Origin of the sequence: Sphingomonas sp. CFBP 13733 (genome assembly GCF_014841795.1) — a bacterium.
In the GTDB taxonomy this organism is placed as follows: Bacteria; Pseudomonadota; Alphaproteobacteria; order Sphingomonadales; family Sphingomonadaceae; genus Sphingomonas; species Sphingomonas aerolata.
The window spans coordinates 115343-209208 of the sequence record NZ_JACYUP010000005.1 but is presented as its reverse complement, the minus strand read 5'-3'; the positions used below and the strand labels follow the sequence as shown (position 1 = coordinate 209208).

Sequence of the window (93866 nt, the reverse complement as noted above, 5' to 3'; positions counted from 1 at the left end):
TTGTTTGCGACCTCAGCAACCAGACCGTGTGGCCGTTCGCTGCGGTGACACCCCTCTAGGGCCCATCCCCGCACCCGTCAAATGCAAATTTCACTTTTGTGGCAATTTTTGCAGGCTTGCGCGTTCTGGGCCCCCGTGACGCTTATACGGGGCTACCGAGCGGTGGCAGACAACACCGGAGTTCGGACGCCAGCTCGATCCTTCCCTTACCTTGTAACGTAAATGATTTGCCCGACGCCCCGCTGCAGCGATAGCAGGGTGGCAATGCCCGGGGGCGTCGGCATCAGTCGAAGCGCTTCGAACCGGGATCAGGGAGATAAGGATGTCGACGGGTTTCTCATCGGTGACGATCGCACTGCTGCTACAGACCGCGGCCGCGCCGATCGCGTCGCGACCGCCGGCCTCGCCGCCCCCTGCCCCTGCCCCGACATCTGCTCCAATATCTGCCGTGCCAGCCGCAAGCCCGGCGTCCACACCGCTTTCGGCGGTCGCGAATCCAGATCTCTGGCCGACCGCCAAGGCCATGCCTTTGCGCGATGCGAAGATCGAGGCGCGGCTCGACGCGATCGTTGCGCGCATGTCGATCGAGGACAAGGTCGGCCAGTTGATCCAGGTCGACATCGCCAGCATCACCCCCGCCGACCTGCGCACCTACAAGCTCGGCTCGATCCTCAACGGGGGCAATTCGGGGCCGAACGGCGACGATCTTGCGCCGCCGATCGAGTGGCTGAAGCTCGCGGATGCCTTTTACGATGCGTCGATGGCGCGCAGCGACGGTCGGCCCGCCATTCCGGTGATCTGGGGCACCGACGCGGTGCACGGCAACAACAACATCCCCGGTGCGACGCTCTTCCCGCATAATATCGGCCTCGGTGCGACGCGCGACCGTGACCTGATGCGCGAGATCGGCCATGTGACCGCGATCGAGACCGCCGCCGCCGGGATCGACTGGACCTTCGCGCCGACGCTCGCGGTGGTTCGCGACGATCGCTGGGGCCGCACCTATGAAAGCTATTCGGAAGAACCCGCGGTCCAGGCCGATTTTGCCGGCGCGGTGATCGAGGGCGTGCAGGGCAAGGTCGGGACCAGGGATTTCCTTGCCCCCGACCGGGTGATCGCGACGACCAAGCATTTCCTCGGCGACGGCGGCACCGGCGGGCGCGACCAGGGCGATGCGCTGATCCCAGAAACGGCGCTGCGCGACATTCATCTCGGTGGCTACCCCGCCGCGATCGAGGCAGGCACGCAATCGGTGATGGCGAGCTTCTCGAGCTGGAACGGCGCCAAGATGCACGGCAATAAGAGCCTGCTGACCGGCGTGCTCAAGGACCGGCTCCATTTCGACGGCTTCGTCGTCGGCGACTGGAACGGCCACGGCCAAGTCGAGGGCTGTTCGAACGAGAGCTGCGCCGCCGCGATCAATGCCGGGCTCGACATGTTCATGTATTCGGGCAGCGGGTGGAAGACGCTTTACGCCAACACGCTGAAGCAGGCGCAGTCGGGCGAGATCCCCGCCGCTCGGCTCGACGATGCGGTTCGCCGCATCCTCCGCGTCAAGCTGCGCGCCGGCACATTTGATCGCGGTCGCCCTTCGTCACGCGCGCTCGCGGGCAGGATGGAGCGGATCGGCGCGGCCGACCACCGTGCCATCGCACGGCGGGCAGTGCGCGAATCGCTGGTACTGCTCAAGAACCAAGGCGGGCTGCTGCCGCTCAAACCCTCAGCCAACATCCTGGTCGCGGGTGGCGGCGCCGACGATATCGCGCAACAGGCGGGCGGCTGGTCGCTGACCTGGCAGGGTAGCGGCCTCACCAATGCGAACTTCCCCAATGCCCAGTCGATCTGGTCGGGCATCGACGCGGCGGTCAAGGCGGCGGGCGGCACCGCGACGCTGTCGGCGAACGGCGGCTTCGCGAAGAAACCCGATGCGGCGATCGTCGTGTTCGGCGAACAGCCCTATGCCGAATTCAAGGGCGACCGCCCGACGCTCGACTATAGCCCCGACGACAAGGCCGATCTCGCGCTGCTCCGCAAGCTCAAAGCGGCGGGCGTGCCGGTGGTGGCGGTATTCCTCTCCGGCCGGCCGCTCTGGGTGAACGCCGAGCTCAATGCCGCCGACGCGTTCGTCGCGGCGTTCCTGCCGGGCAGCGAGGGCGGCGGCGTCGCCGACGTGCTGTTCCGCACCAAAGACGGGCGCATCGCCAACGACTTCCGCGGCAAGCTCAGCTTCTCCTGGCCCAAACGCCCCGATCAATATGTGCTCAACCGCGCAGACCCCGGCTATGACCCGCTGTTCGCCTATGGCTATGGGTTGAGCTACGCGAAGCCGGGCACCGTCGCGAAGCTCGACGAGACGCGCCCCGCCGGACTCGCCGTGGCATCGAGCGGCATCGTGTTCGGCAAGGGTCGCGTGCCCGAAGGCTGGTCGCTCGTCCTCGCCGAACAGGGGCAGTCGAAAGTCCGCCTCCTCGGCGTCAATGCGACGACGACGAACCGGCGGCTCACCGCCTCGGCGGTCGACCGCCGCCGCCAGGAGGATGCACGCAGCCTCGTCTGGTCGGGCGGTGCGGCCGAGGCACGCATCGAGGCGGATCGTCCGCTCGATCTCACGCGGGAGAGCAATGGCGAATTGAGCCTCGTCGTCGACCTGCGCGTCGATCGCGCCGCCAGCGCACCCGTCACGCTCGGCATGGTCAGCCATGACGGCGCTGCGGTGACCGTCCCGATCACCAGGACGCTCGCGACCGGTACGCCGGGCGAATGGCGCCAGGTCGTGGTGCCGCTGCAATGCTTTGCCAAGCGCGGCGTCGACATGGCGGATGTCACCGCGCCCTTCGTGCTGGCGACCGACGGCGCGCTTGGGGTGTCGGTATCCGACGTGAGGATCGATTCGGCGCCGGTGCCAATGACGCAGTGCGGCGACTGAGGTCGATCGGCGTCGCGGCCGCCTAGACCGCGTTCGCGTCCAGCGGCGTCGTCCGCGGTTGGAGGCGGAACGGATCGAACCCCTGCGGCAGCCCGACGCTGACGGGATTCGGCAGGATCCGCCCTACCCGCGTCGCCGCGGCGACGACGTCGGGCGCGGTCCGGACCGCGTCCTCGACCGGGTCCGTCAACCGGTCGAGCGGCGTCGTCGTCGCTGAGCCGGTCGGCTGGACATAGCGCAGCGCCCAGTCGCGGGTCGTCTCGTCGGCAAGCCGGCGGATGACGAGCGCGCGCGCCGCGGCCTGGTCGCCCCGACAGACATGCATCTGCATCGCGGCGCCCGGCACCAGTGCTTCGTCCAACAGCACCTCTGCGGTGACGGGTTCGGCGGCAGCGCTCTGGCTGGTGCGGGCGAGCGCACAGGCCTGCCAGGCTTTGACGAGCAGGACGGACGCGCGGTTGACGTTGCTCCCGTATCGTTTCGCCCGATCGAGAAAGACGTCGGCGCGCGTGAGGACCTGCGGCCAGTCGGTTTCCATCGCCGCCAGTTGCAGATAGGCGCCGTCGAGATTGAGGCCATTGCCCTGGTCGTCGGCCGGCACGGTCGTCGCGACCCTGGCGAGCAATGCCCGAGCCTCGTCATAGCGCCCTTGATGCGCCAGCGCCCTGGCGACGATCGGGGCGAGGAACACGCCCTCGCCCCGCGGCGCGCCTGCGGCCCGCGCCTCCACGGGCACCGCCGCCCCGGCCTCGATCCCGTCGAACATCGGCAGGAACAGGCTGACCACCGCGGGATACGCCTCGAGGCGGGAGAGGCGACGCGCATAGGGTGTCGCGGTGTCGAAATCGGCAGCCGCCGCCCAGTCGCCGCGCAGCTCGTCGAGGTAGCGCCGCGACTGGGCGGCGAGATCGGCACCGGCCCATTCCGCGATCCGCGGCCAGAGCGGCGTATAGCGTCGGTCGATATAGAGTGTGAGCAGATCGTCCGGATCGCCGATCGTCGTGACGAGGTTTGCCGCCTCGTCAGTCGATGCGCCTGTCGACATCCGCATCGCCTCGCGCGTGCGGGACAAGGCTGCGGTCGAGCGTTCGGGCGCGAGCCCCGAACTGAAGCCGATCTCGCCAAGCCGGGCGTTGAGCCGGTCTGCCCTGCTCCGGTCGCCGATCTCGGTCAAACGCCCCGTCAACGCCATGACGACGTAGCGGTCGAAATGCCGCGTCATCTCAGGCGCAAGCCGGCTGGCCTGGAGGAGGAGATCCGCGGCGCGCTGTGGCGAACCGGAAAACGTATAGATGCCCGTCGCGACAAGTTTCGGCCGCGGATCATCCGGCAGAAGCCGCAGCGCCTCCTCGATCGCCGCGACCGCGGGGCCGGTCGCCTGCGCGCTTGCGAGAACACCGGCCCGCACCGTCTGCACCATGCCGCGCAGCGGCGTCGGCCGCGGGAGTTTGGCAAGGACCGCATCGAGCCGGGCGATGTCGGGCGAACGTCCGGCAATCGCCGACGCTGCCTCCGCCATCACCGCGCGATCTGCGGGATCGGTCGTCATCGCTAGGGGATCTGCGACCTGGGCGCGGGCCACCCCTGGGGTCATGCCATAAGCCATCGTCGCGGCGACCGCGGTTAGCGCCATTCCAGATCTGAAAACCGGTCTCATGCTGTTCCCCTCTGCACAGATCCGAGCACAGGGCGCGCAGACTGTCCATCGCTCCATCTCCGACTTTCTTTGGCGTCGAGTCGCGGCACCAATGAAAGCGCAAGGGTGCGGACTGTGCGCGCGCTGCGGCAACCGGCAGCGCGTACACTCAGGACAAGCAACGCTGGTCATGGATCGCCGCCGTTATCGGCTGTCTTAACCGGCATCGGCCGCGCGCGAGCGGATCAAACGCCGAGATGGATCCTGCCCGGACGGTCCAGCTGATGATCCTCAAGAACGGGACCTTTCCCCGGCGCCACGACTGACGTGGTTTCGACTCGCCGAGCGCCAGACCCTCAGGCGGGGTCCGCGCTGCCCTGTTCGGTGATCGGATGGAGCGCAGCGCGCACGTTGACCGACGTCAGCTCCTGTTCGATCCAGTCGACACAATCGCTGATCTTCGCGCCGACCAGCGCATTGCCGCCTTCGTCCGCGATGCGCAGCGCCTCCTCGAGGAGGAAAGCCATCGACCTCAGTCGAGCAACCGTCTGCGCGTAACTCTGCATCGCTCAATCCCTTGATCGTGATCATGACGATATCAGAATTGCGTGCGATTTGAAGGGTCAATGACGGTGTCGGATTGGGACTTTTGGCTTAGGCCGTCGATTATTCCGGTCCCGCCCTATGGCGCGGCAGCCGCCTGATACCTATTTTTTCCGAGTTAGGGCGGATTCCGGCGTGGCGACGCAACCGGTTCCGTGGCGATCCGTTCGTTAGCGGATCAGGGAGCTTTAGATCTTTATGAACAGCAATGACGGATTTCCCGTATCGCGCCGCGGCGTGATCGCGGGTGGCGTAGCGACCGCGACCCTGACCGGGACCCCGGTGGGTGCGCAGGTGGCGGCACCGCAACAGACCCCGCCGACGACGATGCCGGTGACGCTCAAGGTCAATGGCCGCAATACCCTGATCGAGGTCGATACGCGGACGACCCTGCTCGACGCGCTGCGCGAGACGATGAAGCTGACGGGCACGAAGAAGGGCTGTGATCACGGCCAGTGCGGCGCCTGCACGGTCATCGTCGAGGGCCGGCGGATCAACAGCTGTCTGACGCTCGCAGTGATGCACGAGGGCGACTCGATCACCACGATCGAGGGTCTCGGCACGCCGGAGAAGCTGCACGCGATGCAGGCCGCCTTCGTCAAGCATGACGGCTATCAGTGCGGCTATTGCACGCCGGGCCAGATCTGCTCCGCGGTGGCAACGCTCAACGAGATCAAGGAAGGCATCCCCAGCCATGCCACCGGCGACATCGCCGCCAAGCCGAAGGTGACGACCGCCGAACTTCAGGAGCGGATGAGCGGCAATATCTGTCGCTGTGGCGCCTATTCGAACATCATCGACGCGATCCACGACGTCGCCGGCACGGAGCGCATGGCATGAAGGCCTTTACCTTCGAACGCGCCAAGACCGCGAGTGCCGCCGCGGCAGCTGCCGTCCGCACTCCTGGCGCCAAGTTCATCGCGGGCGGGACCAACCTGCTCGACCTGATGAAGCTGCAGATCGAGACGCCGCAGCATCTGATCGACGTCAACGGCCTCGATCTCGACACGATCGCACCGACCAGCGACGGCGGCCTGCGGATCGGTGCGCTGGTTCGCAACACGGACCTCGCCGCCGACGCCCGCGTTCGCAAGGATTATGGCGTGCTCAGCCGGGCACTGGTGTCGGGCGCGTCCGGCCAGTTGCGCAACAAGGCGACCACCGCGGGCAACCTGCTCCAGCGGACCCGCTGCCCCTATTTCTATGACACGACCAAGCCCTGCAACAAGCGTCAGCCGGGCAGCGGCTGCGCGGCAATCGGCGGCTTCAACCGCAATCTCGCGGTCATGGGCACGAGCGATGCGTGCATCGCGACTCATCCGAGCGACATGGCGGTCGCGATGCGGGTGCTCGATGCGACCGTCGAGACGGTCAATTCGGCCGGCCAGACGCGCGCCATCCCGATAGCCGACTTCCACCGGCTGCCGGGCACCACGCCGCATATCGAGACCGCGCTCGCCCCGGGTGAGCTGATCACCGCGGTCACGTTGCCAAAGCCGATTGGCGGCACGCACATCTATCAGAAGGTGCGTGACCGTGCCTCCTACGCGTTCGCTTTGGTGTCGGTCGCGGCGGTCGTCCAGCCCGATGGCCGCGGGCGCCTTGCCTTTGGCGGCCTGGCGCACAAGCCGTGGCGGGTCGAAGCTGCCGAGGCGCAACTCCCTAAGGGCGCCAAGGCCACGGCCGCAGCCGTCTTGGCCGGCGCCCGCACGACGTCGCAAAATGCATTCAAGCTGCCGCTGATCGAACGCACGATCCACGCAGTGCTCGAAGAAGCGAAGGCCTGATCGCCATGAAGTTCGACACCCCCGCAACGACCAACCTGATCGACCGCATGAAGGTCGTCGGTCAACCGGTCGACCGCATCGACGGCAAGCGCAAGACAACCGGAACGGCGCGCTATGCCTATGAACGCAACGACGCCGCCCCCAGCGCGGTCTATGGCCATATCGTCGGCGCGGCGATCGCCAAGGGCCGGATCGAGCGGATCGATTTCGCCGAAGCCAAGGCTGCACCGGGCGTGCTCGCCGTCGTCACGCATGAAAATGCCGGTACGGTGGCCAAGGCGCAGGCGCATACCGCCCGCATGCTCGCGGGCCCCGACGTCCAGCATTTCGACCAGGCGGTCGCTATCGTGGTCGCATCGACGTTCGAACAGGCGCGCGCCGCCGCCAAGCTGGTCCGCGTCACCTATGCCCGCAGCGCCGGGAAGTTCGATCTTGCCGCGGAGAAGTCCGCCGCGGTGAAGCCGAAGGACGGCAAGCCCGATACCGCGATCGGCGACTTCGCCGGCGCCTTTGCAAAGGCCCCGGTCACGCTCGACCAGACCTATACCACGCCCGATCAGAGCCACGCGATGATGGAACCGCATGCGACGACCGCTGCGTGGACGGGGTCGAAGCTGACGCTGTGGACATCGAACCAGATGCTCAACTGGGCGGTGCGCGACATGAGCGAGACGCTCGGCATCCCCAAGGAGGACATCCACGTCCTGTCGCCCTTCGTCGGCGGCGGCTTCGGGTCGAAGCTCTGGATCCGCAGCGATGCGGTGATGGCCGCGCTCGCCTCGCGGGCGATCGGTGGCAAGCCGGTCAAGGTCGCGCTGACCCGTCCGCAGATCATGAACAACACCACGCACCGGCCGGCGACGATCCAACGGCTCCGGATCGGCGCACGCAAGGACGGCACGATTACCGCGATCGCGCATGAAAGCTGGTCGGGCGATCTCCCTGGTGGCGGACCCGAGACCGCGCCGAACGTCACCCGGCTGCTCTATGCGGGTGCGAACCGGATGACCGCGACGCGGCTCGCGACGCTCGACCTTCCCGAGGGCAACGCGATGCGCGCGCCCGGCGAGGCGGTCGGGCTGCTCGCGCTCGAGGCGGCGATGGACGAGCTCGCCGAGACGCTGAAGATGGATCCGGTCCAGCTGCGCATCGTCAACGATACGCAAGTCGATCCCGAATCGCCCAAGCGTGCCTTCTCGCACCGCGATCTCGTCGGCTGTCTCAGGACGGGCGCGGAGCGGTTCGGCTGGAACAAGCGCAATCCCGTACCGGGCCAGGTCCGCGAAGGCCGCTGGCTCATCGGCATGGGCATGGCATCCGCCTTCCGCGACAATGTCACGATGAAGTCGGGCGCGCGCGTCGGGATCGACAAGAAGGGCGTCGTCACCGTCGCCACCGACATGACCGACATCGGCACCGGCAGCTACACGATCATCGCGCAGACCGCGGCCGAGATGATGGGCGTGCCGCTCGACAAGGTGATCGTCCTGCTCGGTGACAGCAGCTTCCCCGTCTCGTCCGGCTCGGGCGGCCAATGGGGCGGCAACAGCTCGACCGCGGGCGTCTATGCCGCCTGTTCGGCGCTGCGCGACACCGTCGCACGCAAGCTCGGCTTCAACCCGACCGACATCGTCTTCGAGGACGGCAAGGTGAAGTCGGGCAACCGCAGCGTCTCGCTCGCCGAGGCGGCGGGCGATGCGGGCCTGTCGGCTGAGGACTCGATCGAGTTCGGCGATCTGACCAAGACCTATGCGCAGTCGACCTTCGGCGCGCATTTCGTCGAGGTCGCGGTCGACTCGGCGACCGGCGAGGTTCGGGTACGCCGGATGAGCGGCGCGTTTGCCGCCGGGCGGATCCTCAACCCCAAATCGGCGCGCAGCCAGGTCATCGGCGCGATGACCATGGGCGTCGGTGCGGCGCTGATGGAAGACGCGGTCGTCGACAAAAGGTTCGGCTATTTCGTCAATCACGACATGGCCGAATATCATGTCCCGGTTCATGCCGACGTGCCGTATCAGGACGTGTTCTTCATGGACGAGACCGACGCCAAGTCGTCGCCGATGAAGGCCAAGGGCGTTGGCGAGCTCGGCATCTGCGGCGTCGGCGCCGCGGTCGCGAATGCGGTCTACAATGCCTGCGGCGTCCGGATCCGCGAATATCCGCTGACGCTCGACAAGGTGATCAAGGGCATGCCGCCCGTCGCCTGACGGCCTGTCCTGCCGCCCTTGCAGAGGATCCCGCCGTATCGCAGACATCGAACCGATGATCTGCGGTGCGGCGGTGTCGTTTCAGGCACCGCCGCGGACCGCGGGATCGACGGAGAGACCTTGCGATGCCGCTTTATGCCCTGGGCGACAAACGCCCCACCTGCCACCCGACCGCCTGGGTCGCGCCGAGCGCCGACCTGATCGCCGACGTCCAGCTGGGCGAGGCAGCAAGCGTCTGGTTTGGCGCGGTCGTCCGCGCGGACAACACACCGATCGTCATCGGCGCGCGGAGCAACATCCAGGAGGGCGCTATGCTCCATTCGGATCCCGGCGCGCCGCTTCGGATCGGAGCGGACTGCACGATCGGCCATCACGCCATCCTCCACGGCTGCACGGTCGGCGACCGGTCGCTGATCGGCATGGGGGCAATCCTGCTCAATCATGCGGTGATTCCGGAGGACTGCATCGTCGGCGCCGGCGCGCTCGTTACCGAGGGCAAGACCTTCCCCGCGGGCAGCCTGATCATCGGCAGCCCGGCGCGTGCGGTCCGGCAGCTCGATGCGCAGGCGATCGCGGCGCTCCGCGTCTCCGCCCGGCATTATGTCGAGAAGGCCCGCGCCTGCGCGACCGGACTGACGCGCATCGACTAGGGGTGAGCACCGGATCCCGGGACATCGCCCGGGGTCCGGTGCCGCTGTGTCAGCGTGCGACCCACTTGGTGACGGCGGGACGCAGCTGGTCGGCGGCGGCCTTGCGGACCGCGATCGTCGACAGCGACCGCGTCACGCCGCCCCGCGACGAGGCGGGCAGATACTTGTCCGCAAAGGCGCTGATCTTGCCCGGCATCGCCGGATCGTTCGAGCCCGCGCCGAGCCCGACGATATAGCCCGATCGCGTGCTCGCCTCGAGGAAGCTCTCGACCAGCTCACGGTTTGCGACTGCCCAGTCGAACGCCAGGTCGGGGTGCGCCCCCGCGACGGCGCGGAGCAGCCCGGCCTTTTGCGGCGCGGAGATCGTGTCGGTCTTGAGCAGCGCGAGCGCCCGCCCCGCAGTTGCGGGATCGCGCGCGGCCCCGAGCAGCGTCACGAACCGGTTCTTGGCGACCGGGCTCTTCTCCGCCTTGGCGAGCGCGAGCAGCGCGTCCCATTCCGCCGGGGTCGAATTGACCGCATAGGTCGACAGGATCGGCTGGCGGATCGCCGGCGGGATCGCGGTCGGATCGGTCGCCAGCGCTGCGACATAGCGCCGCGCGCGGTCCGCGACGCCCGTGTCGCCATTGGTGCCGAGCCGCCCGACCAGCGTCTCGCGCAAATTGCTCGTCAGTGGCGATTCGCCCGGTTTAGCCTCGAAGCCGATCCGCGCGAGCACGGGGCCGAGGATCGCGACCGACCGCGCGCGCAGCGGCGCCTCGAGCGGGGTGTCGTCGTACAGCCCGGTGATCCGGCCGAGCGCACCTGCGACCGACGACCATTCGAGCGGATCCGCGTCCGGCCCGACCTTGTCCATCACCGCGAAGTAGCGCGACAGGTCCTGATAGCCGCCCGCCGCGAGTGCGAAATCATCGCCCAGCGTGCCCAGCCGGTCGGCGAGGTCTAGTCTGGCATAGTCGCGGACGATCGCGGCATGCCCCGCATCGTCGTACATCACGCGGGTATAGCTGCCCTTGCCGCGGTTGAGGACGACCGTACCGCATCCCCGGATCGTGACTCGCGACGGCGCTGCGCCGGTGACGATCGTCGCGGTCTGCGCACCGCCGAGATTGCCCACGACCAGCGGCACGTGCCAGGTCTGCGGCGTCTTCGATGCCGCATCCAGCCCGAAACGCCCCTGCGTCAGCGTCGCGGTGGTGACGCCGCCGTTGCAGGTCGCGCCCGTCATCGTCACCAGCGGCACGCCGCCCTGCAGGGTGAAGTCGTGCGCGATCTCGGCGACCGGCTTGCCCGCGGCTGCGGACAATTCGGCCCAGAGCTGTTCGGTGACCGTGTTGCCGTATTTATATTTGGCCATGTAGCTGCGGATGCCCTTGCGGAACACGTCGGGGCCGAGCGTCGATTCGAGCATGCCGATCACGGCCTGCCCCTTCGAATAGGTGATGCCGTCGAACGCTTCGCCAATCTGGTCGACGGTCTCGACCTTGCGGATGATCGGGTGCGTCGCGGACGTTGCGTCGATCCCCATCGCTCCCTCGCGCTCGCCAGCGACCGCGGCCGCCTCGGACTTCCACGCGGGCACGAGCACGCCGCTCGACTTGCCCTCCATCCACGAGGCGAACCCCTCGTTCAGCCACAGATCGTCCCACCAGGCCATGGTGACGAGATCGCCGAACCACTGGTGCGCCATCTCGTGCGCGACGACGGTATAGATGCGCTGCTTCGCGCTTTCGGTGGCGCGCTTGGGATCGAACAGCAGCTCGTTCTCGAAATAGAAGATCGCGCCCCAATTCTCCATCGCGCCGAAAAACTGGCTCGATCCCGGCCCCGCGATCATGTCCATCTTGGGCAGCGGATAGGGCTGGCCGAAATAATCGTTGTAATAGGCGAGCAGGTCCTTCGCGGCGGCGAGCGCATAATCGCCCTGATCGACGACTCCCTTGCGGCTGATGATGCCGATCTCGGTCTTGCCCGCCATCACCGTCTTGCGCTCCATGTCCCCCATGCCGAGGAACAGCAGATAGCTCGACATCAGCGGCGTCTCGCCGAACTTGTAGAGCTGCGTGCCGTCCGCCTGCTTCGTGATCGCCGTCGCAGGCATGTTCGAGAAGGCCAGCTGCGCGCCCGGCGCGACCGCAGACAGGCGGAACTTCGCCTTGAACGCGGGCTCGTCCCACATCGGTGCGAACCGGCGCGCGTCGGGGGCCTCGAACTGCGTCGCGAGCATCCGCGATGACGACCCGTCGGCATTGGCATAGTCGATCGCGAACAGCCCGGACGCCGACTGGTTGATCTTGCCCGTCCAGGCAAAGGCCAGGCTGTGCCGCCCGACGCTCGCCGCCGCTGGCAGCGTCACCGTGAGCAGCTGCGCGGCAGCGTCCGCCTTCATGGTGGCGGGGCGGCCGTCGAACGTCGCCGACGTGATGTTCAAATCCGCCGCGTTCAACTGGATCGTCCGGGTCGCCTGCTTGACGTCGATGGTCACCGTCTCGGTCCCGCTGAACGTCATCGCCTTCGCCTCCGGGCGCACCTGGATATCGTACAGGATCGGCACGACGCTGCGCGGCAACTGACCTGCGGCAAGCGCGGGCGCAGACACGGACAGCGCCAGCAAGGCGGCAACGGCAAACTTCATGGCGGCACATCTCCGGAACATTCTATGCCGACCGCTCTAAGCATTTGCGGTCACATGGCAATCACACGTGACTGCCGCTCTAACCAGAGTGCTGGCGCAGCCGTTTCGGCTGCGCTATGAAACGCGCCATGACCGTACCCGCTATTCTAAAGAGCCTGCGCCTGCCCGTGATCGGGTCGCCGCTGTTCATCATTTCCGGACCCGACCTGGTGATCGCCCAGTGCAAGGCGGGGATCGTCGGATCCTTCCCCGCGCTCAATGCGCGACCGCAGGCAATGCTCGACGAATGGCTCCACCGGATCACCGAGGAGCTGAGTGCGCACAACCGCGCCAATCCCGATCGCCCCGCCGCGCCGTTCGCGGTCAATCAGATCGTCCACAAGTCGAACGACCGGCTCGAACGCGATCTCGAAACCTGTGCCAAATGGCAGGTGCCGATCGTGATCACCTCGCTCGGCGCGCGTGAGGATCTGAACACCGCGGTGCATGGCTGGGGCGGGATCACGCTGCACGACGTCATCGATGACCGGTTCGCGCGCAAAGCGATCGAAAAGGGTGCCGACGGCCTGATCGCGGTCGCTGCGGGCGCCGGCGGCCATGCCGGACGACTATCGCCCTTCGCGATCATCCAGGAGATTCGCCAGTGGTTCGACGGTCCGCTCGCGCTGTCGGGCGCGATCGCGACCGGCGACGCGGTACTTGCCGCGCAGGCGATGGGCGCCGATTTCGGCTATATCGGCTCGCCCTTCATCGCGACCGTCGAGGCGAATGCCGACCAGGCCTATAAGGACGGCATCGTCGCGGGGCGCGCGGCGGACATCGTCTATTCGAACCTGTTCACCGGCGTGCACGGCAATTACCTGCGCGCGTCAATCGTCGCGGCGGGGATGGATCCCGATGCGCTGCCCGAGGGTGATCTGAAGACGATGAACTTCGGGGCCGGCGCCAATGCCGAGGGTGGATCGAAGCCCAAGGCGTGGAAGGATATCTGGGGATCGGGCCAGGGGATCGGCGCGGTCACCGCAGTCGAGAGCGTCGCCGACCGCGTCGACCGGCTCGAGCGCGAATATCGCGCGGCACGCACCCGGCTTGGCCTCGCCTAGGCCAGGCTCGTCTGGCGGTACGCCCCGCCAGCGGCATTAGAGGACGCGGGCGAGGCGATCCTGCATCGACAAGGCGGGGCTGGCGGCGGGCCGTGGCGCATCGAGCGCGGCGTCAAGCAGCGCGACGCGCCGGTGAAGCTGCATGCTCGCGGTGATCAACGCCCTCGCGCTGGGCGGAAACGCCGCCAGCATCGCGTCATCGGTCACCGGCGCCTCGCCGAGCCGCCGCGCCGGATCCAGCGCCTCGCCCCGCGTGAGTTCACCCGCCTGGACCGCGCGCTGCGTCAGCAACCACGCGAGGACATGGAGCAACCGGGTCGTGACCTTGAGCGATTCACAGCTCAGGCTGACGCGGACGAGCGGTTCGAGCCCGTCCCGGTCGGTCCGTCCCGTATCGTCGAAATAGGCCCGGGCCTCTTCGGCCAGCCGCATCGCCTCACGGTACAGCGCACCGATCATGCGGTCTTGCAGGGGCAGTTCGGGCGGTCGACCAATCATTCTGCCCGACTGCCATAGCCGCATCGCCGCGCCCATCGGGAAAACGCATCGATGCGCCAGGATGTGTCCCGAAACGCGCCGCTTCGATCGACCGCTCGATCTATATTATGACGCAATTTGAAGGCGCTGGCCGAAATCACGCCCCGCATCCGCGCGTGCTCGGACGGATCAGGCGATGATGTCGGGGATCAACTGGTCCTCGAACGCGGCAATTTCGTCGCGCAGCCGCAGCTTGCGCTTCTTGAGCCGGGCGATCTGCAGCTGGTCGGGAACGGTGAGCGACCAGAGCGCGGCGATCGCCGAATCGAGGTCGCGATGCTCGGTCCGGATTTCGTCCAGCCGGACCCTGATCTGTGCCTCGTCCACCATCATGTCCTTCGCCCACCCCTGCTACGCGGTCCTTAGCAAATGCATGGCATTGCGCGAGCACCAAAAACTACCCGGCGCGCGCCGTCGGGGGCCACAGGACTCGGCCCGTCGCACGCGACGGCTCGCCCGGTCGATTCACCAATCTTCGTTAAAGACTTTTTGCTGGGGCGATGGTTTACTCGGGACCCCAACACGAATGCAGAAGGAGTTTTTCCACCATGCAAACGACGCACCAGGCTGCGCTGGAAACCAAGCATCAAATGCTCGACCGCCGGATTTCCGAAGAGGTACACCGGCCCATGCCCGACGCGCTGGCGCTCGCAGGACTGAAGAAGCAGAAGCTTCGCCTGAAGGAAGAACTCGCCAACCTCTAAACCCCACGCCGTTCGTGGCGGCGGGCGATCGGCCTGTCGTCACGCGGTTCCGGCTTTTCCGATTCCTTCCCCCTCGGGAAAGCCGGACTGGCGGGGTGCCGGATACGCCCTGCCCCCCCGGCCGTCCATTCGGACGTGCTTGGCGAGATGCCGCTGCCCCGATCTACTGAAACGACGTTACCGCGACCGCGGCTCCCGGAACACGATCGGCTTGGCAAAGGTCGGCGTCGTCTGCCCCTGCCCGACTGATTTGCGCGCCTTCATCGGGTCGATCGTCTCGTCGAGCGCGATTCCCAGACGACCCTGCGTGCACCACGCCACGCGTCCGGTAACCTCACCAATCCCGCGCAGGTCGATCGTGACCGGCGTATCGACGGCGAGCGGCCGATCGAACTCGATCATCAGCCCGCCTTCGGACAGGTTGCGGACCCGCACCTCGTACACACCCGCACCGTCGGCATAGCTGAACCGCGCGATCATCAGCAGGCTGTCACGGACCGGCCGGTTCTGGCCCGGGTCTGCGCTATCCTCGACGGACTCCCCGGCGCCGGCCCCTGCCGCACCCTCGGCGCCCAACGACCCTTGGTTTCTCATGTCCATCCGTGTTCCTGTGTCCCGACGTCGAGATATGCGTCGCATATATCAGAAGGCGGACCACGTGCCTATGCGCTGTTCGCCAACCCGATATCAGTCCTCGCGGGAGATTTTTTCGTTGCGTTCGTGGCGTTCCTGCGCCTCCACGGTCATCGTCGCGATCGGCCGCGCCTCGAGGCGTGCCAGGCTGATCGGTTCGCCCGTGACTTCGCAATAACCATATTCGCCATCGTCGATGCGGCGGATTGCCGCCTCGATCTTCGAGACGAGCTTGCGCTGGCGATCCCGGGTCCGCAGTTCGATCGACCAGTCGGTTTCGCTCGACGCACGATCGGTCAGATCCGCCTCGCGCAGCGAATCGACCTGCAATTGAGACAGGGTTTCCTGCGATTCCCGCAGGATAGCGTCCTTCCATTGCTGCAGCTTTTGCCGGAAATAGGCCTGCTGACGCAGGCTCATGAACGGCTCGTCCGCCGTCGGTCGATAGCCATCGGCATCATTGGCTGCTGCAAGATTGGTACCGTGCTCGTCTACGCGATTCATTACCGTTGCCATACCACTCTCCCTCTGGCCGGTCGGCGCGAAAAGCCGCGTCTCGAAGCCACCCCCAAATGGTGAAAGGGCCTATAGTCTTACGTGTTCCGGACGACAAGCGAGTAGACTTGCGCTTGGATCGATAATGAAGACACATTCTTGCGTACCGATGCATCCGGGTTACACCGCCTGCCGACGGCCTCAGCGAGTCTCGCAAACGGGCCCGTCGCCATGATCCTGGATGCGACAACTGTCCCGCCACGGCACGGTCTGCGTATTGAGCGCCCCGCCCGTCGCGATATTGTAAGAATGACCACCAGATCACGTCATGGGCGCTTGCGCTTAACGCTTTGTTTTGCGCTTTGTGCGATGACGGCGTCCGAGTGCCGTGAACGTGATCCGACGTCGTCTGCGCGTCGGCAACGAGAGAGACTTTGAGTATGTCGGTGCGGATGGCCTTGGCCAAATTATGCGCGTGTGCCTGCGGAGGCGCGATCATCGGCGGCGGCGCCGTCCATGTCGCCGAGCGTCCGAAGCGCGCGATCCAGACCAAGACGATGACCAAGCGCGTTGTCCCCCGCCAGATTGGCGCCGTCGCCCGTCCGCGCATCCGTCGCGTCGTCACCACACGGACGACCGCCTGCGCGCCGGCCATGGTGACGGTCGCCAATGCGCCCCCGGTCCCCGTGGGGTTCGCCGACCCGTTCGTGGGCGGCGCCGGCAGCCCGACCGCCGTGCCGGTAAACAGCGGCGGCGGCTTTTTCGGCGGCGGCGGCCCGGGTGGCGGCTTTGGCGGCGGCGGCTTTGGCGGCGGTTTCTTCGGCGGCGGCGGCTCGGGTGGCAGCATCGTCATCTCGTCGACCTCGAGCGGAGGCTCGTCGAGCACGAGCGGCGGTTCATCAAGCACGAGCGGCGGCTCGACCTCGAGCGGTGGCGTCAGCAGCACCTCGTCGACCGGCGGGTCATCCACGGGCGGGTCATCCACGGGCGGATCATCGACGGGCGGATCATCGACGGGCGGATCATCGACGGGCGGATCGTCGACGGGCGGATCATCGACGGGCGGATCGTCGTCCAGCACCGGCGGGGGTTCGGTGTCGAGCACCTCGTCGTCCGCCAGCGGCGGGAGCAGCGGTAACGTATCCTCCTCGTCGAGCGGTAACGTATCGTCGTCGTCCAGCGGTAACGTGTCCTCCTCGTCCAGTGGCAATGTCTCGTCGTCGTCGAGCGGGAACGTTTCCTCCTCGTCAAGCGGCAACGTTTCGTCGTCGACCAGCAGCAGCTCGGGCGGCAACGTGTCGTCGACCAGCAGCGGATCGAGCTCGACCTCGTCGTCGAGCTATGGATCGAGCAGCGCAGGCTGGAGCAGCAATGGCGGCTGGAGCTCGAACGGCGGCTGGCATGGCTCGAACGGCGGCGGCAATGGCAGCACCGGCTCGAGCGGCGGGCCACCCGCCCCCGTTCCGGCACCCCCGATGGTGCTGCTGTTCGGCGCCGCGGCCGCAGCCCTCGTCGCGCGTCGGCGGTTCACGAAGCGCGCCGCCGACTGATCGCGCATAAATCTCGGACATGAAAAAAGGCCCGCAACAACGTGTTGCGGGCCTTTTCATCTATTGGATGGCAACGGTCAGGCGTTCTTGAGCGCCGTCTCGATGTCGGCAATCGGATGCCCGGTGAGATCCTTCGCGAGCTCGCCCGCCAGCCTGCTGCTGACCGCCTTGTGATAATGTTTGCGCATCTCGCCCAGCGTCTTGGGCGGCGCGACGATGACGAGCGAATCGAAGTCGTTCTTCAACGCGCGCGTCTTGAGCAGCTCGGCCGCGTCGGCGGCGAACCGGTCTTCCTCAATCTGATGGAAATCGGTGGGTTCGACCGAGCTCTGCGCGGCACCCTGCGGGGACGAGGCGCGGCCGGCCGAGTCGGTCGCCTGGTCACGCGTCGCGGGGTTCTCCTGCTCGACCGCCTCTTCGACGACCAGGTTAGGAAAGGCGGCATCGCCCTCGTTGCGCAGGAACAACATCTTGCGGCCATCGGCGACCATGACGACGGACTTGTGCGGAAGATCCACGGGCTTTCTCCTCTTTGATCTGTGCCTCTGCCCTCCCCAACGTCCCGCGGGCGCACCGGGTTGCGCGCGCTTGCCGGCCTCGGCATAGCCTAGCGCCATGCATGATATCCGTCTGATCCGTGAAAACCCCGCCGCGTTCGACGCAGCTCTCGCCCGCCGCGGCGCTGCCCCCGCCAGCGATCGGCTCGTCGCCCTCGACGAGCGCCGCCGTACGACGATCGCCGAAGCGCAGGCCGCGCAGACCCGCCGCAACGAGCTGTCCAAGGCGATCGGCCAGGCCAAGGCGCAGAAGGACGAACCGCGCGCGCAGGCGTTGATGGCGGAAGTTGCCGCGCTGAAGGCCGCGCTGCCGACGCTCGAGGCCGACGAGGCGGCGCTGACCGCCGAGCTCGATGCGGCGCTCGCGGCGATCCCCAATCTGCCCGCATCGGACGTCCCTGCGGGGGTCGACGAGAGCGGGAATGTGCTCGTCCATGCACGCGGGACGAAGCCCGACTTCGCCTTCGCCCCGCGCGAGCATGACGTCGTCGGCCCGGCGATCGGGCTCGATTTCGAGACCGGCGTTGCGATGTCCGGTGCCCGTTTCACGCTGGTACGCGGCCCCGCCGCACGGCTGCAGCGCGCCCTCGGCCAGTTCATGCTCGACCGGCTGACGCGCGATCACGGCTTCGAGGAAGTCGCGCCGCCGCTGCTGGTGCGGGACGAGGCGGTGTTCGGCACGGGCCAGCTGCCCAAGTTTGCCGAGGACCTGTTCCGCACCACCGACGGCCGCTGGCTGATCCCGACCGCAGAGGTCAGCCTGACCAACATCGTGCGCGAACGGATCCTGACCGACGGCGAACTGCCGCTGCGCTTCGCCGCGCTGACGCCGTGTTTCCGCTCGGAGGCCGGCTCGGCCGGTCGCGACACCCGCGGCTATATTCGCCAGCATCAGTTCGACAAGGTCGAGATGGTCGCGATCGTCACCCCGGACCAGTCCGAGGCCGAGCACGAGCGGATGACGCAGTGCGCCGAGGGCGTTCTCGACGCGTTGCAGCTTCCGTTCAGGCGGATGCTCCTATGCGGTGGCGATATGGGCTTCACCGCGGCGCGCACCTATGATCTGGAAGTCTGGCTCCCCGGCCAGGCGCAGTATCGCGAGATCTCCAGCATCTCGACCTGTACCGATTTCCAGGCGCGTCGCATGAACGCGCGCTATCGCCCCGAGGGCGAGAAGGCGACGCGGTTCGTCCACACGCTCAACGGCTCCAGCCTCGCGGTCGGCCGCACGCTCGTCGCGGTGATCGAGAATTATCAGCAGGCGGATGGCGCGGTCGCGGTGCCGACCGCGCTCCAGCCCTATCTCGGTGGCCTCACCCTGCTCGAGCCCGCTGCCTGATGCGGATCCTGCTGACCAATGACGACGGTTATCACGCGCGCGGGCTGAAGGTGCTCGAGGCGATCGCCGCGACGCTGTCCGACGATGTCTGGGTGGTGGCGCCGGCGGAGGAACAGTCGGGCGCGGGCCATTCGCTGACGCTGTCGCGACCGCTGCGCGTGCGCAAGTTCGCCGAGAAGCGCTATGCCGTCGCCGGCACGCCGACCGATGCGGTGATGATGGCGCTGGCCCGGATCATGAAAGACAGCCCCCCCGACCTGATCCTGTCGGGGGTCAATCGCGGCGCCAACCTCGCCGAGGACGTCACCTATTCGGGCACCGTCTCCGCCGCGATGGAGGGGGCGCTGGCCGGGGTCCGGTCGATCGCGCTGAGCCAGGTCTATAGCCGCGAAGGGATGGGCGATTCGGTCCCGTTCGAGGTCGCCGCCGCCTGGGGCGAACGCGTCCTGCGCCCGCTGCTCGATGCGCCGCTTGCCCCCCGCACCCTCGTCAACGTCAACTTCCCCGTCGGTGCGGCCGATGCGGTGCGCGGCATTCGCGTCGTCGGCCAGGGCCTGCGCGACTATGGTCGGTTGCAGATCGTCACCAACACCGACCCGCGCGGCTATGAGTATCACTGGTTCGCGCTGAGCGGCGCGGTCGAGACGCCGCTTCACTCGACCGATCTGGAGGCGATTGCGGACGGCTATATTTCGGTCACACCGCTGCATCTCGATCTGACGCATGCCGAGTCGCTGGACATGCTGGGACGCGCCTACGCGTGACGCGCGCCGCCGCGATCCTGGGCGCGGCGCTGGCTCTCGCCGGGTGCATCCCGAGCGTCGACACGCCGGTCCGGTCCGACCGCGGGCCGCCGCCGCAGTCGCTCGAACGGATCCAGCGCCTCCCACCCGCCGACCCGCAGGACCGCTCCGCGAACGACGCGCGCGACCGCAGCGACGCCGCCCGATCCGACCCCTATGACGCTCCGCCGCGTCGGCGCACCTATCCGCGCCGCGTGGAGCGGCAGGACGCCAGCCCTGCCCCCTCACCCGTCCGGCGCGCCGATCGCATCCCCGTGCCCGTCTCGACGCTGCCGGCGCCGCGCCCCGCCTGGGAGGAGCGCCCGGTCGCGGCGGATGCGCAACGCGTCGAGCAATCACTCTATACGGTCCGCCCGGGCGATACGCTGCTCGCCATCGCCGAACGCTCTGGGGCGAGCAGCGAGGCGATCGCGCGCGCCAACGCGATCGAACCGCCCTTCACGATCCAGACGGGACAGCGGCTGACCATCCCGGCAGGGCGCTATCACCTCGTCCGGCGCGGCGAGACCGGGATCGCAATCGCCCGCGCCTATGGGGTCGCCTGGTCGCGCATCGTTGCCGTCAACGCGTTGCTCGAACCCTATGTGCTGCGTGCGGGCCAGCGCATTGTCATCCCCGATACCGAAGGCGGCACAAGCCTCGCCGATCGGGCGGCGGCGTTCACGCTCGACGTCGACGACATCCTGACCGGCGGCGAGCCTGCGCTTGCGAGCAACCAGGCGCCGGTCCGCCCGACCCCGACCCCGCGGCGCATCCTGCCGCCGAGCGCGGTCGTCACGGCGCCGGTACGGCTCGCGGGCGGCGGCTTCCTCTGGCCGGTCGACGGCCGCGTCGTGAAGCGGTTCGGCCACGGCGCCAGCGGGGAACGCAACGACGGCATCAAGATCGCCATTCCCGTCTCGACCCCGATCCGCGCCACCGCCGACGGCGTCGTCGCCTATGTCGGCGACGGCATTGCCGCGCTCGGCGGGCTGGTGATCGTCAAGCATGGCGGCGGCTGGACCAGCGTCTATGGCCATGCCTCGAAACTGCTGGTCCAGCGTGGCCAGAGCGTGAAGCGCGGCCAGACGATCGCGCTGTCGGGCGACACCGGATTCGCCGATCGCCCCGAACTCCATTTCGAACTCCGCAAGGGCCGCACCCCGGTCGACCCGTCGTCGCAACTGCCGCGGATGTAACCGGCGCGTACGGTGCCGCGGACTTACCGTCCCAAAATCCGTCATCCTGACGAAAGTCAGGATCCAGAGCCATGAGCGCCAGGGCCTGTAACCCTGGATCCTGACTTTCGTCAGGATGACGGTTGAGAATGCGATGACGGCGGGACGGGACGATGACCACGCGGCTGGGATGACGGACCGCACAACCGCTGCTAGTGGCTCCTCCATGACCTACCAGTCCGACCTGCTCACCACGCTGACCGCGCGCGGTTATGTCCACCAGATGACCGACGCCGCCGCGCTCGATGCGCTCGCGGGCAAGCAGGTCGTGCCCGGCTATATCGGCTTCGACCCGACCGCGCCGTCGCTCCACGTCGGCAGCCTCGTCCAGATCATGCTACTCCGTCGGCTCCAACAGACCGGCCACAAGCCGATCGTCCTGATGGGCGGCGGCACCGGCAAGATCGGCGATCCGAGCTTCAAGGACGAGGCGCGCAAGCTGCTCGGCGAGGACGGCATCAAGGCGAACGTCGCCTCGATCCGCCGCATCTTCGAACGCTTCCTGACGTTCGGCGACGGCCCGACCGATGCGGTCATGCTCGACAACGCCGAGTGGCTCGACGCGCTCGAATATATCCCGTTCCTGCGCGACGTCGGCCAGCATTTCTCGGTCAACCGGATGCTCGCCTTCGATTCGGTCAAGCTCCGCCTCGACCGCGAACAGTCGCTGAGCTTCCTCGAATTCAACTACATGATCCTCCAGGCCTACGACTTTCTCGAACTGTCGCGCCGCGCCGGATGCCGGCTGCAGATGGGCGGATCGGACCAATGGGGCAACATCGTCAACGGCGTTGAGCTGTCGCGCCGGATGGACGGCACCGAGGTGTACGGCGTCACCACCCCGCTGATCACGACCGCGGATGGCGGCAAGATGGGCAAGACGATGTCGGGCGCGGTCTGGCTGCACGAGGATCAGCTGCCGCATTTCGATTACTGGCAGTTCTGGCGCAACACCGACGACCGCGACGTCGGCCGGTTCCTGCGGCTGTTCACCGACCTGCCGCTCGACGAGATCGCGCGGTTGGAGGCGCTCGAAGGCGCTGAGATCAACGCCGCCAAGGTCGTCCTCGCGAACGAGGCGACCGCGATGTGCCGCGGCCGCGACGCCGCCGAGCAGGCCGCCGAGACCGCGCGCAAGACCTTCGAGGAAGGCGCGTCGGGCGACGCCCTGCCGAGCCTGACCTGCACCGGGACCGGCATCGGCGTCGTCGAGGCGCTGGTCGGGCTAGGCTTCGTCGCATCGAACGGCGAGGCGCGACGCAAGATCGGCGAAGGCGCAGTCCGTGTCGACGGCGAACCCCTGCGCGACCCCGCAGCGACGATCCCCGTCGCCGCGCCGGTCCGCCTCAGCCTCGGCAAGAAGCGTCACGGAATGCTGCTGCCCGGCTGACCCGCCGGACCGGCACGGTCATGAACACTGCGTTAGGGATGGTTGGTGGCACGGGCTTCATGATGTCGGCCTAGCCCTCGACCGGGGCACAGCGGGGACTGACCAATGCCGAACCAAGCGACGTCTAGGCACGAGACGCGGTCTGAGCCGCGCGACGAAGTGATGCACCGCACGCGTGCGGCGGACAGCGCAGGCACCGAATTGAGGCTTACGTTGGTCAACGTCTCGCCAAGCGGCCTCATGGCGCGCTGCGACGGCGATCTGGACGCCGGCGAGCGGCTCCACGTCCGCATGCCGATCGTCGGCGACATCCTCGCCCACGTCCGCTGGTCGCTCGGCGGACGGATCGGCTGCGCCTTCGACCGGACGATCCCGCCCAAGGCCTATTACGGCATGCTCGCGGCGATGCTCCGCACCAGCTGACCGGGCCGCCCGTCAGCCCGATCGCAGCAACGCCACCCCGGCATCGCGGTCGAACAGGTACAGCGCGGTGCGCGCCGCCTGCCCACGCGGTCCCTCCAGCCCGCCGTCGCGATCGATCAGCAACCGCGCATCGTCATGTGCACATTGCAGCAGGTCGGCCATCATGTCGGGCGTCGCGAGCCGGAACGCCATCTCGCCCGACTGCTTCGTACCCAGCAATTCGCCCGCGCCGCGCAACCGCAGATCCTCCTCGGCGATCCGGAACCCGTCATTGGTCTCGCGCATCAGCGCCAGCCGCGCGCGCGACGTCTCGCTGAGCGACGAACCCCGCATCAGCAGGCAGATCGACCGCCCGCTTCCCCGCCCGACCCGACCGCGCAGCTGGTGAAGCTGCGCTAGGCCGAAGCGGTCGGCATGCTCGATCACGATCAGCGTCGCGTTGGGCACGTCGACGCCGACCTCGATCACCGTCGTCGCGACCAGAACGGCGGTGCGCGCGGCGGAGAACTCGGCCATCACCGCGTCCTTCTCGGCGGGCTTCATCCGGCCATGGACGAGCGCCACCTTGTCGCCGAACCGCGCACGCAGCGTCTCCGCACGCATCTCGGCCGCAGCGAGATCGCTCTTCTCGCTCTCCTCGACCAGCGGGCACACCCAATAGGCCTGCCCCCCGTCCGCCAGATGCCGACCGAGCGCGTTGACCACGTCGTCGAGCCGATCCTCCGAAATCACCCGCGTCTCGATCGGCTGGCGGCCCGGCGGCATCTCGTCGAGTCGGCTGACGTCCATCTCGCCGTACTGCGCGAGCGTCAGCGTGCGCGGGATCGGCGTCGCGGTCATCGCCAGCAGATGCGGCGGCGCGATCCCCTTGGCCTGCAGCGTCATCCGCTGCGCGACGCCGAACCGGTGCTGCTCGTCGACCACCACCAGCGCGAGGTCCTTGTAGGCGACCGCATCCTGGAAGATCGCGTGCGTGCCGACGAGGATATCGATCTCGCCGCTCGCCAGCGCCATCAGCGTCGCCTCGCGGACGCGGCCCTTGTCGCGCCCGGTCAGTACGCCGACCTCGATCGGCAGCCCGGCGAGCGTCTTTCGCAGTGTCTCGTAATGCTGGCGCGCGAGGATCTCGGTCGGTGCGAGCATCGCCGCCTGCGCACCCGCCTCGACCGCGATCAGCATCGCCATCGCCGCGACCAGCGTCTTGCCGGAGCCGACATCGCCCTGCAGCAGCCGCAGCATCGGCGCGGTCTGCGCGAGATCGCCCTCGATCTCCCCCACCGTCCGCGATTGCGCGCCGGTCAGCGTATAGGGCAGCTTGAGCATACCCCGCAGCCGCCCGTCGCCATGCAGCGCACGCCCCCGCCGCTTGCGGGTATCAGCTCGGACGAGCGTCATCGCGAGCTGGTTGGCGAACACCTCGTCATAGGCCAGCCGCTCGCGCGCCTTGGCATCCGACGGGTCGGCGTGGATCCGCGCCAGCGATTCGTGCCAGCCCGGCCATTCGCGCTTCGCCTTCAGCCCGGGCTCGATCCACTCGGCCAGATCGGGCGCCCGCGCGACCGCCTGCGTCGTCAGCGCCGCCAGCCGCCGCGATGTCAGCCCCTCCGACAGCGGATAGATCGGCTCGCGCTCGCGCAACTCCTCGTCCTGCTCGACGATGTCCGGATGGACGATCTGCAGTTCCTGGCCATATTCGTCGAGCCGCCCCGACACGCGCCTGGCCTCGCCGATCGGCAGCAGCTTCTTCGCCCAGCCCGAACTGCCGCCGAAGAAGACGAGGCTGACATAATTGCCATGCTCGTCGGTCGCCTGCACCCGCGTCGGGCCACGCCCCGCGCTGACGCGATACTCGCGCGCGGTCAGCGTGATGACGATGATCCGCCCGGCATCGCTCGACATCAGCTCGGTGCGGGGCAGCCGGTCGACATAGCCGGTCGGCAGATGGAAGGCGACGTCGACGACGCGCGCGAGCCCGAGCCGGTCGAGCGGCTTGGCGAGCGCAGGCCCCACCCCTTTCAGGACGAGGGTTTCGGCGAACAGCGGATTGAGGATTTCGGGTCGCATGACTATCTGCCCCCTATAGCCCAGCCGACGCCCGCCGCCAGCGGGTCGCCGGTCAATCGGCGTTGGAGATATGATGGACCACGAAACCCGCCTCAAGCGCCTCGGCTTCCGCAGCTCGCACCGCGGCACGCGCGAAGCCGACATGATGATCGGCGGCTTCTTCGAAACCTATGGCCGCAGCTGGACGCCCGAGCAGCTCGACTGGTTCGAGGCGCTGCTCGAACAGCAGGACGTCGACATCATGGGCTGGGCGATCGGCTCGATTCCCTGCCCGCCCGAATGGGACGGCCCGATGATGCAGGCGATGCGCGACATCAATTACGTCACGGTCGTAAAGTAACGCCGAGACACTGTTCCCCGGCGAAGGCCGGGGCCCAGTTGGGGGACGTCGATGATTGACGTCGAAACCTGATTTACGATTGCCTTCCCAACTGGGCCCCGGCCTTCGCCGGGGAACGAGAAGCGAATATGCCAGATCTGAACACGATCCTCTCCGCGACGACCCCGCTGACGCTGTCGGGCGTGCCATCGGGGTTCCAGCCGTCGCTGCTTGCCGACCTCGCCCGCGCCGCGAAGACGCGCGCGGTGTTCATCGCCCCCGATGATGCGGCGATGCGCGCGATCGCCTCGACCGCGGCCTATTTCGCGCCCGATCTCGAGGTGTTGAGCTTCCCCGCCTGGGATTGCCTTCCCTATGACCGCGCCTCGCCGACCCTGCGGATCATGGCCGAGCGCGTCGCCGCGCTGCACCGCCTGCAGGCCAAGCCCAAGGGCCCGCAGCTCCTGCTCACCACGGTCAACGCGGCGACCCAGCGCGTCCTGACCCCGTTTCGCGTCCGCCAGCTCGTCGCCCGCCTCGCGCCCGGCGAACGGATCGGCCGCGACACGCTCGCCACGTTGCTCCAGGCGAACGGCTATGTCCGCACCGACACCGTTCACGACCAGGGCGAATATGCGGTGCGTGGCGGGATCGTCGATCTCTATCCCTCGGGCGAGGACCATGCGCTGCGTCTCGACTTCTTCGGCGACGAGATCGAGAGCGTCCGCACCTTCGACGCCGCCGACCAGCGCACCACCGGCCGGATCGACGGGTTCGTCCTGCTCCCCGCCTCCGAAGCCCTGCTTGACGAGGAGTCGATCAAGCGCTTCCGCACCCGCTACCGCGACGCGTTCGGCGCGACCGCGACGGGCGACCCGATGTATCAGGCGATCTCGGACGGCCGCCGCATCGCCGGGATGGAGCATTGGCTGCCGCTGTTCGAGGACAAGATGGCGACGCTGTTCGACCATCTCGGCGGTGACGACGTCGTCGTCCGCGACAGCGGGGTCGGCGCCGCGGCGGAGAGCCGGTTCGAATCGATCACCGATTATTACGCGAACCGCCGACGCGCCGAAGCCGCGCAGCCGGGCAGCTATCGCCCGCTGGGTGCGACCGCGCTCTATCTCGACGCGCCACACTGGTCCGTCGCGCTCGACGCCGCCACCGCGCATGTCGTCACGCCCTTCCACGAACCGACCAGCGCCACCGTGCTCGACTTCGACGTCGACGGCCCGCGCGATTTCGGCCCCGAGCGCGCCGCGCAGGCAAACATCTACGAAGCCGTCGCCGATCATGTCGAGAAACTGCGCAAACAGGGTCGCAAGCCGATCCTCGCCAGCTATTCGATCGGCGCGCGCGAACGTCTGGGGAGCCTGCTCGCCGATCACGGGATGAAGGGCGGCAAGCACGCTGAAACCTGGCAGGAGGCGCTCGGCGTCTCGGATACCGCGAAAAGCTTCGGCGTCGCACTGGTAGTCCTGCCGCTCGACCATGGCTTCACCGCGCCCGGCGTCGCCGTCCTCACCGAGCAGGACATGCTCGGCGACCGCCTCGTCCACCGCAAGAAGCGCAAGAAATCCGCCGACGCGTTCCTCGCCGAACTGGCGACGCTGACGCCCGGCGATCTGGTCGTCCACACCGAGCACGGCATCGGCCGCTACGAAGGCCTGACCTCGATCCCGGTCGGCCAGAGCCCGCACGACTGCGTCGCGCTGAGCTATGCCGGCGGCGACAAGCTCTACGTGCCGGTCGAGAATATCGACGTGCTGTCACGTTACGGATCGTCGGAGGAAGGCGCATCACTCGACAAGCTCGGCGGCGAAGGCTGGCAGCGTCGCAAGTCGAAGATGAAGGAGCGGATCCGCGAGATCGCGGGCGAGCTCATCGCGACCGCCGCCGAGCGCGCGCTGCATCCCGGCGACGTGCTCGAACCCGACGCCAGTGGTTACCCCAGCTTCGTCGATCGCTTCCCCTATGAGGAAACCGAGGATCAGGACCGCGCGATCGAGGAGGTTCTCGCCGATCTGTCTGCGGGCAAGCCGATGGACCGGCTCGTGGTCGGCGATGTCGGCTTTGGCAAGACCGAGGTCGCGCTGCGCGCCGCATTCGTCGCGGCGATGGGCGGCAAGCAGGTCGCGATCGTCTGCCCGACGACGCTGCTCGCGCGCCAGCACTACAACAACTTCGTCAGCCGGTTCGAAGGCTTCCCGATGAACATGGGCCGCCTCTCGCGGCTCGTCACCGCGAGCGAGGCGAAGGCGACCAAGGAGGGGCTGGCGAACGGCACGATCGACGTCGTCATCGGCACGCACGCGCTGCTGGCCAAGAACATCGACTTCAAGCGGCTGGGCCTTGTCGTGGTCGACGAAGAGCAGCGGTTCGGCGTCACGCACAAGGAGCGGCTGAAGGCGCTCCGGGCCGACGTCCACATGCTGACGCTGACCGCGACGCCGATCCCGCGCACGTTGCAGATGGCGATGTCGGGCATCCGCGAGCTGTCGGTCATCCAGACCCCGCCTGTCGATCGCCTCGCGGTGCGGACCTACATCATGCCCTTCGACCCCGTCGTCCTGCGCGAGGCGCTGCTCCGCGAGCATTATCGCGGCGGGCAGAGCTTCGTCGTCACCCCGCGCGTCGCCGACCTGCCCGAGATCGAGGAGTTCCTGCGCGAACAGGTGCCCGAGATCCGTTTCGTCGTCGCGCACGGCCAGATGTCGCCGACCGAGGTCGAGGAGCGCATGTCCGCCTTCTACGACAAGAAGTTCGAGGTGCTCGTCTCGACCACGATCATCGAGAGCGGGATCGACATTGCGTCCGCCAACACGATGATCGTCCACCGCGCCGACCGCTTCGGCCTCGCCCAGCTCTATCAGTTGCGTGGCCGCGTCGGCCGCTCGAAGACGCGCGCCTATGCCTATCTGGTCACCCCGCCCGAGCGGCAGATGACGGTGACCGCCGAGAAGCGGCTGAAAGTGCTGTCCGATCTGGATTCGCTCGGGGCCGGGTTCCAGCTGGCGAGCCACGATCTCGATATCCGCGGGGCCGGCAACATGCTCGGCGACGAGCAGACCGGGCATATCAAGGAGGTCGGCTTCGAACTCTACCAGGCGATGCTCGAGGAGGCGATCATGGACGCCAAGTCGGGCGGTCTCGCCTCTGCGCGCCCGAAGGACTTCTCGCCGCAGATCACGGTCGACGCGCCGATCCTCATCCCCGAGGAGTATGTCCCTGATCTCGACCTCCGGATGGGGCTGTATCGCCGCCTGAACGAGCTCGAGGAAGGTCAGGAGATCGAGGCGTTCGCCGCCGAGATGATCGACCGCTTCGGCCCGCTGCCCGACGCGACCGAGAATCTGATCAGGGTCATCGAGATCAAGCTGAACGCGAAGCGCGCCTGCGTGTCGAAGATCGACGTCGGTCCGCGCGGCGTGCTCGTGTCGTTCCACAACGACACGCCGCCCAATATCGACAAGCTGCTAGCCTATGTCGAACGGCTCAACGGCGTCGCGCGGCTGCGGCCCGACAGCAAGCTGGTGCTCCAGCGCGCCTGGGGCGATCCCAAGGCACGGCTGCACGGTGCGCTGCAATTGTCGAAGGGGCTGGCAAAGGCGGCGGGCTGAGCGCCGCCGCGCTCAGCTGCTGTGGTCGGCGACGATCTTCCACGCATCACCGCGCCGCTCGAACAGCAAGGTCGTCATCCCCGTCTCGGTCGAGGTCGCGCCGGTCAGTGTCCACCGCGCGACCAGCAAGGCATGCGTCGGATCGATCCCGCGCAGCTCGGCCGGAACGAAACTCAGCCGCCCCCGGGTATTGCCAGCGTCCGTGAAGCTCGGCGCATATCTTGCTGTTATTGCGGCTTTTCCGCGCACCAGACCCTTGGGCGTCACGAACACCGCATCCTCGGCATAGACCGCGACGAACCGGGCGAGATCGCCCGCATTCCACCCCGCCGCGCTCGCCGCCATCGCCTCCCGGATCGCCACCGATGCGGGCGCCCGGTCGGGGGCGGCCAGCACGGGCGTGACGGCCGTCGCTGCGGCAACCACGATGATCATCGCCGATCTTGCCCGGCTCACGCCCGGGTCACCAGTTCGAGCAAGGCCGCGTCGCCGACCGGTTCGGACAGCAGGAAGCCCTGATACAGGCTGGCCCCGCACGCCGCGAGCAGCTCCAGCTGCTCGCAAGTCTCGACCCCCTCGGCGATCACCGACAGGCCGAGCGACCGCGCCATCGTGATCGCGCCGGCGACGACGACCCGGTCGCGCGGGCTGCCGCCGATGTCGTGGACCAGCGCCTTGTCGATCTTCACATAGTCGAGCGGCAGGTCCTTGAGATAGGCGAGGCTCGAATAGCCCGTGCCGAAATCGTCGATCGCGACGCGGCACCCCGCCCCGCGCAATTCGGTGAGCAGCGTCGACGCGCTGGCCAGATCCGCGATCAGCCCGGTCTCGGTGATCTCCACGGTCAGGCGACCGCGCGGAAAGCCGCTATCGTCGACCCGCGCGAGGAACAGCGTGGCGAAGCCGGGCCGCGCGATATCCGCCGCGGTGAGGTTGAGCGACACGCGCAGCGTCGCCAGCGCCTCGGGCCATGCCAGCGCGCGTGCCAGGACCAGCCGCTGGATATGGTCGGACAGCGCAATCCCCAGATCGGCGCGGTCCGCGGCCGCGAACAGCGCATCCGCCCCCAGCGGGCCGAGCTTGCGGTGATCCCAGCGCGCGAGCGCCTCGACGCCCGTGATCCGCCCGCTCGCAATCTCGACCTGCGGCTGGAAGCGGATGTCGATCTCGTCGAGCTCGATCGCGTGATGCAGGTCGATCGCCAGCGCATCGAGCGACATGTCGTGCGCCGCCGATGCGATCTGCAGCATCGCGCCGTCGCTGGTCTTGGCCTTGGCGAGCGCACCGAACGCGCGCCGCATCAGCGTCGCGGCACCGTCCGCCGGATCGCTCGGATCCCCCGGCTGGTGGCTCGCGACGCCGAACCGGCAGCCGAGTACCGCCAGCGCATTGGCGACCGCGAACGGCCGCGCCAGCGCCTCGTCGAGCGCCGCGATCAGCGCGGCGATGTCCGCGGCCCCGGCCCCGACCACGAGCGCGAGATCCGCGCCGCCGAGACGCGCGACGCGCGCCGCGCCTGCCATCGCCTCGGCCGCGACCGCCTCCGCCCGCTCGACCGCGACCTCGATCAGCGAATCGACCGCGGGCCGACCATGCGCGGCGTTGACGATGTCGAGCCGCGACAGCGAGACGAGCACGACGGAGACCGGCTGTGCGTCGCCGATCCGCGCCGCGATCCACTGCTGCGCGAGGTTCGGATCGCGGCCGAAGCGTGCGCCGGCCATCGCGTCGCGGCGGTCGACGATGCCCGGCCGGCCCGGCGCGCGCGTCACATGGCGCGCCGCGAAGCGCAGCGACTGGATCAGTTCGCCGTCGCTCGCCGGGTCGATCAGGAAATGCGTCGCCCCCAGCTCGAACACGCGGTCGAGCGCCGTACAGTCGCGGCGCGACAGGACGAACAGCAGCGCCCCGCCATCCTCGGCCACCCGGGGGGCGATCGTCTGCGCCGCCGCCAGCCCCTGCGCGATCGCCCCGCGCGCATCGATCAGCACGACCGGCGCGCCGCTTTCGACATAGGCCGGGTCGATACCGCTGGCGGTCGCAGTGACCACCGCATCCCAACCGCAAGCCACCGCAATATCAGCGATCTCCGCGAAGTGACGGAACGAGCATGCGAACAGCATCGTTCTGTTCAGCATGTCCTTTGTATCCAGTGTGGCCGGTGTCATCGCCGACAACCTAGCCACCCCATCGCCCGTCGCCAATCCTGGAACGCACTTGCCGCTCGACACTGCACCACCTAGCTCTGTTGCTATGGCGTCTCACTCCCCTTCGAGCCACTCCGCGACCGTCGATCGTCCGCTGGTCGATCGGCATCAGCGAACGATCAAATATCTGCGGATCTCGGTCACCGACCGCTGCGATCTGCGGTGCCGCTACTGCATGTCCGAGGCGATGACCTTCCTGCCGCGCGCAAAGCTGCTGAGCCTCGACGAGATCGCGATCATCGCCGACCGGTTCATCGCGCGCGGCGTGACCAAGATCCGCCTGTCGGGCGGCGAGCCGCTCGTCCGCCGCGACGTCGGCGATCTCGTCAAGCGACTGGGTGGCAATCTCGGCCGCGGGCTCGAGGAGCTGACGATGACCACCAATGGCACGCGGCTGGCGGAGCATGCGCCGGCGATGGTCGATGCGGGCATCCGCCGCGTCAATGTCAGCATGGACAGCCGCGATCCCGAACGGTTCCGCTACATCACCCGGCACGGCGACGTCGCGCAGGTGATCGGCGGCATCATGGCGGCGCGCGATGCGGGGCTCGCGATCAAGATCAACATGGTCGCGCTCAAGGGCTTCAACGAGGACGAGATCGCACCGATGCTCGCCTGGTGCCGTGACGAGGGGTTCGACCTGTCCTTGATCGAGACGATGCCGCTCGGTGCGATCGACGAGGATCGCACCGACCGCTTCCTCCCGCTCACCGGCGTGTTCCGCGATCTCGAGACCCGGTTCCGGCTCGAGCGCGATTCGTACAAGACCGGCGGACCGGCGCGCTACTGGAATGTCGACGGCACCGGTACGCGGCTCGGGCTCATCTCGCCACTGACCGCCAATTTCTGCGAAGGCTGCAACCGCGTGCGCCTCACCACCGAGGGCAAACTGTACCTGTGCCTCGGGCATGATGATCAGGTCGACCTCAAGGGTGCGCTGCGCGACGGCGGCATCGCCGGGCTCGACGAGGCGATCGATGCTGGCCTCTACGCCAAGCCCAAGCGGCACGACTTCCGCATCGGCGAGGGCGAAGGTCCCGCGGTCGCGCGTCACATGAGCGTCACCGGCGGGTGACCGACTATGTCCGCCGGGCGCTGGTAGCCTCCGCCACCCCGCCGGCACAGGCCGCCGCCGCCCAGCTCGCCGATCTGGGCGACTGGGTGGAGCCCGAGGAGGCGGATGTCGTCATCGCGCTCGGCGGTGACGGGTTCATGCTGCAGACGCTCCATGCGATGCTGGAACGGCGCAAGCCCGCGGTCCCGGTCTTCGGAATGAATCTGGGTACCGTCGGCTTCCTGATGAACGAGTGGCGGCATCACGGCCTCGAAGACCGGCTTTTGCGCGCCAAGCCGTTCAAGGTCACGCCGCTCAGCATGACCGCGACCGGAATCGACGGACGCACCCTCACCCTCCCCGCGATCAACGAGGTCTCGCTGCTGCGCGAGACGCGCCAGACCGCCAAGCTCGAGGTGACGGTCAACGACCGCGTCGTGCTCGCCGAACTGGCCTGTGACGGCATCCTGGTCGCGACGCCCGCGGGCTCGACCGCCTACAACCTCTCCGCGCAGGGCCCGATCCTGCCGCTCGGTTCGGGCATGGTCGCGCTGACGCCGATCAGCCCGTTCCGCCCGCGGCGCTGGCGCGGTGCGATCCTGCCCGACAAGGCGCGGATCGGCATCCGCGTCCTCGACCCCGGCAAACGCCCCGTCTCCGCGGTCGCCGACCAGCGCGAGATCCGCGACGTGGCACAGGTCGACATCTGCATGGACCGTGCGCGTGAACTCACCCTGCTCTTCGATCCCGAGCATGCGCTCGACGACCGCATCACGATGGAACAGTTCGCAGCATAGCCCCGGCCCCGGCGCAATTTGTTGCAGAAATCGACAAAAACCGGGTTGCATCGTCCAACTGGCCGTTTATAGAGCCGCCTCCGGCAACGTTCCCTGATAGCTCAGCGGTAGAGCTCTCGACTGTTAATCGAGTGGCCGTAGGTTCGAATCCTACTCAGGGAGCCATTTCCTCGTTCGCGGGGGTGCCGAGACGGCCGCGGAGGCTTGCACGCCCGCGGAAATCCATACATCTGAAGTTCGCGGCGGTTCGAAGCCGACCGGGGGCATCCGGCCCCAAGCGGGGGCACTTTGGGGACACCAATTTTCCGGGCTAGGGGCATCGCGTGCTGACCGACACCAAGTGTCGAAATGCGCGGAAGGCCGAGAAGCCGCAGAAGCTTTCCGACGCGCACGGTCTGTACCTCTATGTCACACCGACCGGGTTCAAATCCTGGCGGATGAAATATCGATTCGGCAACAAGGAAAAGCGGCTGACGTTCGGCGGGTATCCGGAGGTCTCGCTGCAGGATGCCCGAGAATTGCGGAATGCCGCGCGGCTGCTGCTTCGGGCCGGGATCGACCCGGCGATCGAGCGGAAGCAACGCGAGGCCACGATCGCATCCGAATCGCTTCGCCTGTTCGAGCCGATCGCCAGAGCTTGGCACGATTCGCAGAAACCCACTTGGTCGCCGCGATATGCCGCGAAGGCGCTGGCGAGCATGGAGAAGGACGTCTTCCCATCCTTGGGCAACGTACCGATCGGCTCGATCACGGTACCGATGGTCTTGAAGGCGCTCAGAGCGGTCGAGGAACGTGCGGCGATCGAGACGGCGCATCGTTTGCGGCAACATATGTCAGAGATCTTCCTGTACGCGATCGGGGCCGGTCTGACCGACACGGATCCCGCCCACGTAGTGAAGCCAGCCTTGCTGCCCATGACGAAAGGACGGCGGCCAGCCGTGCGGCTCGTGAGCGAAGCGACTGCGGTACTGGCACGGGTCGAGGCGATGGACGCATTCCCAGCGACCAAGCTCGCATCGCGCCTGTTGGCGCTGACCGCAGCGCGTCCCGGCGTCGTCCGAATGGCAGCGCCGCAGGAATTCGAGGGGCTCGATTCGACAACGCCGCTGTGGCGAGTGCCGGCGGAAAAGATGAAGCTGACGGTCGAGCGCAAGAACGACGCGGACTTCGAGTTCGTCATTCCGTTATCGACGCAGGCGGTGGAGATCGTGCGCTCTGCGTTGTTACGATTCGGGGGCGGGCCCCTGCTCTTCCCCAGCGTCCGAAGTCCGAAGAACCCGCTAAGCGACAATACGCTGTCCAAGTTATATCGGGACGCCGGGCAGCGCGGCCGGCACGTCCCTCATGGTTGGCGAGCAACGTTCTCGACGGTGATGAACGAACTCGCGGCCGTAGACGATCGCACCGGCGATCGGGGCGTAATCGATCTGATGCTGGCTCACGTTCCGGCCGGAATGTCGGCGTCGGAAGCTGCGTACAATCGAGCAATGTATATGCCGCGACGACGCGCGATTGCGCAGGCGTGGGCGGACCTCCTGATCGTCGATCTTCAGTCAGCCCAACAACTGGCAGAGCGCACCGCGCAGTAGCAGGTGCAGCGTGATGCGCCGTTCAGACGGCGCGCCGTCCGCCACGGCTGTTCGCAACCTGATCCGTGGCGCCGGCGCGCGATTCGCGGAGAAGGTTCGCGGGCCGGATCATGGTGAGGGGCGCAAGGTCCCGCGGCGAAACAGCTACGACGTCGACGACAAGCGGGCACAGCCGTGGAAGAAGGTCGGCGATGGATCACATGCGCAAGGCGTGATCCACCGTGAGGCGCTGATCAAAACCGCTAAGGAGCAGCGCCGGACAGACTGGGAGCGCCTGCCGAACCGTCGCCTCCGCGAGATTCGCGAACAACGTACCGCGCTCGCGGCCGAACTGGCGGCGCTCGTCGCGCAGGGGCAGCCCCCGATCGGTCGACCAGCGACGATCCGGCACGAGATCGACCGGCTCGACGCGACGATCGCGCGCGCCGACGTTAGGCTCACCCGCGTCGACATCACCGTCCTCGAGGTGCTGCTCGAGCGGATCGATCACGCCACCGGAGCGCTGTTCCCGTCCTACCAGACGATCGCGGAATGGGCGGTCTGCAGCCGAAATGCGGCGGTTGCGGCGATCGCGCGCCTGAAGGCGCGCGGCTTCATTGACTGGGTTCGCCGGAGCATCCGGACAAACAATGAAGGCGAATTCGCCCCCCAGCGCGAGCAGACGTCTAACGCCTATTATTTCGACCACCGGCGCAGCATGGAGCCCCATACCTGGCAGCGGTACATGCAGATCTTGGTCGCGAAGCTTCGTCGCCTGGGGGCCGTCCCTGCCGCCTTGGTGCCCGATGCGCCGCGGGAAGTTCAATACGCGCCGCTGCGTGAAGCCCTCGCGAGCGCAGCTTCTTCGTTCGACAACGCGAGTACATGAAATGTGCTCTATCCTGCATTCAGACATGATGAATAAGGAACGTCTCCGCTGAACGCGGACCCGGCGTTAATTTGATATTCCCCCAGAGCCGAAACGGCATGCCTCAAGGACCCGACCGCCAAGACCCGGCTGTCGGAACGAGGCGGCTTGCGCCGCCCCGGGCTGTCGGTGGGGGAGTGAAACGAAAATCCGTGGCTTAATCCGGCGTCGCGCATGCGGCACCCTTCAGATCCCGACCAACAGATCCGCCCACTCTTGGAACAGCGCGCGCCGTCGCTGAAGCTGCTCGCTGCGATTGTACGCAGCCTCGACCTTGTCCTTTGGCGAATGAGCGAGCGCGCGATCGATCACGTCGCGGTCTGCCCCCTGCCCTCTCTCATTCATCACGGTCGAAAACGTCGCGCGCCAGCCGTGCGGAACATGGCGGCCCGCGAAACCGGCACGCTCATAGAGCGCGCCGATCGCCTTCTCCCCGATCGGGGCGCCGTGCGCCCGCTCGAAGATCAGACCATGCGTATTTGCATCGTCACGATGCATAATCTCGCGGACCTGATGCATAAGCGCGACCGCCTGGCGCGACAGCGGCACCAGGTGATCGTTCTTGGCATCGAGCTTCTTCGCCGCGGCAAGTTTCATGCGCGCGGCCGGCACGCGCCACACCGGCGCCGGCCCATCGAGGTCCTCGAGCTCTTCCCAGCGCGCGCCGCGCGCCGCGGCATATCGGACCGCGGTCAGCGCTAGGAACCGCGACGCAAATTTCACGACCGCCGCGACGTCGACCAGCTCGGCCGCGGCGAGTAGCGCGCGAGCATCCTCGATCTCGAGGAGCGCTGGATGATGCTGCGCCGGCGCCGGCGGGGTCAGCGCCCGGCTGACGATCGCGGCCGGATCCTGGTCGACCAGGTCCTCGGCCATTGCATAGGCAAATACCGCCGAGATCCGCTGGCGCACGCGTCGCGCCGTCTCGAGACTGCCGCGCTCCTCGATGCCGCGCAGCGCGTTGAGAATGACCGGAACGGTTACCGCGCCGATCGGCATCGCGCCGATCGCCGGGAATACGTCGCGCTCGAGGCTGGCAAGGACGTCGGCCGCGTGAACGTCCGTCCAGCGCCGGCGCTTGTGCGCATGCCATTGGCGCGCGACGTGCTCGAAAGCACGAGCCCGGCCTGCCGGGGCGGCATCACTAGTGCGCGGGTCCACGCCGCGGCCGAGCTGCTCGCGCGCCTGGTTGCAACGAGCCCGAGCTGCATCCAGCGACACTTCGGGAACGGCACCGATCGTCAGCAGCTGCTCTTTGCCGCCGAGACGAAACTTCATCCGGAAAGACTTCCGTCCTGTTGGCGCAACGTAAAGGTGCAGGCCGCCCTGGTCGAATAGCTTGTAGGCGGCCGCGCGCGGCCGTGCGGCTTTCACCGCGGCGTTAGTGAGCATAAGCACCTTTCAAACATGGTTTAAGCAGATCGCGAATTTGGCTGGATTCACCTTGAGAAGTTGGCCAACATCAGTTGATGGACCTCGCCGAAAAACACACAGATGCGCTCGCAAAAGGCGTCGGCGTCTTGATGACTGCAGGTGGCGCCGCGACTGGGTTCGCTCTTCACGAAACTAGCAGCTGGACGCTCGCGCCAAGCCTTTACGTCGCGGCTACGGCTACAATTTTGTGGTGCTTGAGCTTTGCAAGCGGCATCTTCCGATCGGATGCGATCGAGAACACCTTGCGAGCAAATTTAACACTCAACCTTGCGATGCGGAACAAGGATCCCGAGGCCACTCAGATTGAGCACGCGGATCAGTTTTTCGAGATGTCCCGCAGGCAGGTGAAGTGGCGAAGGGCTCAACTTTGGCTGCTTCTCGCCGGTGCACCCATTTATTTGGTGGGCAACACAATGCATTTACGAGAAAAGCAGCTGGCCTCTCATAAGGCAAATTCGCCTAATTCGTCGCCAGCCAATATGCCAATCCAGCCGCACAATTTGGCCGGCAAATAGCAGTCAGGCCGCACGGAGCGGCGGAGGTGCCCTCCGCCGCGGCCACGGTTTTCTGCGGCTTTGCGGATGTAAGATACCCCACTTCAGGTATAGAAATACCCCACCTTGGGTAAAGATATACCCACGGTCCGCCACCCTATTGGCCGGGCTTTTGATTCCAGTTAATAAACGGTTTGATATGCCTGCAAGCTACTATGCTTTGATCGGCATACTATAACTATAAGCACGGGGTTGGGATGCGGGTCGTTATTTACACAAGCAGAGCTAAACGCAGTTTTTCAACCTCGGAGTTTTCCGACCTTCGTGACGTTGCCGCTTCTAAAAATCACTCGCTAAACATTACTGGCCTGCTACTGTTTGACGGCAATCGCTTTATACAAGCTTTAGAAGGAGACGCTGCAGCGGTGCAGGTTGTTATGGACCGAATCGAGAAAGATCCACGTCACGATAGCATTACCTATTTTGACACTATTGAAACCAACTATCGACAGTTCAATTGGTGGGCAACCGAATACCAAAACGTAAGTGACTCTCTTAACGGAAAAGAGTTTCTTGAACGCGTAAAGAAACACGTTGCTGACGTTAAATCTGACTCAATTAAAGCAGCCTTTATCGGATTTGCAGCCCTGTCACTGCGTCGACGTTTACAAGCCTGAGAATTCTCAGTGAATCCCTCCCCCGCGGCCACGGGTTTTCAGTACTTTCCGGCCCCATGTACCCCGCTTTTATACAGGCGATACCCCGCCCTTTTGTGCTGCCGCCCGGCTCATTAGAGCCGGGCGCATCCGTTACTTGACGGGCTTGCCGATGGGCCAATAGCGCATTGAAATCACCTCCTTCCTAGTTGAGTTTTGGATCAGGCATCCGCGCGACGCCGATTAGGCGGGCCTGCTGCGGATAATCAGCTCGGTGACCTTGGCGCCGGCACCGGTCGCCTCCGTGCTGATCGTCCAGGCCGTCTCGACTTCCTGGATCTCGAAAGCAGAGAAGGTCTCGCGGATGAACGGCGTGTCGTTGATCGACATGATGAATCCCGGCGCCCCCGCCAGTACAATTGTCAGTGAGGGGCGCCGTCGCGCTGTAAGCCAGCGTTTTACTGCGTCATGGTCGGCCATGCGCTGTCGAACGACATGGATCCGTTGAACGTGTTTGGTCGGTAGGCGACGCCAAGAATTGCGCCGGTTCCTGACGTCGGAGTGGCGTGAGTCACAGTGTACTTGGCCCACTCGGTCGTGAGGGTAACAGAAGCCTTGCTCGTGTTAGCGTGCTTTTCGGTCATCACGGTAAGCTCGACAAGCTCCCCGCCGACCTTGCCCCGAAGCCAGATCGACGCCGTGATGGGGCTCGCACTCACAAAGACAGTCGATCCGCATTCAACACTACCATAGCCGCCGGTGGCGCCAGTGTTCGTGAACGTCTGAGTGCTGGCGTCCTTCGTTACACCGTCAGGCCCCACAACTGCATTGCGCTGGCTCGACACCGAGGTAGCTGGCGAGAACGTGAAGCTGGTGTTCGACCAACCCTGTGGATTTCCACCCCGCGCAGTTTGAACCGCCTGACCGGTGTCATCAGAAAGAAGGATACCCGGCCCCGGCTTGACGTTCGCGCTGGCGACAGACGGAATGCCTGACTTTTCTACGCCCTGCGGCCCCTGTCCGATACCGTTCACTGCCGTCGCAGTGTAATAATACGGCGTGCCGTTCGTCAGGCCCGTATCGGTGTATGGGAACGTGACCCCAGTTACGAATGGCGTGGCCCCCTGTCCGCCGGAATTGGTCGAGCGATACAGGTTGTAGCTGGTGATAGCCGAGCCATTGTTTGCAGGCGGCGACGGCATGGCGATGATGTTCTGTGCATTGCCCGGGGTAACCGAGATGGCAGGAGCGCCAGGTACTGCGGACGTCGCGCCCACGGTCGTGACTGACGTCTCAGGCCCCGTTGCAGAAAGACCACCTGCGCTGAGAGCGAACACCTGATAAAAATAGGTGGTGCCCGCAACGACGTCGATATCGACAAACGTCGTTTCGCCGGCCGCAGCAGCGCCGACGACCAGTGTGGCCGACCCCGCAACCGTCCCGCGTTTGATGAGGTAGCCGCCGAGCCCGCCCGCATCGGGTGCCGCTGGTGCGGTCCACGTCAAGGTGTTGGCGTTGCTCGCCGACGATGCATTAAACCCCGTGACAGCAGACGGCGCGGACACGGTGCCAGTAGCCGGGATACCCTTTGGCGCGGTATAGTTGACCGATACGATATCGCCTGACGCGAGCGTCAGGAACGACACGAGACCGGATGGACCGTCGATCAGGGATATCGACTTGGTGGTGTCCGCGTTGTTGTACAGCAGTACGCCGGTCGTGCCGTCGCGGTTCGCGAACGCGACGTTCTGCACTTCAAGGCTGGCTTCACCCACGCCGAGCGTCGTGCTGTAGCAGCGTCGCGCGCCGGGCTTCATGACCTTCAACAGATGCACAAGCGCCATGTATTCGGGCCGTTTGACCATCGTGCCGTTGCCGTCTGTCGAGATCGTCGCGCAGGGTGCAACCTGAGCATAGGACGGTGCGAACGGCTGATAACGGCCACCAGACAGCGGACGAAGAAACAGGTTCCAGAAAGTGACTGAGTTCTGGCCTGCGCGGATGCCGCCGATGATGGCATTCGCAAGGTGCTGCTGCAGGGACACCTTGTTCGAAAGATTGCCGACCAAGCACATTTCGGTGAAGTGAGTTTCCTTGCGGCTGCGAGTCCACGTCCGAAGCTGCTCAAACTCATTCTTGCCGGTCGTGCTGTACCCATGAACAGCGGCGCCATCGGCCAGATCGCCGGCCAATGGTTCAGCGAAGACATCACGGACCAGATGGCCGCCGCTGGCACCGGTGTAGCCCGAAAGGTTATGCCAGTTGTGATCGCCGACGAGAACGCGGACATGCCCGAAGCCCGCCGCCATCAAGGCCGGCTTGAGGATGTTGACGAATGCGGCCATCTGCGCACCGGTCCAGACGCAACCGGGGTAGCTCGGCGGGCCGTAGCCTGCCTCGTTCTGCGTCGTAACAGCCCAGATGGGGATGCCAAGCTCGGCATATGCTTTAAGGAACTTGACGAAGTAATTGGCATAAGCCGTGTAGTTCGTCGTGTTGCCGATAAACATACTCGTCACGCCATCTGGCCGTCCAAGCAACGAGTTGGTCGACTTCATGACTGCTGGCGGCGTCCAAGGCGAAGCAATGAATTTCAAATTGGGGTTGATCGCCAGCGCCTCGCGAAGCGTCGGGATGATGAACTCGCGATCCTTCTGGATCGTGAACGTCGGCATCGTGACGTCGGCGCCGTCCCAGTCGTCGCAATAGGTGTAGTAGCCAAGCGGGCCGCGGTGCGTGAAGTCCGACGCGCCGATACAGATCCGGCAAGTCGAGAAGCCATCTTTGCCAAACGCCTCAGTCAGATTTGCCTTGCGCTGAGCCGGGGTGCAATTCGTCTGAAGGACATAGCACGAGCTCTCCGTGAGCGATGCGCCCGCGCCGAACATCTGCTGATAGGTCTCGGTTCCGTCGACATAGATGGTCGCGCCAGGCAGGCCTGTGAGCGGAGCGAAAGCCGTCATCGTAGTATCGATGATGGGCGGCGATAGGCTCAACGAGGTCCGCTGCCCAGATGGAGCGTCCCCCGTCAAGCCGCGACCGGGGAGGATCTGGTTCAGCGTTTCGATCGCGTCAGCTGCGAGGGTCGAAGTGTCAAAAGAGCGCTTAATCGTCATATCGAATTACCTTTTATGCGCGAGCGAACATGCCGTTGGTGAAGAATGGATCGGTGAAGAAGGCCCCAGACGTCGGCGTCGGCGTCGGCGTTGGGATGACGATGACGCCACCACCGTTGATGACGACGGCTGCCGCCAAGCTGGTGAGACGGCGACTGCCACCAGGGCGGCCAAAACGTGGATTACGAGCCATGGAGAGGTCCTTCGGGCATGAGTCAGGGGACGCCGATCGCGCGATGGCGCCGCGTCGTGATGGTCTTGGTCGGGAGGAGGAGAAGCCGGGTGAGCTTGCGCTCACCCGGTCCGGATCAGCTCGCGGGCTTGTCCTTGGGGGCCAGCTTCTTGGCAGCCACCTTGGTGGCCGCGGCGATCGCCATCGGCACCAGGATCTCGCGCGCGAGCATCTTCAGTAGTTCCTTCATCGTCTTCCTCCTTGGTGAAGTCAGAGGCCGGTGAGGCAGAGGGCGCGCTCGCGTTTGCGACGCGAGACCAGGCCCGCGAGCACGCGGCCGCCAGCCTTGTTCCACATCAGAAAGGCATCGCAGCCAGCGGCCCATTGGCCTGCGTTGAAGCGGCGCGCAGCAGTCGATCGACAAAAGCCGGCCGCGCCGATGTTATACGCCAGGCTCACCGAGGCCGCGGCCTGGTTGGGGCGGCCGTACAGCGCCGGCACGCACGCCACGACGGCCGTCGCATGTGCGATCAGCTCCTCCTCGAGCTTCGCCGTGCACTGCGCCTCGGTGTAGACCTGCCCCATCCGGACGCCGCGCGTGATGCCATCGCACGCGGTCGGCACCTTCACCGCGTCGAGATACGCGCGGAGAAACTGCGGACCGGAGACGTGGCGGATCGTCGCGGCGCCGTCGGGCGCGATCGTCACCGCAACCTTACGGCCGCTCTCGTCGGCCGGGATGGAGGTGAACAGCGCAGCTGCGCCGATCGCGGTGCCAAGGACACCCGCAAGCGTCTTCACGGCCAGACGTTTGACGTCAGACATCGGTTTTCTCCTGGTCAATAGAAGCGGCCGCGGCCGCGTAGATCTCGGCGATCGCCGCGATCGCGGCGACCATCGGCAGGTCCGACACGTCGTCGGGACTATTCGAGGTCACGGCGCCGGCGCCGGAGAACGGTCTGAACCGTGTCGGTTTCGAAGATCCGGATCAGCGTCCAGACGATCGTCAGCAGCGCGGCGATGTGCGGGAGCAGCTGCGCAAGCGTGCCGACCGCGATGCCAGCCGACACGACGTCGAACGACAGCTTCGCAGCGCCGGGAACATGGTCCAGCGTCATGGTAATGTCCGATCATGAGATGGCGCGGCTAGCGCCGAGGGTCAGGCCCGAGGATCAAGCCGACTAGGTGTTCGCAAAGGCGTTCAGGGTTTGGGCGCGGATCCGAGAAAAGCGCTTTCGACATTACGCTGGCAATGGCCGGGCTTCTCGCCAAGCAGCACAAACAGTAAGTCGATGACTGGGGCGGTCAGATTGGCCCACCATGCGCCTCGCATCTGCGCGCGGCCAACATAGCTGCTGATTGTCTCGTCTGCCGAAGGGCAGGCGTCGGTGATGTGTAAAATATAGAACAGGCCGACTATCACGACCTGGGCAAGCTGATCGACCGATACGAGCAGCTGCTGCGCTACATCACGCAACCGCCGCATTACAGACCTGCGATCCGGTCGGCAGTGGCCTTGGACACGTAACCCTTCTCGACGAGATAGCCGACACCTTCCTGCGTGCGTGGATCTCTTGGATCGATGCTACCGGACGCAGACTGCGCGCGATCGTAGATCAGCTTGGCCATCGGGTCAGACATCGTCGCCGTGACGATTGCCACCTGCTCACCGAGCGGAAACAGGTCGACCCATTGATTGAAGGTGTAGAATATGAGGGCAGGCGTAGCCGCGGTACTTGGTACCAACCTGCCATCAGCAACGATCCAATCGCGAGGATCAATCGCGGTGTCATACTCTATGTATGCATAACCGGACTCCGGATCGGGAATGATATCAGCAGAAAACATGCCGATCACTCGACCAGTTTCGATCTCATAAATAGCCAAATGCTTCATAGCGCGGTCCAGTAGACAGAGAGGGCCGGGTCCCGGATGATTGACCAAGTCCGCTCGGTAGCCCTGACAGCGACCCTCCAGCGTATAGTCAGCTCACCGAACGTATTCAGAACCCGGATTGTGTAATTATCCAATCGGCCTGTGCTGCCAAAGCCGCTTTCCGGCAGTGGAATCGTAGCCAAGATCCCGTTGTCCGCGGCGTTCAAGATTTCAAGCGTTGGCTGGGTGTCGCGTGTCCCGTTCGTTTGCCCGCCGATAAAGCCCGAGAAGGCGATGTATATTGATCCACCCGACCGAATGAACATGTCCGCGCCGAGGTTAGGGATGTATTGCTTACTCGCCTGTCCTGCGCCGCCGTACGAACCCGCTACCGAACTGGCAGTCGTGGCGGTCATGGTCGACCGATCGAGCGCGCGGATCGTCACCGTGCCGTTGAAGATTGCGTTGCCGTCGACGAACAGATTGGCACCGATATAGAAGACACCCGGGGACCCGTCCGACTTCGACAGGCTGATCCGGGTGCTGCCGTCAGGCGTCGTGCCGGTGACCGACCAGAAGACACTGGTGCGGCCATCGATGCCGGCGATGGCGCCGGTTTGTTCTGCGATGGTCGCGGCGCTGCCGTTGTATTCGGCCCGCAGCTCCGCGAGCGTCTGGGCTACAGCGCCTGCCTTCGCGTCAGCAATCGCAGTCGCCCGGTCTTCGATCCGCGCATTGACGGTTCGCTGGAGGCCGCTGTCCGCACCGAAATTGACTTGCGCTTCTAGTGCAGCGGTACGCGCCGCGGCCGCGTATCGGTTTGGCAAATCGGCCACGACGCTGGCAATGTCCGAGATCCGTGCGCTCGTGGCGCCCGTCACAGCGCGATCGTTACCCGAGCTATATGGCACCCAGGTTTTGGTCCCGGGCTTTACCTCGGTGACAAACGGCCGCGAAAACCATGCATAGCCGTCATTCTCGACATCGTAAGATCGGAGCGCGATCGTGGCACGAACAGCGCCAAGGGGCACGACGATCTCTTTGACGCCGGTCTGGTCCCATGCATTAAGATCTTGACCCCCTGCATTGATCCGTGCGGCGGAGTTCTCGCCGGCGTAGCCGATGTAACCATTATCGTTGAAGAAGAAGACGGAAACCCAGGCGCGGCAACGGTGACATGCAGTCATCGCGTACAGTTGGATGGTTGATCCTGCCCGCACGGCGAACGGACTACTTTGAACTTCGCTAAAAAGGCCAGGTCCCGCAGGTCCCCGATACAGCGTCAAATTGTTTTCGACACCGCCAATCATCCATGTCGAACCAGCGCCATTGAGCACCAAGCTCGATAGCGCGCCTGGGTTTGCAGTCAGGCTCCATCCATCGAGCGTACTTAGGCTGCTGTTCGGTACGAGATTGCCACCGGACGGACTAGCTTGCGCCTCAAGCGAGCTCGCGCGACTGGCATAGCTGTCCTGGGCATCCGACAGTGCCGTGATACGCTCATTGTAGCCGCCAAACGTGCGTTCGACGCCTTCGAAGGTTGCCGTGACACTTCGCGACAGATCAGCCACAGAGCGGTTGGCATCAGCGGCTGAAGTCGCTGCCTGACTGATCTTTGCAGCCGATGAGATCTGGACGGCGTCACCGCTGCCCGGCGTGTAAGGAAGCAGGGCCGCATCTGCGCTGCCGACCTTCGCGCCTTGCGGCCTCAAAAACCATGCGTAGCTGTTTCCGCCGGCTCGAGTACCTTGTTTGATAAGGTAGATGCGCGCTCGCGCTGCCCCGGCGGGTGCCGGCTCGTTGAAAAACATTCGGTGGTAGTCGGTCAGGAGCCCGTTCCCCGGGTTCCCCTCTGCCGCATCGATCGACCGGGTGCCGATGAACTCGCCGGAACTGCTCAGCCAGTCCAGGTACAGTGTGGTGACGCACCTATGTGATCCAGCGTATACTGAGAACTGGTAGATCTGCCCCGGCTCGATACCGGCTATAGTCTGCTGCCAGAAGCCTGCACGATCGGTGGATGCGTTCTCTTGACCGATCACCAGGGCGTTCATGCCAACCGGCCACCATTGCAGGCTGGTAACGTCGTTCAGACCGCCTATTGATCCAGCTTCGCTGTTAAACGTCCAACCATCTTTTGAGATGAAGTCGGTGTTGGAGAGCAGGTTCCCACCTGCGGAAAACGACGCCTTCACTTCGTCGATGCGTCGACCGGTCGCGCTGTCCCGATCGATGGCGGTTGTATCGACGCGGCTGATTTCTGCTCGGACTTCCGTATCGTCGTACGACCCGCCGGCGACGATACGATCGACCTTTTCACCAAGCGCCTTGTCGGCTTCAGCGAGCAGCGCGACCTTTTCATCAACGCGTACATTAGTTGCGACGTCGCGATCACTGAAGTCGGTGGCGATCGTTTCGATCTGCCGCACAATCGCCGCATCATCTTCTGCCAATGCAGCAGTAGCCTGATCGATTTTGGTATTTGCAGCATCCACCGCCGCGTCAGCTTCACGGCGCGCGGCATCTATGGCGATATTGGCGTCGGCAACGGCCTTGTTGACCGCAGGTATCGTCACTGTCTCAAGCTCGTCGAGCGACTTCAGCAGATCACCCGCCGGCTTACCACCGACCGCGTTCGTATCCTTCGACGTGTTTTCGCCGGTGACGTCGGCATTGTCCGCCGGCTTCGTGCCGGTCGGATCAGAGACGGCATCCCATTGCGCCGTCGTCGCGGCCTCGTCGATCGCCAGGATCAGCGGATTGTTGCGGCTGTCATAGACGATCGGATCTGCTGCCTGGACCGGCAGCGCGTCGCTTGCATCCCACTGGTAAAAGTCCGGCGTCTCGAAGGTCAGCACCATGTTGCAGGTGCCGCCTTGGCCGAGCTCCTGCTCCTTCACCCGGAATAGCGTGCGCGTGAAACCGAGCGGCGCGAAAGTGAAGGGCAGCACATCGCCGACATTGTACTTCCACGCCCGGATGTCGAAGGCCGCACTGAACTGACGGGAATACTGGCGGCGCTGCAGCACCTGCTTGGCAACCCGCTGCGCATGGCTCGGGCTTTCGACAACGCCCAGGTCGAGGGAAAGATATCGATCCTGCCCGTCCGGGCTCGGCATGCTGACCTCAGGATAGTCGACCAGCTGATAGAGGGATGCCGTCGTCGGATCGACGTACTTGCCCCGGACGATGTTCGGCGTTGCCTCGAGCGATGGATCGGGATCCCAATTGAATGCGCCGACGACGTCGTCATCGTTCAGGCCGTCATCGATCGCGGCCGAGGCCAGGTCGTTGTGCGACACAACCAGGGCGAGCTTGCCAGCGGTATCGCGAAAGCGTGCGCAGCAGCCGGCGCACATCATGTCGAGGACGGTCTTCTGATCGTCGCCTTCCGAGATTACACCGGCGCCGTGGTAGCGCGGCTCGTTGCCACCGGCCGAGCGGTTGACGCGCTCGTCCGCGAGGTTTGCGGCGATCTGGAACGATGGAAGGCTGATGCGACGTGCCGGAACACCGGAGCCCGTCGCCAACTTCATCACGCCCGTAACCGGGTTGCGGATCCGCCACCCAAGAACGACGCGCAGGATCTGCAGCGGAAGGTTCTCACCGATCACGACGCCATCGTCAGCCGTATAGCGCCAGGTCGACTGGTCGCTGGCGCGCATCGGTCCGGTTCCACCCGGCACCGTGCTGTCACGACGGGGGTCGTACAGCTTTGCGCCGCGGCCGATCACGGTGATGCGGCTCGGTATCCCGCTCGAGAACGGGCTCTGCGCCTTCTTGCTATTGCCGGTGACCTTGAACCGGAAGCGCGCATAAGCGCAGCCGGTCATGCGCGCGGTGTTCGCGTTCCACTTGCCGCTGGCAAAGGTGAAGGCGTTCTGCGGCGTGCCTTCCAGGACCAGATTCGGAATCGAGAAATAGCCGACATATTTGCCGACCACCCCGGTCCTCGCCGACCAGGCCATCTGCGTATCGAACCAGATCTCCTCGACACCGTCGATCGCGTGGCTGGCGAAGGCGATGATCCAGTCGCAGATCTCCTGATCCTTGCCCGACCATTCTTCATACCGGATATCAACAGCCCCGGCAGTCTGGCCGAACCACGTCTTGCGATACGCGCGCGGGTCCACGCTCGCAGTCAGGCGCTCGGTTTGCGAGGCGGTGACCTTGGGCGTCTTTGCTAGAAGGGTCGACGCGACGCTAAGGCCACCCGACACCAGGAACAGCGTGCTGGCCGAAATGCCACCAACAGTCAGCGTGCCCGCGAAGCCACCAAGGGCGACTGCGCCGACCCCGGTTGCGATGAGTGCCACCGCGCCGATCGCCAGCGCTGCGAATCCGATTGCCTTTGCCATCGATCAGACCCCGAACTGGACGTGCCAGGCGCGGGGATCCACCCAGCGACTGCAATCGATGCGGATGAGCCCCTCGCGATCGCCTTCGGCACCGACTGCCGCGATGAAGCCGCCAAGGCAGATCCCGAGCAGGCCACCCGACATGACAATGTCACCGCGGTGGGCCAGCGCTGGCGATACCGAGCCGAACTTGGCGTCGAGCGTCGCGGCCAGATCTCCCGCACCGATGCGGCGAAGCGCACGGATGGATCCAAGCGCGGTCGAATAGCGGCCGCGAAATTCCGGCATGGGATCGACGCCGGTCATCGCCTCGACGGCACCGGACGCGAACGTGCAACAGTCGTGCGAACCCCAGGCGAACGGGCGCAAGCGGAGGGGCTCGAGATACGCGGCAAGCCGCGTCTCCCAATCGGGTCGACGGTACATTGACGTGCTCCCGTCAGGATCTGCGGCTGGCGCCGTTGGCGATCGCGATCGCGAGCTCGGCCGAGCGATCGCCCGGGTCGTAGCTCTGCTGATCGAGATAGGTTCGGTTCGACGCCTGGCCGAAGAAGGCGAGATACGATTCGACGTCGAGGTTGATCGTCTGGCTCGTCCGATCGCCGACGATCTTCGGCACCGACATATAGCCGGTGTAGTACGACCAGATCGCGCCGATGCGCGTCAGCTGCTGCGGATCGAGCATCGCACGCCAGAGCCGGCAACCGCGCCCGACATAATTCGCGCGGTCACCGATCTGCGTCATCAGCTCATCGTCGACGCCGGCGAGTCCGGAAAGCTGCAGGGACAGCGTATCGGTACCGCCCTCGCGGGCCTTGACCGGACCGACCGATACGACACGTGGGTCGATCGCGGTGAAGGTGAAGCCGTCGAGATCCTCGTCGCCGGTACCGCTGAAGGTGAAGCTGTACGGCGCATTGGTCACGCGGATCGGCTCGTCGGCCAGATCGAGGAGGCAGAACGTCACCGGCTTGCGGACGTCGGCCGCGAGCGCTGCATTCGCCGAGGCGTCGGGGCGGCTGTCCATCAAAACGCCTCCTCGCAATCGAACGCGACGCTGTAATTCTGCCCGATGCCGACGTCCCAGCCGTTCTTCGGGTCCGACATCGCCATGACCGCGTACGGCCGCTTGACCTCGATCGCGGCGCCGTCGGTCGGCACCACCCGGATGTATGGCTTGATCGACAGGGTCGCTTGACCGTTCGCGTCGGCAACGACCGGCGCGTTCAGCATCAGCAGCTGCTCGCCGAGCGTGATGAACTGCCCCCGCTTCAGCTTCAGGCCCGCCGCGCCCCAGCCCGACGTCGCGAGCGAATGACCACCCTGCCCTGCGCCCCGGACACGAACATCGATCGCGCCGGCAATCTGCTCACGCTCGCATGCGATCACACGAAAGCTGTTTGCGATACCGTCGCAGTCAACGACGAACGCCCGCCAGTCGAGCGCCTGGGCTTCACCGATGATAGGCGGCAAGGTGACCTTGGCGAACCAGCGCGGCGCCGCCGACAGCAGCGTGACGCGCCGCTTGCCGGTCCATTCACCGCGGTTGGCCTGCCCGGGTTGGTCGATGCGCCAATCGACCTTTGCGGCGATCGGCGCCGACGGCATGGCGATCAGCATTATTCGAACCCTCCGGGCAGGTCGCCGCGGCCGAGCTTGCGCATCGTCCGCGAAGTGGCGCCCGCCATGATCGGCTCGGCGGTGGCACTGACGGTCCGGAGCGAAACGCTTTCCATGCGCGCGTCGAATTCCGGACCCGCGTTGACCGTGACATTGGCATCGAGCTGCATGCGATCGGCACGCCGTCCATAGACGTCGTTCGCAGCGGACTGGACGTTCGGCAGACGCGGCATGACGCCGACCAGCCCGCCTGTGGCGAATGCCGGCAGGCGGTTGTCGTTCATGGCCTTCAGCGTTGGCAGGTTGCGGCGCGTCGCCTCCGCCGTCATCACGAATTCGCCGTTCGACAGCCAGGCGAGAATGTCGTCCGACGTGCCCGTGCCAGGCCCGATGATCTGACCGCCGGTAGCATAGCCCTTGACCTCGCCGCCCTTGGCAAAGCCGAGGAAGCTGCCGCCGATCGCCCCCAAGACCGCCTTCTGGATCGCGATGCGCGCGAGGTCCGCGATGATCGAGGATGCCATCCGCTTGAAGGCAGACTGCACCGACTCGGTCCCGTCGATGATCCCGAGCAGGCCGCTTTCCAGCGTCTGCAGGCCGTTGACCGCAACGCCCTGCAGCGCCGTGTTCACGTCGTCGGTGTTGCTCTTGAGATCGGCACGGTACCGATCCAGCGGCCCCGCGCTCGACTGTTCGGTCTGGTCACGACGACCGGCGAATTCCGGCTCGACGCGCCCGAGCTCGCGCTCGAGCCCCTGCTTGCGAACCGGATCCTTTTCCTTGTCGATCGCCGCCTGCAGGGTGGCGCGCGCCTCACGCTCCTGAAGGTCGAGGATCTGCAGGGCGATCGCGCGACGATCCTTGGCGGTGGTCGCGAGATCTCCCTGCAGCTCGAGCAAGCCGATCTGCCCGGCAATATCCTGGCGATCGACGTCGCGCTGACGCTCCGCCGTTGCAACGCGCTCGCGAGTGCGAACGCCGGCAACCTTGAGATCGGCACTGGCTGCGTTGAGCGTCTTCAGCTCGTCGGCCTTAGCCTGCGACCAGCGCTTTTCGGCGACGCCAGCCTGGGCGGCACTGTTCAAGCGCTCCTGCTCGAGGCGCAGCATTTGCACGTCGAGGTCTGCCGCGCCTTCGATCGTATCCGCCTGGGTGCGGGTCGCATCGAGCAAGTCCTGCTGCGCGCGTGCTTTTAGCTGCGCATAGGCTTCTTCGTCACGGATCCGCTTCTGCTCAGCCGCTTCACGTTTCCGCGCTTCGGTATCTGCCTTGCGATCGGTTTGCTCCTGGGAAGGGCCCTTCTTGCCGAACGCGACATGAAATACGCGTTGCGTTGGCTCGTCGAGGATCTGCCTGAGCGCTACGCCCTGCTTGGCAAAAGCCTCCCGGATCTTTGCGATCGTGATCCCCGGACCATAGGCGATGTCGACCGCCTGCCCCCTCTCGTGATCACTGGTCCCGGGCTTGGCAACCGGGCCGACATGACGGCCGGCAAGCTTGTCCGCGTAGATCCGCTCTTGGTCAGCGGTGCTGCGCAAGCCGCTGGTGACCCGGCCGCCGATGCTCGCGACGATCGTGCGCGCATCGGCTACCGTGATCGAGCGGCCGAGCTGATTATTGTTGCCGGTACGCGACGCGTTCGACTTTTCTTTGTTGGCCTCTTCGATCCTGGAAGCCTGCTGAAGGCGCAGCGTCCGCAGCTGCTTCGTCAGTACCGCATCGACAGTACCCTCGGCGATCGCGCGCTTCTTCGCCTTCTCGATCAGGCCGTCAGGACCGTCATATTCCCGATTGATCTGCGCGACTTTGTCCGTGGACCGCTTCGCAGACTCATCGGCGAGATTAGCGCGCGTTTCCTGGACCGCGGCATTCGCTTTCGCGATCTTGCCGTCCACCGCCTTCAATCGCGCTTCGAGGTCAACGACCGTCTGTGCCGCCTGCCCCTGTATCAACGATGCCGTACCGGCAAAGCCACCGGTGCCAGGCCGGTTGGACGCACGGGCCGCGCCACGCGCGTCCGCGAGGTCTTTCGCGAGTTTGGACCGGTCCTTCTGAAGCTGGGCGAGATCCTCCTTCGCGCGGATGTTGGTCAATTCCGCGTTGGTCTTGAGGGCGTCGTTTTGCTTCTTCAGCTCCTCGGTAAGCTTCCGAACGTCATCGGCAGCGCCCGCCTCGGTCTTGGCGAATGCGTCCTTTGCCTGATCGGCGATCGCGGACTTTTCCGCGTTCTCCTTCAGGGCATCGGTCTCCTTCTTGACCGCGTCGCCGCTCTCCAGGAGCTTGCCCACGAACGGCGAGAGCACGACAAGGGCCGAACTGAACACGATGCCCCACGGGCCGCCCAGCAGGCCTAGCAACCCCTTTGCCTCGCCGCTGATCAGGCTGATCGCCTGAACGACCTGCCCGGACTGCTGCGCGAAGATGATCGTCGCAGCCGTGCCCGATGCATACTGCGTGGCGACGTCACCCAGCTGGTAGGACAGCTGCTGGTACCCGGACTTGGCCTGGCCAGAAATTGCCACCGCTTTAGTCTGCGCGCCGCCCAGCGCGCCGAGCTCGTTACGAACGCCCGCGATGACGTTCGACTGGCCACGCATGGCAACAGCTTCGCGTTCGGCGCCGATCGCCGCGGCTTCGGCCGCCGTGGCATAGACACGGGCTGCGCCGGCATCGTCCTTCGTCGCGGCTGCTGCGCGTGCGGCCGCATCGGCGACCAGGCGCAGACCTGCGGCCTGCCGCTCGGCCGCGCCCGCCGCCTGATCAGCTGCAGCAGCGTCGACGATCTGAAACGCGGCCGCGCCCGACGGAGCCGAGTCGACCTGCTTGGCATTACGGCGGATCTTGTCGAAGGTCGCGCTGTAGGCGCGCTCGATCTGGCGGGCGGACTGCTCGACGGACTCACCACCGAGGCTGGCAAAGGCCTTGCGCACCTCGTCGGCGGTGTTGTCGGCCGCCGTGCCGAACTCGTTCAGCACGGACCGGCCGGCCTTCATCGCCGCCGATAGTCCGTCGATGTTGCCCGAGACCTGCAGATACAGGTCGCGGCGGTTGGATGATGCCATGTCCGCCCTCCCCGTTATCGCTTGTTCGCGGCGATGCGCGCGTCGATCATCGACCAGAGCTCATGCGGGGTGGCCGACCAGAATTGATCGGCCGACCACCCAAACGCATCGAGCGCAAAGCCCATCAGGCGGCGCCAGCGTCCTCGCTCGTCATCGCTGGAACCGCCTTCGCTTCCCCCAATGCGGTGCGACCACCGGACGCGGCATCGAGCAGGACAAGGGTGAGCCGTCCCAGGGCCTTGTGCAGGCCCTCTTCGTAGATCAGCTCACCGATGCGCTCGGCATCGACGTTCTGGGTCTGGAAGTCATCCGGCGCGGCGCCGGCGCGGATGAGCTCGGCCGCGATCGTGCCGAGCTCCTCAAGCGACAGTGCGCCGGCGTTGCCACGCTGGATGAGGGTGAGCGTCGACCGTTCGGTCTTCCGCTCGATCGCGCGCATCGCGGTGTGCGACGGGCGCAGGCGATAGGGAACGCCAGCGAGCAGCAGCTCGTGCTCGCCGCGATCCGGGTTCGCTGGCGCCAGGCTCACGCGCCGGCGACCGCGGTGAACGCGTCGACGATCGGCGCCGCGGCGTTAGCCATGTCCATCGAGAAGGTCGCAGGCGCGTCCTTCGGGAACGAAGCCGAGAAATTGCCGATCGCGATGAGGCCGTGATACTTGATCACGTTGCCCTTCTTGATCTGGACCTCGACCTGCGGGGGCGAGCTCTTCGAGGCAGCTTCGGCCGCAGCAAAGCCGGCATCGGGAAGCTTCAGGTTGCCGGCGACGGCGAACGTGATCTTCTGCTGGCCATAGCTGGTCGCACCGTAGACGCCGCTGTCCTTGTCGCTGATGTCCTGCTCCTGGCTCGAGCGCTTCCAGTCGAGCGAGGTTTCGCCGCCGATCGGAATGAAACCGGCGCCGCTCTTGATCGCGACGCGCCAGTCATTCCCGAATTCATTTGCCATGTGGTGTCTCCTTTTCCCGGCTCACGCCGGCTCTGCGAAAATTGCGAGGGTGGTCAGGCCGGCGTATGTGACGCCGTCCCGGGCCGCGGCGCTGGCGATCGCGCCGCGCCAGGTGACGCGGAACGATGCCCCGCCGAGCGACAGGATCGCGCCGTCGGTTGCGACCCGCGCCTGATGCATGAGGGCGAGCAGCTCGCGGCGATCGTCGCCGCGGTAGACGGTATGGATGTCCGCCTCGATCTCCTCGAGCTGGTCATCCTTGCCGCCGGCATTCTCGCTGCTGATGTCGCCGACCAGGTGAAATGGCGGCTCGAAATCTTCCTCGAGGGAATGCCGGACCATCGACTTCTGCGCCTCGGGAAGCCGGGCGCGGATCAATGCAATGAGCGCGTCCTGAGTGCCCGTCATCAGGTCGATCGGCTCGGTCACGGCTTGTCCCCTACCCGGGCGAGCACGCCCGCCCAGAAATCTGAAAGATGGCTGTCCGCGACCTGCTGAAGCAGCGGCTGCTCGACGAACGGCCGCTTACCCTTGGCTTTCACGCGCAGCTTGTAAGGATCGCCGACATATGTGCCGCGGTTCGGGCTCGAGCTGCGCCGCAGCCGCCGCTTGGGCGTCTTGTAAACGAGACGCCGGCCGGTGCCGTTGCGGCCGTTGCCCTTGACCGTCCGCTTCTTGATGCGCCTGGTCACGAGCACGGTTTGCCCCGCGCGGCCGAATTCGACGAACCGGCCGTAATACGGCCCGCCCGCGAGTGCCTTGCGCTGGCGGCCGTTGAAGGATCCGGCTGCGCGCGCGCCCTGCAACAGCCCGACCTTGACCGACAGCCGCTCGAGCAGCAGCTGATACGACAAAGCGGCCTCGAGGGCGCCGGTTGCCTTTGCGACGTCCTGGTGCTGCGCGGCGGATAACTCGCGGGCGATGATCGCCAGCTCGACGGCCATCTCGTCGTGCGCAGCAGAGGGCAACCGGTCGATCAGGCTGTACGCGTGGGCAAGCCCCTGCACCGATGATCGTGCCATCAGCTGGTTTTCACCGCGCCGTCGGTATCGGCGAGGATGACGAGCTGCTCGCGCCTGCCGTCCGGATCTACCGCCGAGCGAATGTTGAGATCCTCGGCACCGTAGCGCAGTTGGTCCTTGGGGAGCAGATCCCCGCGCCACCGCGCCGTGATCTGATAGACGCGGATCCCGCGCAGAACCTTTTCGCGAACCGCCTCGGTACCGGTCAACCCGAGCACCTCGACCGGCACGGCGCTGGCGCCTGCGACCGCTGCCCAGCTGGTCGTATAACCACCTCGGCCGTCGTCGACCTTGGTTGCGCGCATGATGGCAACGCGGTGGCGGAGCCGCCCGGCCGAGAGGCGCATTAGTCTTCCGCCCACTTCGCGACCGGATCGAGCAGCCATGTCACGCCGAGCGGCAGCTCGACGCTACCCGCACGGCCATCGACGCTGACGCCTTCCGGCAATGCGAACCACGTCGCCACGATCAGGCAGATCGCCTGGCGAACGACGTCGATGTCGTCGACGGGGATCGTCGGCGCATCGCCGACGATCGAATAGCCGATGCGTTTCTCGACCGATCGGCGTGCCGCCTTGATGAGCCGCTCGATGCGCGCGTCCTGGTCCGTCGCGCCCGGGTCCAGACCAAGGTCGTTCTTGATGTCTGAGAGCGCGACGGGCTCGGTCACGCGACCAAGCTCTTGGCGTAGGCGACCGCGACCGGATCGGCATCGACCTGATCGAGCCGGATCTCGGCTTCAACGCGGTCCATGACGATCACATCGTTGGGGAGGTGATCGTCATAAGCGACGAGCACCCGGACCTCGATGGTTTCGTCGACCGGCGCGGTTGCTGCATCCGCCGCGGGTACAGCGGCCGGTTCGGGCGAGGGTTCTGGCGACGACGACGGTTCGCTCGAGGTGTCGGCCAGCGTTTCCGCAACGGGTGCCGGCGCAGTGGTTTCAGCTGAATCGTCAGCGGGCGGCGAGCTGTCGCCCTGCGTGTCGCTCGTGTCGCCTTCGCCGTCCGACGTCTCGCCGCCCGAGGCGGCCGCGGAATCGGATGGGGTCGAAGCAGCCGGGCCGGTCGGGGCGGCCTGCGACTGGTCAGTGCCGGTGGCCGATGCCACCCGCTTTGGGGTTCGCGCCATGGTGCGCTCCTGTGTTGTTCGGGGACTATCGCCGGGGCCGTAGCCCCGGCGCCGGCAGTCGGCTTACGAGGCCGAGTGCTGGAAGTACTTCACCGGCTGGCCAGCCGAGACGAGCTTGCCGTCGCCGCGGGCCCAGGCGAGGAAGCCGACCTGACCGCGGGTGGTGTAGTAGCTGTCGTCGAAGCGGAAGAGGGTCACCTCCATCACGTCACGGACCAGGAACTGCGACAGGTCGCCGAACAGGATCGACTTGGCGTTTGCCGCCGGTGCCGGCATGTCCTGGTTGATCGTGTACTTGTAGCGCAGGAACGTGTCCGGATCCTTCGCCGACAGGCCGGGCAGCCAAAGCGGATAGCCCGACAGATCCTTCATCTTCTTCAGATTGCGCAGCATGAAGTCGTGGAACATGTAGCCCACGCCCGGCATCGTCCGGTACGCCGGATCGACCGAATGCTCGAGGTCGATCATGTCGTCGTACGTCGGGCTCGTGGCCGTGCCGGTCGCGCCGACCTTGCCGGCCGCGGCCGACGTCAGCATGCCAGTCGGCTCGTTGACGCCGCTGCCGTTGGTGTACTTGGCGTTCTGCGCACGGGCGATGCGGGCAGCAGCTGCGCGGCGCACGAACGCCTCGATGTCGATGCCCGGACCCTGATCCTGCAGCAGCTCGAAGGGCAACGTGAAGACCTTCGACGACCACTTGTAGGCGCCAATGCCGGTCGTGCCGAACTGGACGTCCTGCGAGCTCGCCGGCTGGTTCTCGGCGACGATCTCACCGACCTGACCGGTCTCGTCGACCGTCGGCCAGGGCAGGTTGGCGCCGCTGGCGGTCTGGATGATCGTGGCGACGTCGCGGATCCCGCCGAATGCGCGCAGTGCCTCGAGCAGCTCGCCGCCGAAGCCGGCCGGCACGAGGAAGCCGCCGGTGTTGCCGGTACCGACCGACTGGGCGTTCTGGGGACGGCCGGTGCGGAGCACGGTCGCATCCTCAGTCGTGAGGCCGCGCTCGCCGTGGATCAGGAAGTTGCGGAAGGCTGCGCTGTAGCGCGTGGCCTGTTCGCGCTGCTCGGGCGCCAGGTTGTTGAGGACGCGGTCATTGGCCTCGGTACCGGCCTCGTCGACTGCGCGATCGCCATCGATCTGCGCCTGGCGCTCGGCCCGCGTGATCTGGCTGTCGATACGGTCGATCTCTTCGTAGATCCCGTCGACCTGCGCCTCGATCTCCTTGGTGTATTTCTCGCCCGTGTTGGTGTCGAGCAGGTTGCGGGCTTCCTTCGCCTTAGCGGCGCGCTGGTCCCGAAGCGCCTTGATGTTCAGCATGAGGGTATTCTCCAAAGAAAAAGCCCCGCGGATAAGGCGGGGCCATCGGGGGTGCCGGGATGGGACCGGCGCCAGGGGTGAAGCGGCGTTACGCCGTTCGTTCGTACAGCCCGAGACGCGCCAGCGAGCGGATCCGCGCGGCGTCGTCGATCAGGGGCGTTTGTTCGGTGAGGGCCTTCGGCGCGTTCGCATAGGCAGCGACGTTGAAGGTGCTGGCTTGCGCCTTGGCCGTGCCGATCGGCGTGACCGAATTGGCGAAACCGGCGTCGACCGCTTCCTGCGCGGTGAACCAGGTCTCCGCCTTCATCCAGGCGACGATCTCGTCGGCCGACTTGCCGGACTTCTTGGCGTAGCCTTCGACCAGGACGCCATCGATCTTGTCGAGCAGCGTCGCGGTGGTGCGCATGTCGTCGGCATTGCCGAGCGCCAGCGTCCACGCCTGGTGGATCATGTAGAAGCCGCCCTCGACGATCTCGACGGCGTCGCACGCCAGCGTCAACGCGGTCGCGGCCGAGGCGGCAAGACCGTCGATCTTGGCGGTGATGGTCGAGGGGTGCTCGGCGATCGCCGCCATCATCGCCCGCGCCTCAAACACGTCGCCGCCGGGGCTGTTGATCCGCAGCGAGATATTGGGCGCGGTGATCGCGCCAAGTGCGCGGGCGAAGTCGTTCGCCGAGATGCCCCAATAGCTATCGATCACGTCATAGACGTAGAGGCTGGCGGTATCGCCCTCGACCTCGGAACGGATGGGCGTGCCCTTGCCCGCATTCGCGCGCGCAAGATCGAATAGCTTACGATGCATCGTCGGAACCCTCCTCGGGGTCGGTTGGGGTTTGCGCCGGATCCTTCGGCGCTGGCGGTGCGCCGGCGACGGGCGGCTGCGGATAATAGACCGTGTCAGCATTGGCCGACTTGAGCGGCGACAGGTTCTTCTTCCGGCGAACTTCGTTCTGGCTCATGTAACCGGGCAACTGATTGCCGCCGAGCGCGCGGGTGAACATCTCGCCCTGCGCCTTGCTGTCGCCGACCTCGAGCGCGTCCGGATCGAAATCGACAAACAGGTTCGAGGTACGCGCGCCGATGACCGGGAACAGCTTGCGCGTCAGCTCCTTCGCGAAACGGCGCATATGCGGCATGACCGTGTACAGCTTGAAGCCGATCGTCATCTGCTCGATGCCCGTGCCCCAGCTGGTCGCCGCCGACGTCTCACCGATCATGTGCGGCGGGGTGCCGAAGATGCGGGCGACGTCGACGACGGAATATTGCATCAGCTCGAGCAGCTGCGCATCCTTCGCCGACACGCTGACCTGCTTCCACTCCGCGCCATTCTCCATGATCAGCGGATTGTGCGCGTTACTCACCCCCTGCGCGCGCTTGCGCAGATAGGCCTTGAACGCCGCACGCTGTTCCGGCGAGACCGCCTGGTCCTTCGGAAACTGGAAATAGTCGTTCGTCATCAACCCGCGTTCGAACTGACCGGCCGTATAGTCCCGGGTCGCGAGGTTGATGCCGATCGCCTGGGCATGATGGGAGATCGCCGACAGCGCACGGATCCCGCCGGCGTCGCGGCCGAAGCCGCGGAAGTGGATCACGTACGAGCTGTGATGGTCCTCGGTGCCGCCGTCGATATTGGTGAAGCGGTACCACGTCGCTTTGTCGGTCGTCCGGAACGGCATCACCCGCGCCGGGTGGTAATAGTCGACCGACGTGATCTTGCCGTTGCGCGCCTGGCGCATCAGGCCGTAGCCGTTCCCGCGCAGCAGCATCGCGCCAGCCTGCAGCTCGATGAACTCCGGACCCGACATGTCCTCGTTAGGTTCGACCTGCAGGAAGCGATTGAACTCGTGGTCCGCAACGGGACGGCGCATGCCGTTCGAGAGGTGTTCGTAGACCGCGAGCGGCGCCGACATCATCGCACCGCTGATCAGCGTCGTGCAGCGCCAGACCGCCGTCGAGCGCATGGCGGTTTCCGGCGTGACCATGATGCCGGCCGCTTGCTGGCCACCGCCATACCAGTCGAACGAGGTGCCCTCGCCGCCGGTGATGGGGATCGCCTCGACCGCATTCTGTACGCCGGCGTTGCCCGCCATCGCTGCGGCCGCGCGAGCCGACAGCTTGTAGCCCTCAATGCTCATGCGTCATCACCGTCGTCGACGTTGTCATCGTCCAGGTCGACAAAGAATGTGCCGGCATAGGTTTTCCCCTCGAGCTCGGCGCCGTCGGCCGCGCCCGCGCCCATGGCGCAGGTCACGATCCCATCGATGCGGCCTCTTGAGCGCTTCTTGTTGAAGGCCCGGTTCTTCAGTCCGTCCGTATCCAGCGCCGCGTTGCTCGCGCAGGCGTAGGTTACGGGCGACTGATCGATCACGATCGTCCCTTTCAGGATCCGATCCTCGAAGCGCTCGATCGAGCGCGGCATGCAGAGCTGACGATCCTCGAACACGACGCGCGTGCCCTGCGCGTGCTTAACCAGCTTCAGCCCAACCCCGGCCGGTTTGTCCGGCCCCTCGAACTGCCAGACCGGGAAGCCGTTCAGCTTGCAGGCCTCCAGGAAGTCCGCGAACTGCGCAGGATCGAACACGAGCTCCTGGACATTGTGCTGCGCGCAAATGTCGGCAACGCGCGCGGCCGGGAACGTCTTGTCGATCGTTGGGCCATCGACCGCGGTCAGGTAGCCCGCCTCGACCCAATCTTCGTACGGCGCCTGGTCGGCAACCGCGCGATCGGTGAGCCCGTCCTTGGTCGTCCAGTACCAGGTCTTCTGCCAAAGGACGTCGTCGCCATCGCGCCAGGTGCATGTGAGCGCGGTGAGATCGTTCTTCTGGCTGAGATCGAGGCTGAGCCAGCACGGGCATCCCCGCAGCAGCTCAACCGTTTCGTCATCGATGACCTGAAGAACAGCCGCCCACTTGTCCTCGCGGATCCAGAAGTCGGCCGCGCCGGCGGGAATGCCAAAGTAGAGGCGCTTGACCGAGGCAGCCGTCGATAGCCGGGTCTGCGCAGTCGCGACTTCCTCGCGGATGTTCGCGACCGGGTAAGTGATGCCCAGCGCCGGCAGCGACTTGCGCCAGCAATCCTCATTCTCGAACACGGTATCGTGATCGCGCTTGTCTGTGCGCGCCACGAAAGCGAATTGCGTATCGTCCTTCACGTCGCCCTTGGCGATCGCCTGGGCGGTGTTGGAATAGGACGTGCCGACCAGCTGCGCCGTTGCCGGCGTGTTGCTGCCCATCACCATCATGGCGCTGCCCGAGATCTTAGTGATCGCACGGCGCCAGATCTCGATCTGCGTGTCGACGCTAAACTCGTGGATCTCGTCGGCCAGCACCATGCGCGGTCGCGGTCCGGACTGCTGCGCGCCGCCAGCCAGCGGTAGGAAGAACGATTGCGAGCTGGCGTGCTCGATCTTGTGGGTGTTGTCGCCTTCTCCCCGCAGGACGACGTGTCCGAGGCCCTCCAGCGTATCGCCGTCGTCATAGCCCGGCACCTGGGCCCGGCACATGGCGACGGCATCCTTGAACAGGACGTTCGCGGTCTGCTTGTTCGCGGCGATCGAGTAGATCTGCGCACGAGGAAACTTGCACCAGCCCATCGCGTAGAGGCCGAGACCGGCCATCATCGGCGACTTGGCCTGTCCCTTGCCGGTCTCGATATAACCGACGCGGAATCGCCACCGGCCGTCAGCGTTGACCCAGCCCATGAGCGAGCCGACGCAAAACGTCTGGTACGGGATCAGGTTGAACGGCTGTCCTGCTGCGGGACCGTCGGTGATCGTGAAGATCGACGGGAAGAAGTCGAGCGCGGTCTGAGCAAGCTCGGGCCGCCAGAAGTAGCCGCGCCTGGCAGCATCCCGCAGATCGCGAAGGTGCCGTTCGGCCGCATACCGGACCAGATCGCCGACGACGAAATCGCCGCGGACCGCCGCCTGCGCCCAGGCGGTCGTCGGGTCGACCGGCCCGGCGCTAACCCGCCGGCCCAAGGAATCGGTCGGCGCCGGCCGTCCGCTCGCGTTTCTTGGCGACCTTGGCGACCTTGCCGCGCTGCCCCGGGGAGATCCCGAGCCGCGCCTCGAGCCGCTCGGCGGTATTCTCCGCCTCGCGCATCGCCTTGTAATGGATTGACAGCCGGGCGATCGCCTTGGGATTGTCGGCCTTGGGCGCGTCGACGATGCCGCTGAGCGCGACGGCGTTCGAACAGCGGTCATAGACCAAGTACGCGAGGACCAGGCGCTGCAGCGCGTGCCCGTTGGACGGCGACAGGATCTCGCGATCGCGCATCTCGCCGGCGATCCGATGCCAGTGCTCGCCGGCGACACGCTGCTCGCTCGGGTCGGTCAGCAACAGCGACCAATCCGGCGTAGCGACGATCCCGTTGTCGACCGGCGCGATCGGCGCCGACACGACCGGAGCCGCGACCGGCTTCGCACGCGATTTGCGCGGCGCGCGCGGCGCGCGTGCCGGCTTCGTCGCTGGTTTGGCGGCTGGTTTCGTCATGTCACCCCGCCCCGGCCGAGCCCGAACTTTTTACTCTGGAACACCTCGCAGTGCACACGGTCCCCCTACGCGGTGTCCGGTAGGGGGCGTCGGCTAGTTTCGCCCCCCCCGGGGGGTCGGCCGCCGCGGCGCCGCGTGATCGGCGGTCGCCCGGCCGGACCATGGATGGTCGCGATCGAGCGGTTTGCCGTTCGCATCGACGCCGCGTTTGCCGCGCGCCACCTGATGGCCGAACTGTTCGGCCGTCACCTCGCGGTGGTGTTTGTCACAGAGGTTGCGCGTGTTGCTGTCGAGATCGCTGCCGCCATGCGCCAGCGGCTTGATGTGATCGACGACCGTCGCGGCCCGTGTACGCCCTGCCTTATGGCAGTGCTCACACAGGCCGTTCGTCCGCTTCAGCCGCCGGAGCCGTTGCGCCTGGCCGGCGCGGCCGCGGAGGCGTTCGGCCATCCGATCAAGCTGGGCCGGTGCCGGCGTCGATCGGCTCGATGAAGAACTCCTCGCTCTGCTTCGGCGCGAAGCCGAGCAGTTCGAGCGGGATCACGTCCGGATCCGCCGGACCCGTCGCCAGCTCGGCGAGGATCGATGCTTTGACGAGCGTCGGTGCCGGCACCTTCAGCGTGCCCTCGGCGCGACCGAAGTGCAGCAAGGCTTCGACGCCGTCGGCATCCTTGCCATGCTCGAAGACGAGCTTGGGTGGCGTGGTGCGGTGACCGATGGTGCAGCCGCCAAGCTCGATCGACTTGCGCCGGCCGGCCGTGAGGAGCTCGACGTTGGCTTCGTACCAGGGCTGCAGCCGCTTGAAGAGGTCGTCGCGCTCGGCCGCCAGGGGCACGATGCAGGCGTCGGCCGCGGCATCGATCTCCTGCTTCGACGAGACGCGATGCGCGTCGTGCGCGGCGATCGTCGCAGCGACCTTGGCCAGATGGGCCAGAAGATCGGTAGCCTGCTCTATCGAGGCTGGTGCCCGCATGGCTGCGGCCTTTACACGGCTCATGCTGGCGCTCCCGAGGTGCTGGCGGCGACCGCCACGATGGTCCGAAGATTGGTGAGCGCGCGGCGCGCGTTCTGACCGGTCTCGATCTCGGTCAGCAACTGCGCGTATTGCGACTTGGACATAGCCACAACTTCGCCCGGCACCGACGCGATAGCGGTGCGGGCATGGGCGACGTTGATCATTGGCTCACCACACGTAGCCGTTGCCCTGGCGGGCGAGCGGCGGGTTAACTGATCGACCAGGGCCACGTGCCGCGTCTCGCATGCGCTTCGCGAGCTGCTCCACCTGGTCGATGTGGCCGTCGTGCCTGGTCTGGGACGGCCTTCCGTTGCTCATGTCGGCAATCAACCCGTCGATCTCTGCGCTTACGCGTCGGAGCTCGTCGAGGAGGGCGAACTTGGGCTCGGGCATAGGAGAGCTCCAGAAACGCAAGAACCCGCATGGGGCGGGCTGGACGCGACTGTGGCGGGGTCGTTTTTGCCGTCTGCGTGATCGTTTTGCGCCCCGCTTTTACGGGACGTTCCCGAAACGGCAGGGGTTCAGCTGCTGACGACGTCGCCGCGGCCGAACCGGTTCCACCATATCGACAGCGCCTCCCCGACCAGGCGCCGCGCCTTGGGAACGCCGAGGCCGTGGCGGTGGGCAGCGATCGTCACGCCGACGTCGCGCGCCACGATCGACAGCATCGCCTCGGGCTGGCGGATCGAGCGCAGCCACCATTCGAGCGCATACGATCCGAGCACGCCACCGAGCAGCGGTAGATCCGCATTGTTCCCGCCGCCGCCGGTGTCTGTACGCGTCTCCCAGCTCGCCGTGCGCAGCGGCGCGTCGGCGGTCACCGCCCGGTATGTCGTCGCGATCTTGTCGGCTGCGGCGAGCTGCTCGACGTCGATCGCGCCCGATGCGTACAGCCGGGCGATCGAACCCGGCCGCCGCTGGCGTTCCTCGAGCTGGGCGAGCGTTTCGACCGTGCCCTTCTTGCCGCCGTGGATCTCCTGCAGCTGCACCCGCTCCTCGATGCCGGGCAGCAACTCGGCGCCCCGCGCGCGCAGGTCTGCCTTCATCACTCGCCACTCGGCTTTAGACATGCCCTGTGGCTTCGGGCCGATCTCCGGGAGCGGCCGCGATCGTTGCAGGACAAGGTGCTCGAAGCGTTGCCGCTCGTATTCGGTGGTGATGATCATGGGACGTCCCGGCTAGTCGACGTCCGGTAGATGCTCGAAAGGTGGGATCACCGGTAGCTGCCCTTCCGGGAAGGGGGGCGGCTGGCAAAGCGCGCCCATCGGTTGAGCAACCGCCCAGCCCAGCCGGCGCATCGTCTCATCGAGCAGTGCCCGAGATCCAGATACGTCGCGCACGCGCAAGCTCCGCTGCGCGCCGGGCGTCTTCTCGACCAAGCCGCGCTCGATCAGCTGAGCGACCAGCTCCTTTGCCCTAGTGCTGCTGACGTCAAGCCGGATGCCGATCTCTTCGAAGGTCGGGCTGGTCCCGGTACGGGCAATTCGTTCAATGATAAAGGCAAGTGCCTGATCGCGGCGCGGCACTACTTCCGGTGGGCGAGTGATCACTCCCATCCTGTTCTATCTTTCCATAGTCCCCCGTGACGGAACATACGGGGAATCATGCGGAACTGCCATAGGGTGCCTTTGACAGTGATTTAGTCGGTCGAGGATCTCAAGTTGATGATTGCATCGCATTGTACAGTTGCGATGGATCGAAGTGACTTGCAATCGCAGCGTCAATCGAAACCGGCGACGATTCTTTTGTGGGTTTGAACAACAGCCCTAGATTCGTGGTACCAATGGGGGCGCTGGCAGATTGAATGGCATCCCTGCGCGCCTGAATTAGCTCGGTTGTCAAGTCGCGTACCGTTTCTTGGAATTCATCGCTACCTAGCAACAGCAGCAAGGGGTGCGCACAATCCGCCACGGACTGGCAAAACTTGATCGTCTCTTCGCGATTGGGCAGGTACCCTTTGTGGATAACGTTATTTCGGAAGCTAATTGCCGCGTTCGGTAGCATTGGAGCTACCGAATTTGTCTGAACTGCGTAGGCTACCAAATAAGCTCCGACTTGACGTTCCGACGAATTTTTCAGTGGCTTCCACATTGCCTCAAAGACGTCCGCGGGAATGCCCTGACGGCGACAGATTGCTCCGACCCCATATTCCCATAGGCGTTCTAGGGCGCTCGCAAATGACGCGACCGCGTCGCGATAGTGCTCATGTACGATGGCCGAAAGTGCCATTTCCGATAAGATCTCGAAGCGTTCATTTTGAAGCACCGTAGCTGTATGGTGACCAAGACTGCACGTAGTCCATAACACGCCGTTTTCCGGTATCTCGACGAGCTCAACACTCGAGAGATTTGGCATGCCCTGTTCAACCTGACACTGCATGCACAGGCAAATCGTCTTCATCCTGGCCCTTCCGATAATTCGATGCTTGACGCTTATCGACTGCGATCGCGGCGGAGATACCCTCCGCCGCAGTCTTTCCAAACCCGCGGCAACACGCCGTTTCTTCCCTTACGGTTTCGCTTTATACCCCAGCGATACCCCGGCACTAACCGCTCATGGCACCCCCGGCGTTGCTCAGGCAGCCGCCGGATCTAAACGGGTGCAATCAACTAAGAGGAGGCGCTTAGTTTCTTCGGTGGCCGATTTCACTTCCCGAGCATGAAGGCTTAGCGATTTCGGTAAGTCGTTTGTGCTCCCATGTAGCGACCAAGTTAGGTACTGAAGGCCACCCATCGCGAAATCCCCATCTGGCTTAAATGGGATAACGCGGCTTAGCTGATCGATGAAAATGCGACCGTTCCGGGTGATAGAATTGAACCTCGTGACGTTTCCCGTGAATGGCGTACTGTCGGAAGCCACATCCCGCGTATTTACCCAAGCTTTGGTATGAGCATTGAGCGTCAATAGCTCTGATCGAGGCCGCTCAAACGTGATGGTCGTTACCTCTGTTCCAATTGGGCGGTGAACACGTTGAAGGCTTCCCTCTAATGTCTCCGCCAGCTCGTCTAGAAACGGCTCGTCCCGCTCCATCCATCGGATCACTTTGGGTGTCTCAGGTTCTGCAGGTGCGCGCCGTGTAGCCTTCGTGAATATCGTCTTTATCCAGTCGTAAAAGATCGGCGCAGTTATTCCGGCGACTGCAGGATTTGCCTCGATGTATGCAGCTAGCTCGATTAAATAACTACCAGATCGTGATGGCATTAAATAAAAATCTGCGCTTCGTGCTGCAGTGGCTCGAGTAACAATTGTCTTAGTCAAAAGCGCGTGCGTTGCTATCTGGACAGCCTGCGCCACTCCCTGAATTGAGGTAGTACCATCATAAAGCGGCAATTTGCCGTCGGCAGCAATACCGCCGTTATAACGAGCGCGCAGTGGAAGACGCATTTTGCCACAGCCTTTCGATCAAAACATGAAAGGCCGCAGCATCGTCTAAACGTAAGCGGCGTCAATACGACGAGTTCAGTTTGAACGAGATTGTAACGAGACTCGCTCAGGCGCAGCTTCCTACACTCCGCTCAGACGCGAAGCTTTCGCCTCAAATACCGTTAGGGACCTTGCGATACCCCGTAGCCAAACACCCATGCTTGTCATTTCGGCGGTTTGACGTTGCTCTGGCATCAGGCCGTCATTCGGATGAGCGGGGCAACCACGGGCGCTGAAGGGCTTTCCTTCAGCTTTGCGTTGGCGTTGGCGTTGGCGTTGGCTTTGACCGTGCCTTCGTCTTCGGCTTTGGCTCTTCGCTTGACTTTGCCTTAGTCGCGGCAGCAAGTTTACGCCTTTCGAGAACGGCCAATAGCGCTATACCTTTTTCCGAAACGACAGCCCTTCTATATGTCTTGCCGACCACCTTCTCGTTATCTATTAGCCCATGCAATTTAAGCTTCGGCGCGACATTAAAGAAAAGAAATTGAGAGCCATCATCCATACCGACGTGATTAGTTATCCCGTTAAGGAAAAAGTCTTTCGTTGAATAAAATATATTCAACAGATTAGAACTTTTTCTCCTTCCGTTTTCATTGAGCGATTCTGGTAGTTCAACCTCAGTATTTTTCAATAAGGCTTCGATTTCGTCTAATTCTTCAGATGCTTTGCTGGAAGTGTCTTTTCCGACAAGCGCGATTTTGACGGACTCTGCTTCCAAAATGGCAATACGAGATGTCAGGGCAGCGTTCTTCTCACGCAAGGAGTTGACTTCCTGCTGAAGAAGATCAGCGTTTGCTACGGCATCAGCTGAGATCCAACCCTTCAGATCTCGATTGTTAGAGTAGTCAGACAAGCTTTCGTATACGGCTAGCTTTATGTCTTTTTCGTCTCTGAAAAATGACGAAATATTGGATAGTACTTTCTTACGGAAGTTTTCTAGGTTTGATGGATTAACTTTTTCCATAAAGTCAGTTCCACCCGCCTTAACCTTTTCCTCCAGCGCGTCCTCGGTGATAACTACTGCGAAGAGCGCTTTACCTTGTGAGGCCGCGTAGTCGTACTCTAACTCCGTGTAACCCATACCTGACTTTGGTTCCACAGATCCGTATCGTCCGCCCAAAACAAGCATGTAAACATCAGACTCGTCGATCCACCGCTCAATTATTTCCATCTGTGAACGATCGCCGGCAGTAAACAATTCCATGCCAGCGGGAATGTGGCCCGCCTTTAGAATTGCACTAACCGCTGCCTGACGCTCTAATACTAGGTCTGTAAAAGTACTAGATACGAAAACCTGCAGTTTGCGCTTTGACAATCACCCTACTCCAATAATGCAATGCTTTTCGGTAGTGGGTATAACCACTATCTCGTCTCACTGCTTTTCTGATGCGGTGGCGGAGGACCCCTCCGCTGCCGCCAAACGAACGCCGCAGATTACCGCGGTTGTAAGCAACCTATGGCACGATTTACCCAGCGATACCCCAGTCAGGCAGGGCGACATGTCCAGCCCGGTCTATAATGGACCATCTGTTCACTAACGTCCGCTTTCGCCTAAAACTCGCCTTTCAATCGTCTCCCCTGCGGCACCAGAAGCGGTCATTCGCTCATATGTTCGCGCCGCCCGAAATCGGGACATTTCGGCCGTTCCTCGCGACGTATCGGACGGCAGATCGTGCCGAAAGCCGACATCCGGCGCCTGCCCGAGCCACACCGTAGAGCGACGGTGATTAGGCCGTTTGAAGGCTGCCGGTTTTGCGAATCTCATCGAAGATACCGGTCTCGTACAGCGGATCAGGATCATGGCTTTTCGTCGCTCACTTCGTCAAAACCGCGAACTTTTTCGGGTCCGCCAACTTCGTTGCTGACGCGCGTCAAGAGAGCCGCCGTCAACATATCTAAGCATTGCACTAAACGGCGATCGCTGAAATTCTCCTGCGACTGCTCTACATCGTGAGCAAAGTTACCAGCCTCCAGCTCCAGTTCGCTGTAGGACTGATGAACAACGAGTGATAGCGAATGATATATTGCATCGTGGAACCAGTCGCCGAGCGGAGATAAGCGCGCCTTTTCGCTCGTCTTTTCTAAAAGACTAGTAAAGTTTGTCAGCATGTCCCACGCAGGATCCTTCCCGCGGTTGGTGGCAGACTCTTTCTGTCTTAGCGCGGCGATGAGCTGAAGCCGCGGGCCTATAAGTTGGGGTGCAAGCCAATCAAGATAAAAATTGAGAAAAGCCTCATAGGCCAATCTGCATATCGCGAGCCCGTGTTCCCGCCTGCCTTGTCCTATCAAAACCTGAATAGTATCTAATGCTCGCGCATGCCGGCGCACGACGGCATGTAGCATTTGGTGATAATGTACGTCATAGCCCTCATCCTTATGGAAAACTTCGATCCGTGCCATTGTCGCTTCGCAGCGTTCTCTTAGGTGCGGTATGGCGATCGCGGGGCCTACCTCTCGCCCGCCAAAATAGGTAGCTACAGCGACCAATTCGGGCGGTATGGTGCGAACAAGCTTTGGCAGCTTGCCCTTCGGTTCGATCCATAGGGCCGCCTCAGAACCAAGAATAGGTTTCGGACGTAAGACTCGGCAAGGTACTACGGCAATGTTTAGGTCCCGGTAGGCAGCCAGCGAATACTCATCGTCTGCACAGACGTATCCGCCTCCGCCGGGCGCGTGTGGACTCCATTGAAGGTCGAGGCTTGGCCTCAAGCCGTTGCGGATCGCTTCTGTCAGTCCCGAGGTGCGAGATTTCTTGAGGTTTTGGACGTGGGTTATCGATCCATCGGCCTCCCGCCTGAAGAAGCCGGCATGAATTTCGGTCGTGGCCATCCGAGTGACCCCGACTTTGACCTCTCCGCGATTCAGTGCAGCGTAGGTGCTCACTAACTTGTTATCGAACACGAACGTCGGGTCGGTTTTCAACGTTGGAATGTGAACCTCGCGAACCTCAGGAAGCCTTCTATGCATATCGTGTCCTTATCTCTTGGACTGGCTATCACACCCACCCAGCGCACTAGGCCATCGCCGCGAGCTGCCTGCACCGCGCTTGTCGCGAGTCAACTCAAAGGACATATAGAGATCTAAGACGTTGCAGGCCACGAGTTGCTGGCAAAGCCCGACCGCGAACGACGCATTCTGGTCCTTAGTCGCCACCCAGGCTACGTTGATGAACGGCAGCTAGCGCTTTCGCCTATCCAAAAGCGGCCAGGCAGAAATCCATCAATATGGGGCATCGCCGCCCGGAGGCCCCCTCCGCCCCGGCCCAAAGAAACCCGCGGCAATCAGCCGATCCTAGTCAGCGATTTTGCGGAAATACCCCGACGATACCCCTTGCTCCTAATGCCGATCGCGATCCTGGACGTCAGCCAGGGGCACGATACGGCCAAAGTCTGGATTCCGGGGAAAGAATTGCTGGGCCTCACCCACCTTTGCGATATTCTCTACGGTCTTCTTCTTCGCTTCGTCGGCTGCAATCTCGTGACGAATATGCAGGCACCGACGTAAGATGGCCGGCACCAAGCTAGCCCTCAAAACGATAACTGCGGCTCCGGCCAGTACCACCGCTTGCCCGAACCTCGGCAGGATTTCGGTGGCAAGGAACGGGACGCGAAACGCAAGGTTCGGCGGAGCGATACTCAATGTGAAAACGGCTGCGAAAACCACCCCGACAATACCTAAAAGCTGCAGCAGCGCATCGGTGGCAGCCATCAACTCATCTCGTAGACGGTCAATCGCGTGAACGGAGCGTCCGCCAGTGGTCATCGACGCCAAGATCAAAGAGATGGAGGGTAGGATGCTGGCGGATATCAAGCCTAAGAACGTCCCGAGGAGACGTGACGGATCTCCATGTAGTGCCGCCGGTGTGATAGCGGCGCCCACGAGAAGCCCAGCGAAGCCGCCGGCATAATCTAAGCGTCGAATCGACAATCGATCTTCCCTGCTGTTGCCCAGTCACGAAGGGCCAGCACGATCTGTTCGATAGCGGATTCCGGATCGATTAGCGAGGTGGTACCGACCGTGGCGATCTCCCGTTGAACGGAAAGTTTCACGATCCCGCCCTTTTCGCTCCCGTCGCCTCGCAACCCGAGATCCTTTGGATCGATATTGCGCAATGCCTCATTGATCGTCGCGCGTGATATCGGCTTCTTCCGGTTACGTTCTTTAATGACGATGCGAAATATACCTTCGATCCATCCACCGGTCGGCACCTCGGACCCCAAGCTATCTATCGCCTCCTCATCCCAACCAAGCATTCGAAGAATCTCAAAAACCGTAGCCTGTTCGTGCTGCCGTTCCGCAGCAGCTTCCCGCTCCGTAACTTGCGGTCCGCGCGCTTGAGGAATTGGCTTACGAGCACCGTCGCCTTTGTTTGACGCCGCGGTGACGGTCAGTTCCGACGATTCCGAAAGCTCCTTACCCGTGCCCGTCAGAAATTTGCCGTTGAGGACAACAACCTGCCCCGGCTGCAGCTCTTCTGCTTTCACCAGCAGCGCGGTCAGGTAGTTTTCCAGGGTGAGACCGCGCACCTGCTGCCCTTCTATCAAGCCGACATGGTTTCCCACGATAGCAAAATACAACGCCCCTTTCAGGACGCGGGTACGCGCGCCGACATCCAAACTCTGAAGGACAAACTCGGCTGTATCTTCTTCGAGCGACTGCGTGACGGCATGAACCTCGTGCCCTTGCTGCAAATGGATGATCTGCCCTGCGAAAACGGGGCCGTCCCACGAAGTCGGTAGGGACACCTTGTTCAGTATAACGATGCTACCATCGTGATCGAGGTCGAGGATGCGCTGTTTGGCGCTGTTGGCCCAGCCACGTCGCCGAAGGACATCGACCACCATCGCCTTCAGATTGAAATCCTCCCAGAGGTTCTCCGTCTTCAGCTGTCGATATTGGATCGTCGCCTTTTTGTTCACGAATTCCGCCCCTTTATGATCCAATCTGACGATGCCCTGCCCGCTCGCGACCACGGTTTAGTGGCCCCCTCGCCACTACCCGCCCTGCCTTCACTGGCAGGGGAGCCTAATTATCCATGAACGAACCGATCTATCGCGCGACGCCGGGCTGCATCGAGGGGTGCAGCCCGTGCGAAGTCATGTGCGCGGTCATTGTGGCGATTCGTGATCAGGCGTGGCGTGAGCTTCGGGAGGCCGTGCGGGCCGCCGTTCCGCGGGCACCTGATCGGGCAGCAGATCTCGTAGCTGCGACAGACCAATGGGAAGCCGCTTCGCGAGCAGCAGCGCTTGCGCATCCAGCGGCGCGCCCTCCGGCATCGCCCGTAATATGCCCTCGAACATCCGTGCGAGCGCGGCTTCACTAGGCAGCAGGACCTGTAGCGTCAGTGCCTGATAGCGCGGCGCCGCCAGCGGTGGCGGCGCGTTTTCTGACGGATCGTCCGTTTCGCCTTCAAGGAAAGCAGGCGTCGTGCCAAGCGCTCGCGCGATCTTATGAAGATGAGCCGACGAACGTGCACGGCCGGCTATAAGCGCCGCGATCGTGCTCTGGTTAAGGGATACAGCACGGGCAAGCGCGGACTGGCTCATGCCCATTTCGTCCAATCGTTGCCTAAGTCGGTCGCCTACAGCCATCCCGAAGGTCTATCGGTAAACCAATAGCAAGCTACCCGTGATTCACACTTGACCAATCTATTGTTTTCACAATAGACGTAGGCATGGGTATCGAAGCCAATCTCGAATCGTCGCTTGCTGAAGCCGTCCGCCGGGTTGGTTCGCAGTCGGCGTTCGCTCGCCTCGTAGGCAAGAGCCAGGCTTCGGTGTTCACTCGGCTCCGCGACGGCAAGCCACTGTGGGCCGAAAGCGTGCTCGCAGTCGAGGCATCTACTGGCGTCTCTAAAGAGCGGCTTCGGCCAGACATCTACCCGCCTGAAAATGCCCCGATCGACACGGACTTGGAGCCCACGCGATGATCGTCGGTGCTCGGTACCTATCAGTTTCTCTCGGTCGCCATACGGGCGACGAGCGTCGGCGGTGGGCCTCTCCCCTCCACACCGCCGACGTACTTCCTTCAAATGCTGCCTTGTGCGCGTCAACAGCCTCCCCTTTCGACCGCTGGCAGACCGGTCGGAGCCGAAGCCGCATTGTCCGATACGGTGTGATTTGCGTTCCCCGTTTGCCACCCCAAGCGCATGAAGTATCCGGCGCCGGTCGTATGCTACAATCGGCACCAGTTATTCGGGCGGACGTCGCATGACGAAGGTCCGTGAGGCTGTGACTATCGAAAACACGCTTTACCGCGTGCTCGGAACGCTGACGATCGAGCGCGCGGCAGAAGTCACCGGTCGTGCCGAAAGCTATCTCCGGGCGCTGTCAGATCCCGACAAGCGGGAGCGGCTGACGATCGAGGATGCGATCGCGCTGGACCTCGAGTATCGCGCTGGTGGCCGTGAAGGTTATCCGTTGCTCGATACCTATGCTCGCATTGTCGAGGCGGCAGCCGAGGCGAAGTTTGCCGAGGAGCATGCCACCGGACGACTGACGTTGGATTTCGTCAAGGAGGCGGGCGAGGCTTCCTGCGCGCTGATTACGGCGCAGCTCCCGGGCGCCTCGCTCAAAGACCTACAGACCGCCCTCCGCGAGGTTGAGCAAGCCGACAACGCCTCCGCAACTGTCATATCGCATTTGCAGGCGCGGATCCGCCGAGCACGCGACGGGCCCACCCCGCCGGACGGCTGACGCCGCGGAACCACTGACATCGCCGCCTACCCCGCCCGCCCGCTGATCACCGTGATCAGCGGGGCGGTAAACTGCTGTCTGGACGATTTGCCATGCCCGACCGACGCCTAGCCCTGACGAACATATCTAGTGCCCTGCGGCAGCAAGCCGATGCGCTGCAGGCGCTCACCAACTCTAACGACGCGGACCTGCCAATTGGCATGCGTCTGCTCCTGGACGCGATCGACCGGATCAATGTCGCGGCATCCACCCCTCTCGATCGTCGGAACGACATATGACGCCCGGTGCATATCTGAAGCACCGTCGCGCCGCGCACGGCCTCGGCGTCCACGACGTCGCCGCCGTGCTCGCGACGGAGCCTCGTCTGGCAGAGCACGTCCGCGCCGAATGGCTCGAGCAGATTGAAGCGGACATTGTACCCATGTCGTTCAACACGATTGTCGCGCTTCGTCGCGCGTTCACCTTCGACCTCGACATCCTAGCGCAGCTCGCGGCGATCGCCATGCACTCGCCGGTCGAGCCTCCGCGCCTTTGTAGGATCTGCGCCTGCACCGAAGCCGATGCATGCCTCGGTCATCAGGGCACGTGTTTTTGGATTGAGCACGATCTCTGCAGCGCTTGTTACACGCTTAGGATGCCCCCGGCCGATCGCCCGGCGATCGCCGCAATCTCCCCGTCGGCACGCGATGTCGCGGCATGAGCGGCCTTCGCACCGTCCACGCGATCGCCGTCATCTTCAGCGGCCTGGCACTCGCCCTAGTCCTGTTCGGATCGATCCGCCCCGCGATCGTCGTCCTCGCGATCGTCATCATCTTGTTGACGTGGTGCCTCGAAGCACTCCGCGTCGCCATCCAAACCCGTCCGGAGAACAGGCCATGATGTCCCAGGCTCAGCCGAAGATCAAACGCACCTATCGCTTGCGCGAACCGCACGTGCGTACCGTCGAAATCCACGAACACGACTGCGACTGCGCAGCGTGCGCCCCTTACGGGCCCAGCGATCCTGATCGCCTGACGGCCGCCGACATGGGCAAGCTCGCTACCCTCGGTGCTGTCGTCGGATCCGCGGTCATGTTCGCAATCGACCCGGCCGGCGCCGCGGCCGCACTCCTTGCGACGATCGGACTGTGACAATGGCCGACGAACGCCAGCACAGCATGGGCGGTGGAGCGGTAGCAGCCGACGAACTGCGCCTCCTGATCGAGCGCGCAGAGCGCCTCGAGGAAGAAAAGAAGGGTATTTCCGACGACATCAAGGACGTGATGGCAGAGGCCAAGGGCCGTGGATACGACCCCAAGGCAATCCGTAAGATCCTGACGATCCGGAAAAAAAGGAAGGAAGAGTACCAAGAAGAGGAAGCGATCCTCGAGGTCTATCTCCAAGCACTGGGGATGATCTGATGACTCGTCAGCACGTCGCCCTGCCAAGCGATGGCTGCACGATCTTCTGCGGCACAGCCGTCGGCAGCGGTGGGTGTGCTGCCGACGGCCCTGTAGCGTTAATAAGGTGACCACTGATGTCAGCCAGCAACGTAGCCACTGGTAGATACTTACGGCTGCCCGACGTGAAGGCCGAAACCGGCCTCGGCAAGACGTCGATTTATCAGCTGATCCGGGAAGGCCAGTTCCCGAAGCCGGTTAAAATCTCGAGTCGGGCTGTAGCTTGGCGTGAGGGTGCGATCGAAGCTTGGAAGGCCGATCGCCAGGCCCAGTCCGACAAAATCTAACATGCGATTGGGGGCATTGGCGGGGGCATCAATCCCCCTACGCCCCCAAAGATCATAGCCTTTTCAATGGGTTTAGCTATGCAGTTTACGACGTACTCAGGGAGCCATTTTCAAGCCGCGAGATCTCGCTTCTGGCGAGACGCCCCGCGCCAGACCGCGGCAAGATCCCCCGATACACTATTTGCAATACAACCCTCACGGCACGCATCCCGCGCGTCCGACCGGCGTTGACCCCTGACGACCAGAGCGATTGGGGCAGACGATGAAATCGGTGATTCTCCCGGGCGGCGAGACGGTGCCAGCCCTGGGCCAGGGAAGCTGGATGATGGGCGAGCGCGCCGATCGTCGCGAGGCCGAAACCGCAGCGTTGCGCGCAGGCGTCGAGTGCGGGATGACGCTGATCGACACGGCGGAGATGTACGGCGACGGCGCCGCCGAGACGCTGATCGGTGATGCGCTCCACGATGTCCGCGACACGCTGTTCCTCGTCAGCAAGGCCTATCCCCAGAACGCCTCGCGCGATCGCCTCACCGCCGCCTGCGAGGCGAGCCTTGGGCGGCTGAGGACCGACCGGCTCGACCTGTATCTGCTGCACTGGCGCGGGTCGGTACCGCTGGCCGAGACGGTCGAGGCGATGGAACACCTCAAGGCGGCGGGCAAGATCCGGCACTGGGGCGTCAGCAATCTCGATACGCAGGACATGGCCGAGCTCGCTGCGGCGGGCGGACAGGGCTGCGCGACCGACCAGATCCTCTACAACCTGACCCGGCGTGGTCCCGAGCATGACCTGCTCCCCTGGCTCGACCGTCACGACATTACCGTCATGGCCTATAGTCCGGTCGAACAGGGCCGGCTCCTCGCTGATCCGGAACTGGCGCGGATCGCGCGCGACATCGGTGGGACGCCCGCGCAGGTCGCGCTCGCCTGGGTGCTGCAACGTCCCGCGACGATCGCGATTCCGAAGGCCGCGAACATCGCGCATGTCCGCGAAAACCGGGCGGCCGCCGATCTCGTGCTGTCGGCCGAGGATCTTGCCGCGCTCGACACGGCCTTTCCCCGCCCGCGGTCACCACAACCGCTCGAGATGCTCTGAGCGCGGCATGGCCGGCAGCACGCCCCCCAAGGCCTATCCGACGACCCCCGACGGCCGCTATTTCGTCGTCCGCGGCCGATTGTGGCGGTGCGCGGATCCGTCGCTGCCCGAAGCCGATCGTGCCGAGTTGGTGCGGGCGCTGATGGCGGCGCGACGCGCGGTCGGCGTGGCCCGACGTCGGGACGATGCCGACGCGGTCGCCGCTGCACGTGCCGACGTCGATGCTGCCAAGCATGGGCTCGGCGAACGCGGCCCGGTCTGGTGGCATGACGGGTCGCCCGACTATAACCGCCACATGGCCGCCAACACCCCCTATGCAGCGTGGTTCGCGGGAATTTCGCCCTCGATCTGAGCCGATGCGGCGACTGGTACGTTGAACAGGGATGATAGTGACGACCCTGCGAGCCCGGCTCGCGTCCGGCGCGATGCCGCTTGCACTCCTCCTGACGAACGGCGCCGCCGGTGCCCAGCCCGCCCAGACTGCGCCGAGACGCGCCGCGCCTCCTGCCAAGCCGAATGCTGCACCCGCTGCGATCGGCGGCGTCGTCATCAGCCGGCAGGCGGTGACGGACGCGACCGTCCGCGCGGTCTACACCAAGGCGAAGTGGCGCGCGGTCTGGTCGGATGCCGATGTCGCGGCGCTCAACACGGCACTCGGCGACCGCAGCCGGCACGGGCTCGATCATGTCGCCTTCCTGCCCGACCTGCCCGCCGACGCGGCCCCGGCGGATATCGACGTCGCCCGCACGCGCGTCGCGCTCGCCTATGCCGGTGCACTGGCAAGGGGCCGCGTCGATCCGGCGACGCTGCATCAGGTCTATACCCTGCCGCGACCCAGCGTCGACCTCGCCACCGGGCTGGTCGCCGCGATCGCGCGGCACAAGGTCGACGACTGGCTCGAAAGCCTCGCCCCGCAGGATGCCGACTATCGCCTGCTGTCCGATGCCTATCGCGTCTTCAGCGAGAAGGCGCTCACCGCGCCATCCGGCCCGGCACCGCTGGAGGCGCCCGCCCAGACGGGCGCCGCCGCGCTGATCCGCGTCGGCACCCGCGATCCGCGCGTCGCGACGATCGTCGAGCAGCTGGTCGAGAGCGGCTATCTCCTGACGCCCGGCCCCGTCGCCGCGCCGACGCTGGTGCAATCCGCCTCGACCATCGCCGGCCTCCAGCCGGCCACCCCGTCCAACGCCCCGGTCTATACGCAGGCGATCGCCGACGCGATGAAGGGGCTGCAGACCGATTACGGCATCGCCGCGGACGGGATCGTCGGGCCCGAGACGCTCAAGGTCCTGAACCTCGGACCCGGTGACCGCGCGCGCGCTCTCGCGGTGGCGCTCGAGCGGCGGCGCTGGCTCGAGCGGACGCCCCCGGCGACGCGGATCGACGTCAATACCGCCGCCTCGCAACTGCGCTATTACCGCGACGGCGTGCTCGTCGATCAGCGCAAGGTGATCGTCGGCGAACCCGGTCGCGAGACGCCGGCCTTGTCCTCGCCGATCTACCGCCTCGTCGCCAACCCGACCTGGACCGTGCCGAAGTCGATCCAGAACGGCGAGATGGCCAATGTCGACGACGCCTATCTGCAGGAGCACAACATGGTCCTGCGCGACGGCTGGATCGTCCAGCAGCCCGGTCCGAGCAATGCGCTCGGCCTCGTCAAGTTCGACATGGCGAACGACCAGGCGATCTATCTGCACGACACGTCCGCCCCCGGGCTGTTCGACCGCAGCCAGCGGCATCTGAGCCATGGCTGCGTCCGCGTCGAGGATGCGATCGGCTTCGCGCAGATGCTCGCCGACGACCAGGGCGTTACCGAGGCATGGCAGACCGCGCAGGCGTCGGGTGAGATGCAGTTTGTCCCGCTGCCGCGCCGCATCCCGGTGCGGCTGCTGTACGAGAATGTCTATGTCGGCGACGCCGGCAAGGTCGCGTTCCGTACCGACCCCTATGGCTGGAACGATCCGGTCGCCGAACAGCTCGGGTTCGAGCGATCGGCGGCGCGGCGTGCCGAAGCCCGCGACATCGATATCGGCCCGTGAGCGTGGGGCGCGACTAGCCCCTGCTCGCGGCGATGTACCGCGTGACGTTGCCGGTCAGCACGTCGAGCGGGACATTGCCGCCCGCGAGGACTGCTTGATTGAAGTCCCGCACGTCGAACCGCGTACCCAATTCGTCCTTGGCGCGGGTCCGCTGGGCGACGATCTCGGTCTGGCCGATCTTGTAGCCACAGGCCTGACCCGGCCAGGCGCAATAGCGCTCGACCTCGCTCACCGCGTTGCTCATCGGCAGTCCGGTCGCGGCGACGAATTCGCGCAACGCCTGTTCGCGCGTCCAGCCCATCGCATGGATCCCGGTATCGACCACCAGCCGCACCGCGCGCCACGACAGCCCCATGAAATAGCCGAGCCGCCCCGCCGCATCGCCGTCATACAGGCCAAGCTCGTCGGCCAGCTGTTCGGCGTAGAGCGCCCAGCCCTCGGTATAGGCGTTGAACGCCAGCACCGAGCGGATCAGCGGCAGCTGCTGCGCATATTCCCCCTGCCAGACATGCCCGGGAATGCCCTCGTGGAATACCAGATCGGGGATGGTGACGCGGTTGTGGATCGTGGGATCGCCCAGATTGACCCAGATCTTGCCAGGGATCGATCCGTCGAGCGCGCCCGGCCCGCCATAGGCGGCGGGTGCCCCCGCCTCCTGCGCGAGCGGCATCCGCCGGATCTCGAGCCTGGCGGTCACCAGCGTGCGGAACGCCTTTGGCAGGCGCGGGCGGATCGCATCGATCCGCCCCTGCATATAGGCGACGATCTGCTGGCGACCGGCATCGTCGTTGGGGAAGGCGATGTCCGGCCGACGCTGCAATTCGGCCGCGCGCTCCGCCACCGTCCCCTTGGTCAGCCCGAAGCCCTTGAGGATCCTGTCCATCTCCGCCTGCAACTCGACGAGCTGCGCACGCCCGAGCGCATGGATCTCCGCCGGGCTCCGCCGCGTCGTCGTTCCTGCGCGCAGCCCCCAGCCATACCAGGCCGCGCCATGCGGGCGCGATCCCAGTCCGGCGACGTCAGTTGCGACCGCGCGCTGCGCGGTGAGTTCGGCGATCTGCCGCTCGAGCGCGGGGATGACCGCATCGCGGACGATCTGCGTCGCACGCCGGGTCCAGTCGCCGGGGATCGCCTGCGTCTTGCGCGCGAGCGGCCCGATCAGCGGACCGTCGACCGCCGCCGCCTCGGCCAGCGTACGTCGCATCCCGGCCAGCGTCTTGTCGAGCAGGAAGCTGGGCGGCACCAGGCCCTGCTCGCGCGCCGTCCGCACCCTGCCCGTCTCGTCATCGAGCTGCTTCGCCATCACCGCCACGCGCGCGAGATAGGCCTCGGCATCCGCCGCAGTGCGCAGCGGCTGATCGCCGTCGAGCAGCTGCGGCACGTCCAGCCACGCGCCGACATTCTGGATGACGGCATAGGGCGTGTTGCGCCAGTCGCCGATCGTCGCGACGCCGTAAGGCAGCGCCATCCCGTCCAGCGCGGTCTGGAACGCGCTCTGCGTCACGGCGATGCTCGTCAGCGTCACCTGGCCGATCCCGTCGCGCGGCAGCCGGCCGAGCGCCGCCAGCCCGTCGGTCAGGACGCGTCGCCGCGCGGCGATGCCCGCCGGCGACCGGTCGTCGAGCTGCCCCCGCAAAGCCGCATGCGCCCCGGTGTCGAGCCCGAGCCCGGTCGCCTTGCCGGGATCGAGCGTCAGCAACTGCCACGCGAGCCGGTCGAGAAGAGTCGCCGCGTCGGCGGATGCCGGCAAGCGGCTGGCAGTCTGCGCGGAGACCGGTGCTGCGGCGAGTGTGGCCGCGATGCCGGCTAGCGCGTCGCGGCGGCGGAACAGGGGTTGGTTCATCCGCGAAACATGGACGCGGCGTCCGCCGCGGTCAAACGCACCGCTGTCCCATCACGGTGGACAAACACCCGCTGCCGCCTAGAGGTCGGCGAGGAAGAGGGCTGAGGCACGTGACGATCGGACTGAAGGACATCGCTGCACGAGCAGGCGTCTCGATCGCGACGGTGTCGCGCGTCCTGTCGGGCAAGCCCGTCCGCCCCGCCTATCGCAGCCGGGTCGACGATGCACTGGCCGCGCTCGACTATCGCCCCAATCTGGCGGCGCGGCGGCTGCGTTCGACGCGCGCGAGCGTGATCGGTCTGATCGTGCCCGATATCGGCAACCCCTTCTTCGTCGCCTTCGTCCAGGCGGTCGAGGGCTATGCCTGGCGCGAGGGGCTGCGCGTCATCCTGTGCAACAGCGGCGAGGATCCCGCGCGCGAACGCCATTACCTGCAATTGCTCGAGGACGAGCGCGTGTCGGGCATCATCCTCGCCCCCACGCGGGCCGGCGGCGTGCCGGAGACCGCGACGCCGCTCGTGCTGGTCGATCGCGTCGAGGGAACGCCGCAGGTCGACAGCGTCAAGCTCGACAATGCCGGCGCGGCGAGCGCGCTGGTCGACGCGCTGCACGCATCGGGCTGTTCGCGGATCACCGGCCTGTTCGGCGAACGCGGCAGCACCGCGGTCGACCGCCGTCGCGGCTATGCGGCCGCGCTCGACCGCCACACGCTTCCAGCCCGGATCATCGACGTCCCGCACGAGCCCGCAGCGCGCGCGGCCTGCGTGCGGACCGCGCTCGCCGACACCGCCTGCGATGCGGTGCTGGTCGGCGACACGTTCCTGATGCTTGAGGCGGCGGTCGTGTTGCGCGCCCGACCCGATCCGCCGGCATCGCCCGTCCGGCTCGCAGGGTTCGACGACGCCGCCTGGCTGCGCCTGCTCGACGCCGCGCCGATCATCGTCGAGCAGCCGGTCGACGAGATGGCGCATGCCGCGCTGGCGCTGCTCGTCGAACGCATGACCGGTGCGGGGGGCGACGCCGTCCGGCTCGTCTTCAACGGGACGATCGTCAGCCCCGCCTGAGGTTCAGGTCAGGCGGCGGCGGCGATCGCGGTTTGCCCGCGCGTCGGACGGAACCGGCCGCTGCGCAGCGCCGCCTCGATATCCTCAAGGCTCGCGCCCGCGGTCTCGGGCACGAAGAACAGCACGAACACGAACGACGCCAGATTGACCCCGGCATAGACCCACATCGTCGAGCCCAGCCCGATCGCATGGACCAGCGACAGCGCGGTCCCGGTGACGATCAGGTTGCTGCCCCACAGCATCGCCGCGTGCAGCGCGGTCGCGGGGCCGCGCATCGCCAGCGGGAACATCTCCGCACCCAGCAGCCAGCCGCACACTTGGATGCCGCCCGAATTGAACAGCATGAACGCCAGCAGGAAGCCGATCGTCAGCCAGCCCTGCCACCCGCCATGCGCACCGCTGGCGAACATGATGCCGAGCCCGATCAGGCTGACGACCGATCCAGGGATCATCACCAGCATCAGCCGCCGCCGCCCGATCCGGTCGACGAACAGACAGCCAAGCAGCGTCATCACCGCATAGACGATCGCGACGCCGAGGCTGGCGAGCAGCGCTGATTCCTTGCCGAACCCCACCCCCGACAGGAAGGTCGGCGCGTAGTAGATCATCATCTCCAGCCCGCCGCACTGGGTGAAGAACGCGACGCCCAGCGCCGCGATCAGGGCAGGCCGTGCCCAGGCCTGACGAATGCCGCGCCAGCCGCTATCGGCCGGATCCGCGTCGGTCGTCGCATCGCGGATCTGGGTGACTTCGTGGCGGATCTCGCGGCGTGTGGTCCGCACGCGGCGCAGCACGTCGATCGCGGCGTGGATGCCGATATTCTCCGCGGCCCAGCGCGGGCTGCGCGGCATGAACGCCATCGCGACGAAGACGATCGCGGCGGGGATCGCGGCGACCGCGACCATCGTCCGCCAGCTCCAGACGTCGTGCAGGCCGAACCCGACGATGCTGGCGAGCAGGATGCCGACGCCGATGGCGACGTTGAACATCGTCACCAGATTGCCGCGACGATGCTGCGGCGCGAGTTCGGAGATGTACATCGGCACGACCTGGGTCGATCCGCCGACCGCCATGCCCAGGAACACCCGCGCGGTGATCAGCGCGCCGACGCTCGGCGCCATCGCACAGGCGATCGCGCCCAGCGTGAACAGCGCGCTCACCCCCATCACCGACAGCTTGCGGCCGATCCGTTCGGACAGCCAGCTCGTCGCCAGCGCACCGATCACCGCGCCCGCCAGGATCGCCGCGGTGACGATCTCCTGCATACGGTGATCCAGCCCGAACTCGTCGGTGATCGACAGCAGCGCCCCCGATATGATCCCCGTGTCATAGCCATAGAGCGCCCCGCATACCGCGGCGACAAACGCTGCGGTGCGCAGCACCCGGTCGCCATTGGCATAGGGTTCGGGAATTCTCGGCTCGTTGCGCGCCGTCAGGCTGCGCCGCGTCAGGGATGGGGCGATGCTGTGATCTGTCAAAACGTGGAGGACTCCGTGGTTGTCGAAAGGATATTCAGCGCGGGCGCAGCGCGAAGCGGCGACGCCAGGACGGCAGGCGGATCTGCTCGCGCGCCCAGGTCAGCAGGCCGGCACCGATGATGACGGCGATGCCGGCAAAGGTCGGCAGGTCGACGCTCTGGTGAAACACGGTGTAGCTGAGCGCGACGGCCCAGATCATCTGGCTGTATTGCGGCGGTGCGATCCGGCTGACCGCGACGCGTTGCGCCGCCAGCATCAGCAGGGCCTGGCCGAGGATCGCGAGCAGCCCATAGCCGGCGAGCAGGACCATCTCGGCCCCGTCCGGCCAGCGGAACGCCTGCAGCCACAGCAACGCCGCGCCGTTGATCACCAGCGGTCCGATCAGCCCCGCGCCGAGCATCGACACACGCTTCTCGCCCGCACCACCGGCGCGAAACAGCACGATGACGATCGCGCTCGACAATGCGCACAGCATCGCCGCGCCATGGCCCAGATCGAAGGCTCGCAGTCCGGGTCGCAGCACCATCAGCACGCCGACGAAGCCGATCGCCACCGCCGCCCAGCGCCAGGCACCGACCTGCTCCTTCAGGAACAGCATCGACAGCAACGTCACCAGCATCGGCATCAGGAAGATCAGCGCGAACGCCTCGGGCATCGGCAGCCGCGTGAACGCGACGACGCTCGACAGGCCGCTGATCGACGATCCGATCGCGCGCGCCAGCCATAGCGAGCGGCGCGTCGCGCTGAACACGTCAAGCATACGGTCGCCCGGCGTGCGCACGAAGGGCAAGGCGACCAGCCCAAGCAGCGCACCGGTGAACGTCACCTGGAACGGGCTGAACGCGCCTTCGAGCAGCCGCACCGACGCGTCGCTGAACGCGAAGGCCGCATAAGCCAGGAACGCCAGCGGCACGCCGCCGATGGCCGCCAGACGCGCGCCATGGCTCTGAATGGTAAGATCGATGCTCAATTGCGTCTCTCGGGCTGGCGTGGACGGTGACGACTCCCCGGAGCCGCGGGCACGAGCGAACGCCGCCACCGCCCCGACGTCACCTTATGGCGGGGCGGCACACAGCTCTGTCTCTTTGCGTATCCCGCTCCTACCGACAGCAGGTGCAGGACGCAACAGAAAACGTTTTCTGTTTTAGCCCCGCACGTCGTGACTCCTGCGCTTCGGCCGCGCGCAATTGCGGCTTGGCGCGGCTGACGGTACGACCGGGCGATCACCCGTGACGATGAGGATATCCTATCGCAATGAAGCTCGCCGATCTGGCCGTGCTCGCCGGCGTTTCGACCGCAACCGTGTCGCGGGCCCTGGCCGGGCATTCGTCCGTCAATGCGCAGACCCGCGCACGCATCCAGGCGCTGGCGCAGGAACATGACGTCCGTCCCAACCAGCTCGCGCGCAACCTGCGGCTGAAGAGCACCGGCGCGATCGGACTCGTTCTGCCGCTCGGCCATGCCCGGACCCAGCATCTCACCGATCCGTTCTTCCTGACCTTGCTCGGGCTGCTCGCCGATCTGCTGGTCGAACGCGGCTACGACATCCTGTTGTCGCGGGTCATCCCCGACGGCGACGATTGGCTCGACCGGCTGGTCGACAGCGGCCGCATCGACGGCCTGCTCCTCGTCGGCCAGTCCGACCAGGGGGCGGTGATCGAACGCGTGTCGCACCGCTATGCGCCGCTGGTCGTGTGGGGCGCGTACCGGGCGGACCAGAACCATCTGACGATCGGCTCGGACAATGTCGCGGGCGGACGTCTCGCGGGCCGCCGCATGATCGACCAGGGCCGGTCCCGTCTGATGTTCGTCGGCGACCCCGCCCCGCCCGAATTCGCCGATCGCCACGCCGGGTTCGCCGCGGCCGCTGCGGAGGCGGGGCTCGCCTGCGAGCTGCTCGAAACGTCGATGACCCCGGAGGCCGTGCACGCGGCGATGGCGCAGCGACTCGCCGCCGCGCCGCCGCCCGATGGCATCTTCGCCGCGTCCGACGTCGCCGCGATGAGCGCGCTGCGTGCGCTTGCCGAAGCCGGGATCGACGTCCCCGCCACCACCGCGGTGATCGGCTATGACGACGTCACGCTGGCCGCGCACACCTCGCCCGCGCTCACGACCATCCGCCAGGATCTCGCCGAGGGCGCCGCGCTGATGGTCGATCGCCTGATGCAGCGTATCGCGGGCCATGCGACCGGATCCGCGATCGTCACCCCCGTCCTGATCGAGCGCCAGTCCGCCTGAACCTCTCCGCCTGCGCTGAATTGAACGCTTCACAATCGATTGCATGACAAGTCTTGCAATCGATTGCGAAAAGCGTATGAGGCGATTCTGGGCTTCATAGAAAGCCACCGCGCAGGGAGGATATCATGAAAGCACGTTACATTTTGCTCGCTGGAATCGCCGCCACGTCCTTCGCGACGGTGGCCGCAGCGCAGACCACGCCCGTCCAGGACGTGCCCGTTCAGACCGCACCCGCGCCGGGCGAGCAGCCCGCCGACACCGCCGCGACGCCGGCGCCGATCGACGGCCAGGACGACATCGTCGTCACCGCGGTCGCGCGCGGCACCAACCGCCTCAACACCTCGATCACGACCAGCTCGATCGGCTCCGACGCGCTGATCCAGCTCGCGCCGCGCACCTCGGGCGAGCTGCTGCGTAACCTGCCCGGCATCCGCGTCGAGGCTTCGGGCGGTGACGGCAACGCGAACATCTCGGTCCGCGGCCTGCCGGTCGCATCGGGCGGCTCGAAGTTCCTCCAGCTCCAGGAAGACGGCCTGCCGATCCTCGAATTCGGCGACATCACCTTCGGCAATGCCGACATCTTCCTGCGCGCCGATTTCAACGTCCGCACTGTCGAGTCGGTCCGCGGCGGCTCCGCCTCGACCTTCGCGTCCAACTCGCCGGGCGGCGTGATCAACTTCATCTCGAAGACCGGCGAGCAGGAAGGCGGCGCGTTCCAGCTGTCGAGCGGCCTCGACTACCGCGAATTCCGCGTCGATTTCGACCAGGGCGGCAAGCTCTCGGACAGCGTCACCTATCATGTCGGCGGCTTCTACCGGATCGGCGACGGCCAGCGCGAAGTCGGCTTCGACGGCGTCAAGGGCGGCCAGCTCAAGGCGAACATCACCAAGTCGTTCGACAATGGCGGCTATGTCCGGCTCTACGGCAAGTATCTCGACGACCGCGCGATCGGCTATCTCCCCAACCCGGTCCGCGTCACGGGCAGCAACAGCGACCCCGATTACAGCAGCATCGCCAATTTCTCGATCAACAACGGCACGCTGCACAGCGCCAACATCCGTACCGCGCAGACGCTCGACGGCAACAACCGGCTGACCACGCGGTCGATCCGTGACGGCCAGCACCCGGTCGTCTATTCGGCGGGTTTCGAGACGCAGATTCCGCTCGCGGACGACTGGAACATCGTCGAGCGGTTCCGCTATGCCGACATCTCGGGCGGCTTCACCTCGCCCTTCCCCGCCAGCGTCGATTCGGCGCAGTCGATCGCCAACGGCATCGGCGGCGCGGGCGCACAGCTGTTCTACGCCAGCGGCGCGCAGGCGGGTCAGCGCATTGCCGACCCCGCCTCGCTCAACGGCAACGGCCTGCTGGCGAACGTCGTCCTGTTCGACGTCGATCTGAAGAGCCTCAACAACATCACCAACGACATCCGCCTGAACGGTTCGCTGCCGTTCGCCGGCGGGTCACTCGCGGTCACCGGCGGCTTCTATGCCTCGCGCCAGGACATCAAGAGCGACTGGCTGTGGACCTCGTCCGTCCAGACCGTCGCGGACAATGGCCGGTCCGAGCTGGTCGACGTCCGCACCGCGGCGGGCGTGCCCGTGACGCAGAACGGCGTGCCCGGCTATTCGGCGAGCTTCTTCGGCAATTGCTGCCGCCGCTCCTATGATCTCGACTATACGACCTACGCACCGTTCGCGCAGCTCGGGCTCGAGCTCGGCCGGTTCAACATCGACGGGTCGCTGCGCTATGATTTCGGTCGCGCGCGCGGCAGCGTCGCCGGCTCCGATCTCGGCGCCGCGTTCGGCAGCGGCATCACGACGTTCGACATCAACGGCGACGGCGTGATCTCGGCCGCCGAACGTCAGGTCGCGGTGATCCCCAACGCCCGGTCGCCGCTCGATTACAACTATGATTACCTGTCCTATTCGGGCGGCGTGAACTTCCGCCTGGCCGACAGCACCGCGGTGTTCGGTCGCTACAGCCGCGGCGGGCGCGCCAATGCCGATCGCCTGCTGTTCGGCCCCTCGATCAACACCGCGACGGGCGGGCTGACCGATCAGGGCGCAGCGGTCGATTTCGTCCGCCAGCTCGAAGGCGGGTTCAAGTTCCGCCAGGGCGGCGTCTCGCTCTACGCCACCGGCTTCTGGGCGCGCACCGAGGAACAGAATTTCGAGGCGACGACGCAGCGCTTCTTCAACCGCGAATATGACGCCAAGGGCGTCGAGATCGAGGGCCGGATCGCACGCGGACCGTTCTCGCTCTCGGCCGGCGGCACCTATACCGATGCCGAGATCACCCGCGACGTGCTCAACCCCGGGGTCGAGGGCAACCGCCCGCGTCGCCAGGCCAAGTTCATCTATCAGGCGACGCCCCAGGTCGATTTCGACCGCGTGACGATCGGTGCGAACGTGATCGGCACCACCGACAGCTATGCGCAGGATAACAACGTCCTCAAGATGCCGGGCTATACGCAGGTCAACGCGTTCGTATCGATCCGCCCGGCGGACAATGTGACCGTGTCGGTGAACGGCAACAACCTGTTCGACGTGAAGGGCATCACCGAAGCCGAAGAGGGCGCGATCCCGACCAACGGCATCGTCCGCGCCCGGTCGATCACCGGTCGCACGATCTCCGCCGCCGTCCGCTTCGGCTTCTGATCGGCCGACCCAGGTGAGCGTATCCTCCCCCACCGAGCGTCGCCTCGCGGCGCTCGGGCCCCGCCTGCGCCGCCAGCTCGAACGCCTCTATGGCAGTACCGGGCTGGCGATCTGGCCGCGGCTTGAGGCGATCCTGCGCGAGCGGGCCGCCGAACGCCCCGCCGCGATGGCCGCACTCGACGAGGCGCGGCTCGCCGACCCCGACTGGTTCGTCGCGCCCGACATGCTCGGCTATTCGACCTATGTCGACCGCTTCGCCGGAACGGTCGAGGGTCTGATCGGGCATGTCGACCATCTCGAATCGCTCGGTGTCCGCTATCTCCACCTGCTCGCGCTGTTGAAGGCGCGCGAGGGTGACAGCGATGGCGGCTTCGCGGTCGCCGACTATCTGTCGGTCGAACCCCGGCTGGGGACGATGGCCGATGTCGAGCGGCTGGCCGCACGGCTGCGCGAGGGGCGGATCAGCCTGTGCGTCGATCTCGCGCTCAACCATACCGCCGACGATCATGCCTGGGCGCAGGCGGCGCGCGACGGCGATCCGCATTACCGCGCCTTCTACCACGTCCTTGGCGACGACGAGGCGCAGGCCTATGAGGCTGACCTGCTGCAGGTCTTCCCGACCACCGCGCCGGGCAATTTCACGCCCGTCCCGGCGATGGGCGGACAGGTCTGGACGACCTTCTACCCGTTCCAGTGGGACCTGAACTGGGCGAATCCGGAGGTCATGCTTGCGATCGTCGACACGATGCTGCGGCTCGCCAATCACGGGTTCGAGGCGTTCCGGCTCGATTCGATCGCGTTCCTCTGGAAGCAGCTCGGCACCGATTGCCGCAACCGGCCGCAGGCGCATTACATCGTCCGCGCATTGCGCGCCGCGCTCGACATCGTCGCCCCCGCGACCCTGCTCAAGGCTGAGGCGATCGTCCCGACTGCGCTCGTCCCGCCCTATTTCGGCGCGGACGAGGGGTCGGACTGGGATGGCGGGTTCGAGCCCGAATGCCATCTCGTCTACAACAATTCGCTGATGGTCGCGGGCTGGGTAGGGCTCGCCGAGCAGTCGGCCGCGCTGCCCCACGCGATCGTCGCGGCGAGCGGCGGCCTGCCGCGCGGCGCGAACTGGCTCAGCTATGCGCGCTGCCATGACGATATCGGCTGGGGCGCGGTGATCGGCGACCTTGCCGGGATCGATCCGGACCCCGTCGCGCGGCTGACCATAGCGGCGAAGTTTCTCGACGGCGCACAGGGCAGCTGGGCGCGGGGCGAACCGTTCCAGTCGGACGGCTCGGTGCTGCACGGCTCGAACGGGACGATGGCGTCGCTCGCCGGGCTCGAGGCCGCGCGGACCGATGAGGAGCGCGAGCATGCGTTCCGCCGCATCGCGCTGCTCAACGCGCTGTCGATCGCCAGCGGCGGGCTCGCCACGCTCTATATGGGCGACGAGGCCGGGCTGCTCAACGACCACAGCTATCGCGACGATCACGATCGCGCGCATGAAGGGCGCTGGCTGCACCGCCCGGTGATGGACTGGGACGCGCTCGACGGCGACGCCGCCCGGCGCATCTCCGGCGACATCAGGGCGCTCCGCGCCGCGCGCATCGCCAGCGGCGGGGCCGGCGCGCCCGCGACGATCGCCACGTCGACGCCCGCGCTGCTCGGCATCGCCTGTGGCGGCGACCGCGTCTTCCTCAACTTCTCGCCCCACGCGGTCCAGGCCGGCGATCTCGCCGGCTGGCACGACCGGGTGGCGGATACCCCCATCGGAGACGACGCCATGATCGGTCCCTGGAGCGTGCTTTGGGCAGGACCCTCGGCATGACCGCCGCCCCGCCTCTGTTCGGCTGCATCGAGGCGGGGGGCACCAAGTTCGTGCTCGGCGTCGCACGCGATCCCGACACCGTCCTGCGCACCGCACGCATCCCCACCACGACGCCCGACGAGACGCTCGGCGCCGCGCTTGAGTTCTTCACCGCGGCGCAAGCCGAATGGGGCGCGGTCGACGCGCTCGGCATCGCCTCGTTCGGCCCCGTCGATCTCGATCGCTCGTCGCCCGGCTGGGGCCGGATCGTCGACACCCCCAAGCCGGGCTGGAGCGACACCGACCTGGTCGGCCCGTTCGCGCGCGCGCTCGACTGCCCGGTCGGGTTCGACACCGACGTCAACGGCGCGATCCTCGCCGAGAGCCTGTGGGGCGCCGCCACCGGCGCCGACATCGCGGTGTACGTTACCGTCGGCACCGGCATCGGAGGCGGTGCGCTGGTCGAGGAACGCCCGGTGCATGGCAGCCGCCATCCTGAAATGGGCCATATCCTACCCCGCCGGCATCCCGACGACCGCGACTTCGCCGGCACCTGCCCCTTCCACGGCGACTGCCTCGAAGGACTGGCGAGCGGACCCGCGATCGCCGCGCGCTGGGGTGCGTCACTGTCGGAGCTCGGCCCCGATCATCCCGCGCATGACATCGTCGCCTATTATCTCGCCCAGCTGGTCGTCGCGCAGCAGGCACTGCTGTCGCCGCGGCGGATCGTCCTCGGCGGCGGCGTGCTGGGAACCCCCGGGCTGCTCGACGGGGTTCGCGACCATGCCGCGCGGATGGCGAACGGCTATTTCGGCACCCCCGATTATGCCACCCTGATCGTCGCGCCGGGCCTTGGCGACCGCGCCGGGCTGCTCGGCGCGCTGGCACTCGCACAAAGGGCGCGTCGATGACCAAACCCCGTCTGTCGCTGATCCGCCTCATCGAGATGAATCTCGGCTTTCTCGGGCTGCAATTCTCGTTCGGCCTGCAACAGGCCAATATGGCGCCGATCTACGGCTATCTCGGCGCGGACGAGGCGAGCCTGCCGCTGCTCTGGCTCGCGGGTCCGGTGACCGGGCTGCTGATCCAGCCGCTGATCGGCGCGATGAGCGACCGGACCTCGACCCGGGTCGGGCGGCGGACGCCCTATTTCCTCGTCGGCGCGGTGCTGTGCAGCCTGTGCCTGCTCGCCATGCCGTACAGCCCGACTTTGTGGGTCGCGGCCAGCCTGTTGTGGGTGCTCGACGCCGCCAACAACGTGACGATGGAGCCCTACCGCGCCTATGTCGGCGACCGGCTGCCCGATGATCAGCGCGCCGCAGGGTTCCTGACCCAGTCGGCGTTCACCGGCCTCGCGCAAACACTGTCCTATCTCGCGCCGTCGCTGCTCGTCTGGATCGGCTTCAACAAGGATGCGGTCGACGGCAACGGCATTCCCGATATCACGCGGATCGCCTTCCTGATCGGCGCGGTACTGTCGCTCGCGACGATCCTCTGGTCGGTCCTGCGCGTACCCGAGCTACCCTTGCCCGAGGAGGAAAAGGCGCGGCTGGCGAAGGAACCGCTCACGCTCGGCGGCACGCTGCGCGACCTGAAGACCGCGCTGATCGAGATGCCCCGGCCGATGCGCCAGCTCGCGCTCGCCATGCTGTGCCAATGGTATGCGATGTTCGCCTATTGGCAGTTCATCACCTTCGCCGTCGCGCGCTCGCTGCACGGCACGGCCGATGCGAAGAGCGTCGCGTTCCGCGACACCGTGCTGACCGTCGGCCAGCTCGGCGCCTTCTACAATGCGGTCGCGTTCGTCGCGGCGATCGCGCTCGTGCCGGTCGCCCGCCGCTTCGGTGCGAAGACGGCGCATGCCGGCTGCCTGCTCGCATCGGGCGTCGCGATGCTGGCGATCCCCGGCATCCGCGACGAGGCGGGGCTGTTCGTCGCGATGCTCGGCATCGGCATCGGCTGGGCGAGCATGATGGGCAATCCGTACGTCATGCTGATCGACATGATCCCGCCCGAACGCAACGGCGTCTATATGGGCATCTTCAACATGTTCATCGTCATCCCGATGATCATCGAGAGCCTGACCGTCCCGCTTTTCTACCAGTCGCTGCTTGGCGGCGACCCGCGCAACATCCTGTATGTGTCGGGTGCGCTGATGGTGCTCGGCGCGGCCGCGACGATGCGGGTCCGGATGCCGGCGACGGCGACGGCGACGCGAGCTCCGTCGTAACGGCGGGACCGGTCGTCAGCCGACCGCGGTCGCGTGGATCGGCATCAGCGCCGCGCCGATCGTCGCGGCCGCACCCTGCAGCGTCGATACCGAGATGCGCGGCGGGACGCTGCAATGGTCGCCGATATGCATCGCGCCGAAGTCGATGTGGCGGACCAGCGCGTCGAGGATCGGCGTCGGCAACGGACTCGAGATCACGAACTCGCCCGGATCGATCCAGGCGATGCCCCAGTTGATGATCGGCCCGATCTGCCCCGCGGCCCGGCGCACCCACGCGTCGACGACCGGCTCATAGCCCTGGATCACCCGGTCGAAGTCCACCAGCGAGTCGATCGCACAGCCCGCCTCGCGCAACGTCGACAACAGGTCAAGCGTCGAGGGGCGCGGCGCGCTGGTCGGATAGAGGCAGCCGATCTCCCCCGCGCTCGCCATCGCCCCGCGCAGGATGCGGCCCTCGACGATGATCCCCGCGCCGATCCCGTGCCCGAGCAGGATGACCACCGCGGTCGAACAGCGCCGCATCAGTCCCCCGACATAATATTCGGCGAGCGCCGCCGCGTTCGCGTCGTTCTCGATCCACACCGGATGGCCGATATGCTCCTCGAACAGCGCCTTCAGGTCGATCCCGCGCCACGCCGCCAGGCTGTCGACCGTCCAGCGCCGCGTCCCCTCGATCGACAGCGCGGCCCCCGGCACGCCGATCCCGACGCCCAGCAGCCGCCGGCCGAGCAGCCGGTTCGCGATCGCCATCTCGTGCATCGCGGTCGTCACCCGCTGCGCGAACACGCGCGGATCGGGATCGTCGAACGGCGCGGACCGATGCGCGATCACCCCGCCCGCATAATCGACCAGCGCCACCTCGAGCAGCCCGCGGTGGAGCATCGCCCCGACCCCATATCCCGCCTCGGGCGAAATCTGCAGCGGGACCGCCGGGCGGCCAGGCGCGACCGGGGCCGCCCCCGGGCATTCCTCGATCAGCCCGTGCGCGAGCAGCGTCGCCGACAGCCGCGTGATCTTGGTCGCGCTCATCCCGAGGTCGGCGGCAAGATCCTTGCGCGACCGTGCCCCCCAGGACCGCAGGATCTGCATCACGCGCCGCTCGTCGTCATCCAGCCTCAACCGCGCCACCGCCATCCGCACACGTCCCTTCGCCCTACCGGATAGTCGATTAGTTTATTTCGTGAAATTAATTAATTGTCATATTCCCCGACCAACGGCTGACATATCAATCGGGTGGGAGAAACAATCATGACAAAACACGGCTTGCGTTCGGGATGTGCGCTGATCGCGCTGGGGATTGCGGCACAGACGCCGGCCTGGGCACAGACGGCGCCGTCGGCCCCCGCCGCCGCCACCGCGACCGCTGCCGACCCGGCCAGCGACCCCGCGCAGGTTGATCCCGCCCAGGCCGACCCCGCCCAAACCGACCCCGTCGCCGGCACCGACATCATCGTCACCGGCTCCGCACGCGAACAGCGTCGCTTCGACGTCTCCTATGCGGTCAATTCGCTCAGCAATGCCGACATCCAGAAGCTCGCACCGCTCAACTTCGCCGATCTGCTCGGCAAGCTGCCGGGCTTCGCAGTCGAGAACACCGGTGGCGAGGTCCAGAACATCATCCGGCTGCGCGGTCTGCCCAGCGACGGCGGCCTCGTCACCTTCCAGCAGGACGGGCTGCCGCTGTTCCACGAGAATGACGGCAACTTCTTCCGCGGTGACAGCCTCAACCGCTTCGACCTGATGACGCAGCGCGTCGAGGTCGTGCGCGGCGGCCCCGCCCCGGTCTATGCGAGCTATGCCGCCGCGATCGTCAACAACATCACCGTCTCGGGTACCGACACGGTGCGCGGCAAGGCGCAGCTCACGCTCGGTGACACCGGCCTCTATCGGATCGATGGCTATCAGGCCGGGCCGATCGACGATTCGACCTATTACGCGATCGGCGGCTTCCTTCGCCGCCATGACGGCTATCGCGACAACGGCTTCCCCAACGACCGCGGCGGCCAGGTCCGCGCCAACATCAAGCATGACTTCTCGAACGGGTCGCTGCGCGTGTCGGGCAATTACCTGAACGACCACAACGTCTTCTACCTGCCGATCCCGACCGCCGACCCGCGCGATCCGTCCAAGTCGCTCAACCAGTATATCGACTTCTTCAGCGGCACGATGAACTCGCCCGCATTGCGCGACGCGACGATCCGCTACCGCGAGGCCGATGGCACGACGCGCAACGTCGGCGCCGATCTCGGCAATGGCCGCCACACGCAGTTCGGCAATGTCGGCGTTCAGTACGACGCCGATTACGACGGCTGGAAGGTCGCTGCCAAGGGCGGGGTCAGCATCGGCAAGCTCCACTTCAACGCGCTCTATTCGACCAGCAATCCGTCCGACGCCACCGCCTTTGCGGGCAGCTATCTGACCGCCGCACGCACCGCCTTCGGCGCGGGCGTCACCCGCCTCGGCTATGCGATCGCCGGCACCGACGGCGCCGAGGTCTATGACCCCAATGCGGCTTCCGGCCTGGTCGTCCCCGCGCAGTTCCGCGACGTCACGTCGAAATTCTACTCGACCCAGGGTGATCTCAGCGTCACCCGCTCGATCGCGACCGGCTTCGGCACGCATGACCTGCGCGTCGGCGTCTATGGCAGCCTGTACGGCGAAACCAACGAGGTCGCCTATCAGGACTATCTGCTCGAGGTCCGCGGCAAGCCGCGCACGCTCGACCTGATCGCCTATAACGCCGCCGGCCAGGCGCTCGGTTCGGTGACCGACAATGGCGTGCTGCGCTATACGACCACGCTCAACCGCGGAAATACCGATGCGTCGATGTACGCCTTCTACGCCAACGACACCTGGGAACTGACGCCGGGGCTGAAGATCGACGGCGGCATCCGTCACGAACGCTACAGCTTTGACGGCTATGCCTTTGCGACGACCTCGGCCAATCTCGGCGACCCGACGACGCTCGCCGACAATGCCGTGCGCGCCTTTACCGGCCAGATCATCCGCTCCTCGCTCGCGCCCGACATCACCAACTGGACCGCGGGCATCAACTACGACGTCACCCGTCATCTCGGCGCCTATGCGCGCGCCTCGCATCTCGAAACCCCGCCCTCGA

At 65.6% G+C, this 93866-nt stretch carries 93 protein-coding genes and 1 tRNA gene (1 of these 94 cut by a window edge); 39 read left to right on the top strand and 55 right to left on the bottom strand.

From position 1 onward, the window contains the following. Positions 1-322: 322 nt before the first annotated feature. Positions 323-2926, top strand: a complete 2604-nt coding sequence (locus IFT71_RS17055; protein WP_192142401.1) for a glycoside hydrolase family 3 protein — start codon at positions 323-325, stop codon at positions 2924-2926. 22 nt (positions 2927-2948) lie between these two features. On the opposite strand, the gene IFT71_RS17050 is transcribed toward IFT71_RS17055, so the two are convergent. Together IFT71_RS17050 and IFT71_RS17045 are read right to left on the bottom strand one after the other, a co-directional pair. Continuing rightward, positions 2949-4475 carry a hypothetical protein gene (locus tag IFT71_RS17050; RefSeq protein WP_192142399.1) on the bottom strand — a complete coding sequence of 509 codons (1527 nt, stop codon included), beginning with the start codon at positions 4473-4475 and terminating at the stop codon, positions 2949-2951. A gap of 443 nt (positions 4476-4918) precedes the next feature. Next, the gene (locus IFT71_RS17045) at positions 4919-5089 is read right to left on the bottom strand and encodes a hypothetical protein (protein ID WP_156363498.1); all 171 of its coding nucleotides are present in this window, start codon (positions 5087-5089) and stop codon (positions 4919-4921) included. Between the two features lie 274 nt (positions 5090-5363). Between IFT71_RS17045 and paoA the strand changes: the two genes are divergently transcribed. The 4 genes from paoA to IFT71_RS17025 all read left to right on the top strand — a co-directional run bounded on the left by paoA (position 5364) and on the right by IFT71_RS17025 (position 9809). Further along, a complete protein-coding gene (gene paoA, locus IFT71_RS17040; protein WP_037529025.1) occupies positions 5364-6005 on the top strand; it encodes an aldehyde dehydrogenase iron-sulfur subunit PaoA in 642 nt (213 codons plus the stop codon). Beyond that, positions 6002-6952: an FAD binding domain-containing protein gene (locus IFT71_RS17035; protein WP_056405928.1), complete on the top strand. Its 951-nt coding sequence runs from the start codon at positions 6002-6004 to the stop codon at positions 6950-6952. The genes paoA and IFT71_RS17035 overlap by 4 nt, the downstream gene beginning before the upstream one ends. Positions 6953-6957: 5 nt before the next feature. Next, a complete protein-coding gene (gene paoC / locus IFT71_RS17030; RefSeq protein ID WP_192142397.1) occupies positions 6958-9159 on the top strand; it encodes an aldehyde oxidoreductase molybdenum-binding subunit PaoC in 2202 nt (733 codons plus the stop codon). A 125-nt stretch (positions 9160-9284) separates the two neighbouring features. After that, the gene (locus IFT71_RS17025; RefSeq protein ID WP_107934348.1) at positions 9285-9809 is read left to right on the top strand and encodes a gamma carbonic anhydrase family protein; all 525 of its coding nucleotides are present in this window, start codon (positions 9285-9287) and stop codon (positions 9807-9809) included. A 49-nt stretch (positions 9810-9858) separates the two neighbouring features. On the opposite strand, the gene IFT71_RS17020 is transcribed toward IFT71_RS17025, so the two are convergent. Next, a complete protein-coding gene (locus tag IFT71_RS17020) occupies positions 9859-12444 on the bottom strand; it encodes a M1 family metallopeptidase (protein ID WP_192142395.1) in 2586 nt (861 codons plus the stop codon). A 128-nt stretch (positions 12445-12572) separates the two neighbouring features. On the opposite strand from IFT71_RS17020, the gene IFT71_RS17015 reads away from it, so the two are divergent. Beyond that, positions 12573-13547 carry an NAD(P)H-dependent flavin oxidoreductase gene (locus tag IFT71_RS17015; protein ID WP_107934454.1) on the top strand — a complete coding sequence of 325 codons (975 nt, stop codon included), beginning with the start codon at positions 12573-12575 and terminating at the stop codon, positions 13545-13547. Between the two features lie 36 nt (positions 13548-13583). Here the strand turns inward: IFT71_RS17015 and IFT71_RS17010 are convergent, their stop codons facing one another. Then, positions 13584-14045 (bottom strand): DUF1465 family protein, encoded by a 462-nt coding sequence (locus IFT71_RS17010; protein WP_031441823.1) that lies wholly within the window; start codon positions 14043-14045, stop codon positions 13584-13586. 168 nt (positions 14046-14213) lie between these two features. Then, entirely contained in the window at positions 14214-14411 is a 198-nt protein-coding gene (locus tag IFT71_RS17005; protein ID WP_031393918.1) for a YdcH family protein, read from the bottom strand. 221 nt (positions 14412-14632) lie between these two features. Between IFT71_RS17005 and IFT71_RS17000 the strand changes: the two genes are divergently transcribed. Then, the gene (locus tag IFT71_RS17000) at positions 14633-14788 is read left to right on the top strand and encodes a YdcH family protein (protein ID WP_081874429.1); all 156 of its coding nucleotides are present in this window, start codon (positions 14633-14635) and stop codon (positions 14786-14788) included. A gap of 177 nt (positions 14789-14965) precedes the next feature. On the opposite strand, the gene IFT71_RS16995 is transcribed toward IFT71_RS17000, so the two are convergent. From IFT71_RS16995 to IFT71_RS21580, 3 genes are all read right to left on the bottom strand, one after another. Next, positions 14966-15388 (bottom strand): PilZ domain-containing protein, encoded by a 423-nt coding sequence (locus IFT71_RS16995; RefSeq protein ID WP_235188463.1) that lies wholly within the window; start codon positions 15386-15388, stop codon positions 14966-14968. 87 nt (positions 15389-15475) lie between these two features. Then, a complete protein-coding gene (gene dksA, locus IFT71_RS16990; protein WP_031393916.1) occupies positions 15476-15937 on the bottom strand; it encodes an RNA polymerase-binding protein DksA in 462 nt (153 codons plus the stop codon). Next, positions 15879-17210: a hypothetical protein gene (locus tag IFT71_RS21580; RefSeq protein WP_244655008.1), complete on the bottom strand. Its 1332-nt coding sequence runs from the start codon at positions 17208-17210 to the stop codon at positions 15879-15881. The genes dksA and IFT71_RS21580 overlap by 59 nt, the downstream gene beginning before the upstream one ends. A 1-nt stretch (position 17211) precedes the next feature. On the opposite strand from IFT71_RS21580, the gene IFT71_RS21575 reads away from it, so the two are divergent. Next, positions 17212-17466: a PEP-CTERM sorting domain-containing protein gene (locus IFT71_RS21575; RefSeq protein WP_082446684.1), complete on the top strand. Its 255-nt coding sequence runs from the start codon at positions 17212-17214 to the stop codon at positions 17464-17466. A 77-nt stretch (positions 17467-17543) separates the two neighbouring features. Here IFT71_RS21575 and IFT71_RS16980 read toward each other — a convergent pair whose 3' ends face one another. Continuing rightward, the gene (locus tag IFT71_RS16980; RefSeq protein WP_031441820.1) at positions 17544-17984 is read right to left on the bottom strand and encodes a host attachment family protein; all 441 of its coding nucleotides are present in this window, start codon (positions 17982-17984) and stop codon (positions 17544-17546) included. 97 nt (positions 17985-18081) lie between these two features. Between IFT71_RS16980 and serS the strand changes: the two genes are divergently transcribed. The 5 genes from serS to IFT71_RS16955 all read left to right on the top strand — a co-directional run bounded on the left by serS (position 18082) and on the right by IFT71_RS16955 (position 23195). Next, a complete protein-coding gene (gene serS / locus IFT71_RS16975; protein ID WP_192142393.1) occupies positions 18082-19362 on the top strand; it encodes a serine--tRNA ligase in 1281 nt (426 codons plus the stop codon). Next, positions 19362-20126: a 5'/3'-nucleotidase SurE gene (surE, locus tag IFT71_RS16970; RefSeq protein ID WP_037531574.1), complete on the top strand. Its 765-nt coding sequence runs from the start codon at positions 19362-19364 to the stop codon at positions 20124-20126. The genes serS and surE overlap by 1 nt, the downstream gene beginning before the upstream one ends. Next, positions 20123-21343, top strand: a complete 1221-nt coding sequence (locus IFT71_RS16965) for a peptidoglycan DD-metalloendopeptidase family protein (RefSeq protein ID WP_342212683.1) — start codon at positions 20123-20125, stop codon at positions 21341-21343. The genes surE and IFT71_RS16965 overlap by 4 nt, the downstream gene beginning before the upstream one ends. Before the next feature lie 205 nt (positions 21344-21548). Continuing rightward, the gene (tyrS, locus tag IFT71_RS16960; protein ID WP_192142391.1) at positions 21549-22772 is read left to right on the top strand and encodes a tyrosine--tRNA ligase; all 1224 of its coding nucleotides are present in this window, start codon (positions 21549-21551) and stop codon (positions 22770-22772) included. 105 nt (positions 22773-22877) lie between these two features. Beyond that, positions 22878-23195: a PilZ domain-containing protein gene (locus IFT71_RS16955; RefSeq protein WP_192142389.1), complete on the top strand. Its 318-nt coding sequence runs from the start codon at positions 22878-22880 to the stop codon at positions 23193-23195. A 12-nt stretch (positions 23196-23207) separates the two neighbouring features. Here IFT71_RS16955 and recG read toward each other — a convergent pair whose 3' ends face one another. Further along, positions 23208-25259, bottom strand: coding sequence for an ATP-dependent DNA helicase RecG (recG, locus tag IFT71_RS16950; protein WP_192142387.1), 2052 nt, complete (start codon positions 25257-25259; stop codon positions 23208-23210). Between the two features lie 73 nt (positions 25260-25332). On the opposite strand from recG, the gene IFT71_RS16945 reads away from it, so the two are divergent. Together IFT71_RS16945 and mfd are read left to right on the top strand one after the other, a co-directional pair. Then, the gene (locus IFT71_RS16945; protein WP_031395519.1) at positions 25333-25599 is read left to right on the top strand and encodes an FAD assembly factor SdhE; all 267 of its coding nucleotides are present in this window, start codon (positions 25333-25335) and stop codon (positions 25597-25599) included. 128 nt (positions 25600-25727) lie between these two features. Next, a complete protein-coding gene (gene mfd, locus IFT71_RS16940; protein ID WP_192142386.1) occupies positions 25728-29198 on the top strand; it encodes a transcription-repair coupling factor in 3471 nt (1156 codons plus the stop codon). Between the two features lie 12 nt (positions 29199-29210). Here mfd and IFT71_RS16935 read toward each other — a convergent pair whose 3' ends face one another. Beyond that, positions 29211-29633, bottom strand: a complete 423-nt coding sequence (locus IFT71_RS16935; protein WP_192142384.1) for a YybH family protein — start codon at positions 29631-29633, stop codon at positions 29211-29213. 17 nt (positions 29634-29650) lie between these two features. Next, the gene (locus IFT71_RS16930; protein ID WP_244655007.1) at positions 29651-31336 is read right to left on the bottom strand and encodes an EAL domain-containing protein; all 1686 of its coding nucleotides are present in this window, start codon (positions 31334-31336) and stop codon (positions 29651-29653) included. A gap of 115 nt (positions 31337-31451) precedes the next feature. Here IFT71_RS16930 and moaA point away from each other — a divergent pair, with 115 nt between their 5' ends. The 5 genes from moaA (at position 31452) to IFT71_RS16905 (ending at position 35713) form a co-directional block, all read left to right on the top strand. Further along, on the top strand, positions 31452-32480 hold the full coding sequence (gene moaA / locus IFT71_RS16925) for a GTP 3',8-cyclase MoaA (protein ID WP_192142382.1): 1029 nt from the start codon (positions 31452-31454) through the stop codon (positions 32478-32480). After that, positions 32477-33256: an NAD kinase gene (locus IFT71_RS16920; RefSeq protein ID WP_192099059.1), complete on the top strand. Its 780-nt coding sequence runs from the start codon at positions 32477-32479 to the stop codon at positions 33254-33256. Before moaA ends, IFT71_RS16920 begins: the two co-directional genes overlap by 4 nt. Before the next feature lie 90 nt (positions 33257-33346). Then, positions 33347-33421, top strand: a tRNA-Asn gene (locus IFT71_RS16915). Between the two features lie 158 nt (positions 33422-33579). After that, positions 33580-34845, top strand: coding sequence for a phage integrase central domain-containing protein (locus tag IFT71_RS16910; RefSeq protein ID WP_192142380.1), 1266 nt, complete (start codon positions 33580-33582; stop codon positions 34843-34845). Positions 34846-34858: 13 nt separating this feature from the next. After that, on the top strand, positions 34859-35713 hold the full coding sequence (locus tag IFT71_RS16905; protein ID WP_192142378.1) for a helix-turn-helix domain-containing protein: 855 nt from the start codon (positions 34859-34861) through the stop codon (positions 35711-35713). Positions 35714-35938: 225 nt separating this feature from the next. Here the strand turns inward: IFT71_RS16905 and IFT71_RS16900 are convergent, their stop codons facing one another. Then, complete coding sequence (locus IFT71_RS16900) at positions 35939-37144, bottom strand: tyrosine-type recombinase/integrase (RefSeq protein WP_192142375.1); 1206 nt, start codon at positions 37142-37144, stop codon at positions 35939-35941. A gap of 77 nt (positions 37145-37221) precedes the next feature. Here IFT71_RS16900 and IFT71_RS16895 point away from each other — a divergent pair, with 77 nt between their 5' ends. Next, a complete protein-coding gene (locus IFT71_RS16895) occupies positions 37222-37701 on the top strand; it encodes a hypothetical protein (RefSeq protein WP_192142373.1) in 480 nt (159 codons plus the stop codon). Between the two features lie 236 nt (positions 37702-37937). Continuing rightward, positions 37938-38357, top strand: a complete 420-nt coding sequence (locus IFT71_RS16890) for a BLUF domain-containing protein (protein WP_192142371.1) — start codon at positions 37938-37940, stop codon at positions 38355-38357. Between the two features lie 222 nt (positions 38358-38579). Here IFT71_RS16890 and IFT71_RS16885 read toward each other — a convergent pair whose 3' ends face one another. From IFT71_RS16885 to IFT71_RS16705, 38 genes are all read right to left on the bottom strand, one after another. Next, positions 38580-38726 (bottom strand): hypothetical protein, encoded by a 147-nt coding sequence (locus IFT71_RS16885; protein WP_192142369.1) that lies wholly within the window; start codon positions 38724-38726, stop codon positions 38580-38582. A 68-nt stretch (positions 38727-38794) separates the two neighbouring features. Further along, positions 38795-41452 (bottom strand): glycoside hydrolase family 30 beta sandwich domain-containing protein, encoded by a 2658-nt coding sequence (locus IFT71_RS16880; RefSeq protein WP_192142367.1) that lies wholly within the window; start codon positions 41450-41452, stop codon positions 38795-38797. A 13-nt stretch (positions 41453-41465) separates the two neighbouring features. Then, a complete protein-coding gene (locus IFT71_RS21220) occupies positions 41466-41645 on the bottom strand; it encodes a hypothetical protein (protein ID WP_206757456.1) in 180 nt (59 codons plus the stop codon). A gap of 249 nt (positions 41646-41894) precedes the next feature. Next, the gene (locus tag IFT71_RS16875; RefSeq protein ID WP_192142365.1) at positions 41895-42449 is read right to left on the bottom strand and encodes a lysozyme; all 555 of its coding nucleotides are present in this window, start codon (positions 42447-42449) and stop codon (positions 41895-41897) included. A 98-nt stretch (positions 42450-42547) separates the two neighbouring features. Beyond that, a complete protein-coding gene (locus tag IFT71_RS16870; RefSeq protein WP_192142363.1) occupies positions 42548-42742 on the bottom strand; it encodes a hypothetical protein in 195 nt (64 codons plus the stop codon). A gap of 83 nt (positions 42743-42825) precedes the next feature. Beyond that, a complete protein-coding gene (locus IFT71_RS16865; protein WP_192142361.1) occupies positions 42826-43110 on the bottom strand; it encodes a hypothetical protein in 285 nt (94 codons plus the stop codon). Next, a complete protein-coding gene (locus IFT71_RS16860; protein ID WP_192142359.1) occupies positions 43110-43520 on the bottom strand; it encodes a hypothetical protein in 411 nt (136 codons plus the stop codon). Before IFT71_RS16860 ends, IFT71_RS16865 begins: the two co-directional genes overlap by 1 nt. Next, a complete protein-coding gene (locus IFT71_RS16855; RefSeq protein ID WP_192142357.1) occupies positions 43517-47857 on the bottom strand; it encodes a hypothetical protein in 4341 nt (1446 codons plus the stop codon). The genes IFT71_RS16860 and IFT71_RS16855 overlap by 4 nt, the downstream gene beginning before the upstream one ends. Before the next feature lie 3 nt (positions 47858-47860). Beyond that, positions 47861-48283, bottom strand: coding sequence for a DUF6950 family protein (locus tag IFT71_RS16850; protein WP_192142355.1), 423 nt, complete (start codon positions 48281-48283; stop codon positions 47861-47863). 13 nt (positions 48284-48296) lie between these two features. Continuing rightward, a complete protein-coding gene (locus IFT71_RS16845; RefSeq protein WP_192142353.1) occupies positions 48297-48884 on the bottom strand; it encodes a hypothetical protein in 588 nt (195 codons plus the stop codon). Next, entirely contained in the window at positions 48884-49477 is a 594-nt protein-coding gene (locus IFT71_RS16840) for a hypothetical protein (RefSeq protein ID WP_192142352.1), read from the bottom strand. Before IFT71_RS16840 ends, IFT71_RS16845 begins: the two co-directional genes overlap by 1 nt. Beyond that, positions 49477-52539 carry a M15 family metallopeptidase gene (locus IFT71_RS16835; protein ID WP_192142350.1) on the bottom strand — a complete coding sequence of 1021 codons (3063 nt, stop codon included), beginning with the start codon at positions 52537-52539 and terminating at the stop codon, positions 49477-49479. Before IFT71_RS16835 ends, IFT71_RS16840 begins: the two co-directional genes overlap by 1 nt. Positions 52540-52553: 14 nt before the next feature. Next, the gene (locus IFT71_RS22015) at positions 52554-52664 is read right to left on the bottom strand and encodes a phage tail assembly chaperone (protein WP_192142348.1); all 111 of its coding nucleotides are present in this window, start codon (positions 52662-52664) and stop codon (positions 52554-52556) included. After that, on the bottom strand, positions 52664-53068 hold the full coding sequence (locus IFT71_RS16825; RefSeq protein ID WP_192142345.1) for a GTA-gp10 family protein: 405 nt from the start codon (positions 53066-53068) through the stop codon (positions 52664-52666). Before IFT71_RS16825 ends, IFT71_RS22015 begins: the two co-directional genes overlap by 1 nt. Continuing rightward, entirely contained in the window at positions 53065-53487 is a 423-nt protein-coding gene (locus IFT71_RS16820) for a phage tail tube protein (protein WP_192142343.1), read from the bottom strand. Before IFT71_RS16820 ends, IFT71_RS16825 begins: the two co-directional genes overlap by 4 nt. 21 nt (positions 53488-53508) lie before the next feature. Next, positions 53509-53916 carry a hypothetical protein gene (locus IFT71_RS16815; protein WP_192142341.1) on the bottom strand — a complete coding sequence of 136 codons (408 nt, stop codon included), beginning with the start codon at positions 53914-53916 and terminating at the stop codon, positions 53509-53511. Beyond that, positions 53913-54509, bottom strand: coding sequence for a hypothetical protein (locus IFT71_RS16810; protein WP_192142339.1), 597 nt, complete (start codon positions 54507-54509; stop codon positions 53913-53915). Before IFT71_RS16810 ends, IFT71_RS16815 begins: the two co-directional genes overlap by 4 nt. Then, the gene (locus IFT71_RS16805; RefSeq protein WP_192142337.1) at positions 54509-54856 is read right to left on the bottom strand and encodes a head-tail adaptor protein; all 348 of its coding nucleotides are present in this window, start codon (positions 54854-54856) and stop codon (positions 54509-54511) included. Before IFT71_RS16805 ends, IFT71_RS16810 begins: the two co-directional genes overlap by 1 nt. After that, complete coding sequence (locus IFT71_RS16800; protein ID WP_192142335.1) at positions 54856-55179, bottom strand: head-tail connector protein; 324 nt, start codon at positions 55177-55179, stop codon at positions 54856-54858. The genes IFT71_RS16805 and IFT71_RS16800 overlap by 1 nt, the downstream gene beginning before the upstream one ends. After that, positions 55176-55640 (bottom strand): hypothetical protein, encoded by a 465-nt coding sequence (locus tag IFT71_RS16795; protein ID WP_192142333.1) that lies wholly within the window; start codon positions 55638-55640, stop codon positions 55176-55178. Before IFT71_RS16795 ends, IFT71_RS16800 begins: the two co-directional genes overlap by 4 nt. A gap of 63 nt (positions 55641-55703) precedes the next feature. Continuing rightward, positions 55704-56957 carry a phage major capsid protein gene (locus IFT71_RS16790; RefSeq protein WP_192142331.1) on the bottom strand — a complete coding sequence of 418 codons (1254 nt, stop codon included), beginning with the start codon at positions 56955-56957 and terminating at the stop codon, positions 55704-55706. Positions 56958-57045: 88 nt separating this feature from the next. Then, entirely contained in the window at positions 57046-57759 is a 714-nt protein-coding gene (locus tag IFT71_RS16785; protein ID WP_192142329.1) for a head maturation protease, ClpP-related, read from the bottom strand. Then, positions 57749-59092, bottom strand: coding sequence for a phage portal protein (locus IFT71_RS16780; RefSeq protein WP_192142327.1), 1344 nt, complete (start codon positions 59090-59092; stop codon positions 57749-57751). The genes IFT71_RS16785 and IFT71_RS16780 overlap by 11 nt, the downstream gene beginning before the upstream one ends. Further along, a complete protein-coding gene (locus IFT71_RS16775) occupies positions 59089-60657 on the bottom strand; it encodes a terminase TerL endonuclease subunit (protein ID WP_244655006.1) in 1569 nt (522 codons plus the stop codon). The genes IFT71_RS16780 and IFT71_RS16775 overlap by 4 nt, the downstream gene beginning before the upstream one ends. 262 nt (positions 60658-60919) lie before the next feature. Continuing rightward, on the bottom strand, positions 60920-61450 hold the full coding sequence (locus tag IFT71_RS16770) for a P27 family phage terminase small subunit (RefSeq protein ID WP_192142323.1): 531 nt from the start codon (positions 61448-61450) through the stop codon (positions 60920-60922). Between the two features lie 93 nt (positions 61451-61543). Continuing rightward, entirely contained in the window at positions 61544-61900 is a 357-nt protein-coding gene (locus IFT71_RS16765) for an HNH endonuclease (RefSeq protein ID WP_192142321.1), read from the bottom strand. Between the two features lie 4 nt (positions 61901-61904). Beyond that, a complete protein-coding gene (locus IFT71_RS16760; protein WP_192142319.1) occupies positions 61905-62447 on the bottom strand; it encodes a host-nuclease inhibitor Gam family protein in 543 nt (180 codons plus the stop codon). After that, positions 62444-62629: a hypothetical protein gene (locus IFT71_RS16755; protein WP_192142317.1), complete on the bottom strand. Its 186-nt coding sequence runs from the start codon at positions 62627-62629 to the stop codon at positions 62444-62446. Before IFT71_RS16755 ends, IFT71_RS16760 begins: the two co-directional genes overlap by 4 nt. A gap of 4 nt (positions 62630-62633) precedes the next feature. Then, positions 62634-62858, bottom strand: coding sequence for a hypothetical protein (locus IFT71_RS16750; protein WP_192142315.1), 225 nt, complete (start codon positions 62856-62858; stop codon positions 62634-62636). A 128-nt stretch (positions 62859-62986) separates the two neighbouring features. Next, positions 62987-63631, bottom strand: coding sequence for a hypothetical protein (locus IFT71_RS16745; RefSeq protein WP_192142313.1), 645 nt, complete (start codon positions 63629-63631; stop codon positions 62987-62989). Positions 63632-63643: 12 nt separating this feature from the next. After that, entirely contained in the window at positions 63644-64021 is a 378-nt protein-coding gene (locus tag IFT71_RS16740) for a LexA family protein (RefSeq protein ID WP_192142311.1), read from the bottom strand. 100 nt (positions 64022-64121) lie between these two features. Beyond that, on the bottom strand, positions 64122-64865 hold the full coding sequence (locus tag IFT71_RS16735) for a hypothetical protein (RefSeq protein ID WP_192142309.1): 744 nt from the start codon (positions 64863-64865) through the stop codon (positions 64122-64124). A 174-nt stretch (positions 64866-65039) separates the two neighbouring features. Next, positions 65040-65849 carry a DUF7946 domain-containing protein gene (locus IFT71_RS16730; protein WP_192142307.1) on the bottom strand — a complete coding sequence of 270 codons (810 nt, stop codon included), beginning with the start codon at positions 65847-65849 and terminating at the stop codon, positions 65040-65042. Positions 65850-66135: 286 nt separating this feature from the next. After that, positions 66136-67203: a DUF4062 domain-containing protein gene (locus IFT71_RS16725; RefSeq protein WP_192142305.1), complete on the bottom strand. Its 1068-nt coding sequence runs from the start codon at positions 67201-67203 to the stop codon at positions 66136-66138. Positions 67204-67685: 482 nt separating this feature from the next. Next, positions 67686-68855, bottom strand: coding sequence for a hypothetical protein (locus IFT71_RS16720; RefSeq protein WP_192142303.1), 1170 nt, complete (start codon positions 68853-68855; stop codon positions 67686-67688). 369 nt (positions 68856-69224) lie between these two features. Beyond that, positions 69225-69596 (bottom strand): hypothetical protein, encoded by a 372-nt coding sequence (locus IFT71_RS16715; protein WP_192142301.1) that lies wholly within the window; start codon positions 69594-69596, stop codon positions 69225-69227. 200 nt (positions 69597-69796) lie between these two features. Next, entirely contained in the window at positions 69797-70807 is a 1011-nt protein-coding gene (locus IFT71_RS16710) for a hypothetical protein (protein ID WP_192142299.1), read from the bottom strand. A gap of 189 nt (positions 70808-70996) precedes the next feature. Beyond that, the gene (locus tag IFT71_RS16705; protein WP_274602342.1) at positions 70997-71479 is read right to left on the bottom strand and encodes a helix-turn-helix domain-containing protein; all 483 of its coding nucleotides are present in this window, start codon (positions 71477-71479) and stop codon (positions 70997-70999) included. 83 nt (positions 71480-71562) lie between these two features. Between IFT71_RS16705 and IFT71_RS16700 the strand changes: the two genes are divergently transcribed. The 10 genes from IFT71_RS16700 to IFT71_RS16655 all read left to right on the top strand — a co-directional run bounded on the left by IFT71_RS16700 (position 71563) and on the right by IFT71_RS16655 (position 77440). Further along, complete coding sequence (locus IFT71_RS16700; RefSeq protein ID WP_192142295.1) at positions 71563-71817, top strand: YdaS family helix-turn-helix protein; 255 nt, start codon at positions 71563-71565, stop codon at positions 71815-71817. 280 nt (positions 71818-72097) lie between these two features. Continuing rightward, positions 72098-72583 (top strand): hypothetical protein, encoded by a 486-nt coding sequence (locus IFT71_RS16695; RefSeq protein ID WP_192142293.1) that lies wholly within the window; start codon positions 72098-72100, stop codon positions 72581-72583. A gap of 274 nt (positions 72584-72857) precedes the next feature. Continuing rightward, a complete protein-coding gene (locus tag IFT71_RS16690) occupies positions 72858-73283 on the top strand; it encodes an XRE family transcriptional regulator (RefSeq protein WP_192142291.1) in 426 nt (141 codons plus the stop codon). Further along, positions 73280-73462, top strand: a complete 183-nt coding sequence (locus IFT71_RS16685) for a hypothetical protein (RefSeq protein WP_192142289.1) — start codon at positions 73280-73282, stop codon at positions 73460-73462. Before IFT71_RS16690 ends, IFT71_RS16685 begins: the two co-directional genes overlap by 4 nt. After that, positions 73459-73713: a hypothetical protein gene (locus IFT71_RS16680; RefSeq protein WP_192142287.1), complete on the top strand. Its 255-nt coding sequence runs from the start codon at positions 73459-73461 to the stop codon at positions 73711-73713. The genes IFT71_RS16685 and IFT71_RS16680 overlap by 4 nt, the downstream gene beginning before the upstream one ends. A gap of 26 nt (positions 73714-73739) precedes the next feature. Continuing rightward, positions 73740-73982, top strand: coding sequence for a GapR family DNA-binding domain-containing protein (locus IFT71_RS16675; protein WP_197976211.1), 243 nt, complete (start codon positions 73740-73742; stop codon positions 73980-73982). Between the two features lie 116 nt (positions 73983-74098). Beyond that, positions 74099-74308: a helix-turn-helix transcriptional regulator gene (locus IFT71_RS16670; RefSeq protein ID WP_192142283.1), complete on the top strand. Its 210-nt coding sequence runs from the start codon at positions 74099-74101 to the stop codon at positions 74306-74308. A 262-nt stretch (positions 74309-74570) separates the two neighbouring features. After that, positions 74571-75401, top strand: a complete 831-nt coding sequence (locus tag IFT71_RS16665; RefSeq protein ID WP_192142281.1) for an aldo/keto reductase — start codon at positions 74571-74573, stop codon at positions 75399-75401. A 7-nt stretch (positions 75402-75408) separates the two neighbouring features. Next, positions 75409-75753: a hypothetical protein gene (locus IFT71_RS16660; protein WP_192142279.1), complete on the top strand. Its 345-nt coding sequence runs from the start codon at positions 75409-75411 to the stop codon at positions 75751-75753. A 37-nt stretch (positions 75754-75790) separates the two neighbouring features. Next, entirely contained in the window at positions 75791-77440 is a 1650-nt protein-coding gene (locus IFT71_RS16655; RefSeq protein ID WP_342212682.1) for a L,D-transpeptidase family protein, read from the top strand. A gap of 13 nt (positions 77441-77453) precedes the next feature. On the opposite strand, the gene IFT71_RS16650 is transcribed toward IFT71_RS16655, so the two are convergent. After that, positions 77454-79283, bottom strand: a complete 1830-nt coding sequence (locus IFT71_RS16650; protein WP_192142277.1) for a DUF885 domain-containing protein — start codon at positions 79281-79283, stop codon at positions 77454-77456. A gap of 110 nt (positions 79284-79393) precedes the next feature. Between IFT71_RS16650 and IFT71_RS16645 the strand changes: the two genes are divergently transcribed. Next, positions 79394-80347: a LacI family DNA-binding transcriptional regulator gene (locus tag IFT71_RS16645; protein ID WP_192142275.1), complete on the top strand. Its 954-nt coding sequence runs from the start codon at positions 79394-79396 to the stop codon at positions 80345-80347. An 8-nt stretch (positions 80348-80355) separates the two neighbouring features. Here IFT71_RS16645 and IFT71_RS16640 read toward each other — a convergent pair whose 3' ends face one another. Then, entirely contained in the window at positions 80356-81825 is a 1470-nt protein-coding gene (locus IFT71_RS16640; protein ID WP_197976202.1) for a sugar porter family MFS transporter, read from the bottom strand. A gap of 34 nt (positions 81826-81859) precedes the next feature. Further along, positions 81860-82795 (bottom strand): DMT family transporter, encoded by a 936-nt coding sequence (locus IFT71_RS16635; RefSeq protein WP_197976201.1) that lies wholly within the window; start codon positions 82793-82795, stop codon positions 81860-81862. 284 nt (positions 82796-83079) lie between these two features. Here IFT71_RS16635 and IFT71_RS16630 point away from each other — a divergent pair, with 284 nt between their 5' ends. The 5 genes from IFT71_RS16630 to IFT71_RS16610 all read left to right on the top strand — a co-directional run bounded on the left by IFT71_RS16630 (position 83080) and on the right by IFT71_RS16610 (position 90748). Beyond that, entirely contained in the window at positions 83080-84063 is a 984-nt protein-coding gene (locus IFT71_RS16630) for a LacI family DNA-binding transcriptional regulator (RefSeq protein WP_192142273.1), read from the top strand. A gap of 125 nt (positions 84064-84188) precedes the next feature. After that, positions 84189-86723 carry a TonB-dependent receptor domain-containing protein gene (locus tag IFT71_RS16625; protein ID WP_192142271.1) on the top strand — a complete coding sequence of 845 codons (2535 nt, stop codon included), beginning with the start codon at positions 84189-84191 and terminating at the stop codon, positions 86721-86723. 13 nt (positions 86724-86736) lie between these two features. Next, positions 86737-88539: an alpha-amylase family glycosyl hydrolase gene (locus IFT71_RS16620; RefSeq protein WP_192142269.1), complete on the top strand. Its 1803-nt coding sequence runs from the start codon at positions 86737-86739 to the stop codon at positions 88537-88539. Beyond that, positions 88536-89429, top strand: coding sequence for an ROK family protein (locus IFT71_RS16615; RefSeq protein WP_192142267.1), 894 nt, complete (start codon positions 88536-88538; stop codon positions 89427-89429). Before IFT71_RS16620 ends, IFT71_RS16615 begins: the two co-directional genes overlap by 4 nt. After that, positions 89426-90748, top strand: a complete 1323-nt coding sequence (locus IFT71_RS16610; protein ID WP_192142265.1) for an MFS transporter — start codon at positions 89426-89428, stop codon at positions 90746-90748. Before IFT71_RS16615 ends, IFT71_RS16610 begins: the two co-directional genes overlap by 4 nt. A gap of 15 nt (positions 90749-90763) precedes the next feature. Here IFT71_RS16610 and IFT71_RS16605 read toward each other — a convergent pair whose 3' ends face one another. After that, positions 90764-91882 carry an ROK family transcriptional regulator gene (locus tag IFT71_RS16605; RefSeq protein ID WP_192142263.1) on the bottom strand — a complete coding sequence of 373 codons (1119 nt, stop codon included), beginning with the start codon at positions 91880-91882 and terminating at the stop codon, positions 90764-90766. Between the two features lie 114 nt (positions 91883-91996). Here IFT71_RS16605 and IFT71_RS16600 point away from each other — a divergent pair, with 114 nt between their 5' ends. Further along, positions 91997-93866 carry the 5' portion of a TonB-dependent receptor gene (locus IFT71_RS16600; protein ID WP_192142261.1) on the top strand. The gene runs 695 nt beyond the window's last position, so the window shows 1870 of its 2565 coding nt (coding positions 1-1870); its start codon is at positions 91997-91999; the stop codon falls past the right edge of the window.

Coding starts and splice junctions, on each gene's coding strand:
- IFT71_RS17055 (WP_192142401.1), top strand. CDS start 323: ATGTCGACGGGTTTCTCATCGGTGACGATCGCACTGCTGCTACAGACC.
- IFT71_RS17050 (WP_192142399.1), bottom strand. CDS start 4,475: ATGACGACCGATCCCGCAGATCGCGCGGTGATGGCGGAGGCAGCGTCG.
- IFT71_RS17045 (WP_156363498.1), bottom strand. CDS start 5,089: ATGGCTTTCCTCCTCGAGGAGGCGCTGCGCATCGCGGACGAAGGCGGC.
- paoA (WP_037529025.1), top strand. CDS start 5,364: ATGAACAGCAATGACGGATTTCCCGTATCGCGCCGCGGCGTGATCGCG.
- IFT71_RS17035 (WP_056405928.1), top strand. CDS start 6,002: ATGAAGGCCTTTACCTTCGAACGCGCCAAGACCGCGAGTGCCGCCGCG.
- paoC (WP_192142397.1), top strand. CDS start 6,958: ATGAAGTTCGACACCCCCGCAACGACCAACCTGATCGACCGCATGAAG.
- IFT71_RS17025 (WP_107934348.1), top strand. CDS start 9,285: ATGCCGCTTTATGCCCTGGGCGACAAACGCCCCACCTGCCACCCGACC.
- IFT71_RS17020 (WP_192142395.1), bottom strand. CDS start 12,444: ATGAAGTTTGCCGTTGCCGCCTTGCTGGCGCTGTCCGTGTCTGCGCCC.
- IFT71_RS17015 (WP_107934454.1), top strand. CDS start 12,573: ATGACCGTACCCGCTATTCTAAAGAGCCTGCGCCTGCCCGTGATCGGG.
- IFT71_RS17010 (WP_031441823.1), bottom strand. CDS start 14,045: ATGATTGGTCGACCGCCCGAACTGCCCCTGCAAGACCGCATGATCGGT.
- IFT71_RS17000 (WP_081874429.1), top strand. CDS start 14,633: ATGCAAACGACGCACCAGGCTGCGCTGGAAACCAAGCATCAAATGCTC.
- IFT71_RS16995 (WP_235188463.1), bottom strand. CDS start 15,388: ATGGACATGAGAAACCAAGGGTCGTTGGGCGCCGAGGGTGCGGCAGGG.
- dksA (WP_031393916.1), bottom strand. CDS start 15,937: ATGGCAACGGTAATGAATCGCGTAGACGAGCACGGTACCAATCTTGCA.
- serS (WP_192142393.1), top strand. CDS start 18,082: ATGCATGATATCCGTCTGATCCGTGAAAACCCCGCCGCGTTCGACGCA.
- surE (WP_037531574.1), top strand. CDS start 19,362: ATGCGGATCCTGCTGACCAATGACGACGGTTATCACGCGCGCGGGCTG.
- tyrS (WP_192142391.1), top strand. CDS start 21,549: ATGACCTACCAGTCCGACCTGCTCACCACGCTGACCGCGCGCGGTTAT.
- IFT71_RS16955 (WP_192142389.1), top strand. CDS start 22,878: ATGCCGAACCAAGCGACGTCTAGGCACGAGACGCGGTCTGAGCCGCGC.
- recG (WP_192142387.1), bottom strand. CDS start 25,259: ATGCGACCCGAAATCCTCAATCCGCTGTTCGCCGAAACCCTCGTCCTG.
- IFT71_RS16945 (WP_031395519.1), top strand. CDS start 25,333: ATGGACCACGAAACCCGCCTCAAGCGCCTCGGCTTCCGCAGCTCGCAC.
- mfd (WP_192142386.1), top strand. CDS start 25,728: ATGCCAGATCTGAACACGATCCTCTCCGCGACGACCCCGCTGACGCTG.
- IFT71_RS16935 (WP_192142384.1), bottom strand. CDS start 29,633: ATGATCATCGTGGTTGCCGCAGCGACGGCCGTCACGCCCGTGCTGGCC.
- IFT71_RS16930 (WP_244655007.1), bottom strand. CDS start 31,336: ATGCTGAACAGAACGATGCTGTTCGCATGCTCGTTCCGTCACTTCGCG.
- moaA (WP_192142382.1), top strand. CDS start 31,452: ATGGCGTCTCACTCCCCTTCGAGCCACTCCGCGACCGTCGATCGTCCG.
- IFT71_RS16905 (WP_192142378.1), top strand. CDS start 34,859: ATGCGCCGTTCAGACGGCGCGCCGTCCGCCACGGCTGTTCGCAACCTG.
- IFT71_RS16900 (WP_192142375.1), bottom strand. CDS start 37,144: ATGCTCACTAACGCCGCGGTGAAAGCCGCACGGCCGCGCGCGGCCGCC.
- IFT71_RS16895 (WP_192142373.1), top strand. CDS start 37,222: ATGGACCTCGCCGAAAAACACACAGATGCGCTCGCAAAAGGCGTCGGC.
- IFT71_RS16890 (WP_192142371.1), top strand. CDS start 37,938: ATGCGGGTCGTTATTTACACAAGCAGAGCTAAACGCAGTTTTTCAACC.
- IFT71_RS16885 (WP_192142369.1), bottom strand. CDS start 38,726: ATGTCGATCAACGACACGCCGTTCATCCGCGAGACCTTCTCTGCTTTC.
- IFT71_RS16880 (WP_192142367.1), bottom strand. CDS start 41,452: ATGACGATTAAGCGCTCTTTTGACACTTCGACCCTCGCAGCTGACGCG.
- IFT71_RS21220 (WP_206757456.1), bottom strand. CDS start 41,645: ATGGCTCGTAATCCACGTTTTGGCCGCCCTGGTGGCAGTCGCCGTCTC.
- IFT71_RS16875 (WP_192142365.1), bottom strand. CDS start 42,449: ATGTCTGACGTCAAACGTCTGGCCGTGAAGACGCTTGCGGGTGTCCTT.
- IFT71_RS16870 (WP_192142363.1), bottom strand. CDS start 42,742: ATGACGCTGGACCATGTTCCCGGCGCTGCGAAGCTGTCGTTCGACGTC.
- IFT71_RS16865 (WP_192142361.1), bottom strand. CDS start 43,110: ATGCGGCGGTTGCGTGATGTAGCGCAGCAGCTGCTCGTATCGGTCGAT.
- IFT71_RS16860 (WP_192142359.1), bottom strand. CDS start 43,520: ATGAAGCATTTGGCTATTTATGAGATCGAAACTGGTCGAGTGATCGGC.
- IFT71_RS16855 (WP_192142357.1), bottom strand. CDS start 47,857: ATGGCAAAGGCAATCGGATTCGCAGCGCTGGCGATCGGCGCGGTGGCA.
- IFT71_RS16850 (WP_192142355.1), bottom strand. CDS start 48,283: ATGTACCGTCGACCCGATTGGGAGACGCGGCTTGCCGCGTATCTCGAG.
- IFT71_RS16845 (WP_192142353.1), bottom strand. CDS start 48,884: ATGGACAGCCGCCCCGACGCCTCGGCGAATGCAGCGCTCGCGGCCGAC.
- IFT71_RS16840 (WP_192142352.1), bottom strand. CDS start 49,477: ATGCTGATCGCCATGCCGTCGGCGCCGATCGCCGCAAAGGTCGATTGG.
- IFT71_RS16835 (WP_192142350.1), bottom strand. CDS start 52,539: ATGGCATCATCCAACCGCCGCGACCTGTATCTGCAGGTCTCGGGCAAC.
- IFT71_RS22015 (WP_192142348.1), bottom strand. CDS start 52,664: ATGGGCTTTGCGCTCGATGCGTTTGGGTGGTCGGCCGATCAATTCTGG.
- IFT71_RS16820 (WP_192142343.1), bottom strand. CDS start 53,487: ATGGCAAATGAATTCGGGAATGACTGGCGCGTCGCGATCAAGAGCGGC.
- IFT71_RS16810 (WP_192142339.1), bottom strand. CDS start 54,509: ATGGCACGATCATCGGTGCAGGGGCTTGCCCACGCGTACAGCCTGATC.
- IFT71_RS16805 (WP_192142337.1), bottom strand. CDS start 54,856: ATGCGCCTCTCGGCCGGGCGGCTCCGCCACCGCGTTGCCATCATGCGC.
- IFT71_RS16795 (WP_192142333.1), bottom strand. CDS start 55,640: ATGGCGCGAACCCCAAAGCGGGTGGCATCGGCCACCGGCACTGACCAG.
- IFT71_RS16790 (WP_192142331.1), bottom strand. CDS start 56,957: ATGCTGAACATCAAGGCGCTTCGGGACCAGCGCGCCGCTAAGGCGAAG.
- IFT71_RS16785 (WP_192142329.1), bottom strand. CDS start 57,759: ATGCATCGTAAGCTATTCGATCTTGCGCGCGCGAATGCGGGCAAGGGC.
- IFT71_RS16780 (WP_192142327.1), bottom strand. CDS start 59,092: ATGAGCATTGAGGGCTACAAGCTGTCGGCTCGCGCGGCCGCAGCGATG.
- IFT71_RS16775 (WP_244655006.1), bottom strand. CDS start 60,657: ATGGGCTGGGTCAACGCTGACGGCCGGTGGCGATTCCGCGTCGGTTAT.
- IFT71_RS16770 (WP_192142323.1), bottom strand. CDS start 61,450: ATGACGAAACCAGCCGCCAAACCAGCGACGAAGCCGGCACGCGCGCCG.
- IFT71_RS16765 (WP_192142321.1), bottom strand. CDS start 61,900: ATGGCCGAACGCCTCCGCGGCCGCGCCGGCCAGGCGCAACGGCTCCGG.
- IFT71_RS16760 (WP_192142319.1), bottom strand. CDS start 62,447: ATGAGCCGTGTAAAGGCCGCAGCCATGCGGGCACCAGCCTCGATAGAG.
- IFT71_RS16755 (WP_192142317.1), bottom strand. CDS start 62,629: ATGATCAACGTCGCCCATGCCCGCACCGCTATCGCGTCGGTGCCGGGC.
- IFT71_RS16750 (WP_192142315.1), bottom strand. CDS start 62,858: ATGCCCGAGCCCAAGTTCGCCCTCCTCGACGAGCTCCGACGCGTAAGC.
- IFT71_RS16745 (WP_192142313.1), bottom strand. CDS start 63,631: ATGATCATCACCACCGAATACGAGCGGCAACGCTTCGAGCACCTTGTC.
- IFT71_RS16740 (WP_192142311.1), bottom strand. CDS start 64,021: ATGGGAGTGATCACTCGCCCACCGGAAGTAGTGCCGCGCCGCGATCAG.
- IFT71_RS16735 (WP_192142309.1), bottom strand. CDS start 64,865: ATGAAGACGATTTGCCTGTGCATGCAGTGTCAGGTTGAACAGGGCATG.
- IFT71_RS16730 (WP_192142307.1), bottom strand. CDS start 65,849: ATGCGTCTTCCACTGCGCGCTCGTTATAACGGCGGTATTGCTGCCGAC.
- IFT71_RS16720 (WP_192142303.1), bottom strand. CDS start 68,855: ATGCATAGAAGGCTTCCTGAGGTTCGCGAGGTTCACATTCCAACGTTG.
- IFT71_RS16715 (WP_192142301.1), bottom strand. CDS start 69,596: ATGGCTGCCACCGATGCGCTGCTGCAGCTTTTAGGTATTGTCGGGGTG.
- IFT71_RS16705 (WP_274602342.1), bottom strand. CDS start 71,479: ATGGCTGTAGGCGACCGACTTAGGCAACGATTGGACGAAATGGGCATG.
- IFT71_RS16700 (WP_192142295.1), top strand. CDS start 71,563: ATGGGTATCGAAGCCAATCTCGAATCGTCGCTTGCTGAAGCCGTCCGC.
- IFT71_RS16695 (WP_192142293.1), top strand. CDS start 72,098: ATGACGAAGGTCCGTGAGGCTGTGACTATCGAAAACACGCTTTACCGC.
- IFT71_RS16690 (WP_192142291.1), top strand. CDS start 72,858: ATGACGCCCGGTGCATATCTGAAGCACCGTCGCGCCGCGCACGGCCTC.
- IFT71_RS16685 (WP_192142289.1), top strand. CDS start 73,280: ATGAGCGGCCTTCGCACCGTCCACGCGATCGCCGTCATCTTCAGCGGC.
- IFT71_RS16680 (WP_192142287.1), top strand. CDS start 73,459: ATGATGTCCCAGGCTCAGCCGAAGATCAAACGCACCTATCGCTTGCGC.
- IFT71_RS16675 (WP_197976211.1), top strand. CDS start 73,740: ATGGGCGGTGGAGCGGTAGCAGCCGACGAACTGCGCCTCCTGATCGAG.
- IFT71_RS16670 (WP_192142283.1), top strand. CDS start 74,099: ATGTCAGCCAGCAACGTAGCCACTGGTAGATACTTACGGCTGCCCGAC.
- IFT71_RS16665 (WP_192142281.1), top strand. CDS start 74,571: ATGAAATCGGTGATTCTCCCGGGCGGCGAGACGGTGCCAGCCCTGGGC.
- IFT71_RS16660 (WP_192142279.1), top strand. CDS start 75,409: ATGGCCGGCAGCACGCCCCCCAAGGCCTATCCGACGACCCCCGACGGC.
- IFT71_RS16650 (WP_192142277.1), bottom strand. CDS start 79,283: ATGAACCAACCCCTGTTCCGCCGCCGCGACGCGCTAGCCGGCATCGCG.
- IFT71_RS16630 (WP_192142273.1), top strand. CDS start 83,080: ATGAAGCTCGCCGATCTGGCCGTGCTCGCCGGCGTTTCGACCGCAACC.
- IFT71_RS16625 (WP_192142271.1), top strand. CDS start 84,189: ATGAAAGCACGTTACATTTTGCTCGCTGGAATCGCCGCCACGTCCTTC.
- IFT71_RS16615 (WP_192142267.1), top strand. CDS start 88,536: ATGACCGCCGCCCCGCCTCTGTTCGGCTGCATCGAGGCGGGGGGCACC.
- IFT71_RS16610 (WP_192142265.1), top strand. CDS start 89,426: ATGACCAAACCCCGTCTGTCGCTGATCCGCCTCATCGAGATGAATCTC.
- IFT71_RS16605 (WP_192142263.1), bottom strand. CDS start 91,882: ATGGCGGTGGCGCGGTTGAGGCTGGATGACGACGAGCGGCGCGTGATG.